Source organism: Hungatella sp. SB206 (assembly GCF_051132295.1).
Classification (GTDB): Bacteria; Bacillota; Clostridia; order Lachnospirales; family Lachnospiraceae; genus Hungatella; species Hungatella effluvii.
Genome location: NZ_CP096603.1, coordinates 361,058 through 452,500, shown reverse-complemented (window position 1 = coordinate 452,500; position 91,443 = coordinate 361,058). Strand labels below are relative to the sequence as shown.

Genomic DNA, 91,443 nt, shown 5'->3' with positions numbered 1-91,443 from the left:
AGCGCCACTCCGTCCTCTTCCATGATCTCGATTCGCTCATACAGGGCCAGCATGCTCTTGCCGGTTATGCTGCAGTCAATTTCATTGGCATAACGGCAGGCGTACTGAGCGAACTCGTCAATATCCATCTCTTCCCCGTGACTTCCTGGACCATCATCATTGCGGTAAGACATGGCTTCCTCGCCGTCTTCGTCTTCTTCCACATAGTAATCGTCATTTTCATCATAGGACTCCTCCGGTTCCATCTCCTCGTAAACCGGCTTTTTACGGTTGCGGAACAGACCTTTTTTCTTTTTCGACGCCGCTTCCTCATCCGGGAAATCATCGTAAGCTTCCTCTTCATAAGAATCCGTCTCATATGACTGTGCATCTCTGATATCCTGATCGTAAGAATTCTCTTCATAAGGTTCATCGGCGTAAACAGGCTGACGGCGCGGTTCAGGAATAACCTCCTGGACTGGTGGAGCCGGCTGGCGTCTGACCGGAGCATCATTTCGTTCCGGATAGAGAGGTCTCACTGCAGCTTTGGGAGCAGCAGCCCTCTTAACAGGCTCTTCATTTCTTGCCGCCGGACGCGGCTCCTGCGCCGGAGATATGGTTTGAGTATACTCCTCGCCAGGTTCATAGCCTTCTCCGCTTCCTATGCATTCAAACTTGCTGGCAAGACGCGGATGGTTTCTGTGAAGATTCTCCATCTGTTTGGGATTATCGATCAAAACAACGATCATGCCGCTGTTATCGTGATTCATCAGTTCATATAATTCTTCTAAGGCTTCCGGAGTCAAATCTCCTGCCTCTTCTATAACAAGATCTTTTCCGGCCAGTTTAGATGCGGATGCGAGCACACCTCTTTTGGAAAGCTTCTCTCCTGTAATCTTGGCGACCGGATTTTTTATGCCGGATTCATTATGAATTTGTTTTAATGCCTCTACAGCAATTTTAAGTCCTTTTTCGGGAGTCCTGGCTTCAATCATTAAATGATTTAATACAGGAGGTTCTTCCTCTTCATCTTCAAGGTCTTCTATCTCAAGAACATCTTCTTCTGTACGCCGTTTGTTCAAAACAGTGACATTTGCGGTATGGTCTTCCTGTGTGCTGTATTCAGAATCCCCCTGAACGTAAGCGGAATTATCGCCTTCTGATTCATCATAGGATGTCTCTGGTTCATCATAGGCAGTCTCTCCATAGACCGGATCATCACCAGTTGATTCATCGACTGCGGAATCGCTGTATGCAGTCTCACCGGAAATTGATTCACTGGAAACCGATTCACCGGAAACTGATTCACCAGTAACCTCGTCGCCGTATGCAGCGTCACCATAAGCAGTGTCGCCATAGGCAGTCTTGCCATATGCCGGATCGTCATAGTCAGACGATCCGTAAGCTACGTCATCAGCCAAGTTCCCGCCGTAGGCTGATTCTTCAGAAGCATTTTCTCCATAAGCTGCTTCCCCATAGGAGTTATCTCCAAAAGCTGCGCCTTCATGGTTGTTTTCACCATAGGCAGAATCTCCGTATGTGTTTTCAACATAAGCGGTCTCTCCATAGGTACTCTGGCCATGGGAGGCGTCTCCATATGCATGTTCCCCATAGCCTGGCTCTCGATATGCGTTTTCTCCATAAGCTGCCTCTCCATACGCATTCTCTCCGTATGCCGGCTCGCCATAGGAATTCTCCCCATATCCTGGCTTTCCATAGGTATCTCCGCCATAAGCCTGTCCGCCATAAGAAGTGTCGTCATAGGAGCCGTCTTCATAGGAGGCATCACCATAAGAAGATTCCCCATAGGAAGATTCTCCATATCCAGAATTTCCATAGGTATAGTCTTCCTCTATCACTGGCTCTGCAGGGACTTCATCAGCCATCTCCGGCATACGCATCATTCCGCGCGGTCTTGGCATTGCAGAGGCAAGGCGCTCTGCATTCCCAGCCATATGGACTACGGCATCCGCTGCACCGTATGCAGCACCAGCCATTCCGTCTGCTGCCCCGGCAAATGCACCTCCTGCATATGCGGTTCCTGCTGCCGCGGTCTCTCCGGCCGCTATGGAAGCGCCATCATATTCAGAGTTCCTCATAACCGGGCGGTTAATCCGCCTGATATCATCAAGCACCCGTGTGTTGTCATGTCTCCTGGGGCGCTGCTTTGCCGGCGGTTCCTCGTAAGACATGCGGGACATCTCCCGGGCCAGCCCTTCCTGAACCTCGGCCTCCTGCATCCTGGCCTGTAAATCTCCATAATAGGGTTCCTCCGGCATATCCATCCCCGGATTTCCATCATCATAGTATTCTTCATCCTGCTCCGGAACATTCATCTGGCCTCCGCCGAGTCCGTATTCCTGTTCTACAGCACGAAGCTTTGCCTCATATTTATCACGGTTTTCCACCAGATCCATCTGATAGCTCGTAAGCGGCGCATACTGAAGCTTCAATTCCATGGCCTTTTCTACATACTTTCCAAGACCAAACATCAGCATGATCTTATCGCATGTCTCCACGCATCTGTCAGCCATACCTGCTATGCTGTAAAGCTCAGCCAGCTCATACAGCCATTTCTCATCAATTTCCTGACTTGTATAAGATTCAAGAGAATGGATTAACTGCTGGGCAGGCGCACCTTTTGCTTTCAAAATTAAATAACGTAGAAGCTGCTGTCTCGGGTCATCTCCGGCCAGATCGCTGAATTCCCTGTAATATGCCTCAGCCTCATCAATATTGCCCTCTTTTAATGCGAGTTCTGCCAGCTTATAGAGCAGACGTTTCCCAATGGGGGCACGTTCAAACGCCAGAAGAAGAATCTCTCTGGCCTCTTCATAGTCCTCATTTTTTTCGTAAACCATGGCTACCATAGACAGCAGGTTCGTGTTCCGCACACGTCTCCAGTCAATGGTATCGGCAATCTTCATGGCCGTCTCATAATCACTCTTGCCGACAAGCTTCTTTATCTGTTCAACTTTAATATTAAACTCGTACTTATCCATTCTTTTGCATCTCCTAACAAGGTTAATGAGTTACAGTTCGACCCGGCCTTCCAGGGCCCGTAACAATGTCACTTCATCTATGTATTCCAGATCTCCGCCGACGGGCACGCCGCTGGCAATACGGGTTACCCGTACGCCTGTAGGCTTTATCAGCTTGCTTAAATACATCGCCGTAGTTTCCCCTTCGAGACTGGAATTGGTAGCGATGATAACTTCTTCCACATCACCCTGAAGCCGCTGCATCAGCTCCTTCAGTTTGATATCATTCGGGCCGATTCCCAGCATGGGAGAGATCGCTCCATGAAGCACATGGTAAACACCGTCATACTTCCCCGTTTTTTCGTAAGCCGCCAAATCCCTTGTATCCTCAACAACCATGATGACTTTATGGTTGCGTTTGTCACTTTTGCAGATCGGGCACAGCTCCTGGTCTGTTAGAGTGAAACACTCCTTGCAGTAATGGACATTATGCTTCGCCTCAGTAATGGATGAGGCGAGGCTCGTTACTGATTCCTCCGGCATATTGATAATGTGAAATGCCAGACGCTGTGCGGATTTGCTTCCTATTCCGGGAAGCTTGGAAAGCTCTTCTATTAATTTCGTTATCTGACTGCTGTAATAATCCATGATTAGAAAGGAAAGCCTCCGCCCATACCGCCGAGGCCGCCGGTCAGCTTGGACATGGCCGCACTGCTCTCTTCCTCCATCTGGCGGAACGCCTCGTTGGTCGCAGCCACAATCAGATCTTCCAGCATCTCAATATCATCCGGATCCACCACTTCTTCAGTAAGCTTCACCGCAGTCACTTCCTTCTTTCCAGATACGGTAACGGATACTGCTCCGCCGCCTGCTGTCGCCGTATACTCTTTTGTCTCCAGCTCCTTCGTCGTCTCTTCCATCTGACGCTGCATTTTCTGAGCCTGCTTCATTAAATTATTCATATTGCCAGGCATTCCGCCTGAAAAACCGCCACGCTTTGCCATGGTGTATGTCCTCCTGTTAATCTTCTATTATAATATCCATGTGAATGTTTTCTTTTAATTCTTCGTCACTGACGTAAATGGTATCGAGGCGTTCTCCGCCGCCCCGCAGTCTTGCCCTAAAATAAATTGATTTCTGATAATGTTCTTCCACATACCGTTCGATGTCTCCCAGAGTCGTCGGACGGCTGCCAATAATAAAATTGCTCTGGTCTGTGAACACAACGCAGAGACAGCTTTCTCCCGCCGGTTCCACCACCGTATCCCGGAAACTGGCCCGGATCGGACCTCCCAGGTCTTTTACAATCTTTCCCCACTCGTTGCGGACCAGATTTAAGTCTTCCAACTGCCCCTTGGGGAGCGCAACGCGTTCCGCGGGTGTCATCGGTTCTGACGAGGCGCCGTTTCCGCCCGTTCTTCCATTGTCTCCGGCCGGTACGGAATCCATACTGCTACCACCTGAAGGTATGGCGCCAGTTACAAAGACGCCTTCTTCCAGCTGTTTTTCAATGCTGCTGATTCTCTGAATGACGGAATCCAGGTTTTCTTCCATCTCGGGGCGGGTCAGTTTAATGAGAGCCACCTCGATCAGCACCCGCTTCTGGGATGCGTAGCGAAGCTGGTTCGAGAGATCGGAAAATACTCTGATAAACCGCAAAAGCGTCTCTCCATCGACAAGGCCGGCTTCTTCCATCAGAAGATTCATATTCTCCGCTGACATATCCAGCATATTTTCCGCGTCATCCACAGACTTTACAATGAGAAGGTTTCTCAGATACCAGATAAAGTCTGTTACAAACTGCCCCAGCTCGCGTCCCTGGATTACCATCTCCTCCAGACTCTTAATACAGTCCTTCGTCCGATTCTCCACGACAGCGCGAAATAACTGACTGAATACCGTAATGTCTACGGCGCCGAGGACATCCAACACATTGTCATATGTCAGAATCTCTCCATAATGGAAGGCCACACACTGGTCCAGAAGGCTCAGCGCATCACGCATGGCCCCATCCGCCGCTTTGGCAATATAGGCCAGCGCCTTGTCCTCCACTGAAATATGCTCAGCTTCGGTCAGCTTCTGCAAATGAGACACAATGGTATCAACCGTAATCCGCTTAAAATCATACCGCTGACACCGTGACATGACCGTGACAGGTATTTTCTGCACTTCGGTGGTCGCCAGAATAAAGATGACATAAGACGGAGGTTCCTCCAGCGTCTTTAAAAGGGCGTTGAAGGCTCCTGTAGAAAGCATATGAACCTCATCAATAATATAAACCCGGTATTTTCCTTCCGTAGGGGGATACTGGACCTCGTCCCTGATCTCACGGATATTCTCGACGCCGTTGTTGGAAGCGGCGTCGATCTCCACCACGTTTAAGGAGGAGCCGGCCGCGATATTCTTACACGTCTGGCACTCTCCGCAGGGACTGCCGTCCACCGGATTCTCACAGTTAACCGCTTTCGCAAATATCTTTGCAATACTGGTCTTACCGGTACCTCTGGTACCGCAGAACAGATACGCATGTCCGATACGGTCGGATACTATCTGGTTTTTCAAAGTCTGTACTACATGGTCCTGGCCTCTGACATCCGCAAAGGAAGCAGGACGCCATTTCCGGTATAATGCCGTATACGACATGCTCTATGGCTCCTTACTCATCGCCGAAGCTGATACCTATCATCTTGGCTTCCTTAATGATAGAACTCTCAGGATCGACCGTCTTTAATTTACCAGCAACTTCTTCCAGCGGCACCTTCACGATCTCATCGTTGATCACTGCCACCATATTGCCGTATTCCTTATTCTTAATCAGATACGCGGCCTCCGCGCCCAGACGTGTTGAAAGAACCCTGTCGTATGGACATGGTTCACCGCCTCTCTGCATGTGGCCGGGAACAGTCACACGGACTTCCTGTCCCGTGCGTTCTGTAATCTGAGCGCCGATCTCATAAGCGACCGACGGATAGATCACTCCGTTTTTCTTTTTTTCTTTCAATTCTTTCTTGGTAAGAGCGGCGTCCTCCTTGGAAATGGCACCTTCCGCCACTGCCAGGATAGAGAAACGTTTTCCCCTCTTCGTCCTGCTCTTTAACGCTTCCACTACAATATCCAGATCATAAGGGATCTCGGGAAGTAAAATAATGTCCGCTCCCCCTGCGATTCCTGCATACAGGGTAAGCCAGCCTACTTTATGGCCCATGACCTCCACAATAAATACACGGCCGTGAGATGCCGCCGTGGTGTGGATGCAGTCAATGGCGTTGGTCGCCACATTGATGGCGCTCTGAAAACCAAAGGTCACATCGGTTCCGTATAAGTCGTTATCAATTGTCTTCGGCAGATGAATGATATTCAGCCCTTCCTCGCGAAGAAGATTTGCCGTCTTCTGACTGCCGTTTCCTCCCAGAACAACGAGACATTCCAGTTTCAGCTTTTTATAGGTGTGCTTCATCGCTTCTACCTTGTCGAGTCCGTTCTCATCCGGTGTACGCATCAGTTTGAACGGCTGTCGCGAGGTGCCAAGGATTGTCCCGCCTTCCGTCAGAATTCCTGAAAACTCCGACTGCTGCATAACACGGTAATCTGCATAAATCAGGCCCTTGTATCCGTCTTCAAAACCAATTATCTCCACATCGTCATACATTCTGTACAGCGCCTTCGCCACACCGCGCATTGTCGCGTTTAAGCTCTGGCAGTCGCCGCCGCTTGTAAGCATTCCAACTCTCATCATCAAAGCACACCCCTTCTTAGATTCATGTTTAGGAAATAGATACTATATACCCATTTTGTACATAATTATAATACAAAGGGAAGGGTGGGGCAAGGGAAAACTTTGTTCTATCGGGAAATGTAAGAAAATTACCAGTTAAATGGTAATGATTGTACATATAACAAAGAGTCCGGTAAGCCGGACTCGTGCGCCGGAGCGCGGTCGCCTCTGCGGCCATATTTCCTTAGCGCGGAGCGCGCATCCCCCCGGAGGGTTTTGTTTCACAGGCGAATTTCCTATGAAACAATAAGACACCGGATTTTGCTTCCCCGGTGTCTTATTGTCTTCTATTCGCTGTATTTTATTTATATTTTTAATCCGTGCGTCTCACTTTGTATCGTTACCACAGGCGTTACCCTGACAGTTAACTCAGTCCAGGCTGCCTCACGGCACACAGGAGGTTCCACTTAGTGCTGCTGCATTCCTGCCCTGACACGGTTCATGAATTCCTGTTGCGTAAGACCCAAACGTCATCGCCACTTATCAGGGGCAGCCCTGCAATAGACGATCCGAGGTGAGACATCACCCCTGCTAGAGCGGATTGCAGGTACAGGGCACCGCTATCTCCCCGGCTGCACGGAAACTTTATGACATGTGTTGGTCTGTATGCGAACTTTCCATATATATACATAATTAACGCACACGTATACATCTTTTCATGTATAGCCAATTTAGTATACATGGAATCCGGCTATTTGTCAAGGAGTCGTCTCTTCCTGTTTTTGTTTTTTTATGGCTGCTTTCTTTTCCCTGAGAGCCTTAAAAAAATCCTTCATAAGCCGCGAACACTCTTCCTCTAAAACGCCGTTCTCCATCTCAACCTGATGGTTAAAACCGTCCTCATGAAGCAAATCGAGCACAGAGCCGGCACACCCGGCCTTCGGATTCATGCAGCCGATTACGATTTTGGGTATTCTGGCCTGAACGATTGCCCCGGCGCACATGGGACATGGTTCCAGGGTCACATACATGGTACAGTCTTCCAGCCGCCAGTCCCCCATCTTCTTACATGCTTTTTTTATGGCAATGATCTCCGCGTGAGACAGAACATTCTTATCAATCGTTCTCCGGTTATATCCCCTCGCAATAATCTTGTCCTCATAGACGATGACGCATCCGATGGGTACTTCTCCGATCGCCCCCGCTTTCCGGGCCTGTCCTATAGCAGCACGCATATATTTTTCATCAGCATTCATGCCGGTCCCTCTTTTCATTCCTTCCAAAAATATGGTATACTTACTTTTAAGTGCACTGATAACCAATGCAATGCATTTTAGTATATCACGAAAAGTACACCATGAAAATAAGGAAGCGAAAATTATGAAAATTTGCGGTCTGCAAAAAACAACTCTCCTGGATTTCCCCGGTCATGTCGCTGCCACCATATTTTTAGGCGGCTGCAACTTCCGCTGTCCTTTCTGCCACAACAGCGGACTCCTGGGAAATGATGCCGAAGAAGCCATGAGTGAGGCTTCTCTCTTCACCTTCCTGAAGCGGCGCACATCTGTCTTAGAGGGGGTCTGCATCACGGGCGGAGAGCCAACACTCTCCGACGATCTGGAAGATTTTATCCGCAGGATCAGGCAGATGGGTTACTTAATCAAACTGGATACCAACGGCTATAAGCCCGCCGTCTTAAAGGATCTCGCCGGGAAAGGGCTTCTCGATTATATCGCAATGGATATCAAGGCCGGCCGGGAAAATTACCCGCGCGTGGCAGGCATTCCCGGCATTCAGATGGAAAAAATAGAGGAAAGTGCGGCATTTCTGATAAATGGCTTCATCCCGTATGAGTTCCGCACCACCGTCGTGAAGGAACTTCATGACAGCCAGGATTTTCTGGATATCGGACGGTGGCTTGAGGGCTGCCGGCACTACTACCTCCAAAACTATGTGGACTCCGGTGAAGTCCTTTGTTCCGGCTTCAGTTCGTGTACCAAGGAAGAGCTTCTGGCTTTTGCAGAAATTCTCCATCCATATATGGCTGACGTTTCTCTGCGCGGAATCGATTATTGACAGATGGCTGACGGTATCAGCTTCCAATCTTGACATCGGTATACCAGTATCCGAAACGTCCGTCTTCTATTGGCTGATTCTTTGACAGAACAAAATTGGGGAAACCAAACATCGATGCCATATACCGCTCATTACTGTAATAATGCCCCGGGACCCCCAGCAGATAGCGTGGAGTCCCCTCCGGGTTAAACAGTTTTGCCAAAATTAAGTAGCGGTAATTATAATATCCGTGAAGCAGGAAACTGTTATTTCCGTATACCCATATCTCTCTGGGCAGAAGGCCGATATCCTGTGGCTTAATAGTCAGGATTTCACAGCCCTTTTCATAGTCAAAATCCAGGATTTTTGTGTGATCCCGTCTCAAATTCTCCCATACCCGTTCGCTGGAATCTTCGTCCTCTTCCTCAGTCTTTAACAACCGTTCCAGTTCCATTGGATTGCCCGGAACAGGCTGAGGTTTCTGAGCCTTTTGGAGCTCCGGTGCCTTGGGTTCTTCATCCACCGTATGCGCCAGCCCGGCTCCCGATACTTCATCCGTTCTGTGGGATTCTGCATTTTCCGGTATTGTTTCCGGCGCTGGTTTTGATGTTGTTAACGGCGATGGTTTTGATGCTGAGAACGCTGCTGATTTTGATGTATAACTATCCGGATTTTCGCCTCTTACTGCGGCCGGTTCTTCGGGCTCTCCTGATTCCTGTATAGGTTCCGCCATACAAGATTTCGCTGTGTAATTTTCTGAGGCGCTCATTTTGAGAGAATCATGTGTGTCTCCCGCCTGGCGCATATCAGAACTGTACCACATACTTTCTACCGGACGATTAACCGGATATCCGCGCATTCCTTTTGGCGCGGCGGCTTCTGAAGAGCTTTGAACAGCGTCTTTTGAGGTCATTTCCGAAATGTCATCGTTTCCGTCTGTCGAATACGTTTCTGATATTTCCTGCATGGATTCCTCTGTATGGGAACTGGAAATATTCTGCGTACCGGTCATTGTGCCGGAGATAACAGAATTTTGTGTATTCTCCATGGCATATGCGCCTGGGATGCCGTATATGTCGCTTGCAGAATGGATTCCGGACGTTTCGTATGTGTCCTGACCGCCATACATGTCTGGGCCTTGCTGCGCATATTCCGATGCGTGCTGTGATGTATATCCCGATATCTGATCCGGGCCATTTTCCGGTACTGCCATCTCTGCTTCCCGAAGTTCTGGCGCATATACTTCTGATTTTATTGACTCCGGCGCGCTCAGCTCTGGTTCATTCATCCTCATTTCTTCGGCTAAACGCTCTGAATTTTCCATTTTTTCAAGCTGCTGCGGATACGACCCGCTTTCCGGTCTGGAGACAAAGGAACCTGATGTATCGGCCCGGTAGCAGATCGTCTCTCCCTGGATATCTTCCAGAAATTCACTCCGGGTTCCGGTCTCTTCCACATTATACAGCATCTCTTCCGGATCAGTATCACACTGCCCTTCAGCCATAAACGGAGCCTGATTTTTTTCTTCTATATAATAAGATTCCTCCGTATCCGACTCCATGATACCTGTGTGAAGTGTGGTAACCGTCTCGATATCCGGCATCAGTTCAGCGGCATATTCTACAGCCGGGATACCGGAGAAACCGGTGTAGCTGCGCGCAGAATTACCCTGTTTTCGATAAGATCCCTCATCCGCGTGTGCCATTTTCATGGGTTCCTGCTGCTGTCGATACGGTTCCCGAATTGGAGTATCCTTATCTGCAGCCGGTTCCTCCGTGCTGTGAAGATCACTCACCGGCTCTTCCACCGGCACCATTTCCGGCTTCGCCGGCTCATTCATGGATTCTATGTAAGAAGCTTTTGCTCTGGACCATTCCATCCTGGCTTCCTGCTGCCTGATCCATGCTTCCGCCGTCTGCTCCGTCGTATCTGCGGACTGTTCCACCTGTTTTCTGATGCTCTCCGCAAATGCTTTCGACTGCTCTCTGGCGCTCTCTGTAAATGCCTTTAACTGCTCCCGGGACATTTTATCCTGCTTCTCAATTTCCTTTGTTTCCTGGACAGCTTCTACCGGGAACTCTTCCTCAATTTCCTTCATTGCCTTTTTAATCTGCGCTTCCTGCGCCGTTTCTTCTCTTTCCTTTTTCTCGGGAAGCGTGTTGGAAAGTTCTACTTCAGCGGCGTGGGCCACCGCGTCCTCCCAGATCGTCGTGTAAGAGCGCCACGTATTTTCCACATCATGGACCGTCAGACCGTAACACTGATCCATGGGAATTCCGGAGTGTTCCACATCGCTTACCGAAACGACCGTACGGAATTCCCCGGAACCTCCGCGGATAAAAATATTTCCCAGCAAGATTTCCTTTTCACCGGCCAGCAGATAGACGCCGATATCATTGCCGCCCACATAAACCTTCTTAACATTCACCGTAATCTTACACTGGCTGCCCCGCGTTTCTATTTTCGCGAACCCAATGTTTTTTCCTTTGATTCCGCCTTCATAGGCATAGATATATGAGATTAGTCTCCGATAATTGGACATGATATCACCCCTTTTATAAATATTTTATGCAATTAGCCATTGAAACTATGCCATAAAAATGTTATCCTAATGCTATAAATGAAATAAAATTTTTTTTCAAGAACATGGAGGGCTATAAAAATGAGACTTTACCGCGCAAAGGATTACAATGACATGAGCCGCAAAGCGGCACACATTATTTCCGCTCAGGTTACCATGAAACCAGACTGCGTACTGGGACTCGCTACCGGATCCACACCGATCGGGACCTACAAGCAGTTGATCGAATGGTACAACAACGGTGATCTGGATTTTGCTGAAGTAAAGACTGCCAATCTGGACGAATATAAGGGACTGACAAGAGATAACGATCAGAGCTACTACTATTTCATGCACGAGAATCTGTTCAAACATGTCAACATCAAGGAAGAGAACACCAACATCCCTGATGGTACAGAGCCTGACGCCGCAAAAGAGTGTGCGCGTTACGAAAAAGTAGTCCATGAGTTAGGCGGCGTAGACCTCCAGCTTTTAGGCCTCGGCCATAATGGCCATATTGGTTTTAACGAGCCGGCCGACGAATATCCGAAGGAAACTCATATCGTAGACTTACAGGAAAGCACCATCGAAGCAAATAAGCGCTTCTTCGCCTCCATTGACGACGTTCCGCGCCAGGCTTATACCATGGGTATCGGAACCATCATGAGCGCGAAAAAAATACTGCTGGTAGTAAGCGGCGAAGACAAGGCTGCCATCTTACGTGAAGTCATCTGCGGACCAGTGACTCCTCGCGTTCCAGCTTCCATCTTACAGCTGCATCCGGACGTAACAATCGTAGCTGATGATGCTGCCCTTGCAAAACTCGGTGACTGCTGCAAATAAAAACAGCGGTACTGTCTGAACGGTACATAAATGAAAAGCCCCTCTCGGTTTCATACCGGAGGAGCTTTTCATTTAATCCCATCATTACGTTTAATTCCCATTACGTGCGGCATTTACTGACATATACTCCATGGAATTTCGTCGTTTTTTGAGTCACAGAATACCTGCCAGAGTCTTATCTGTCATCGTTCTGACACCTCGGCGAATTATTATAACAAACCTAAGGTTGAAAGAACCGTTTAGAATTATGTAAATCATGTAAGGACATCATATTACAGTGCCCCGTACTTATCATATACCTCTCTTAAGGTTCTTCCTTCTAAAAGCTCTTTTCGCGATATGTTCTCCATAGCAGCCTTCTGTTTTGCCAAATCCAGAACATCTTCCTCAACCTCTTTTGGAATCACCACAACTCCATCAAAATCTGCAAAAATCAAATCACCTGGATTCACCAGAACATCACCACAGCGCACCGGAACATCATAATCCACCACCAACCCCCGTCCTTTACTGTCCAGCGGACGGATTCCCGCATAAAATACGGGAAATCCCATTTTTTTGATGCGGATGCAGTCGCGGATCTGGCTGTCACAGACACAGCCAACCGCCTTCCTCATCATAGCCGCTGTCGACATCAATTCCCCCCAGGGTGCGTTTGTCCCTCCGCTGTCTGTAGAGTGAACCGCTACATCATTCTCTCCCAAGCTGTCCATGGCTTCAATCTCTCTTCCATATGGATTATCCTGGACCACATAATCAGTCTCAAGCCACCGGAAAGTCCTGGCCCGCCCTACAAACACACAGCAAGTCTCGTCCAGCGGCCGCAGCCGCTGATGCATAGCCTGATGCCGGTATCCCAATTGATCCAGAATATCACACACTACCGGCACATATAAGTTATCCTTTATCCATTTATACTTTTCATGATCTGTCATTTCTGCATCTCCCTTTTCCTGTCACCTTAAGAATTCACGCTTTCGTACATTAGTGATCTTACCATTCCAACATCTCCAATGGTTTTAAAATCCGACACCTTTCTTCCATTCCACTCTGAACGCAGAAATATCGGAATACGTTCGGATTTTCTCCGTTCAGCTCCATGACATCATAATGGTGGGGCACAACATACTGCGGATTAACTGCCTGGGTAAGCAGAACGGCCTGTTCCGCTGTCAGATTCCCAAACTTTCCATTAATACAGGGCAAAAGAACATCTGCATGAGGACATGCTCTCAGCAGCAAATCGCAGAATGAAGTGTCTGAGGTATGATAGACGCTTTTCCCATTTTCAAATCGAATTCGGTATCCAGTTGTATCAAGAACGCCTTCATCAGTACCCAGTGCAAAAACGCCTTGTATATCAATCCCGCTTACAGCTAATCCATCCCCCTGATCCACGATTCGGATCTGCTGCGGGTTAATTCCTAAAATCTCCAGTTTTTTAGCGGCATGACGCGGCGCCACGAATATAGTCTCCTCTTTATGGGAATAGGCCCGGATTGTAGCCGGATCCAAATGATCCAGGTGGTCGTGTGTCACAATATAGATATCCGCTTTTAAATCATAAGGCGATACCGGCGCCGGATAAGTTCTGGTAAATAATGGAGAATCCTCCCCGACGCAGTCACTTAAATATGGGTCAATGACCACGGATACTCCTCCGCTTTTTAAATAGAATCCGGATTGACCAAGAAACCATAAGGCGGATTTTTCGACAGACTCATATTCCTGCCAAACCATTATTCTCCCCCCCCCTTTACCATTCATAAATCCGATATTTTTCGATGGCCTTTTCATTCACTGTGATTCCGAGCCCCGGCCCCTGCGGGACATCCATCATACCATTTTCATCCATCTGTACCGGATTATCAATAATTTCCCGAAGCATGGGACTGGAACTCACATTATATTCCAAAAACAGACTCCTTGGGAGCACCGCATTGACATGGAGACTCGCCGCAGTCAGCAAGTCCGTAAGCCATGCGTGGGGACAAACATCAATTCCCGCTGCTTCTGCCTCCCATATAATCTTTCTGATCTGGGTAAAACCTCCACATCGTGAAATGTCGGGCTGCGCAACATCTATCTTCCCTTCCTGAATGAGTCTTCTGAATCCCCAGCCAGTTGCTTCCTGCTCCCCTGCGGCCAGTCTCGTCTTCACCCCTGCCTCTTTCACCTTTCGATAGCCTTCATAGTTCTCCGGATGCAGAAAGTCCTCCAGCCAGTAAATGCGATACGGCTCCAGTCTCCGCAGCAGCTCCACCGCATCATAAGCACTGCGGCTGGTCTTCCAGCCTGCATCCACCAACAGCTCCACACGGTCTCCCACGGCTTCTCTTGCCGCCTTCACAAGCTCTATATCACGGCTGACATCCTGACCAAAAACTCCCCAGCCAAATTTAATTGCGGTAAAGCCCTTTGACATATAGTAATCGCAGGCTCTCTTTATATCAGCCGGTGTTGGCCGGAATAAAGTAGACGCATACGCTCTCACCTGCTTTCTGTAACCGCCTCCCAACAGCTGATATACCGGTCTTCCCACTGCCTTTCCCATGATATCATAACAGGCAATATCGACCCCTGACATTACCTGGATGGCTACGCCGCGCCGGCCATAGTAGGCGGTCCCCAGGTAAAGCTTATTCCATATCTTCTCCATCTCAAAGGGATCTTCTCCTATAAGCATTTCCCGAATTCCTTCCATCATATCGGACCCCGTCCTCGGCGCGCCGATCAGGGAACTGGCCACATGAGGAGCCGTCTCCACATCAGACCAGCCGGTTATTCCCTCATCCGTACTGATCTTTATCAGAAAACAGTATGCGACACCGGTTGCTTCCTCGCTTCCTGCCGGATTCAAGTATTTATCCGGAGATTCCAGTATGATGCCTTCCACATCTGTAATCTTCACAAGCTACCTCCTCACGTAAATGTCAACGTCACCTTAAGCGCTTCATCTTTTCCCTTTTCCGCCAGTTCGAAAGCCTTTTTCCAATTATCAAATGGAATTCGATGTGTAATCATGTCCTTTAGTCCCAGCTCCCGCTTATCCAGCAGTTCCAGCGCCCTGTCCAGATAATTCTCATCGTTGCAGGAGCCGCATAAATTCAGCTCCTTGACATGAACCCGGAACAGATCAATTGCCGGCATTGGCATAACTGCGGAAAATACGGATAATGTTCCTCTCGCCTTCAAACAGGTGATAGCCGTGTTTACAGCCTGTCTGGTTCCCACACAGAGTACCGCGCTATCTACACCTTCGCCATTTGTCAACTGATATACTTTTTCTGATACGTCTGCCGTTTCACGTTCATGAATCGTCTCTGCATTTCCAGCCATAGCCAAACGGAATGAATGACGCCCTGTAAGAATGACTCTGCCCGGATTGTATACCCTCAACAGTCTCGTCATAATAATTCCGAAAGGTCCGTCGCCAATAATCAGTACAGTCCCGTCCTTTTTTACATTTGCCCGTTCCAATGCTTCGATACATACGCTGACCGGCTCCATCAGGCTTGCCACATCATAGTCCATAGTATTGGGAATCTTCCTTGCGCGGTCGGCTCTGATACAAAAATATTCTGCAAAAACTCCTTCCAGATTGATTCCCAGATGCTTCATATTGCCACACAGATGCGGCAGCCCTCTTAAGCAGTTTGAACAGGTGCCGCAAGGCATAACCGGATGAGCCGCTATGCGGTCACCTATATTAAATCCAGTTACGTTCTTTCCGACTGCCACCACCACCCCGGCGCCCTCGTGTCCCATAATCATTGGAAAACGAATTCCAAAGGAGTTGTGTTTGATATCGTTTAAATCAGATGTACAGATCGTCGCCGCCTCTGTTTTAACCAGTAATTCGTCCGGGTCAGGCTGGCGAACCGAACATTCTTTTTGTGCCAGCCGTCCTTGTGCTTCCAGAACAAGCGCTTTCATCCCATTCCCCCCTTATTTGATTCCCAAAATCTCCAGGGAATCCCTGTTTATAATTGATTCAATCAATTGTTCTGATACCGGAGGCAGCCCGGTTCCCTTAACGATAGTATTAACACCTCGAAATCCCCGGATCGAATCCCCTGTCGTCGTTGCGGGGAAATCAGAACCGAAAAAGACCTTATTTCCGGCACCATATTCTTCTACCAGCCGCATTGCGTTATAAAACTGCCACGGCCTGTAATACAACGCTGAAACATCCGCAAATAAATTTGGTTGATGCCGAATGGCGGCAATGCATTCTCCCACCCATGGATGGCCAAGATGCGCCATCACTATCTTAAGATCTGGAAAGTCGCATGCCACCTGGTCCATCAAAACAGGATTTCCATAAGAAAGCGGTACTCCAGAGGAAAATGTCGTTGCCATGTGGGTCATAATGGGAAGATGATGCTTTTCACAATATTCATAGATCTTGTAATACTCCGGAGCATGCGGGTGCAGCCCCTGATAAACCGGACCGATCTTAACCCCTCTGCAGTGATACTTCTCATAGTCCTCTTCCAGCATCCGCATGAAATCAGTCTCTGTCGGATCAATCGATGTAAAAAACAGATACTTTTCAGGATTCTTCGAAACAAATTCGGCTGCTGCTCGATTATCCGCGCGCCAGCCCGTCTTTTTTCCCCTCAATCCAAATACCACAACACGGTCTGCCTCCTCGGTTCCCTTTAAATACTCTTCTTCTGAGTAATTCCAGGACTCCCGCGGAATGTTACACCTATCCAAGTCGCTGAAAAATGGCTCCATAAAGTCATCCGGGTACCGCACATAGTGCGTATGTAAATCTACAATCATCTGTTTTCCGCCTTTCCATTTAAAAATAATTTATGGAAGTACCTGAAAGCCTTTCACAAAGCCTCTGGTCCTCATCGGTACAAATGCCTCCGCATGGCTGCAGCCGCACTGACGCCCTCGAAAACCAGAGATTTTTCCAGCCCATTCCTTGATTCCATAGTCATTTCCAAATGCCGATTTAAATGCCTCATCCTGACTCTGATGAAGCTTTGCAAGTCGCATTTTCTCCGCCATCACGTCATCAATATCCACCCAGTGACTCGGCTCAAACTCAAAGCCGTCCGCCGGTTCCACTAAGAATACAGCCGGAAATCCTTCCACAGGCGGCGCAGCCGTCTTAATCATAGGAAATGCCATCTGCATGGCACACTGCCGCACAAGCCGGTTCACTCTCATATGATCCAAATTGTAATCGACCAAATAATGTGTAAAAATCACGTCCGCCTTTGTCCTCCGAAGGGCATCGATTAAAGCCAGCCTGACCTCTTTTCCGTCAAATAAGAATTCATCCTCAAAGCCCAGGCACTGGTAACTCCCCCCTGCCTCATTTGCCAGTGCCTCCATCTCCTTTTTACGGCACTCCGAGGCCTCCTTACTGCTCATCTCCGGGTGTTTAACCATCCCCATTTCGCCTCCGGTAAGACAGATAAAGTGCAGTCTGTCCCCTCTGGCCTTCATTTTCAGCATAGTTCCCAGACACATCAGCTCATCATCCTGATGCGCCATAACAGAAACAACATTCATCACATTCTCCTCTTTTCTATCCTTTTACACTTCCCGCCATGACCCCCTTGATAAAGGATTTCTGCATCATCAAAAATAGCAGAATCATCGGAAGACAGGTCAGAAGCGCCCCTGCAAATACAAGATCAAAATTACCAATTCTTGACTGGGCGAATACATAAAGCCTTTGCTGCAGCGTCTGCCTTACCGGATTATTAATCACAATCAGAGGAACCTGAAGATCATTCCACACATAGACCCCTCGCAGAACGAGCACAATTCCCGTAACAGTCTTGAGCAGCGGCATATACACATATGCATAAACCTGAAAATAGCTGCATCCGTCAATTCGTGCTGATTCCATCAGTTCTTTGGGCAGAGACCTCATGAACCCGGTATATAAAAATACAATAAATGGCATAAACATGGCTGAATATATCAGAGCCAGTCCCAAAAAATTATCAGAAAGATGAAGTGTCCTCAAAAGTGTTACAAGCGGTACCATAGCCACCTGAAACGGCAGTGCAATCAGAGCGACAAACAGCACATAAAGCCGGTTAAAGAACTTATGGTCCGCAATATAGATCCCGTAGGCCGTCATAGACCCTAACAGGATAAAAATCAGACACGATATCGCAAGCACTGCGAAGCTGTTAAAAAAAGCGGCCGGATAATTCATTTTAGAAAAAGCCGAGATGATATTATCCAGTGTAAAAATATCCAGATTGATGGTGAATGGCTGCAGTGAAATATAGGAACGCTCCTTAAATGCATTATTCACAACATACCAGAACGGCAGAAGGTAAAAGATCATAATGGCCATCATAATTCCATTGGTAACTGCCGCCTTCAATCGCCGTTTTCCCCTGACGCTTAAGTTCATCTTTCAACCTCCTTTCGTTCAGTCAGACGGCTTTCTGTTCAGAACAAACAATTCTGCTACCGCAAATACCACCGTGATTAAAGTCAGCATAACGGCCATCGCCATCGCCTTCCCCTGTGACATTGCCTTAAACGCATACTGGTATGACATCAGCGCCATGGTCTGTGATGCATATCCCGGCCCTCCCTGTGTCAGAACGTACGGCAGATCAAACAAGGTCAGAATTGCAATTGTAGACACGATGATATTGATGGTCACAGACTGCACAATCAGAGGCAGAGTGATTCTCCAAAGCTTCTGCCACCAGTTGATTCCATCCACAGCCGCCGCTTCGTAAAGTTCCTCGGGGACCGTAGAAAGGCCCCCAAGATAGATTAAAACATAGAATCCTACGGCAAACCACACAATCGCCGCGCTCAGCGCCGGCATTACCGTCTGCTTCTGCCCCAGCCAGTCCTGAATCAGGTTTTCCATCCCCATCTTTTCCAGAAGGTACACAAGCGGCCCCGTAGCCGGATTATAAATCGTTCTCCATATAAACCCCACGACTACCATGGAGACAATATTGGGAAGAAACAGGACCACTTTATAGAAATTAGCCGCCCTCCCAATATCATAAATAATCACAGCAAAAAGGATGGCCATAATATTTAAAACCGGTACATACAAAACAATTAAATAGAATGTATTGGAAAAGAGTGTCTTAAACTCCGAAGAAGCAATTACATTCCGGTAATTCTCCAGTCCCATCAAGTGGTACTCCTCTGACACTCCATTCCAGTCAGTAAAACTGTACTTAAACGAAAGAATAATCGGATATACCAAAAATACAGTAACTAACAGGACTGCCGGCAGAACGAACAGCGCCGCATTGATATATTTACTGTCCCATCCGCTCCATCGTTTCTGTTTACCGTTGTCTCTTTTTTTCAAAGCCGGCATCCTCCTCTCGCTAAAATCTGTGTTTTATTTCGCTGTATACAAATCCTGTAAAATCTTGGCGGCCTCCTCCGGTGATATCTCATCTGTCGCCACCTGTTGAAAGGTCTGCGGAAGACGTGCATAAACGGATGGCGGCAAAATTTCAAACCAGTAAGCCCCTGTTACTTCAATCTCCATAAGCCTGTCCACATATTCCTTTACCTCGTCCGTCATTTTCACCTTGTCCTGGTTATATTCAATCAGAGACGGGATACTGCCTCTTGACTGCTGGTACGTATAAAAACCCTCTTCATTTGCAATATAATTGACGAATTTAATAGCAGCCTCTTTATTCGGCCCGTCAGCGACTGCAAATCCTGTTTCCGTTCCAAGAACAACTGCCTGTTTCTGGCCTTCCATGTTCCACGGCGGCACCATCATCCCCACATCAAATGGGCTTTCCATGAAAGAACCTGCCATCCAGATCCCCTGAAAACACATAGCTGCTTTTTCCTGTTTAAAGGAATCGAGGAGAGTGGAAACCATCGCACTGACCGAACCGGTTAGCAGATATCCATTATCATTCAAAATCTTAACCCGTTCGAAAATCCTGGCCTGCTCAGGTGTATCAAACTGGAAGGTACCGGCTGCAATCTCTTTTATGTAGTCAGGATTTTGAGATGCCACTTCCACCGCATTTCCTGTGCTCCAGGCTGTATTGGATATAGCGCCATCCCCCATGGCAACCGCAAGCGGCGCGTATCCTTTATCCTTTAAGGTCTGGCAGACTTCAAGAAATTCATTCCAGTTCTCTGGTTCTTTCGTGATTCCGGCATCCTCAAAAATATTCTTGTTGTAATAAATCAGTGTCGAAGACAGGCCCCCTGCCACTCCAAACAATTTTCCGCTTTCCGAGGTAAAAACCGGTTTTAGACTTTCAACCATATTTTTTGCCGCATCAATCTCCGCCAGATCAATGATCAGGCCATTTTCTGCTAAATCTGCGCCAAACGAGCCTGCATTGATTGACATCACATCGGGAAGCGTGCCGGCCGCTGCCTTAGGCTGTAAATACTCCTCTACCTCACCGGGCATTGGCGTATATTCAACCTTAATTCCGTATTTCTGAGTAAAATCACTGGCAATCTGTTCCGCCGCATCTAACCAGTCATTCGACATCAAAGCAACAGTAATGGTCGTATCAGACTCCGGCGCCTCTTTTTTGCTCTCTGCTGCCGCCGTTGTTTTTTCGCTGCCTCCCTGATCACTACCTCCTTTCGTCTGCTGGCACCCAGTCATCATAACCATGGACAGGACTGCCGCTGCCGCCAACATCTTCACTATCTTGTAATTTCTCATAAAATCCTCCTTCTCCTGCGTAATTTCCAATGTTTCTGCAAAAAATGTGATCCGTTCTGTATACCTATATTTTATCTGGAATTAATTTCGTTTAACAGGTAAGAAAATTATAAAAAGGTTTAAATTCTTTTACAGTTTTATTCAATTCACCCCTTTATATTTACTCACAAAATATTTAATGTTACAATATAGTAAGTTATATAGGGCGAGGAGACATACTTTATGAAAAAATGGTACTTAAATCTTAGTATTACATACAAACTGCTTATAATATTTTACTTTTTCCTGGCATTATTATCCATGTCTTTTTACTACTATAATAACAGGATCGCCGCAGCCAACCTCTTGGAAAATGTTGGAAACGCTAATCTTTATCTTCTGGAACAAATTAACTCTAATGTCCTGTTTCTGCGGCGCGAAATAGAAGACATGACGACACAGCTTATGATTCAGCCACAGGTTCAGGCATACATACAGCCCTATGACTCTGCCACAAGCGAAACGCAAAAAATGTATATTGACTCCAGTCTGAAAAACGCAGTCAATCTTATCACCTCCAAGGATTATGTGTCTTCGCTCTCCGTCTGCGGTTTTCAAAATAACTCCATTCCATTTATTAGAAGTATTGACAGTCGTTTTTCCCTTCCTGATTATGAAGAACTGTTCCATACAGAATTTTTTCAGGCTGCAAAAGCTGCAAAAGGGAAACCGGTATGGCTGGAAAACTCAGATGAAACCTACCTCTTTGCAGCTAATAACAAATATAATCGAATTTTTATGATTCGGATGATAAGAGAATACAATACCTACGAAAATCTGGGTTTGATCGTGGTAGGTATCAGTGAACCTGCACTGCGTCGAGAATACACCCGGGGAATTGATATGGACGAGGGCGGTATCGCCATATTCAATATGGCAGGAAGCCTCATATCAGGAACTGGTAACAACAATTTATCGCAACTTCCTCATAATAAACTGTTGCAGTACCAAGCGGAGAAAAAAGGAGTGGAAATCTACGAATCATCGAAAAACACGCTTCTTTTAAGCCATATAACAGATGAGAAAACAGGATGGACCTATCTCTATGGAGTACCAACAGCTTTGCTTACAAAAAGCATTCATAATTCTGCCAATTACCTCATTCCGTTCTGCTTCACAGCACTTTTACTCTCCCTACCTCTGGTACTGTTTGCATCTCTCCTGATCATACGGCCCATACGAAAACTACTGTCCGCTATGCATTCGTTTGAAAACGGTAATTTTGACTCTTCCATATCCTTTCATTACAAGGATGAGATCGGCCAACTCGGCAATGGATACAACGAGATGGTAAAAAGTCTGGCAGAGTTGATCGACAGAGTTTATGTCCTTCAAATCAAAGAACAGGAAGCAGAGTTAAATGCTCTGCAGAGCCAAATTAATCCTCATTTTCTCTATAATACTCTGGATTCCATCTACTGGAAAACACTTGCAAAAGGGGAAACTGAAATTGCTGAGATGGTATGGACCCTTTCCAATCTGTTCAGAACCAGCTTAAGTAAAGGAAACCGGTATGTAACCGTATTTCACGAGTTTCAGTTTCTTGAACAGTATTTAAGACTGCAGCAGTTAAGATATGGCAGTAAGATTGCGTATCAGATTGACTTGGCAGAAAATGCAAAGACTCTTTTTATTCCGAAACTCATCCTCCAGCCTATCGTCGAAAACGCGATTTACCACGGCCTGGAGCCAAAAGGTGAACAGGGTCAGGTAATAGTTTCCGGTTTCTTACAAGCGGACAAACTGCATTTTCGGATCAGTGACAATGGGGTAGGAATGGATGCGGAAGTTCTCACAGCCCTCCGAGGCGGAACAAATCAATCCACAACAATGGGAGGCTATGCCCTGCACAATGTAAGGGATCGTCTTCGCATCATCTATCGGAACAATTTTACCATGACAATAACCAGCAATAAGGGTATGGGGACCACTGTCACCCTGATTTTGCCCGCCTTACAGGAGGGAGAGTATGCTTAAACTATTAATAGCAGACGATGAAGCCGACACCAGCAATGCGATTCGGCGCACGATTCCCTGGAAAGAGTACGACATCCTGCTCTGTTCAGAAGCCTCCAACGGAAAAGAAGCCATCGAAATCATTGAGGCTGAACACCCGGATATTGCTCTTCTGGATGTACGCATGCCTCTTTTAGACGGATTAGGGGTTGTAAAATATATTCATGATAAACAGTTAAACATTCGAATGATTATCCTGAGCGGATATGATGAATTTTCCTATGCCCAGACGGCGCTTAAGTATGGTGTTTCCGATTATCTGCTAAAGCCCTGCCGTATGGAGGATATTTTAAGCAGCATTAACAGGTGCAAGAAATTGTATCTCCAGGATCTGGAACATCAGAATCTTCTACGAGGAATTGGACAATCCTTTTTTGAAGATATTGGAGAACCGGCACCGGATCTACCTGCGTTTACAGACGCGCAATACCTCCAGTTTGAAACTCAAAAGAAGAGACTTCTGGAATTTATAGGTTCTGGAGATTCACAAAAATCCCAGGAGTTGTTGCAGGATATATTCCGATCGATCGAGGCATACCCCCGAAATAAAAATATTATCATCAATCATTTTCTTTCCTTGATGTTGGATGTTATGAAACTATGTAAGGACTGTTCGCTAACTATTCCCTCCGAATTGCATACACTGATCGACTACAAACAGATGGCTTGTTTCACAACACTTAAAGATCTGGAAAAGACCGCCGACACCGCGATATCTCAAATCACTGAAAGCATTCGCGCAAAATCTGAAAAAAGCGTTTCTGTCCGCGCTGCTGTTGACTATATTCATCAGCATTACAGTGAAACCATCGACTTAAATGTCCTGGCTAGACATATCCACATTACTCCCGCCTATCTGAGTCTGATTTTCAAAGTACAGACTGGCGTTAATTTTCTGGATTATTTGACGCAGTACAGAATCGAACAGGCCTGCCGTCTTTTGAAAGAAACAGATCTAAAAAATTATGAGATTGCTTATGAGACAGGCTTTCGCGATGAAAAGTACTTTTCGACTGTATTCAAAAAAGCAAATGGGATGACTCCTTCGAAATATCGGAAAATATATTCTTGACTCTTCCTCTCTTCCATGGTATGCTGAAACAAATATTTCGAAAAAAGGAGGTGGACGCTATGCATTGCATCACAATCGAGGCTACAACATTATGGTCAAATATTGACAATGTCGCTGTCATTACGTATAAAAATGACGATTCCGTGTATCAGTGCGCCCATTTTTATGATAACAACAGCGTCTGCCCTTCAAATTCATCGATTCTCCGGCTGTCCTAACAACTGGTTTTCATGATGGTTTATTTACCCGAAGGCGTTTACGCTTTTGGGTATTTTTATGTGATGGAATCATGTTCCTGTCACAAAAAAATCTGCCCTTTTCGGAAAATGGGTTCTATTATTCCATTTTTAGAAAGGTAGTTTTATCATGAATAAATTTAGGACATTTCTTGCCGGACATGGCTGCGGGCCCCGCGCCATTGTCTCCACTATTTTGATGTGTACAAAACAAATTTTTGACGGCGGCATCCTGTGTATCACAGGCGGATACCTTGTTTCTGCCGTACAGTTTGTCATGCTTATTTTTATCTGGACCGCTTTGGACCGGGAAGGTGCCGATTTAGGCGGCATGGCGTTAAATCAACTGATAACATACACTCTGATGTCGACCGTATTGCATCAGGAATTAAATATTGTTTCACCGGCTACCGCCTCGCTGTGGGAAGGTTCTGTCATTGGACGGTTTACCAGGCCGGTTCCCGTTCCCATAAGCTTTATCGCTGAGACGATCGGGCGATGGTGGATTCCGAACTTTCTGTTTTTCGGCCTCCCTCTGCTGATTATCGCCCCGTTTCTGGGCGTAAATCCGGCGCCGGCGGATTTGACATCCGGAGCTTTAGCGCTCATCAGTCTGGCACTTTCAGCTTCTCTGGGATTTGCCATGGACTTATTATTTGCCGCCTTTGCCATGTTCCTGAAAAATGGCTGCTGGGTGGCAAACAATATACGAGAGGCGGCATTTTCCCTCCTGTCGGGGGAAATGATCCCCTTCGCCCTGTTTCCCTGGGGACTGGATAAGGTCTTTTCCTTCCTCCCCTTTGGCTCCATCGCCCATGCGCCGCTCACGATCTATACCGGTACGGCCGCTGCTCCCTTAAGTACCATCGGGCTGCAGCTCGTCTGGAATATCGTTCTGTGGATTGCTGCGGCCAGGGTGTTCAAGAAAAGCAAAGAAAGGATGATCTCTTTTGGTGGATAATTTAAAAATACTTTTTCGCCTCTACAGGCAATACACAAAAATGGACCTTTTATGGTTCCTTCGGGACACTCGCTACTGTCTGCTTCAGATCGTTTCAGATACCATATGCGCTTGCTGCACCATCGCCGGCGTATTCCTGCTGTCCGAAAAATCCGGGGGCTTCGGCGGTATGAATCAGGCGGAGATCCTCTTTATGATGGGCTTCTCCACTCTCGTTGACGGAATTTATATGATGTTTTTTATTGGAAATAATACAGCCATGATAAGCCGTATTATCGGGCGAGGTCAACTGGATCACGTCATGATACAGCCAGTTCCCATATGGGCGGAGCTGCTGGCCCAGGGATTCTCCCCGCTTTCAGGAAGCAGCATGCTTATATGCGGGATTGGACTGACCACATATGCTGTCAGCCGGCTGCCCATATCCGTCACGATGCCATGGCTTATGCTGCTGCTTATTTATGCAGTAAGCGCTACAGCTCTGATTATCTCCTTTATGACCCTGCTGTCCTGCGCCGCATTTTACGCACCTGCAGCTGCCGAGGAGATCGCCCAGGTGGGCAAGGATTTATTTACATCTCTGAAGACTTATCCGTTAGGTACGATGAGCCATTCAGTAAGACGGCTGTTCCTGACCGTACTCCCAGTGGGACTGGCGGCCTGGTTTCCATCGGCGCTGCTTTTAAAGGCAGGCTACGGCGAATTTGACCTTCCCATGCTCCTGCAGGCATGTTATCTGCCGACAGCGGCGTTTGCATTGTCACTACTCACAATTTATGTATTTAAGAAAGGAATGAAATATTATGCAGTCAATGGTTCACCACGATACTCCGGCTTTGGTCATAGATAATGTTACAAAACAATACTCCCAATGGCAGAGAAGCGGTCACGCCCGGGATATCTTAAAAAATATGCTTCACCCACAGAAACGCATCATCACCGCTCTCGACCATCTTTCCTTTGAAGTGGCTCCGGGCGAGTTTGTCGCCTACGCCGGGGCCAACGGAGCCGGCAAGAGCACAACCATCAAGATTCTCTCCGGCATCTTGAGTCCTTCTGAGGGCACGGTATCCGTATCCGGTTTAAGCCCGGTCACTGACAGAATTGAGCTGATGCGCCATATCGGTGTACTGTTTGGACAGAGAACAGAGCTGTGGTGGGATCATCCCATCATTACCAGCTTTGAATGGAAAAAAGAGGTGTGGGGCATCCCGGAGGATATATATAAAAAGAACCTTTCCCTGGTGACAGAACTGCTCGACCTGGAAGACATCCTGCGCACCTTTGCCAGGGAACTGAGCCTGGGCCAGCGTATGCGGGCAGACATTGGAATGCTGCTGCTGCACGATCCTTCCGTCATATTTCTGGATGAGCCGACTCTCGGCCTCGACGTGCTGGCCAAACAGCAGATGATACATTTTTTAAAGGAAATTAACCGGGAATGCGGAACCACCATTGTCGTCACAAGCCATGACATGGATGATCTGGAGGAAATGGCGCAGCGGATTATTCTGCTCAACAAGGGGCAGATTGCATTTGACGGAAATTTTGACAAGCTCAGAAATACGGCCGGCGCCTGCTCACGCATTGTTGTCACCATGAAGAATCCAGGCTCTAAAAAGCAGTCTTTAACATCTGATAAAGCATTAACCGCTCCCACAATACCGGGGCTGCAGCTACTTTCTTCCAATGAGGGCATATACGAATATGAGTTTAACCGCAGCCAGACGGGAATCCATGAGGTTCTGGGTAATCTTGCGGAATTTCAGGGAATCGAAGATGTGGAAATCAGAAGAGCTCCTATTGAGGATGTGATAGCAAGACTGTATTTAAGCTGGAAAAAATCGTAGAAAGCAGAGAATAAAAGAAGTAGTCCACCTCCTTTCTACATAGAATGGAGGTGGTGCGGGTGAAATTTGATTTTAAGGACTTAATGACTTTTGGACTGTTCATCCTGGCATTGCTGACGTTCGTTTTTACGTTCTGTCGATAGTGCTTATTTAAAGCATAGAAAAACCACCCTCTACTTTGACAGGTCAGATGGTGGCATTTCTATGAATGTAACTTATTAACCGGGTCAACCACTTTGTGGGCGGTTGTTCCTTCTACATCTTTATTATAATCAATTTAAACCATGATTTCAAGCTTTTCCGAATCTCATTCTGGATTTTTCAGGCGGATTTTCAGCCATTTTTCTGAATCTTATTCTGAATTTCTCGTTCAGCACGTTACATTCAGTTCTTACCATTCACAATAAACGGAAGTCTTTCATAAATGAAGTTCCATTCTGCGGACTCTTCACCCCAAAGCAGGCGCATACTGACGCGCCTACATCCGAGAGCGTCTTTCTGGTGCCTGTTTCACGGCCGCTCATCCCCCTTTTATAAATGAGTAAAGGCACGCATTCCCTCGTATGACGGCTATGACCGATATCGGGATCATTGCCATGATCCGCCATGACCACCAGGATATCTTCTGCTGTCATTTCTTTCAGCACTGCGCCGATTCCCTGGTCTGCGATCTCAAGTATCTCCCGGTAAGCCGCCGAAGACTGTGAATGGCCTGCAAGATCAGTCTCCTGTACATTTGTACAGATAAAACCTTCTTCCATGTTCTTTACTGCCTGGACAGTAAGCCGCATCACCTCCCCTGTCGGCACACAGGAGATACTCACACCGCCGTCATTTGCCACAATATCTGCCACCTTACCGATAAGTGTGCAGTCAAATCCTGCGTTTGTCAGTATTGTAGGGGCCTGTACATTTTTATCCACTCCATAGCCCATATGCCTGCACTGATAGCCATGCTCATAGGATCTCGATTTTGCGGAGGCGATGCCGATATATTTTCCATACTTTATTTCTTCCGCATTCCACAAGTCATCCATTGTATTGCCAGTTCCGCCAAACACAATGACACGCCCCACGGTTACCACTTCACGGACCAGGCGGGCAATCTCCATTTCTTTATCAAACGACATAAAATCAAGCGGTGCAGTCACATTGTAACACATTCCCGGATCTGCCTCCAGATTGTCTGCCACAGTAGCATACTGATCGACCACCAGATATTTCAGTCCCTGCTTCTCGATCACGCGGACCTCATGACCGTTCTGTATCAAATGCCTTTTGACCTCTTCCGCCTTCTCCAAAAACGGATGAGCCTCCGGCTTTTTCGGCAGCGTTCCCATGATCTCCTGATGGCCCATAAATGTATCCGCGCCATAATGTATCAATTCGCACCGTCCGAAATTGGCAGCGGGGCTGAATTTCATATTCCTGCTTTCCCTTCCATATGCATTCATCAGCCCCATCCGTTCCAAAACCGGCAGCTTCATATCGGGACAGTCCTTTAAAATACTTTCCAGTGTATTGGCCGTTTCATCCCCCGGCCTCACGATATGGGCATCTCTCATGGCCCCTATTCCAAATCCATCCAGTACAATAACGATAAATCGCTTTCTCATTTTTCTCTGCCCGCGCTGTCATAGATTCCCTCAATCCTCGGCGCGCCCTTTCTAAGTCCGGTGACTAAAACGACGTCTGATCGGGTTACAAATATCTGATACCGGAATGCCATCACCACAGTTTGGCCGACAGGGCACTCTTTCGATAATCCAAAATGGTAATCAATGCTGTCATCCGAAGGCGGAATTACTTCCACGTGTCTTGCGCTTAGGAGATTTTCTCCCACTAACGCATTTTTCATATGGGAACGCCTGTAATGGCCGCCTCCAAAACAGTATCCGCGGCCTTCAAAATTATGTGATATTTCACTTATGTAAACCACGCATGGTTTCTCTGGCTGCTCATGAGCGGCATGCATGGGCGTCGTCCCGGAGAATCCGTGTCCCGGTTCGCCGCAATTCCCTCCGTCCTGCTTCATCCGTTCAATTGTCCGACAGCAGGTTGCAGATGGTGTATTGATGATACGGCAAATTATTCCCTGCGCCTCCAAAATGGCCGCCGCCTTTTTTACAGTCTGTAAATTAGCCGTAGGTATAATGTCATCCAGTTCTTCGTCATACAAGTAACAGGGAAAGGAAGTCACACCTGCGATTCTCACATGAGGGCTTGAACCAACGATACGGCTCACCAGTCCCTTCAAGGTATTCAGCTTAAAACCGGCAGTCTGGCCGGAATAGATCATATCTCCATCCCCATATACCCGCAAAAGAATCTCCTGGATTACCCCCAATTCCGACGCAGCCTGATCAATCTGCCGGATCTTCTCCTCAGAGTAGACCGTGATTACCTCCGGGCGGCAGGAGACAATCTGTCTCACTAAAGCCGTCGGTATCTGAACCAGATGTCCCACATTTCCGATGGGAATCCCATGCTCCATCATCACGGCAGCCTCTTTATAGTCAACTGCCACCGCGCCGGAGTATCCCAGGCGCATGAGTTCTCTGGCCAGATAGGGATTCCGTCCCAACTGTTTTAGCATAAAATAGAGTTTTACGTCATTTCGTTTGGAACACGCCAACATTTCGGCCGCATTTTGCAGAAAGGTATCCACATCGACGAGATAAGAATCCGGCGCTATTACTCCCTTTTGATGAAGGCTGAATGCCAGGCGTACCAGTTCGGAATTCCGTTTTACTGTTTGCTCCAGGAACATTTACACCACTCTTTCTACAGATTCTCTTATGATTCTCAAAATAGTGTCGGCTCCGGCTCTCATAGGATTAATACGTATCATCCGATGTTCCAGTTCCGGATCTGCCTTCCGAAACGTGCCGGATATCCGATAAAACATGGGTACCATCTCATATTTGGATTCCGCACCCACGGGATTGGGCGCAGCACCATATTTCTCAGCTTCCTCCAACACCTGTCCAGCGATATCTTCCCTGAACTCCACTAAAAGGACTTTAGACTGGGCGTTTGCCAGAAATGCCTGCTTTACCGCCGGTATTTCACCGCTGTTTAAGCGTCTGACACATTCCTCATTGACCTGCGCCTGAAGAGCCAGTGCTACCGGCGCATAAACCAGTCCATGCAGAACGTCGAGCGCTTCATGGCCCTGTACCTGCATACCGCCGGAATAGCTCTCTTTAACCAGCCTTTCAATCAATTCTTGTTTTCCAACGATTACGCCTACACCTTCAGGACCCAGCAGTTTAAATGCAGAAAAACAGGAAAGATCCGCTCCGCACTGTACACCAATCTCTTTTACCTTCATGGCCGCATAATTGTCGTCGGTCAGCACAGGGATGTTCGCAGTCTCTTTTATTACACGTACCACCTCATGCATATTGTAACGGTCTTCCGGCAGCTGTCTCGTATACTGAACCAGCGCTCCCCTGATATCCGGATTCTCTATCAGAACCCGGCGAAGCTCTTCCAGTTTATTAAAATCGGCTTCCACTGCGTCAATTCCCATCATTTCGAGAGAAGTCGCCGTAGTATTATAGACAGGCGCCCTGTGTACCAGGATACGGTCGCCAGACCTCATCATGGAATGGAGTCCAAAACGAATTGCGGCACTTCCCGCCCCCCGTACCAGAATACACGCCTCCGCGCCAAATACATTGGCAATCACCTTTTCGGCCTTCCAGGTAGTCACGGGTTTATTAAGGCCCATGACAACACCCAAATCTCCCCTTGTCAGCAATTCATGCCCCTCAAATACTTTTGTCATGCAGTCCACCACAAAAAATTGAAGCCTGACTGCTTCTTCCATGGACATGCTCTGTAACGGATATGTCTGCATCATTTCTCCTTTCTGCCTGTACTGCATTACGCTGATCGCAGATGCTATGTGACCTTAATTGTGCAATGCAGTATCCGGTTTCTCAATTACACATGACTTCTTTCGCAAGCCTTACAATTACCGGAACCACCGTTTTCGATATGGAAGGAGTAAATCCAAATGCTTTCTTTCCCGATTCCAGTGCCTTTCTAATGGCATTTTCATCCGCATCGGCTACTGTCATACACGTTCCATAGCCCAGAATGGCAATGGCCATCGCAAGCGCACCTCCGCCTCCAGTCATACATGCTCCCAGATATAAATCGGCCTTCCCGCCCTTTACATCCATAGCCGCAGCCACATCGTCCTTGATGACGACTTCACCTTCATCTCCCATGGCCGTGACTGCCAGTTCTTTTATCTCTTCTTTTCCCATCTGTCCGCCAATTACTATCTTCATGCTGACTGCTCCTTTCACGCGTCACTGTATAATATTAAACGCTGTACAAACCTACAACTGCCAGTACATTGACCAGAACTCCTACTGCGATTACGGCAATTGGCCCTACCGCCATCCGCACAATCGGTTTCTTAAAATACTCATTCATGACAAAGAAACCGCCGACTACCAAAAAGCCAAATCCAGGTGCCATGCCCTCCGCTGCCGACATGGAGCCCACCAGTATGGCCACCTCCAGTAACTTGGTCATCGCAACACGGATACTGTCAGCTGATTTTTTTATACTTGGAACCTTATCAAACAGTTTTGCAACTACTGCCAGAGACAATGCCTCCAGAGACATTACCACTGCACCAAATACCGCTGCCAGTACTCCATTCGGTGCCAAAAGACCTACTGTTGCTGTAAATCCAAATCCATCCGTCACGAAAGTACCTGTTGTCAGAGAAGTCAATGCCTTTAATGGAATAAAGGATAATGCTCTCGCGAAGCTGATGCTGACTGCTGAAGAAATATTTCCATCCTTTAACGCAACCAGAGACTGTGGACCTTCCATCAGGAGGTGCATATTGCAGGCAAGTCCATAGATTGCGCCCATAATGGCAATCCAGATAATGTTCTTTCTGATATTCTTTACACGATCTCCAAAAATAGAAGCCAGATTTCCTGTTGATTCGGATTTATCCCTTACTGCAAATACAATAATAAGAACAAGGCCGGTTAGCAGGGCAACACCATCAGCAATATCTCCTTTTCCTATAAATACCATGATCTGCCGAAGCATCACAGATACAACCAGCGATGCAAGACCCTTTTTCCAACCGTAATCCATAGTAATCACAACACATGGGAATGCAATAAACGCAGAAATAACCGGGCCTGAAATATTCTGCCATGCATCAAATACATTAACCGGCAGAGCCTGCATCATATTGACAAACCCCTGGAGACCTGCCAGCAGCAGCACTCCGTACAGACCGCCTACCAGAACGGAAAGACCCGCACCAATCAGACTCTCTTTGTCCAGATACCATTTTTCAATATTCTTTGCTGGGAAGAAAATGCCGATAACATCGGTTCCCAGCCATAGAGAATGGACAAGTATAATGGGTGACATAATAGAATACGGTATTCCAAATCCAATGACCAGACCGAAACTTAAGGCAAACGTCGTCGTTGCAAATTCCAGCCTTGTCATACGTCCCTCTCGGTATTCCGGAACAACCGGTCTTACCGCATCATTAAAAACCGCAATACCCCTGTTAGCTAAAAGTGCCCCAAAAGCGCCGGCTAAAAATATAACTATATAACGCATATTTTTCCCTCCTAAAATTTATAGTTTTCAAAACTCCCATATGTAAATGCATTTCTTGCCTTTTTATTTTGCGTTTACTTCTCTCTTTTATTATACAATTCTTCCTATCCTTCTTTTCCTGTCCCCATCTTTTTCTCCTTCTCTTTTACATTTTATTTACTGAAGTATCTCATCCCCGTCAGCATACGCTTTACGTTAGTGCATTACTGTCTTACAACCTTCCAAACCATCACATAAACAGGTTACATAGATGAACCGTTAAAAAATCCTTTTCCGTATCTGGAAATTCCAAATCAGTCTGATTCAGCATGTTTGTCAGAAAATCCAATGCACTGCCATAAACTGGCTCCTGCTTCACTGTCTCTAAAATCTGGCCGTCCAGCGGCTTTTCCTCCTTTCCCTCTAATATCCTCTGCCCGGCCATGGCCAGATGCGTAATAAACATAGCAGCCCTGTCACTGTCTGCCTCCGGTTTTTGATTAATCAGCAGCTTCACCACTGTTTTCGAATAATCAGAAATGCTCTGTGTTATGACACCGTTGCTTAAAAGAATCTCGAGACGCTGATTTAAGGATTCCTCCAGATTCATAATACTCCTCCTTCTTAATATACAATATTTTGTACATTGATATAAAATATTTCTGCTATACTCTTTTTGACGGCTATATGCCAATCAATTGCGTTACGGCTATTCGTACACCTGAACGCTGAATTATTTGCTACCACCATCAAAGGCAAACTCGCAGTTTGGCTGTTGGTTATATGGTATAAATATCACGTTGTTACTTATATTGTATAGATACCGCGGCTGTAATCCTCGCGATATCTATACTACGGCTAACCAGTTGCATTACCAATAAAACAATATCCTGACATACTGATGCAGGATATTCGTATCCACTGAAATTATTTCTTTTACATCAGAAAAATGGCTCCCGCCTCTTCTCTCTGACCTCAGAAAGAATTCCCAGTACGCGTTCCACACTTATATATTTTTTAAGCAGTGCCTTCAATGCTTCGTCACCTGTTTTTATCACCAGGACAGCAGTCGAAAAAGAATTATTATAGTCTGTTTCAGCCAATGAAACCACTTTGAGCCTGTCGTGATGATTTTCCAACACGTCGTCATAGTTCCATACACCAGCATCTATGGTACCATCTATCAGAGCGCCAATCGTCTGCTGTGTCCTGATCGGTATCAATGTTATCTTTTTTCCCTTGACGATATTATCCGTAATCCTGCTTTGGTCAAGGGACTTGCTGTCGTATGCAACCTTCATTCCATCACAGATACCATCTTTTGATTCATCAGCCAATAAGAGCACGTGTTTTGAAAGAAAACTACCCTGTCCGAAATCAAAGGCTATCTCTATCTTCTTGCCGCTGCTTATGGATTGTTCCGCTGCATAGCGGGAACAAATGGCAAACTGATAGGTTCCCGACTCCACAAGTTCAATTCTTCCAACTGCACCCCTCGCATAAGCCATATTAAAGTTAAGTTCATCCAGTTCCGAGTAAATAGCTGTAGCAAATCCCTCATAAGTTAAAGAATATGGCAGCGGCATGATACCCAACAGCTCTTTTCTCATACAGTTTTCCTGTAATTTGCGGTAATTCAGCTTCTCTATATAGGTTCCCTGATGCCCATGATGCTCAAGCACCACTGCACCACACTCTTTTAGATATGTAAACGCATTCTGAACAGTCCCCCTGGACACTCCAAACTTTTCCTGATACTCGGAGATAGGCTGTATTCTGTCACCCGTATTCTTGGACAGTAAGTCCAACGCCAGCAGACTTTTGGCTAATCCTGTTTTTTGATATAAAATGCTCTTTCCAACTTCATATCCCATCTAAATACCTGCTTTTTTGTTGTCATCTACAATATTCAATATTTTGTACATTCATACAATATCACATTCGCCAAACAATGTCAACAATAATCCCATTACATCTTTGTTTTTTCACAGCATATCCACTAATTTTGTTTAGTTAATTGGAATTATATTAAACTGATCATCTTCCTCAGAAGGCCGTTACTGAATTTGGGGTTAAAGATTCTTCCAAATATAGCCAAAATAATCATTCAGAACACAAAGCATTCTGCGTAAAACCAGAATATTTAAGACTGGGTCATTATCTCTTCCCTATGCTTCAAACATAATACATTAATCGTATTAAATAATCGGTAAAACGCAGCATTATAAAAAACCATGCATAAATTATTAAAAAGCTATAGTGGCAGGGGCTGATGGTTAATAACGATAATTTTATTAAAAACCAACCTCATCAAGATGGACTGAAAAAATTAACTCCAGATAACTAATAAAAGCTTCTATCTTTATTGGGTTTTATGAAATAATGGCAGACTGTTCGATCTTAAATTCTATAAACTATTCAGAAATGGGCATAGAATTGGGCATAACTATTGCTGAATATAATAATTCCAACCTAACTCAAATATTTATTTTCACTATAAACAAACTCATTCTTTTTCGTCTTTATACACACCATTTTTTAAAAAACAGCTTCTGGTAAACACCATTCCTCTTATCGTGGCCAGAATACACTCCTGCTCTTTAACAGAAAGCTTTCCAGACTCTTCAAGGATTAATTCCGGACGGTTCTTCTCCTGATCTCTTTCTATGGACTGCAATCCTACACCCTCCGCCTTTGGCTTTTGACTTGATAAATCTTTTTTATGTTTTATAAATACATGCTATCATGTTTCAATCACATTGTCAAGACGTTTATCCGTCTTATCAATACATTTATGTCTTGACAAATCATTTTTACCGTGTTAAGATTAGTTATCAGGATTTTTAGTACATTGTTTATACATGATTAATTACTGTTACTGACCTCTATTACGGTACTCACATTGTATTTTCAACACATGCGTTACTGTATACATAAACTACCATGGTTGATAAGCTTCCCATTTGTGTTTAACCTGTACCTCCAAAGTAATCGTAATCACATGCGCCTGACATGTAACATGTATTCCCGTTTAACAAAATCTACGAGAATTCCCCCAGCCTCCATAGGTGGGAGATGAATCGAAAAAAAACTTAGCGGCAGTGGCGGGCAGATATCCCCCACTGACATGAGGTCAAAACAATCCGGGCAACCGAATAAAATGGTAGCATAGCTACCATGTCATTCTGGGTTTTGTATTCTGGACTCAGAATGTGGATTGAAATTTTTGAATCGTTGGAAATTGCACTGTACATTATTCATATCACAGATAAAGTCTGAACGAAACCAATAAGTACAGGATTCACAGAATTTTATGAAGTGTTTTATTAATCTAAATTAAATGGCGGATTGGCGCATGTCCTACCATCTTATCGATTATGGCGCAGCGCCTACGCGGAATGGAGTATCAAATGGGAATAGGTGCCCGTCTCAAACAGGCCCGCAGTTCAAAAGGGTATACACAGAATTCTCTTGCTGATGCAATTGGTGTCTCCCGCGGTGTCATCACAAACATTGAACACGAAAAAGCAGAACCACAAATGCTCGTCATTCGGGGAATCTGTTACGAACTGGGAATTAACAGCTCGTGGCTTCTTCAGGGTGAAGGCCCCATGGAATCAGAAAAAGACGCGGAAAGAAGTGCTCATCTTCTTGCCGAGATCTATCATTTATCTACCTTACTTTCAAAAGAAGAACAGGATTATGTCCTTGATATGATTAAGACCTTTCAGAAACACAAAGAAAGTCTCCGTAACAACAACGATATGCCAAAAGAAACGGAGCCACAGTAATCTGCATTATTTTTATTTCTTATTTATCTTTGCATACTATCTCTTATTCACTACAGTTTTTAAGAAAAGCAGAGCTGCCGGCCGGCAGCTCTACTATAAAAGCTATATTCCTTTTTATATTAATTCCTAAGGCCATACTCTTGCCCAACTGTTACAGGCAGCTGCAGCTCTGTTACAAAACGTGTAGTATCGTTTGTCATTCCCGCATCCACTAACGTAATTTCAATAGAATTTCCGGCCAGTTCATAGCCTCTAACTTTCATTTCAGACAAAAGTTTTTCATAGTAGACTGATGACTGCGTATGCGTCCCACAATACCTAAGTATTAGGTATCTTCCGCCCGGAATATCCACTGCCTCTCCGTCATAGACATCTCCAGGTTCCAGCACAACAAATATGGAGCAAAACTCATCGAATTTATGTGACATCACATGACGCATTGAAATGGACACGCCCACCTTCCCCAAAAACATGGCAGCCTCCAATTGCGTCTGCCGTTCCAGCTGGCGGATAGAATATTCCAGATCATCCGTGGCCGGAATTTCCGTCCGCAGCATAGCCAGCTTTCTGTCCGGCAGAGTAACCTCCTCCACCTGGTTATATATGGTATACAGTGCATCATGAAGCTGTGAGAGACGTTCACTGATCTTGTGCTCTATGCGTTCCAATTCTCTGCGTTTTACAAGAACCTCCTGCTGCTGCTCTTTCAGAATCTCCATCATCTGACCGATATCCTTATTTTCAAAAAAACGCATAATTTTAGCCAGGGGCATATCAAGTGCTCTTAGATACTTAATTGTATTAAGGCGCTCAAACTGCCCGGTAGAATAGTAACGGTATCCTGTCATGGGGTCCGTATACTCCGGACGGATCAATCCTATTTCATCGTAATAACGCAGCGTTTTCGCATTAATACCGAACAGCTTCGCCATCTCGCCGATAGTAAATAATTTATTCATGGGACTGCCCCTTTACTCCATACATTTTCTCAATCATAGCATACCGTTTTTTCAATGTCCAGCCTCTTAGCTGTCGCCCTCATCGTTCATAATCTATTTCGTTACAGTACACTCCCCACCAGGGGCACCGCAGTCCGGTTTGGCCGGGCAGGCTTCCTCAGCCTTTCCTGTGACTTTGCAGAGTATTAGAAGTTCTTAACGCGCAAAATTTTTCGTTCAGGTGAAATTCCCACTTGTCTGAGCGCAGCGAGTTTGAAATTTCACCTTGTTTTTAGAAAAATTCTGCACGTTTAGAATTTCTTATGCCCGAAACCGGAACTGGAAAGGCTGAGGAAGCCTGCCCGGCCAAACCGGACTGCGGTGCCCCTGGTGGAGAGTGAACTGTAACTCTATTTCTCCATTTTTTTGCCTAATACATAAGTAACTCCAAAGGCAACCGTTACTGCAAGGCCCATGACTACAATAGCCCAAATCAAATTAGCTGAAGTACCATCAGGATTGATATACGCCGGTATAGAGATAAAACCTGGCGTAGAGATTACATACTGGGTCATCCCCACCAATCCGGCCAATAGTCCGCCGATTCCGCCTCCAACCATGGCGCCGATTAAAGGATACTTCTTAGTAAACAACACTCCGTAGACCCCTGGCTCAGTAATTCCACACAGCGCAGTAATCCCTGCGCCAGTAGCCACACTTCTGTCATTAATGTCCTTTGCAATCAGCGCAGCCGCCAGACAGGCTCCCCCTACGGCAACATTAGCCGGAGCCATGCCGGTACAGATCAGCGGATCAGATCCAACCTCTGCCAACAGAGCAAATACAATAGGATAAGTCGCATTATTCATACCAAAGAAAACCATCAACGGCGTCGTTATACCGATAATCATAACAGCAACCGGCGGAGCCGCACGATAGATGGCAAATACACCGTTTGCCAGCCATGTTCCCATCAGATTACCAATAGGGCCTAACACAATTAAAGTCACAGGCACTGTGATCAGCATAGTAATCAGCGGTACAAAGATAGTTCGCAGATACACGGGAACTACCTTAGAAAGGAAGCGGTATACGACTGCCATAAAAAGCACGCCCAATATAACCGGAAATACTGTAGAATTATAACTAATCTGCTGAATAGGAATACCAAGGAAATTAAGCCCCTCTGCATTGTTAATAGTGGAGAACAGCAGTATTGCCCCCAAAAAGGCCCCTAGAAAGCCATTGGACTTCAGTCGGTTTGCTGCAGAAAAGCCTATGAAGACTGGCAGGAAGTAAAATGTCGCCTGGTTAATCGCATAGATAACTGTATAAGTCCCCGACTCTGTGGATACTCCAAAGAATGCGGTCAGCAGCGTCAATACGGCCCCGGTAAGACCGCCAGCTATTAACACGGGAATAACAGGAGAAAAGGTTCCACCAATAAAAGACATAATGGTATTCATTACATTTCCCTTTTTCGCTTCCGTATCCTGCTTTAATGCAGCGGCGTCTGTAACTTCTCCGTCAGTCTTAAGCCCCTCATGTTTAATAAATTCTGCATACAAATTTGGAACATCCTGACCGATGACAAACTGATATTCACCATTTTGTACTACCAGGTTCAGAACTCCCAGTATTTTTCCTGCTTCCTCTCTGTCTAATTTGCTTCCGTCTAAAAGCTGTACGCGCAAACGAGTCATACAGTGACTAATGCGGGAGATGTTATTTTCACCACCGCACACCGCGATGATCGAGTTACAGATTTCCGCATAATTCTTTTTAACCATGTTGGTACCCCCTCTTATTGTTTATTCTGCCTTATTTTTAGCAAAATTACGCCACTGTGACATATCCGTTCCCCATTCCTGACCGTTAGAGTGTATTAATGTGGAATACCAGTCAAACGAGTCCTTTTTAATCCGTTTCATATCCCTTAAGTCATCGTCGGTCCTGTTTACAAAGACCAGACCATAACGCTTTGCCATGCCGTTTCCAGTGCTGAGAAGATCGGTAAAGGACCATGGATTAAATCCGAATACCTCTACCCCATCCTGTATCGCCAGACCTACATTATAAACATACTCTCTAAGATAATCAATACGGGCCTGATCATGGATCTTACCATCTTCTCCCAGCTCTTCATGAGCACCATAGCCCGCTTCCGTTATAACCATCGGCAGGTGGTAGTGATCCCACAGGTAACGCAGTGAATAGCGCATGCAGACTGGATCAATATGCCAGTCCCAATCCGTCACTTCTACGTAAGGATTTCTGGCCAGCGCATATTCACCTGGCAAGTTAGGATATACGAATTCCCCTTTGATACCGGATTTATTAAGACCGATTTCCTGCTTATAGCTGTCATCGGGGGCCATTCCCACATCAGATCGGTAGCAGTTAACCGCGATAAAATCGATTTTCGCCTGGGCTATTAATTCCATATCGCCAGGCCGAATATCCGGATCGATATCATTAACCTTCCAGTAATTTTTTACAAAACTGCTGTACTCGCGGAATACATATAAGTCATCCCAGATTTTCTGCGTCAGTTCCTCCGCATTCATGGCACCTATCTGATCCTCCGGCCGGCAGGAATAAGGATAAATCGGCACGTATCCAGGTACTGGACCGATTTTTCCATCTTCAACCAGCTCATGGCAGGCGACAACGGCTTTGGAGTGACACAAATTCATAATGTGGTTTATCTGCCACTTTTCCTTAAACCAGTCTGTGCAGCCCTTGGATACACCTAACCAGTCACCATAGACAATCTGCATATTCTGTTCATTAATAGAAAGCCAGTATTTTACACGGTCCCCGAAGTTCTCAAAGCAGACACGGCAATAGTAATCGAATTCATCAATAATAGCCCGATTATGCCATCCACCATACTTTTCATCTACCCAGCATGGCATATCATAGTGATACAATGTGATAATCGGAGTAATCCCTGCCTCCAGCAATTCATTGATCAGGTTATTATAAAATGCGATTCCCATAGGATTTACCTCACGGTCAGCCGCTGGAATTACACGGGACCAGGAAATCGAAAAACGGTAGCTGGTAAAGCCACACTCCTTCATCAACGCTACATCCTCTTTATAATGGTGGTAGTGATCAGATGCTACCGAGTTATCTGCATAAGGTTTCTTGGTTTGAGAATTCAAATCAATAATCGCGGGAGTACGGCCATCTTCAGCGGTTGCCCCCTCTACCTGCCATGCTGCGCTGGATGCTCCCCATAAGAATCCTTCCGGAAATACCGGGTTCTTTGAATACTTCATAAAATATGTCTCCTTTCAAAATTCGATTTTTGCTTTTTACGTTTGGTTCATATAAACAGTGTACCAAAGAAGCGAAAACGATGGGGTTCAACATTTGAATCCACATTTTGTGAAAAACACTACATTTATGGAAAGTCGAATAAGAATTTATTGTGAATATCGATGACAGAATAAAAAACCTGTGATATGATTTGGCTATGAATACAGATAAAATCCAAAACAAATTCAGTTTAAGTTATTTTAATTTAATGACGTCTTTATTGGCAGTCCTAAATTCCAATGAAGATGATGATACGAACCTGGTGTTGGCAAGATATTTACTGGAACATTTTCATGAATTGAAAAACCTGAGTATCTATGATGTGGCGGAGGAATGCTATGTTTCCCGAAGCAGTATTCAACGATTTGCCAAACTGATCGGTTACGAAAGCTTTACTGCCATGAAACAGAATGCACCAATTACCCGACAGCACATGGATGCCTTTGTTCAGTATGCCTGCCATCCGGAATTCGACCAGTATCTTCGTATTTCCATGGATGATATGATGCAGGATATCAATGAGATGTTCCTGGCCCAGAATCTCGAAGTGCTGGTAAAACGCATCCACGACAGTGAACAGGTCGTTATCCTGGCTGCGGATCTGTCTAGTTATCCAGCGAAGGTACTGCAGCAGGGACTGGCTGCGATCGGTAAACTGATTCGTATTGTTACAGATGCCTATCCTGATACTGCTCTCCTGCAAAATCTAAAGCCTGAAGACCTGGTTATTGTTACCTCAACCACCGGCAATTACGCCATAGCTACGCTCTCCGACCTGCAGAACGTCCACGCCTGCAAAGTGCTGATTACCCTTAATCATTCCGAAAAATTTGAGTCCTGCTATGACAATGTGATTTATCTCAGTCACAAATTTCATTCCAGTGACCGCATTACCGAGGGCATTCAAAATGTATACACCCGATACGGCGTAAGTTATTTCTTTGACCTGTTGTTTAATCTCTATATTGAGAAAGTTAATACTCTGCCCTCTTCCCATCCCCACTCTATTTTGATAAAATAGATCCAGAATAATAAAAATAAAAGAAAGAAGGTACTAATATTATGAAAGATCCAAATTGCGCATACTGTATGCAGGGAGAACTGGTCGCAAAATTTGGTTATCCTGTCTGCGAGATGGAAACCGGCGTTTTATATTTATTCAAGGAACAGAGCAAACGCGGCAGAGTTATTCTCGCGTATAAAGAACACGTCAGTGAATTGATCGATATCAGCGATGATGAACGCAGCGCATTTTTTGCTGACGTTGCCAAGGTCTCCAAGGCTGTACACAAGGTATTTAATCCTGACAAAGTGAACTATGGTGCTTACGGAGATACTGGCTGCCATCTTCATATGCACATCGTGCCCAAATACAATGGCGGGGATGAATGGGGCGGAACATTTGCCATGAATCCAGACAAGGTGTATTTAACTGATGAAGAGTATGAAGACATGGCTGTTGCGATTCGCGCCGCATTATAATTGATAAACCAAAAAGGAAGTGTGGAATCCATGTTAGATGACATCAGAAAGCAGGCGGCCGATGCCGCTGCAGAATTATTGGAAGCCGCTCATTTAAAAGAACACGATCTTGTCGTTATCGGTTGTTCTTCCAGTGAAATTGCAGAATACTGCATCGGCTCTCACTCCAGCGAGGAGATCGGCGAAGCAGTATACACCGCTATTTATCAGATCATGTCTTCTCACGGCATTGACATAGCTGCCCAGTGCTGTGAACACCTAAACCGGGCTCTGGTCCTGGAAGCAGAAGCTGCCGCACGCTATGGATATGAACCAGTGAATGTAGTTCCTCAATTAAAGGCCGGCGGCTCTTTTGCCACTGCGGCGTACCATACTTTACAGCATCCGGTGGCAGTGGAACATATCCAGGCAGCCGCCGGCATTGATATCGGAGATACTCTGATCGGCATGCATTTAAAAGCCGTTGCGGTTCCCGTGCGCATCGCCACCAAATACGTAGGTGCCGCCCGCGTTGTCTGCGCGCGAACCAGGCCTAAATTTATTGGCGGAGAGCGGGCCCATTACAATCCTGAACTAATGTAAGATACCGCAAGGCTAAGAAAATAACAGCCGTTTATTGAAAGCGAGGCAGCATATGGATACTGAATTTATAAACTTGACGACAGAGAACCTTGCCAATGAGCATTTATGCTGTATTATCCGCAGTAAAAAACCCCATCCCGGTGTTGAGGCAAAGCGCCAATGGCTTTCAGACCGGCTGAATGAAGGTCATGTTTTTAGAAAGTTAGATGCAAAGGCTACAGTTTTTATCGAATATGCGCCTCTTGAAACAGCATGGGTTCCTATAAATGGGGACAACTATCTGTATCTTTATTGCTTATGGGTTACTGGCAGTTACAAAGGAAAAGGATATGGGAAAGTTCTGATGGAATATTGTCTGGCTGATGCCAAGGAAAAAGGAAAATCCGGTATTTGCATGTTAGGGGCGAAAAAACAAAAATCCTGGCTTTCCAACCAGGCATTTGCAAAAAAATTCGGCTTCGAAGTTGTCGATACTACCGACAATGGATACGAGCTGCTTGCTCTTTCTTTGGATGGGACAACTCCAAGATTTGCACCAAATGTCAAAACCCCTGGAATCGAAAGTAAAGAACTGACCATTTATTATGATTTGCAATGTCCCTATATTCATCAAAATATCGAGATGATTAAGCAGCATTGTGAAGAGAGTAAGATTCCCGTATCTTTTATTCAAGTAGATACGCTCCAAAAAGCAAAGGAACTTCCTTGTGTATTCAATAACTGGGGTGTGTTTTATAATGGTAATTTTGAAACAGTAAACCTGCTGGATATCAACTATTTAATGAGAATACTAAAAAAATAACAAATGATCCAGTATGTCAAAAAGGATCCCGCCACATTGTCTGACAAGTGGCGGAACCCTTTCCGATATTTCTTGAATATTTAATTCTTTGTAGATTTCTGATTTTCTGTTATTTCCAATTACTCTTCCATGGTTGCGTACATGAAGTACCAGTAACCATATGGAGAATGCCATGTTCCCTTTAACTTCGGATTCTGCAGATAGAAATCACTTGAATAAACAAGCGGAGAAACAGCTGCATCTTCCATGATCAGGTTCTCTGCAGCATGAAGCTTCTCATAGTGTTCTGCCTTATCAGCAGTAGAACGCGCTTCTTCAAGCAGCTTGTCAACTTCCGGATTGGAATACTTTCCATCGTTGTTTCCGCTTGTGCTTGCAAGTAAGTTCAGCATATTAGAAGGATCATCATAGTCGTATACCCAGCCTCCGCGGCAGATTTCAAAATCACCGGCACGGCGAGTTGGTGTGAAGGTAGACCACTCTACAATCTTAATGTCCATGGTTATGCCAAGGTCTTTCCAGGCACTCTGCAAATATTCGGCAACCGGTTTGTTATATCCTGCATCATTGGTCATATATTCAATGATCGGGAAGCCTTCTCCATTCGGATATCCTGCTTCAGCAAGGAGTTCCTTTGCTTTTGCCAGATCAGCCTCATAGTCGCTTACATTAAAGAAATCCCCGCCGTTATTCGCACGTGTTACTTCTTCAAAGGAGGAACCAGCTTCTACATCAGAGATGCCAGGGCCTACGAAGTTGGTCGCCGGGGCAACGGTACCGATCATCAGTGTATTAGCTACATACTCACGGTCAACAGCAAGGCTCAGGGCCATACGCACTTTTGCATTATCAAATGGCGCCTTCTGTGTGTTAAAGATCGTATAAGAGGTAGCAAGACGAGGATCCAGATGGTAATCCGGGCTATCCTGCAGACTTGGAATCTCCTCAGTCGGAATATCCTTAATCATCTGTACTTCGCCAGTCTGATAAGCACTGTAAGCCGCGTTGGAATCTTCCATCAGAACGAACTTTAAGGAATTTAAGGTAACTTTGTCAGCATTCCAGTAATTTTCATTTTTTGCAAAAGTCATATGAGATCCTGGCACCCACTCGATCATCTTTAACGGTCCGTTGGATACATAGGTCTCAGGAGCCAGAGCCCACTGATCACCATTAGCATCTACGACATCCTTTTTAACAGGAGCCATGCTTGCGTGGGTGATGATTTTGTCAAAGTAAACACAAGGGCTGGCTAATTCTACAACCAGAGTCTTTGCGTCAGGTGCGGACACTGCCAAAGCGTCGATGTCTCCAGCCGCAGCTTCTTCATAACCCTTTACCATAGACAGCATGTCTGCCGCATACGGAGCCGCCGTCATCGGATCGGCCAGACGCTTCCATGAATAAACAAAGTCTTCCGCTGTAAAATCGGAGCCATCGCTCCACTTTAATCCATCACGAAGATGGAATGTATAAGTAAGTCCGTCATCGCTCACATCAAAGGATTCCGCCTGTCCAGGAACAATATCATTGTTCTCATCAAAGGTAAGAAGCGTCTCAAATGCGTGCAGAATGATATTAGATGCATCAATTGCCGTGTTTAACGCCGGATCTACAGTCTCCGGATCAGGTCCAACCTGAACTGCAAGATCAAGTCCGCCGGTGGTTGTGGTTGTGGTCGATGTATTATTACCTGTTGTTTCCTTTGCCGCATTGCCGGATCCGCCGCACGCGGTCAGAACCATACCGGAAGCCAGAACAGCAGCTAATACAAGTGCCATTTTTTTCATGTTACTTTCCCTCCATATCTTTTCTCTTTGTCTGTCTGTGACAGACAGCGCAGATTATAGCATACCATACATTTAAGTTTCTTGCAATCCGTAAAATCCTTTCATTTTTTGGAAGATTCGTGGAAATATTAAAAAATAGAGCAATTAAAAAGCCGGGAAACTGAATTTCTCTGCTTCCCGGCTTTTTCCTACAATTAACGGTATGCCGTCTGTACTGCTTTTAAAAGTACCTTTGGATCCTTTACATATGGTGTAACAGGACAGATCGTCTTGTCCACGTCCATCAAAGTATATACAGCGATTCTGGCTGCACGCACGGAGTACTCTTCTGTAAATACCATGTCATCCGGAATCTCTACGAACTGACTGATCATGGCGAAGTTAGTAGAGCCCTCCGGTACCACGTTCGGACGGTCGGTCATCTTACGCGGCTGGAACTGGGCATCTACATAAGGCATCATACATGGAATAACATTGACCACATCGGCCATGATCTCATCGATATGGTCCTCCATATGCAGATGATGAAGAAGTTCTGTCAGCATTTCTTCCCCCGTACAGTCCTTCATCGGTTTCTTCACATAATCGCCCACATGATCCGTATACAGGCCATAACCCCAGAATATCGTCTCATCCATTGGCTGATTAATAAAGTGTGGCTGCGCTGCTATAACTATGCTCATCAGCCAATTAGAGTCTTTAAATGTCATCAGGGCGCCGCTTCCCGGTACGTTGCCGGTTAAATCCTCGATCATTTTTAACAGCTTATTACCACGGCTTGTCACAGTAAAGCTCTCCCAGTTTGTCTCATGTACGTCTCCAAAGAACGGTTCCGGATTTCCCAGTCCTGGCTTTTTCATCGTCACCTTGCTCCAGAGTTCACCCGAAATAGGCTTTAATTCCGGTTCCGGAGCAGGTGTATGGAGATCACCCAAAGTTGCACTGTCTGTCATACACGCATTAGTCATAATACAGATATCACCCGCTTGGATTTCAACAGTTTTCTCTTCTCCGTTATCATCCAGATGCAGTGTTTTTGCAGTAATTCCGTCTCCATCTGCAAAATCAATATCTGTCACCGTACAGTTTTCGATAAAATTAACACCCTTATCTCTCAAATATGTTTCCAGTGGCTTAATTACACTGTCATACTGGTTTAACGGGGTTCTCGTCACGCCTTCCAGCGTCTCAATTCTCGAAAACTCCAGAATCATCCGGCGCATATAACGGCGGAATTCAAACAGACTGCTCCATTTCTGGAAAGCAAAGGTCGTCTGCCACATATACCAGAAATTCGTAGTAAAGAAATGAGGCATGTCCGCAAACCACTGCTCGATTGTCATATCATCCAGTTTATCTTCCGGTGTGTTCATCAGTTTCAGCAAGGCCATTCGCTCTTCCTGAGTGAATCCCATGCTTCTCACATCAAGAATGTTTCCATCCTTATCCACCAGCCGGGCCTTTGCATGTGTAGGATGAGCGTGATCGAAATTCAATATCTCCTCAGTCACACTTCTGTCAGGATTATTGAGTGATGGGATTGAGCCAAATAACTCCCAGAAATTCTCATACGTCTCTTCGTTTAACATTCTGCCGCCGCGGCATACAAATCCGCCTTCCGGAGTACCGATTCCATCATTGCTGCCGCCGAGAATATGCATTCCCTCATAGATTGTGATCTGCTCTGCCGGGAACTTACAGTCACGGATTAAATACGCCGCGCCTGCCATGCTTCCGAGTCCGCCGCCAACAAAATAGGCGTTCTTTCCCTCATAGCTGCGGTTCTCCATAACCTGATCCGATACGTTATCTACTTTCTCTTCCTGTTTCTTTTTAGAATTATCATACGCTTTTTTTGCCGCTACACCGGCTGCCGCTGCTGCCGCGCCCCAGACAATCGCTTTTCCCAGTCCATTTTTTTTCTTCATATCCGTTTCCTTTCTTACCTCGTCAATCGGTTACTGTTCATAGCCTAATATTAGCATACTTCATCTGGCCTGTCACCATACATGAAATTTTTAATGTCAAAAAAAACGACACCGTCAATACGGTGTCGCAAAACCAGACATTTTTTCTATTTTGTCTATCGATAAATCGATTCTCATCTTCTACAATAGAGTCAGATTACCGCATTCAATTACAGAGTCATATTAGTCAGGGGGGATTGTCATGTATGCAAACATGCAGGAACATCTAAGAGAATCCGTGTTCAAAACGGCGCTCTTCCATTTTTTAAGAAACAGCAAAAAATCACCGGAACGGACGGCCCGCAACATCGAGGAACTTTTAAACAAGTTCAATACTTCCCCGTGTGAGTGCCGCATGAAATACGATGAACTGCTCCAGCTGATTAAGACTTCCTCAATGGAAGATTGCATTAGTTATATCATGGATAAGATTTCTTAAATAATACCCTGGCTTCGGATATAACCGATCCGCTCTGTATCCTTGGCCAGGCTCCTTAAGTGTTCCGCCACAACTTCCGGTTTTATTCTCATTCCACTCTGGGTCCAGGAAACGATGACTCCGCAAATACCATACGCATAAAACTCGGCATCGAACTCCCGTTCCATATCATTTAAATGATTATTCTCATCCAATCTGGCAATGGCCTCTGAAAACAGGGCTTTGGCCATCTCAAATAAATAACTCTCAAATGTGTGTTCCTGCTCTTTCAGTGTATTTACATAAAACCACTTTTCTTTTTCCATAATCTGAAGCATCTCCAGAATTTTCTGATCCCAGTTATCGAAGGTAATATCCTCTGTGATCTTAGAAAAGTTCTCGTTATAATAGATCCAGCTGAGCAGTTCATATTTATCCTGAAAATGATAATAAAACGTCTGACGGTTCAATCCGCATACTGCGGTAATATCCGCGATCGATATCTTATCAAACGGCTTTTCCCTGCAAACCTGTTTCAGCGCTGCGGCAATCGCTTTTTTTGTAATGAGTGAATCTGACATATTACCCCCTGTTACGTGTAAAATAGTTGCTTAAATCTGCAAACTGTTTCAGTGTCAGCGCCTCACCGCGTATCTGAGGAGTGACACCCAGACTCTCTATGGCATCTGCGATCTCATCTTTGGCAAAAGGCAGTTCCGGCGAATTATTCAGCCCATTCTGCAGCGTTTTACGCCTTTGATTAAAGGACGCACGTATGAGCTTAAACATCAGCCTCGGATCATCCACTTCTACCGGTGGTTCTTTATGCCTTGTCAGCCTGATTACTGCTGATCCAACCCCCGGTCTCGGAATAAAACAGTTGGGCGGCACATTTGCCACAATATAGGCGTCAGCATAGTACTGCACCGCCAGCGACAACGCTCCATAGTCCTTAGATCCCGGCCCTACCTGCATACGTTCCGCCACTTCTTTCTGAACCATGACGGTAATATTGTCGATGGGAACCCCTCCTTCGAAGAGCCCCATAATAATTGGTGTCGTAATATAATATGGAAGATTGGCAACCACCTTAATCGGCCGTCCACCATTATATTCCTCTGTCAGTTTATTTATGTCAACCTTTAAGATATCGTCGTTGATTATGGTGATGTTCTCATACTCCTTCAGTGTCTCCTGAAGAATTGGAATCAGATTCTTATCGATCTCCACCGCTACAACGCTTCTGGCATGTTCCGCCAGATACTGCGTCATAGTCCCGATTCCCGGTCCAATCTCCAGCACGCAGTCGTCCTCCGTCACACCCGCAGCCGCTATAATCTTCTCCAGCACATGGGTATCGATCAGGAAATTCTGGCCGAATTTTTTCTGAAATGCAAATTCATATTTCTGTATGATCTCTATCGTCTTTTGGGGGTTTCCCAGTGTCGCCATTCGCGCCCTCCATTAAAGCCTGTACATTGTTTTCGCGTTTCTGTTTGTGATTTCTATTACCTCGTCCACCGATATCTCTTTTAAGCGGGCCACTTCCTCCACCACATATGGGAGATTCAGCGATGAGTTGCGTTTACCACGGTTTGGAACAGGCGATAGGTAGGGGCAGTCTGTCTCTAAAACCATCTGCTCCATCGGCATATATTCCACTACTTCCTTCAGCTTCTTTGCGTTTTTGAAGGTTACGACTCCGCCGATTCCCAGATAGAAACCCATATTTAAGTATTCCCGCGCCATCTCCTTCGTATAGGAGAAGCAGTGAATCACTCCGCCGAGATTCTCTGCATGAAATGACTTCATAATATCCAGCGTATCTTTCGCAGCATCGCGGCTGTGAATTACCACTGGAAGCTTTACTTCCCGAGCCAGCTCCAGCTGACGAAGAAACCACTTTTTCTGAACCTCCCGCCCCGGCTCATCCCAGTAATAATCGAGACCAATCTCACCGACAGCCACGATTTTCGGCAGAGCGGAATTTTCTTTCAGCCAGGCAATACCATCCTCATTCAGTTCGTCGACCTCATTGGGATGGACGCCTATAGCGCCATAGACAAACGGATACTTCTTTGTCAGTTCAATCGTATTTTGTGAGCTAGCAAGGCTGGCCCCAATATTAGTAACCGCTTCCACTCCATATGCCTGCATGGAAGCAAGGAGTTCCTCCCGGTCCTCGTCAAACTGCTCATCGTCATAATGAGCATGTGTATCAAATATCATCATTTTCTTCCCTCATATCTCTAAACCCAGTTCCGCCCGCGCTGACACAACGAGCCTGTCACCTGACAACCAGGAGCTGAATCAGATATAATACCATTATATGGACCGGATAAAACCAATAAAAAAAATATTTTAAATTTATCCGTCCTCTCGTACCATTATACATGCTGATTGGAATAAATGCCAGCACTGCCGCTCCAAAAAAGCTGATGCTTTCCAGCCCCGCCATAAGTCCGCCCGCAAGCACCTGATACCGTTTATTTCTCCGGAATTCATATAGAATAACAATCATCAGTATACCGCTGATATCATAATCGCATCTCAGCAGATAAGCCGCCGCACATCCAGCCGCCATTACTAACATTTTCTTAACCGCGTCATACTCCCAGCGCCGGTATCCAACCAGGACCACCAGGCCAATAAAAAGTGTGATATAAACGTTCTGATATGCCGGATAAAACCAGGTACCAAAGAATGCCAGATCAAATGGAATCTCCGAGATCAGACTGAACAGAAGCAGACGGCTCCCGTATTTTTTCACATTATGTGTGTGGAGAAATCCTTCCACCAGCAGGAAGCAGAAAATCGGAAAGGCAGCTCTTCCAATGATGCGCAGCCCAATATCCAGGTAATAGAGGCGGCTAAGCAACTCATTTCCTTCCATCACTACCATGTTCATATTAAGATATGGTTCCACAATTCCCGCTCCGATATGATCAATAAGCATGGTAACAATCGCAACCATCTTAAGTGTATTTCCCGAAATTCCACCTGACTGTTCGCCGGCTCCATATTTTGCTGAAGTCTGCTCCATCCATACTCCTTTCATAGACTACTGGGGCCGGATTCCCGGAACCCAGCCCCAACTTTCTACTCTATTAACAGATTTCTGCTCCCGCAGGCATCGTTTTTTCCGGTACCATAAGGGATAAATTGCCTTCCGCGTCCTCTGCACACAAAAGCATGCCCTCAGACAGTACTCCCGCCAGCTTCGCAGGCTTTAAGTTTACGACTACCATAACCTTCTTGCCTACCATCTCTTCCGGAGTATAGTGCGCTTTAATTCCGCTCACAATCTGCTTTACCTGGCTTCCGATACGAACCTGGGAACAAAGAAGCTTCTTCGACTTTGCCACTGCCTCACAAGCGATTATTTCACCTACATGAAACTGCAGCTTCGCAAAGTCATCATAGGTAATCTCCGGCTTTGCCTCAATATCGATAACCTCATGAGCGTCCGCTCCCGTCTCTTCACCAGCGCCTTCCTGTGCGGTTCCAACAGCCGAGGCAGCCTGCATGGCCTCTACTTTCTCCATTACCTCTTTGATATCCATACGGGCAAAGAGGATTTCCGGTTTATCTGTCACATGATTTCCACATGGGTAAAATCCAAACTGATCCATCTGCTCCAGACTGCGTTTCTCAGTATGAAGCTGCTCCAGAATCTTTGCGGAAGTATCCGGCATAAAGGATTCCAGCAGAGATGCTCCAATAGTAATGGCCTCTGTCAGATTATAGAGCACGGTCTCTAAACGGCCCTTTTTCGCTTCATCTTTCGCCAGAACCCAGGGTGTCGTCTCATCAATATATTTATTGCTTCTCCTGAATATGTTAAAGATTTCCGTAATGGCATCCGCCACACGAAGCTTCTCCATCTTTTCGCGGGCCTTTTTCACTTCGTCCAGCACGACTGCTTTTAAATCGTCGTCTACCGCCTCCGTATCGCCTGCATTGTTGACCACGCCGCCAAAGTATTTATTAGACATGGAAATTGTACGGTTGACCAGATTTCCAAGGATATTAGCCAGATCAGAATTCATACGCTCTACCATCAGCTCCCAGGAGATCACGCCATCATTGTCAAATGGCATCTCATGAAGAACAAAATACCTTACGGCATCCACGCCGAAGAAATCTACCAGAGTGTCTGCATAGAGGACATTTCCTTTGGATTTACTCATCTTACCGTCGCCCTGAAGCAGCCACGGATGGCCAAATACCTGCTTCGGAAGCGGCAGGTCAAGAGCCATTAAGAAGATCGGCCAGTAAATAGTGTGGAAGCGAATGATATCCTTTCCAATCAGATGAAGGTCTGCTGGCCAGAATTTCGCAAACTGCGCACTGCTGTTTCCATCACAGTCATATCCAATTCCAGTTATATAGTTAGTCAGAGCGTCAAGCCATACATAGGTTACGTGCTTCGGGTCGAAGGTCACCGGAATTCCCCAGCTAAATGTCGTTCTGGATACACAAAGATCCTGAAGTCCTGGAAGGAGGAAATTGTTCATCATCTCATTCTTCCTGGATACTGGCTGAATAAACTCCGGATGCTCATTGATATGATTAATCAGGCGGTCTGCGTACTTACTCATACGGAAGAAATACGCATCTTCCTTCGCCGGCTTAACTTCACGGCCACAGTCCGGACATTTGCCGTCAACCAACTGGGATTCCGTAAAAAAAGATTCACACGGAGTACAGTAAAGTCCCTCATAATAGCCTTTATAAATATCCCCCTGATCATACAGCTTTTTGAAAATTTTCTGTACCTGGGCCTCATGATCCTTATCCGTTGTACGAATAAACTTATCATAGGAAGTGTTCATCAGATCCCAGATCGTCTTGATCTGCCCTGCGGCATGATCTACGAATTCCTGTGGTGTTATACCTGCTGCCTCGGCTTTTTCCTCTATCTTCTGACCATGCTCATCTGTTCCTGTCTGGAAAAATACATCATACCCTTCGGCTCTCTTAAACCGGGCAATCGCATCCGCAAGCACTGCCTCATACGTATTACCGATGTGTGGTTTTCCCGACGCATAGGCAATGGCAGTGGTAATATAATATGGTTCTTTCTTACAATCTTTACACATTGTTTTTCCCTCCTGTACATTTTATAACTAACTGCATTTCATTACTGAAAAGAATAAAGTATCCGGCAAGCGTTTTTATTTCATGGGACCTGTTTTTTTGTGAAATAAAAAACCGCCTGTAAATATCCTTTCAGGACACTTAAAGACGGAATATTTCCCGTGTTACCACTTTAATTTATCCGTCTCTCACGACACGGACCTCTTAGGCTGCGCTCCCGTCTAAAACGGGGATTACAGTCTGACACGATAACGGGTGTGACCGTCAAAGCTTAAAGGCGGTAACCGCCACTTCGGCTCTGCTGCTCCAAGACCATGTTGGGAAGGACCTCAAGCTCCCTTTTCAGCTCCCGGGAGTCTCTGCACATGAAGCGCTCTTCTTACTCTTCTTTTCTCTGCATTCCTATATAAACTGGATTTGTAACTCTTAGTGTAATAGTTTCCATCCGGTTTGTCAAGCGGGAAACTGGTTATAAATCCCGATAAAACTGAAAAACACGTTGTTTTTCGTCAAACTTTAACTCATGAGTTCTCTTTTTCTCCATATAATTATAATAGTGAATATTGGAGGAATAATTATGACAAACAAACATGTAAAACAGGCTCGCCGTCTGCTGGCCATTCTTCTCTCGGCCTCCATGCTGGCGGCCTGCGCGGGACCAAAGACACCAGCACCGTCTGAAACGTCTTCCGCCCAGTACGAACAGTACAAATCGGAAAATGTGAGCGTCCAGAATCAATTTGACGCCCTCACTCAGACTATTTTCAAAGAAGAACTTAAGAATTCTGGCCTTGATCTTCATTACACGCTGGCTGATCCAGCTTCACGCGGCATCACAGAAGTTCCTGATACTTTTGGAGAATTTTCTCTGGGCAACATGAAGAAAAACTACGGTGAAATGCAGGATTTGAAGAAAGCGCTTGGCTCCATCGATATAAAAAAGCTGACTAAGGAGCAGAAACTCACCTACAAGATTCTCTCCTCTTATCTTGAGACGGAACTATCTTCGGAAGGCCTGGAACTCTATGCACAGCCCTTAACCAGCACGATCGGCATTCAGGCACAGCTCCCTATCCTTTTGGCCGAATACACCTTTTACAGTAAAAAGGACGTAGATCACTACCTGGCCCTGCTGTCCACGATTGATACATATTATGGACAGATTCTGGAATTTGAGAAGGAAAAATCGGAGGCAGGACTTTTCATGTGTGACACCGCCGCCGACCATGTTCTTCAGTCCTGTGAGGCCTACTTAATTCAACCGGACCACAGTTTCCTGGCGGAGACCTTTAACGAACGGGTTGACGCTCTTACCGATGCATCACCGGAAGAAAAGGCTGCATATAAAGAGCAAAACCTTGCGGTATTAAAAGATCATTTTATCCCCGCCTATAAGAACCTCATTGACGGGATCACTTCGCTGATGGGAACAGGGACTAATGAAAAAGGATTGAGTGAATTTCCACAGGGAAAGGAATATTTTGAATATCTTGTAAAATCCAACACGGCAACCTCCTATGACAGCGTTGAAAAGCTTCAGAAGGCAATTGAGAAACAGTTAAATTCTGATCTAAAGGCATTGGGAGAAATCGTGCAGACTCATCCCGAGCTGGTCGATGCCCTGGATACCTATGCATTCCAGTATACAAAGCCAGATGAAATTCTGGAGGCCTTAAAAGGGCAGATTTCCAAAGATTTTCCCACGCTTCCCGAATGCAGCTATAAGGTCAAATACGTTCCAAAAGCGCTGGAGGGTTCCTTAAGTCCTGCATTTTACCTTGTGCCTCCGCTGGACCGTTACCAGGATAATGTCATTTACATTAACGGCGGCACCAGATTTCAGAATGAAGATTTATTTCCGACACTGGCTCATGAAGGCTATCCGGGCCATCTATATCAAAATGTTTACTTTATCAGCAATAACACCTGTGATCTTCGGAAGATTCTGTCCTTCTCCAGCTATTCGGAAGGCTGGGCCACATATGTAGAGTATTATTCCTACACGCTTGACAATGGACTCGATCCGAGCATGGGGCAGCTTCTGGCCCACAATGCCGCCATCTCTCTCGGCCTGTATGCACTGCTCGATATCTGCATTAATTACGATGGCTGGGATAAAGGACAGGTAAAAGAATATCTCAGTAAATTTTATAATATCGGTGACAGTGATGTCGCAGATACCATCTATTACAGCCTGGTGGAGAATCCTACCAACTATATGGAGTATTACGTGGGATACATGGAAATTATGGAAATGAGAAATACAGCGGAAAAGATTTTGAAAGATCAATTTGATTTAAAAGCATTCCACACCTTCCTCCTCGACATCGGTCCGGCCCAGTTCAGCATTATACAGCCATATTTTCGGTTGTGGCTGGCGGAACAGATGGATCAGTAGGATCAGAAAATGAGTTTAATGGGTATTTATTTGGCCACTTATCCAACCCTATTTATTGAACATTTGACCAACTGACCATTCCATCCATCATGCATTTTCTAATTTCTTATTATGATTTATGCAGTATATAATTTGTACTGAATAAAGGTGCCGCTTAATCACTAAGTAAATGTGATTAAGCGGCACCTTTATCTATCTGCCATATTACTATTTTATAATTTCACACATGACCAGTATCTTCGATATGATAATAATTATTGCAGGCCTCTTTACAGCTTTTTATAATCTCTGTTATATTCCAGGTAATCATTATCGCCATGCTCAATGTGTCCGCTGGAATAATTCTTTCCATCCACAAGAAGCTTCAGCTTGTCCAGTTCAAAATTTTCCGTAAATGTATTCCCAATGGCTGTCAGCATTAATAATTCTCCTGATGTCCCGCTGGATGGTATTTTTGAAAGATCAAGGGTACCGATGCCATCTTTTGTGTCAAAATTAAGGACCTCAGTCCCTTCTTCTAAAACACCATATTCAATCAGCTTATCAACCAGCGACTGCGCTGTCAGTTCATCTACTGCGTCCATCGCCTGATTTAATCCTGTCGCATCTTCGTTAGAACTGTATACAGATATGATCTCCATCGGTTCCACGTTCGGATCCGGTACTTTATCGCTGGCCCCGCCGGTCGATGCCTCAACCATAGGCTCTGTTGCTGATTCTGACTGTTTTACGGGAGTTGGTGTACATGCCGCCAAAGATAATACCAGCATAGCTCCTACAAAACACATGATGAATTTTTTCATGATTAATTATAGCCTCCTTCTAGTTCTCCTCAAGGCTCCGAAACCAGGTATTTAACTTGGTCAGAGCTTTAATAAAAGCTTCTACTTCATCTCCGCTCAGCTGACCGATAACGCCATCGATCATATCCTTATGGAATCTGGCATGATGCTCGTAAGCAGCCCTTCCTTTTTCTGAAAGAAATATATAGACAACGCGGCGGTCCTCTTTTCCTCTCTGACGAGTCACATAGCCTTTCTTAACCAGACTGTTCATCGCAATCGTCAGTGTCCCGACTGTCACAGAAAGCTCTTTTGCTATAGTTGACATATTCTTCGGTTCTTCGATCCCAATGGCTTCTATGACATGCATATCATTATTCGTCAAGTCCTTAAACTCAGATGTAATAATGGCCTGTTGTTCTATGTCCATAATATCGCGAAACAATCTTACCAATACTTCGTTCAGAGTCCCGTAAGTATCCACGTCTATCCCTTTCATACGTTCCTGCCAATAAAAGCTTCCTCATGATTATACATGATAATGAAACCTAAGGCAACCACCTGAATTCTTATGAAATTCTTAAAAAACTGTTTAATTACTGGATTTTATGCCAAAAATCGGCTCAAAATAATGCTGGCCGCTACTCCTGCCGCTGTAGCCACCAAAGCACCTCCCATAGTATACCTTGTTTTTTTGATTTTTACGGTGCCAAAATAGATACTGAGGCAGTAAAACACAGTTTCTGTACAGCTCATTAAAATTGAAGTCAGCATGCCAACATAGGAGTCTGTGCCGTATTCCTTAAAAATATCAAGCACAAGTCCTGTCGCTGCGGAGTTTGATACCAATCGCACCAAAATCACAGGTACCACTGGTGCCGGAAGGCAAAGCCAGCTTGCAGGATTCTTCAAAAGTTCCCCCAGAAAATCCAAAAAGCCCGAAGCGCGCAGTACTCCCACCGCAGTCATCAATCCGATCAGCGTTGGCATAATCCCTGCAACTGTTTTCATCCCATCTTTTGCACCATTGATAAAATCATCAAAAACCGGACGTTTCGAAAGAATTCCAAATCCAACAATATAAAAAAGAATCAGCGGAACCATTGCCTCCGATAAAAATAAAATAAAGCTCATTGAAACTCCTCAATTCTGTCTATTACTACATTCTATTCAAAAATCCCCTTTTCATTCAGGGCAATCCAGTATAAAATAGAGTCAATGGCAGTTGTACCAAAAGTAACGCGCTCAATCGCCAGAATGGGCTTTTACCCCATGCGAAAGTCCCAATAAATATATGAAAAATTTGATAAAAAGAAAGGATTCTCCAATATGAGCATATTATTTTTACAGTATCCCCCATGCAGCACCTGCAAACGCGCCCGAAAATGGCTGGATGACAATGGAATCTCCTATGAAGCCCGCCATATCAAAGAGCAGAACCCCACCGCGGCAGAACTGGAAACCTGGTACAAGAAAAGCGGGCTCCCTCTGAAAAAGTTTTTTAACACAAGTGGAAATCTTTACAAAGAACAGAATTTAAAAGATCGTATACCAGAAATGACTGAGGCTGAGCAGTTGGAATTGTTGGCTACAGATGGCATGCTTGTAAAACGGCCGATTGTTGTGGGGGAAGAATTTGTTTTGGTTGGGTTTAAGGACGTGGAGTGGGAAGATAAGCTAAAATAATATCTATCACATAAAAAGTATAGTATAATAAAAAGGGATTATTCAGAAGTTGGCTCAACTTCTGAATAATCCCTTTTTATTATACAAAACCCTAACAAGCTGTTTATGTAATATAATATCAACCTTTAACATTTGAGAAATTATGTACTATACATAACAAATGAATTTATTGCGTTAACAAAACACCATCTGTTTGTGTTGTTAACATTTCACGTTCTCCGCCTGCAACTACTAAATGCATACCACGTAAACGGTAATAGCAGTCCACCGGCTGTCCAATGATTTTAAAAGATAAAGACTTCATTGCCAAATCCTCATCTGGATAATCTTCTTTAGTAAATGTAAAAGTATAATGTTCAACATTTGCCCATCTCTTCTCGCTTGCAATCCATCGATCAAGAAAAAGCCCAAATGTTGTCTCATCTACATCTATATGAGCTAATGTTTGCATAAATACTCCAATGGCACCTTCTCCCTCATTTGATATTCTTAATGTACCAGTAGATATTACAGACCCTCTTGGTTGAGGTTTTACAACTGTCTGCTCATTTACACCATTCAATAACAACACGCTCTGATCTACTCCGAAAGCAAAAGTTGGTATAGAACATAATACACACAACAACACTCCTATACATATACTCCTAACAATTTTTTTCATACCTTCTCCTAACTAAAAATTTAAATATTTTAATATTTCAGTAAACTCATTTTCATCAAGTATTCCAGATAAATAGTAATAGGCACCATCATAATTTATAGTTGCACTATATTCAATTTCTTTTTTAGATAAAATATTCTTTTCTATCTTTATGTTTTCTTTTAACCAGGTATTATATACTTCCTTATGTGTCTCTCTGTCCGAAGCTATACTATTAGATGCTGTTACAGGATATTTCGCCTGTGTAAAATAGAACTTTTTTCCATTATACTTAAACTCTAAGGTTGCATTGCCTTCATTTAATTCTATTTTTACAAATTCCATTTCAAAAGGAATATACACCATTCTTAAAGGGGTGATTCCTAACAATTCCTTTATTTCATTGTAAGCCTCATCAATTCCATCCCCCTCCATCAAGATATATTGATCATTATTCCATACAATATGACTCTTTGCTCCTTCCCTCTCCCTCATCCTATAGTTATAAGCCTTCTTCGCCGATGTCCCCACAGAAGTCCCACCAATTATCAAAACCACTAACAGCGCAACAAACGCAGGCCTATGCATATATCTTCCTGCGTTGGTCAGACTGTTTTTTAGTTTTACCTGCCTTTTAACAGCAGGTTTGATTCCTCTTTTATCCATCTCAGCCAATATTTTCTGAAATTCACCAGGCGGTGCTTCAAGTAGATCAGAATCTGGTGCTATTTCCGGGTGCTCCTGCATAAAATCAAGCAACCGTGCATCCATTCTTACTTGTCGTGTTAAAAAATATTTTATTCGCTTGAAAACAGAACATTTTTTTCCATGATTCCTATCTTGGTCCACGCACACACCTCATAATTACAGGTTATCCTGAAGTTCCCACACGCTTTGGGGTTGACATTTTGTTGCTAACGTTTACTATAATAGTATATCGATATTGGGAGGCAACGTCTTATGAAAAAAATCATTTTAACCGGCGGCGGAACAGCCGGACATGTTACCCCGAACCTTGCTCTGATTCCATCTCTGAAAGAACATGGCTATGAGATCCGTTACATTGGATCCTATCAGGGAATCGAACGGAAACTCATCGAAGGAGCGGGTATTCCCTATGATGGTATCTCCTCCGGTAAACTCCGCAGATATTTTGACATCAAAAATTTCTCCGACCCATTCCGCGTTGTGAAAGGCTATGGCGAGGCCCTGAAGCTGATAAAACTCCACCGGCCCGATGTCGTCTTCTCCAAAGGCGGTTTTGTTGCCGTTCCCGTTGTTCTTGCGGCAAAGCATTATAAAATTCCGGTTATCATCCATGAATCCGATATGACCCCCGGACTGGCTAATAAAATCTGTATTCCATCAGCGGCAAAGATCTGCTGTAATTTCCCGGAGACTCTGGGATACCTTCCAAAAGAAAAGGCATGCCTTACCGGTTCTCCGATACGTAAAGAACTGTTACGGGGCGATCGGCTTACCGGACTAAAATACACCGGTTTGTCTGCCAACCGCCCTATCATTCTTATTATCGGCGGTAGTCTCGGTTCTGTTACCGTTAACCGCTCTGTACGCCATATACTTCCAAAACTGCTTGAGACCTTCCAGGTAATACATATCTGCGGCAAGGGCAATCTGGATGAAAGCCAGAAAACCACCAAAGGATATGTACAGTACGAGTACGTTGACGCACCATTGAAACATTTATTCGCTGCAGCGGATCTAATGATATCAAGAGCAGGTGCCAATTCTATCTGTGAAATTCTGGCACTCCATAAGCCTAATATCCTGATTCCACTTTCTGCTGCTGCCAGCCGCGGTGACCAGATCCTAAATGCACGGTCATTCGAAAAACAGGGCTTCAGCTGCGTCCTGGAAGAAGAGAATCTTTCTGACGATTCCCTGTTCCAGGCCATTACCCAAACATATAATGACCGTCAAACCTATATCAGCCGCATGGAACAAAGTGAATTGCATAATGCCGTCGATACAATCGTGGATATGATCGAATCTCTGGCTTCAAACTAAACATTATTAAATTTTTAAATATCGTATTTTGGTCCGAGAATCTTTTTCAGACACATTCTTGTCCTGTAAATCCGGGAGCGGCATACCGTTCCCGGTATCTCCAGCATCTCACAAATCTCTGGTATAGTTCTCTGTTCAAGGAAATACAGAACGGCCATCTCTTTCCATTCCTGTCTCATATTGGCGATTTCCGTGGTAATTCTCTGTATTGCTTCCTCACTGATAATAATATCAATGGGATCCGTTACCACGTACGTGGTCAGCATCTCAATACATCTTACCGAATTCTCCTCATCAAGACTGACCTTTTCATAGCGTCCATTCTTTCTGAGGCAGTCAATCGCTTTTCCTTTCAGGATTTTCACCAACATCGCTTTCTTGCGTGTTGGCGACCATGTTAAGGAATACTTCCTAAAATAAGCTATGAAAGTTTCCTGAACTACATCTTCAAGTTCCATATTGGGAACATTCAGCGCTCTCGCAATCCGGCGGAGCGTTCCCTGATACTCTTCGTAAATCGACTGTAACAGCATATCTTCATCTTGTTGCATGCTCATCTCCTATGCCCCCTTTGATTACAGGGTGCTCCTTATGGCAGCTCCTGTTTCTGTTAATTCTTCCGGGCTCACCTCTCCCGGTACCCACGAAACCATAACAGGCCCTTTCTCATAACGAGGAATAATGTGCACATGAAAATGAAATACAGTCTGTCCTGCTTCCACCCCGTTATTCTGGACTACGTTAAACCCGGCGCAATTCAAAGATTTTTTCATCGCCGTTCCTATCTTTGCTGCCAGTGGAAGGACCTTGGCCGCAACATCCTCATCTAACTCGCAGATGTCGCTGTAATGCTGCTTTGGTAGAATTAATGCATGTCCCTTCGATGCCGGGCCCAAATCCAGAATTACACGAAACGTCTCGTCTTCGTAAATGGTTTCTGACGGTATCTCGCCATTAGCAATTTTGCAGAAAATACAATTGTCATCCCTCACACTCTCACCTCCTTCCATTTTATCCCCATATCTCGGTATTGCGTTTTTTCCTGGGCCTGCGATATAAAAGGATCCCCATTACAATGCCTATTAATAAACCTGCAATATGCGCGGCATTATCAACACCTGTGCTGGTAAAGCCAAAATACAGGGAACATACAATCATCACAACCAGCTGTCTGGTACTCAAGTCTTCCAACCGGCCACGATTTATGATGACGGCGTATAAAAGTCCGCCTATCACACCAAATATAGCTCCCGAAGCGCCGGCTGATACGACGTTTCGGTACTCACCTAAATTCACGGCCATGGATACGATATTCGCCCCCACTCCGCAGATCAGGTAGAAAAACAGATATTTTATATGACCCAGGGCTCTTTCCAGGTTATCACCCAGGATAAAAAGAATCAACATATTGTTCATAATATGGCTGATTCCAAAGTGCATAAATACAGAGGTAATTAACCGGTAATATTCACCTTTTTCTATTACCAGCGGCGCATACATGGCGCCGTGTGCCACCATGAATGATGTATTCTCCGAAGAACCTGTCGCCTCCAGAAAAAGGAAGTACAGCACGTTTAGCGCGATAAGGCCGGTATTCACATATGCTTTTTTTCGTCCGTACAAATCTTCCATTGTGCTCTCCTTATAATCTTACGACCATTCTAGCACAATTTGCCGCTTTATGTAAATATAAATCCAATATTTGCGATATAAACTTCTTCTCCAGGCAAAAGTACCGCGGTTTCGTTCATCTCCAGCAGCCTTCCTCCTACCGTAGTTCCGTTTGTCGAATTTAAATCCGTAATCCTGTACTCCTCCCCTTCTCTGTCTATTCTCGCATGGAGACGGCTGACTGTATCACGGGCTAATACATAGTCTGCCAGTCCTTCCTGTTTACCAATAATAAACGGAACGTAGGAAATGATAATGTCAGGGATTCCCGGTTCTGTACTGCGGAGGCATCTGGAATTTAAAGGCCGTTCCGGTTCAGTCAATAGGGCCGTAGTACACTCCTCATTCTTTAAATTCATCTCATAATTACCTGTAACCGGAATTTCATGACTGTTCTCAGGTTCTTCCTGAAACACCATCTGCCACTCATGGCGACTTTCTTCCTCATCATATCTGTTTTTGTCCTCTCGTTCAACAAAATCCCGTTCTTTCTGATCCCCCTCAAGTAATTCCGGAATGACGATACGCACAAATAAAAAAATTATTGTCAGCACATCCAGCGCGACCAGAAGCAGCCAGTATTGTTTTATACCTCTTTCTCCATATAAAAACCAGCAAAAAACAGGTCCGCCTGCAGCAATAACGGCAAAGGTTAAAATATTGCGGAACAGAGCTCTCGTTTCCACCAGACTTTCTTCTCTCTTTTTACTGCCATCCTGTAATATAGTTTTGTTCTCAAGCACCTTTTTTCCGCGCTCTTTCCACTCCGGTTCTCTTCGCACCGCTTTTTTATTCCTGCCCACCGGTCGTATCAGCTCCGCCTCTCCATCGGTTTCCATCGCATCCGTCTGCCAGTCATTATCTTTCATCTCCGGTTCTTTCCCCCACTCGTTTCTCATGTCATCAGACTTATCCCGGCCTGTCAGCCTCAGAAGGTCCCCCATTCCATAGTTCTCCTTCAAGCTCTCCTGATAAAGGCCGTATGCCATTACTACACACTCCTTATCCTGATGATTCACCTTTCCAAGAAGGTATTGCAGAAGAGCCGTCATCTCTTCCGGAAATATCCCCTGACGTCCTGGAATAAGACAGAGATACACCGTAAAATTTTCCGGCTCCACATAGATATAATCCGGCTCTAACAAAATCTGGCCTTCCTGCAGTAAATATGTCTCCATCCGCTCCAGAGTCCTGACGATCCCCGTAATCAGGCATCGGAGCTCCTCTGCCCCCAGGCTCTGGTATTCCAGAAGCCGCGTCAGAGGCTGTCTCGATGTAATCTCATAGTAGTAAGATCTTATGTTATCCACCTGCTTCACATGAAATTTCAAAAGTCCATCGATACAGTTGGAGGCCATCATCCGTATCTCATAGCTGTCGTAAAAAGTTTCTTCCGGGATAATAATCAGATAATTATGCTTCAGTTCTCTTTTATATGTGATTTCCATATCATTCCTCCTGGTTTAAAAGACTGCACATCCGCAGGAAATTCTCCGGATCATATTCATTCTGGTGGATTGAAAGGGACCAGGTTCCCCCTTCTCCAGAGGCGCTGACGCTCCGTCCCATCAGTGCCGTTCTTTTTTCCTCTATAATGAATTTATAGCCGCTCCAGGAGAATGGTCTTCCTGCCAGGCGCTCTGCATAGGCTGCCGCCTCCTCCGACGTAATCTCCTCTCCATGACGTAAATACTCTGAAGCTCCCTGCAGGGCCATCGCTCCCACAGTCTCATCCCGCAGCCTGTACGCTGCCTGAACAGAAAACAAAACTGCCCACAGAACAAGCGCCATAACGAAGGCTGCCTCTATGGTATAACTTCCTGCCAGTCTTTTTTTCATGAAATCACCATCCAGATCCATCCGGGAATGAGGAACGGTAAAAATGGCACCGTCATTCTGTGTATATTTATTCCATGTTTTTTTCCATGCAGGAATAGAAACAGGCAAAATATACCGCCCCATAATATTCCGTATAAAAGCAGCCGCACATTATCATAAAAGCTTAAGTAAAGCCCGCTGACCACGAAAAACAAGCCATCGCCAATTCCGATCGCACCTGCGGTCAGCCTGCCTGCTGCAAAAAGCACCACCCCCACCAGGCCCCCGCTCAGGGCCTGTAAAACAGGCTCCCCACCAGTCAGCCTGATGGCACATGCAACTGCCCCATAGCCCAGATACAGCCATACACTTACACTTTTATTCCGCAAATCCTGCCAGGCCGCAGCCGCTAAAAATGTCATAAATATTATATGTACCCGGTTTATATCTTCCATTGAGTCTCCTCCTTTCCCGTCCTTCTCTATTTTGCGCAATAAGAACATGGCCCCAGATATTCCACCTCCGACAACGGCACTGCGCGCACATAAGCGACAATAGATGAGCAATTCCTGTCGCCATGATAGCTCTCCCCGCTTGGCATGATATATACAGAACTTCCCGGTCCCGCAAGGCCGCCGCATCTGGCACACGGTTTATACTTCCTTCCATCAGAATTTCTCACAGTTCCTGCATCTGCAAAAGAGATAACGCTGATATGATTGTAAAGATAGTGGCAATTCCTGTTTCTATGGTACCGGGTACTGCTCTTGCCGATATAGACCAGTTCATCTTCCATATCCTGTCCGGTATCCCCTTTCCCCTTACCGCCGTCTCTGCCAATCCATGCTCTTCTGCAGCTTCTGGCCGTCATTGGCACACTCTTTATGCAAAACACAGGAAATGGAAGAACCATCTGGTAGCTGAGAATTAAGTCTATGGTTTCTCCGTCCTCCAGAATCCGGGAGCCGGTCAGGGAAAACTGACCTGCCTTCTCCGTATGAATCCGGCTTCTTATCCTTCCTTCTGCATATAAGCGAAAGCCTGTCTTCGTCATATCCTCAATGAGTTCCTCCGGAATTCCGCTTTTCTTATAGTCTTCGCTTTCCAGCGTGGAATCGGACAGCACCCCCGCATACTGGCTGATTTCCGCGCACACCTGTTCCAGCTCCGTCTGTATTTTTCTGTTCTCATTCATCAGTACCATCGGAATCATCAGGAGCATCATGGCAAACAGGAACAGCGGCAGTGCCAGCGCGGCTTCTACCGTTATGCTTCCGCACACACGAAGCCGGTCTCCCAGCTGCCGGTACCAGACATGCCGGGGGGAGGCGAAAGATAATACCCTCTTTACAGGGAGGCCGTAAATCTCAAGGGGGATTCGTACCTGGAGAGTAACTGATCTTTTTTTATTAAAATCCTTTGATAAGGGCCGCTGTAAAAAGGGCATTATCCTTCGCCTCCTGTTCTAATACGCTTTGTCCGTATGCACTTCCATGGTATAGCGTGGATCCCCACCCAGCCAAAACAGATGCTTTCCAGTGCCAGTGCCAACAATCTCAGCCTGGTACACGCACCGTTCCATGGTAAAATCCGGCTGTTTTCTGGAGAGATTTATCTGGACTACGTCCATCACCCGATAATATAGACGCTCTGCCGGTTCTATAAACAGCAGCATCTTTAAGTAATCCTCATAGCGTTTTCCCTCCCCCGTCTCCTGTCCTGCTTCCACTTTTCCCTGTTCTCCCAGGGTCAGAAGTCCGTCTAAATTCAGTTTCCACGTCTCCCTCGTCTTTATAAGCGGAACTCTGTCTCCGGCCAGAAGAGCCTTTAGATCTGCCGCCGCTTCCCCCAGAGCCCATACTGTCATAACAAAGAATGCTACAATCCCTGTAAGCGGTGCGGTCCCGGTAATACCGGTAATTGCCGCAGCCAGCGCACGCGCCTCCTCTCTCTTCTGGCTGTCTGACAAGATATGTATAAGATTAAGTCCTTCCCGCACTGCCAGAATTTTCGCCGCGGCGAATTTCAGATTTTCTTCATCTGTTGATTTGCCTCCCAGCACATATTCCTGCTCATAACGCACCTCCTTCTGGTCAGCCGACAAAAAACAGGTGAAAAATCTGCCTATATATTCATCTGTCAATATGCGTTCCAGAAAATTATCTTTCAAAATGTCTTCTGTATGCATTGCCGATGGAAGTCCCCTTGTCTGAATCACACCTTTAGAAACCTCCTGCCCTTCAGGAAGGACTAACATCAACAGATCCAGTCCCGCCATCTGCTGAATCTGTTCCAGAAGATTCTGCTTTTCCGGTTCCTTCAGCCCCGCCCGAAAGGAGAGCTCCGGTATCTTCACTCTATCCCAGACAGCCTCAACAGATCCCCATAATGCATCCTCATCCGGCCCATCTCCCTCGTCCTCGTCATCCCATTCATCAATAATTTCTTCGACCTCATAAGACCGCTCCACCGCACGGTCGATCAGCCCTGCATTTCCTTCTGTCCCGGGGAGCATGGCTTCTATCTCCCTCCGCTTCTCTCCGTTCTCAGAAATGTATGACTCATAGCTGGCCAGTTCCTCCTCCATGGCCCTCCGTATACCTTCGCTTAAATCATCCCTCTGCTGCTCTGTGTCCGCCCTCGTTTTCTCCAGATGTGCAGCCAGTTCGTCAGCTTTCTTTTCGTAGGTCTTTATCAGCCCCGGAAGGCGCCTCGCCTCTTTTTTTAACTGCTTTGCGGCGGTCCGAAAACCGGATCCTTCCCAGCCGGACAGCCTGGCGGCGGCCTTTTTACGATACTCTTCCTGGTTCTCCAGCGATTTCCATATGGCTTCAAGCGCACGTTCCATGCGTGCCGCCTCCCTCGCGTGGCCGCTGTACGCCTCTGAAACGGTCTGCAGGGATTCCGCCTCTTTCAGTTCCTTCCATAGAGTTTCCGCTTCGGATTCCTCCGCTACAGTATCCCAGATTCCATACCGCATGTAATCCTGTATCTCCTGCTTAAGGTTGGCTCCGTGCTCATCAGTAATATGGGAAATCCCTTTGACCGAGGCGGACTGAATGACAGCCGGATACCAGCCATGGGTTTCCATATAAGGCTCCATATGCTTCAGCCACGTACTGCCTGGTTCGTCCTCATCTTCGTATTCCAGCAGGAAAAGCCGGTACTGCTCCCATGCCGCCCGGTGATAGCCGCTGAATACAGAATCCATGGCGGAATCTGCCGCCATCTTCAGATACCAGCCTGCCCCTGCGGTCCTGGCGGACTCGACGAGCCCGCACACCAGACTGCAGACGCACAGCATAACCAGACTTAAGAATACGGTTATCTGCCCGCTTTTGCGCATATTAATATACCTCTTTCGACTGACTGTTGATTTCTTTGAATACATTGTTCAGCAGGGTTGTAATCTGTTTCTTAAAGATGATTACAAGACCGATCAGCACGACGATAAAATCCAGTACCTGCCCCGGAATGCTTGAAAATACTTTTCACATCTTTCACATCACTCCGATGTGTAAATTATTTTTCTTTTTAATTTAGTAAAAAAGCAGGCTCTTGGATATCCTCTTGTCCAAAAGTCTGCTCTCTTACTTTATGTAAAATTACCTATTTGCTTTCTTTCAACTTCTGATTTTCCTCTTCTAGTAATTCTATCTGCAGCTCTAGCTCTTTAATTCGTCTCTTGTATAAAATCATTTGTCTTTTCAGCTGTTTATTAACTTCCTCAGTTGCTCTATCAAAAATTGCCTTTTTAGGATTATAACATTCTCCCTGCTTCAATTGTGCCTCTTCTACCATTTGTTTGGCCTGCAAATTTCTATAAAAATAGCTCCTATCCACCCCTGCATATTTTGCCAATGCAGTAATTGATATCCGCTCCTTTCTTCGAAGCATCGCATCAATCTCTCTCTGAATAATTTCTAAATTCTCTTTTTCTTGCTGTTTCTTGAGCCCTACGATTTTATCATACTTCATTTAACATCACTCACACCTTCCTGTTGTATTCGCAAAAAATCTAACTCTGATTTTAGCTTTTGATTTTCTGCTTTCAACTTTATAATTTCGATTCTCATAGCTAACAATTTTTCCTTATACTCATCAAGGAGTTCCACTTCGTCTATGTTCATTTTATAGCTTTGATTTTGAATATCAACAGCTTTATGTACTTCTTCTTTGATTTTTGGATTTCTGTAAAAAAACGAGTTAGATAAGCCTGTTCTTTTGCATAATCCGGAAACTGTAATCCTTTCGCCCTCATTACGCATTCTTTGAATTTCATCCATTGCCAGTTTTACTTTTTGCCTGCTTTTTTCCTGGCTCATTTCGATGATTTTATTTGCTTTCATCCTTAATCACAACCTTTATAGTTTTTTTAACAATGCAATTTCCTTTCGATCCAACCGTTTCTTCAGCGTGTCCACCTCTTTTTGAAGTATACTGCACTTTTGAAGAAGCTGCTCATTTTCAACCTTTAACCTTTGATTCTCTGACTGACAGCTGTTAAAATCTTTCTTCAATTCTTGAAAATTATGACCTGCAACATTTCTTTCTTCAGATGACTGCTGTACATCTATCCGCCGTGGCTGTTTAATAGCTTCCTCCAGTTTCTGACGGACTTGCTCATTCTTATAAAAAAATCCTCTTGATAAACCTGTCCAACGAACCAATTCTGTTACAGAAATCGGCAGTCCTCTGGCACCCATATCATCTATTGCCCGAATCGCCTTTTTTATTTTCTGTTCACTCTCAGCTTTATTAACGGCTATCATCTTATCATATTTCATATCCATCCCACTCCTTTACCACATCCATTAAAATCATATCGATTTTCTCTCTGACTGCCCTCGTTTCATCCGCCATTATCTTGTTCCCAATCTTTCGGTAATGATGTACACTTTGTAATGTTTTATGCCCCAAAAGCCTTGCGATCATCCAGTCGTCGATATGCATCTCTGTCAGCTTTTTCCCATAACAATGTCGGAATGTATGTGTTCCAAAATTCAGCAGCTCTCCATTCTCATCCCGAATATCATTTTTCCTAATCATCTGCATGACTCGATGTTGAAGCATGCTATACTGAAATGGTCTCGATAGATCCTCTTTTTTTACAAAAATATATTTTGTCTTTCCATAATGTTCCTCGGTATAATCAATTGACTTTATAATAAGCTGTGCTATTTCATCACTAATTGCTTTTTCAAATGTGATTGATTTTACCTGCTCGATTCGTATAAAATATCGATTTTCTCTTATGCTCAAACAGTCCGTTTTTAGTGTAAGCGTATCCGAAATTCGTGTTCCCAGCAGCTGATGAAGGATTAATGCCCTCGCTATTTGTTCATCCATCTGAAAAATGTTTTCATTCAGCTTCTTTACGGTTTCATCCGAATAAAACTTAAATAGATATCTTGGTGTGCTAGGAAAATCAGTACTTATAAATAGGTTTTTGATATCTTGCCTATCATAATGATTTCCCACATCTTCAATCACTCTTCGTAAGCCATATAAATCAGAGCGATAATTTTTCCTCTCTTTTGCCTCTGTCTGAAGATAGGTCAAATAGTTTTCCATAATATCCCGTGTCAAATCTAGTAATGATTTAATCTTGGGATACCTTAATGCCAGATATCTGCAAAACCTTTTAGTCGCTACCATTTCAGCCGTAATACTTCCTATTGCCATATATTTCAAATGCATAAAAACTACTGTTTTAACTTCTTTTCGGATTGTTATTTGACTGATTCCTTTAAAATTTATAGTCTTTACATTCTTTATCGGATTGCTGCGAAGAGGAAATTCAAACTTATCCAATTCCCACACATCTCTATCCTGTTCTAAGTACTCCTCATCCTTCTGAGAATACCTCAGAATCTTCTTCATATGCTTTACTATGCCAGGTGTTTCTGTTGCTACAATTTCATAAACGCTTCGATACTTCTTACTTGTAAGGGCATATCCCTGCTCCATCATCCAGCTCTTTAGCTGCAAAATAATCTTATTCTCATCCTCATATCTTAATGTTTTAATATTCTTTTTTATAAGAAAATGCCGGATATTATTAAAATATAATATTTCGGACGCCAAACTACTTGGAGCAAGTTCCTTTCCCCTTTCCCATACAAAATCTTCCAGGAGCTTTCTTACTGCTTCTGATGGAAGTCCTTCCAGGTCGAAGTAACGTTCTTTCCGGACCCTCATTTTCTTTTTCTGTTCTTCTGTCGCATTCTTATAGCAGTCTAATTCATAGATATGTATCTTATTTTCCAGTTTTTTCACCCCGCTTCTTTGGAATAATCCCAGTTGCAAGAAGATTTTCTGTCTGATTGAAATATTCCATATTCGCCTGTTCGATCCGTTTAGGCATATAGTCTATATACTGCTTTGTCATATTTTCATTGTTATGCCCTAAGTAATCCCGAATCGTCTGAATGGACACTCCATCATCATAGAAACTACTTGCCAATGTATGCCTGTAATCATGCGTTTTGAATGTTTCGCCCGAAATATATATTCCATACTTCTTACAACTTGCTTTGAATCCCTTAACAAATGTGCCAATCCTATATGCCCCACCATCCTTTGAGTTGAAAAGGAAATCAGTGGATTTGATATGATGCTTTTTTATATAAATTTTCATAATTCGATAAAGCACCAATGAAATTGGTATCATTTTTTCCGCTTTCATTTTAATTTGATAAACCTTAATCCATGCATCTTCTCCATCCCAATAATATGCGTCTCCTTTTAATGTACATACCTCACTGATCCGTAATCCTGTTGCCCATAAATTTAGGAAAATAAGCCTTTGTACTTCTGGGAAAAACTTTAGCTTTTTTAATATTTCCATATACTCATCTTCTTGAACACTTCGATCATGGTGATATGGGTAGACTTTCTGGCTGTAATAGTTTTGATCAAAAATTTGCCCCTTGATATGTCCTTTAACATTTAAGTATGCAAAAAATCGGTGAATATCAAATATCTGCCTGTTTACTGTTTCTGCCTTAATTTCCTGTTCCTGCAGGAGCTTGAAGTACTCTGCTATCTGTTCTTCCGTAATTTCACATATGGATTCTATTGTATTAAAGTAAACTAGAAATTTTTTAATGTAACACAATTGACTTCGTATATTTCCTAGTGCCAAATCACTGATACCTACTTGATATTTCATATACTCTTGTAGCAATTCCCTGTTTCTCTCATTCGTCACTTCGTAAAAACTGAGTCGCTGAACAGGATTACTTGGGTTTACACGCTCTGGTGCAAAATTGAACCTTTCCATATACCAGACATTTGCATACCAGTGAATTTCTTTTCCACTCATAAATAGTATTTTGCGACTGTTATCCACAATCTGCATACTGTTCTTCACATTTACAACTTTCCTGGCTACAATTGTTTCCAATTTCTTTATTTGCTCCAGTTCAAGACGCTCGATATCATCAATTCCTTCCTCTATGCAAAACTCATACATCCACCTTAAAGGAAGTAGATAACGCACTCTGCGATCCTTGCTGTCTTTTATATTCCTCAAGGCATAGCATAAAATCTGAAAAATTTGCCTTTTTAAATTTTCTGACGCCTTTTGGCTAAAATCCCATACCAGTTCGCTTTTATCCTGGATATAATCAAAATCTGACCCTATGTCCTGATCTGGTATGTAGGGAAGAAAAATCACTTGCCCTTCATACTTGAGCTGTTCTTTGTTTCTTCCAGAAAGTGTTTCCATTTCTTTTCGGATGTCAAACTGTTTGATCCGATCCAATGTCTTCAAATATTCAAGGCTTTTAGAGAAAGTTTTTGTCCTACGTAACTCACTTTCATACAGTTCTCTGGTTCTATAATCAATTTCCCTTACATGATGAATTCCCTGCCGTATCAAAAAATTCCTAACATTTCCTTTCAAGCGTTCTTGCACTGTATTGCACCGCTCAATTTCATCCAGCAATTCTTTATACTCATTCCGGATAAGTGCCTTCTGCAAATTTCTCAAGAATCCAGTTCGCTCAAACACCTGTTTCTTTGTAAAGCTCCCCGTTTCATGCAAAAAGATTTTATAATTACGGAAATCCTGTTCTTCTATAAGAAAAACATCATATATTCCTACACCTTTTAGATAAGACTCTGCACACTCCCAGTATGTACTCGGTACATTTATATCCGTTGTCAACTGGTTATGAAGATAATCCGCTTTATCCTGTGATTCCGTATTCAATAATCTTAATGCAGGCACATGCTTCTCCTCCTTCCCTAAAGTAATTTGTCGATTTCATAAATGGACTGATGTTTTCTATAAAATTCATCGCTGACATCAATCAACTCCTGATCCGATATATTTAAATATCTCATCGTTGTTTCTATATTTCGATGCCCAAGTGCCTGACTAATAAGTTCCAACTTCCATCCAGCCTTCCGGCGAGCATTTGCAAAATAATGCCGCAGCATATGTGGTGTTACTTTAATCCCAGTCTTCTTCTGCAGCCGTTCCATCAATGCATAGACGCCTGAGTCCTGCATCGGTTTTCCAGCATAATCTCCCGAAATGTTAATAATCAAGTACTCCTGCTGGAAAATAAGGTCTTTATATTCCTCTATATAAAACTGCAGAATTTCAAAGGTGGCATCGCTGATTTTTGCCTTCCGGTATTCTGCATTCTTAGCCCTGGCTCCATTTTCATTATCTTCTCTAAAATTGACATACAGTAAGTGTCTCTCATAATCAATATCTGTCGCATACCGGACTCCCAAAAGCTCCCCGATGCGAAATCCCGTTTCTGCTAATAATAAAAGCAGGATTTGATCGCGACAATTGGCACATGCCTTTAATAAAATCACGATCTTATCCTGCTCTATGGTCTTCCCTATATGTCCTTTTTCCTGTAGATATCCATGAAATGTATTCCGGTATAATGTCCTTTTTACTCCCACTGAATTATGTACAATAATTCTCATATCAGAGAGGACTTTTAATTGCTTTATAGATTCATCCTGCTGTCCAGAAAATCTATAAAATCGGAACACCTCTTTTAAATACGCATTACAGGTCTCATTATATGGTTTCTTTTTGTAACTATCTCCACTATGCAATCCTGCCTGTAACCATATCAAATAGTCTGTAAAGTGTTCCTGCTGCTTATCATATGGCATCTCCCATACATCATCTAACTGGATGCCAGTCTCATCTATATAATTCAGATAGTATGAAATGGCTCCTGCACTTCTTCTGATAGTATTAGGTGACAATTTTGATCTTTTTTTATGCATTAGATACTTGGAGGGCAGTAACACTATATCCTGGCTCTCCTGCTCACGAATGAAATAATATTTTTCGTGATTATCTATCTGGGAATCCACAATATACCTTGCCATATTACTTTACTCCTTTCCTCTAACGCTATACACAGTATACCGTGTTACTCTTCTCATAGCTATCACACAATGTAACAATCTTTCCTTTTCAAACGAAGCATTATCAATAAACAACGTCAATCGATTTGATAACTCCCTGCTATTCCAAATGCAATACCTGCAGTTAACAAAAATCCAATAATTCCAACTGCCGCAACAATCAATATCCCAATCATGATCGTTCTACCTCCTCAACAATCTCTATAACATCTGGCATTCTGCCATCGTAACCGCTTCATCTTCCATAGCAAAATATTCATCTGCCACATTGCGTTCCACCGCCAAAATCTCTCCAGCCTCCTTCTCTCCCAGCTGGATCGGCGCCAAATACTTAATAATTCTCCCACATAATTTCTGGTCCGGACAAATATCCAGCATCCCCATACAGGTATTCACAATAAGGCGATCCAACACATCGGTAATCACTATTTTTTTAGCATCATATCCTCTCGCACCGATAAAATTTGCCAAGTTCTCCGGGGTCAGTGCCAACATATATTCTTTTCTGGCTCCCCCACCATATGGATACTCATAGGCATATCCCATCGTTTCTGTGTTCATGATCCGTTCTACCATATTCTTTTCTTCTGCTCTCATAAAATCTTCTCTCCTATTTTTTAACTGCCAAACTCAATTTTCCCTTCCAATGGCGAATATGCATCGACACCATAGCTTTCCTGAAGGATCTGAAATCTTGCGAGCTGCATGGATGATCTGGACAGCCTGCCCCGGTTTACAATCAAAAGAACATCTACCTGTTCTTTCTGGACCGCTTCTATAAAATGACGAAATCCATTTCGATTCCAAAGCGGAGTTGTCCCCACATCACTGGAACTTCCAACCAGTTCAAATCCCATCTGCTCTCCATAATCAATCAGCTGTTTAAACTGACTTTTTAATGCACCATTTCTATCTTCCGGTGCATCAATCGCACAATAGATCCACGCACGTTTTCCCTGACCCATTCCTGCCTCCTGCTCCTTTTCCAAACACCCTTTATGTTCTTCTCTGTACTGTTACACCAAAACTCACGAGAATTGCCTCATCTACTTTACGCATCATGGCTCCACTCAGACTTCCTACATACCCTCTTAATCTTATCCGGTCAATCGTCCTTACCTGCTCCAATAAAATAACAGAATCATTATGGAGTCCTCTTACATGATTTCCCAATTCGATATGTGTAGGTATCCAGTGCTTATTAGGCCGACTTGTAATTGCTGCCACAATGACGGTTGGACTGTAACAATTACCAACATCATTCTGAATAATCAAAACCGGCCGGATTCCCCCCTGTTCAGAGCCTATTACCGGCATCAGGTCTGCATAATATATATCTCCTTTTTTTATCGTAACACTTCCCCTCCTTCCATCTACTCTGGACTACGAATGTTCCTACTCTTTATGAAAAGTCTCTATCTCTATGTAATTCTGCCATCATATGGCAAATGCCTTTTTTCCATCTTACGCTGATGACCTCGCCTGCCAAAAGTTCATCCGCTCGGATTCCCTTTCCCAGCTCCTTCTTGGCTGCTTCTTTCTGCCCTTGCAAAAGTATGGATTTTACCTGGTCAGAATTCAGAAATAAATATCCTTTCGATGTCATAAAATGAAAATTGCTGTCAGGATATAATTCCATAAATTCTTTGACACGCATATACATCTTCCTCCTTATCATTTTGTGATTTAGAACACAAGGATAGCGGCAGCCTTATCCAGTTGATCTATCTTTCCTTTTCCGCTGGATAAATATAAAGCTGCCGCCATAGTTTCTGTTAAAAATCACTTGTTCTTCATTTTCAAAAGTTCCTATTCGACACAACTTCCCGGAACCAGATATCGGAAATACTGATATTCCTGTTACAACCGATATCTTTGGGCGGCAACACTGACCAGCCATGGCTTAAGGCTGTCATGGGATTGTTCCCCTCCGAGGGTCTCTCCGAGCCGCCCTCATTGCGTGTTCCCGTTTTGCGGGGCTGTGACTGGACGGAAGTATCATTATAGGCTGTTCAGGTCATTGCAGGCAGTCTGCCAAAACTGCTTTAAGGACAAATTTTTTTCGCTCTGCACCTTTGATGTCATCTTATTGACAGACACTCTGACTATCTGCAGGTGGTCGTGGCGGATTTTCCTTTGTGCTTTTCCTTTTGGGCTGAACAACTAAGGTATCTGTATTGCCGGATATGACTGTTTCACACAGTTTTTGCCAAAGAACAGAAAGAGAAATCAGTCCCCTTCACTTCCTTCCACGCTGGCAGAGAAGTTTGAGAACCAAAAACAGAAAAATAATTAAAATAATTTTCTCAGTTTCTCTAAAATCTTCTGTCTCCGTTTGTTTATCGCCTTCTGTGACAATCCAAGTACCGAAGCTACCTCCCGTTCCGTCCGTTCCTCAAAATAGAGTTCCTGAATCAACCACTGTTCTTCTTTCGAGAGTTCTAAAAGGAATTTATGTAACTGTTCACACTCTATTTTTTTCAGAATCTGATCCTCCACACTTCTGTTTTCTTCTGGAAATTGCACAGCCATTTCCTGCAGGCGTTCATAGGAATCCTCTCTGCTAGGAATGGTCATTTTCTCTCCTGTTTTAGGATCTACGATATTTCTTGCTCTTTTTAAGTCATATTCCTGATACTGCATTTTTCTTTCACTTGTTCTCAATACAGCGATTACTTCCTCGCTGGCTTCCGGATACATTTTTCTAAAATCCGGTATCTTATACGGTTTTGCCATGTTCCTGTCCTCCTTAGTTTTCGTTGGGTGGTGAAAACGAAGGACAAGTGGCGGACTACGACATAGGTTTCTGGCAATCCTCAAGCAAGAGCTTTTCTCCATACGCTGCTCCTTAGAAAAAAAGAAGCCAACGGGAGGATCCCGCTGGCTTTTAACAAATTAGAAATTGGATGCAGCGCACAAAACACTATAAAAAAGACCCCATACATTTCTGTATGAGATCTTCTCGCTCAGCACACTGACCATCCAGTGTACTGACTATAACATGAGAGAAGTCGGACTTTCAGTAGGACTCTTGTCGGACTTTAGTCGGACTATTTAATTGATATGAAGCGTTCTCGGTTTGCTTCCGTCACTTTCAATCAGATGTTCTTCCTTCAATTGCCGAAGATAACCATGCACAGTTGATGGGGAACGATACCCTAAACCTTTTCCGATATCCCGTACAGTAGGCGGATATCCATACCTTTTTATGTATTGCTCAACAAAATACAAAACTTCCATTTTCTTTTTGTTGCTCATAAAACCACCTCTCCTCTATTCATAAAGTAACGGTTCTTCCAAAGCCTGTTTGATTTGAGGAAGAGCACTCCCCCAAAGAGATAGACCGAATATTTTAATTGCTTCCTTTTTTCTATCATAATATGTGCTTCTTTCCATCCGAAGCGTTTCCAGTAATTCAGGCTCTGTATATCGGAACCGGCTTAAATAACACTTAAACACAATGTCAAAATAAAGCTGTGGTGAATATGGAAAATCACGCATTTTAACCATGGCCGAGTCTACCAGTTCCACAAGCCACTTGGTCTGGAACAGGCTTTTTACTGTTTCTTCAAACTTTTCCCTCTCTACAGTAGGAGCAAAATCATTCAGATATAGAAGCCCCTCCTCCAGTTCTCTACCATAACAATATTCTGCTTCTTCACGAAGCATTGCAGCACGGTCACAGGCCGTCCAGCATACATTTCGATAAATAGATAATAACAATTTTGACCTTTCATATAAATTTTGTTCATCCAGATGCTGCATCACACACAGCATCTGAATACTGTTTTTTGCCAATGAGTTTTTCCGTCCCATAAGCCCCTCCTATCTTACCGGTTCATAACTCCCGGCATAATCAAACCATGATCTCGATATTCCGGCATCTTCAGATCCTTCATCAAGGCCGCTGGATAGATAGCCCTTTTTCCAAATCGCCGCCGAGTTTCCTCAATCGCCAGAAATAATTTTTCTTCTTTCTCAAGCCGGATTGGATCCGAAAACAAACAGATTTGCTCCGGTTCTTTTGCTGATACCAAGTTGATTGCACGAACAGTTACCGAACGCACAGGTTCCTTCCAATCATAATTTCTCTGAAATAGTTCCCTCGCCAGTTTTGCAATTTCCAAAGGCACTATCGTCGGAAGGGAAAGTTGACCTTGATACTGCCTTGTAAATAATTCCTGATTGCGAATCGCTATCTGAACCCCCTGTGCTTTCAATCCATGAATCCTTAATCGATGTCCTATGTCCTGGCATAATTCCAGAATAACCTTCCAGACCTCCTCTTCTGTTTTAAGATCTGCTGTACAAGTAATTCCATGCCCCACACTTTTCATCGGAGACACAAAGTCCTTCTCCATTACCGGACTATCATCCAGACCATTTGCATATGACCACAGCATCAGCCCATTTTTACCAAGAAGCTGGTTCACATAATCATGATCCATTTCTGCCAGATCTCCTATCGTATAAATTCCAACTTGCTCCAGCTTCTTTGTAGTTGAGCGGCCACAGAATAATAATTCCGATACCCGAAGCGGCCAAACCTTTTGTTTCCATTCTGATTCTTCAATGCTAGTTATGGCATCCGGCTTCTTCATATCACTTCCCAGTTTTGCAAATATTTTATTGAATGAAATTCCTATACTAACAGTCAATCCCAGTTCATTCTTCATCCTGCAGCGAATCTGGTCTGCAATTTCTTTTCCAGAACCATAAAGAACCTGACTTGCTGTCACATCCAAAAAGCACTCGTCCATTCCGTAAGGCTCTACCAGGTCTGTATATTCCTGATAAATCTCTCTTGCCATGTTGGAATATTTTAAATACTGTTCATACTGGGGTGGAACCAAAATCAAATCCGGACAAAGTCGTTTTGCCTCCCAGTTAACCATCCCTGTTTTTATTCCTGCTTGTTTCGCTTTCTCTGATTTTGCAAGAACAATTCCATGACGGTTTTCTGTGGACCCGCACACTGCTACTGCTTTTCCCTGTAGCTCTGGGTTCAGCATCATTTCTACAGAAGCATAAAAACAGTTCATATCACTATGAAGGATTGTCCGATTCATATTCTGTACCCTCTTCCAATTTTTTCTAGCAATTATTAGCACACTTATTCTTGACAGCTTGCACACTCACTATTATAATGTGCATATAGTCACTGATACTTGCTAATCCTTGCTAATTCAAATATTAGCAACTACATGCACACTTGTCAATAGCACAGTTAGCAAGTTTACGCACACTAAAACGAATGGAGGTCTGACATGAAATCTTTTGGTGCTAAAGTTAAAGAACAACGTGGAAATCTTGGATTAAGTCAGAAACAATTAGCAGAAAAAGCCGGAATGGGTATCCGAACAATTACTTCTTATGAATTAGGAGAAAGAAAACCATACCAGGCACAGCTTTATAAGCTGGCAAAGGCACTGGAGGTATCAACCGAGTATCTGCAAAACGATAACATAGAGGATCCATCTTATGGTTTAGACCGCATGGAATATGTAGAAGATATGAGAAAAAAAAGCGGAACCAGAGAGGCATTGGATCTACAAAAAATGCTGGCTGAGAACACAGCTCTTTTTGCAGGAGGCACTCTAAGCGAAGAAGCAAAAGATGCTTATTTTCAGGCAGTTGCCGAAGCATACTATGACTGTAAAAAAGCAGCCAGAAAAACCTTTGGCAAAAAGAAAAATCCACAATAATCTTCTCCCGTAATATAGTCCGAAAGGAGGGAGCTGTTTTGACTATTCAATCCATATCTGAAGAAGTCAGACGGATCCAGAAAAAATATGGTGAATCGGATCCATTCCGTCTGGCACAGGCAATGAAAATTATCGTGGTATTAAAACCGATGGGAAGATATAAGGGGTGCTGCAAAGGATTTTATGTTCAGCACCGCAGAATCAAACATATCACAATCAACAGCGATTTGCCGGAAGTGATTCAACGGGTCATACTGGCTCATGAAATTGCTCATTCCGTGCTTCATGCAAACATAACAGCTGCATTTCATGAATTTACACTATTTGACGATACAGATCGGCAGGAATATGAAGCAAATCTCTTTGCTGCCGAACTGCTGTTATCTGATGACTGCGTATTAAATGCATTAAACGAAGACCAGTTTTTCTTTCAGGCAGCCAAAGCTCTTTATGTACCAGCAGAATTACTGGACTTTAAATTTCGTGTCATGAAACGTAAAGGTTATAAACTGGAGTCTCCCATCGTATCACATGGGAATTTTCTGAAAACAATTGAATAGGAGGACTACTGATGAACGAAGATACTATCCGCGATATATACTATGTAGAACATAAATGGAACCCCCATTTTTTCTATCTCTCCCCAAAATCATTTTGCCAGGATCTTGAAAAAAATGGCCCCGATCTATACCTTGACTTGTTCCATGCCATGTATCAGGAAGAGTCTGATTATATTTGTCCATATACGGAAAACGATTTTTCCCTTAGAAAAGAACTTTGCAACAATGGGACAACTATCATCTATCAGCTTATTACTCCATCTCCTGTCCTCTCCCCTCTTACCCGGTGTGTCTATTTCTGCTGTCAATTAGATAAGCAGCAATATTTTTACTATACCTCTGAGCTAGCACATACCGGTGATTATCTGCTATGCGGATGGACAAAGGATGAAGCGCATCTCATTTTCCATTCCGATGCATCTACACTTGAGGAAGAACTGGAAGAAGTTAAAAAACTTTTTAAGGAGGTAGAACTATATGATCGGTGTTCAGACAGACTGCAAAGTTTATGTAAACGTAAGAGCAGCCTTCCTTCCAGACGGAAAGATGCTTCCAGAAGAACTTACCTGGGAAGACGGAACACCTTATACAATTGACCGCATTTTGAATGTGAAACCCTCTGTCGCAAGGAAAGCTGGAGGTCAGGGCGACTGTTATACAATTTTGGTAAACGGAAAGCAAAGCCATCTCTTTTTTGAACGCAGTACAAATTTAACGGGAGCTTATATAGGCCGGTGGTTTGTAGAACGAAAATCTTAACCAAAACCCTTATATAAAAAAGATAGCTGTCATTTTACGATATAATGTCAACTATCTTTTTTATATGGCATCATTTTATATTAACGCATTCCAGACGCACACTCTCCCATATTAATGTCCAGCACCCCTCTGGGCGGCTGGATCAGGGCGTCCTCATACTGGCACTTCCACTGAATCTCCCGGCACATCTGGCCATTCGCCACGCCGTCTATGGTTTCCCCATCCTGAATGGGGTTATCATGCTCCAATATGTACGATGCCACATTGTAGGCGTGGTTTACCACCCAGTTGGGGTCCATGTCGTGGAAGTGGTACTGGAGGTCGGGCAGGAACAGGGTGCTCATGCCCACCGTGTCGATGAGCATATCTTCGGTGCCCTCAATGTTAAAGAAGCGGACATTGACGCCAAAGCGGATGAACCGATCCGAGCCTTCAATCTGGTGAGAACGCACATCCTCCGCCAGAAACAGTTTGCCGCAGTTCTGGAAATAGAATGCCTCACAGGTGGGGTATAGCTCCGCCAGAGCCTCCAAAAAGTCGGCATCCAGATTGGCACGCTCCAGCGCCGGAAGCGCCGCAGCCAGCATATCGGTGGCTACCACCTGATATTTGCACTCCCGGAAGATCCGCTCCCGGTCCTCCTGGCAATCCCACATCTGGCTCATCAGGAAGGCATCAAAGCCTTTGCCCTTGAACTTGTCGCATTTCATCACCATCAGCTGCACCGGGCATTTTCCGTCCTTGAACTCTGCAATATGCTCCTGTGCGGCAAAGCCGGCCATTTTCTTATCATAACAGAAACACTCGGTTGATCCGATGTGCTTCTCCATTACGGCAGTCATTTTTTCTTTATCCGGCATTTCTACCGGCTCTTTGAACAGCATCTGAATGAGATAGGGGCCTCCGGGCTGGGGACCTTTTTTGTCGTCCAGGTTTTGCTGGAAAACTTTATTGCTCATTTGGTTTCCTCCTTAATAATCCAGCAGGATGGGCACCTGCTGTTCCTCGGCAAACCGCATGGCTCGCCAGAACATGGAGAAGGCAAACTTGGCAAGGGATTGGGTGTCATACGGGGTGTGTTCCGGGATGTCCGCCTTGCTGTACCGTCCATCTGCGTCTATGGTTCCATCTACCGGGTATCCCTCAGTGTCGGCCCAGCCAAGGATGGTATCCTCATCGGCCTGCCACGCCAGCTGGTTCAGCTTCTCCAGTTCCTTCCGCAGTCCGCCCAGAGTGGCGATCACCGCCTGATCATCGGTGAGCAGAAGCGCCTGAAATAAGAAGGAATCCGCCAGAGGCAGCCACCAGGTAGCCCCACTGAACAGGGACCACACCCGCTCCTCGTCCGATGCAAGGCGGGCAATCAGGGGATGCTCCCCGAAGTCCCAGTCTTTCTCCACAGTAGGTGGCACCGGTTCCTCATATGTATGGCAGGCAGCCACCAGCAGCATGGCGCCGAACGCATCCCAATCCGGCTTGTCGGTGTAATATGGCTTCTCATTGTCCTCCGGCCAGGGGGTGTAGGGCGGTTGGTCCGGCTGGGAAATAGCTGCCAGAATCTGATCCCGCCAGTTCTCCACCGTTTCCTGAACCTCAGCCGGGGACAGCTCCTCCTCGTTGTCAGCAGGTTCTCCATCCGGGGTGATGCGGTTGAAAGTATATCCGTTTTCCTCCGCCCACTGTTGGACGATGGTTTTCCAGTTGTGAGAATAGTACCGTGTCAGTGTTCCGGCGTAGATGTCAAGTCCCATAAGTTTTTCTCCTTTTTTGTCTATATCATTTCATACAGCAGGGCAGCGTCGCCCTGCACCAGCTCCAGATGGGAACGCAGCGTTTCCAGTCCGCTTTGTACCGCCTCGGTGGGGAGGTTCCAGTCTGGGGCAATTTCGGCGGCCAGTTCCTGGAGATTCTGCTCCCGCTGAGCTGCCAGCAGTTTAGACGCCAGCTCTCCCGCCAGCAGAGCGCAATCCGGGGTATCCTCCGTCTGGGGAGCAGGAATAGATGCTCATGGCCCCGTAATCGGTGTGCAGAACAAGTCCGCTCCCAGTAAAGGCAAAATTCACCTGCCGCACCACAAAGGGGTCATCAATAGTGGCCAGCAGCTGGCCGCTGCCGATATCCCACAGCTCTATGGGGGAACTGCCACGATCCTGCTGAACAGCCATCAGGCTGCCCCTTGTCCGCACCATACAGGTGTCTGAAAAACTCAGCCCCTGCCGGACAGAAAACGGGAAAGGATTGTCTATCTCCTCTCCGGTCTGGGTCAGATAGAACTTACCGCCCACCGAGAAACACTGGTCATCCGGGGAGAAGAAGGGATGCCAGCCCTCATTGGGAATCACTACTTTTTGGGCAGATTTCAGATCGACCAGCACATACTCACCCTCGGTGACACGGTAGGCCGCTTTGCTTTGCCGGGGAGAGAGCATCCCAAAGCAGTAATAGGCAAAATTCGGATTCTTAGACTTCTTGCATTTTACCGTTTCCCGCCACACCTCTGTGTTGCTGCCAAAGTCAAAGACGATGATCTCCTCGCCCGTGTACCACAGGGCCAGGTCGCCGCTGGCATCCAGCATGGTCTTCATGCTGTTTTTCTTGTTGGCAAAAGGCGTGACCTCATGGGTGCGGAGTGAGAACTGCTGGAGAAGATAGCTGTTGTTCAGCAGCAGGGTATCATTGGGGCAGAGAACCTGCTCATAGGTCATCCGCTTGGCACCCAAAGAGACCGTTTCAAGAATCTCCCCGTTGCCATCGAAGTGATAAAGGATCTCGTCCTCAAAATCTCCGGCCATCCTCGTCAGGAAGAAGTCATCCCGTGTGAGAGCGGTAGCTAAGGGCATAAAACCGTTGCTATCCTTTCCGACAAACCGATGGCATCGCGCTTCTTCAACGGCGGCGTCCGGATTCTGATAGACAAATCCTTTCCGCATCTGGCCCATCATGGCGCTGGCCGCCTTGCTCTTGACCTGGAAGGCGGAGTCGCACAGAATCTCCTTGACCTTCCCGCTATTCAAGCAGGTTCGGATGGTATGTCCGTCAATTTCAATCCGCCACTGCTTATTTGTGGCGGGGTTGAGGAATGTTTTTTCAATCATGGTTTTGATTGTTCCTCCTTTCGGATCAGGATGCTTTTTCCCTCGGCGTTGATGCCATACAGGTCATCCAGATGGATGTGAAATCCATCCTCACGAATGGTTTCTGCCATACCCAGAGCGGCTTTCGCCAATAGGAGCAGCCCAGCCCGGTTTCCCGTTAATTCCAATTCATTTCCATCGGCATGAGTGGCAAAGGAGAGGTGGGCTTCCGGCTCCACTGGAAGGATGGGCAGTTGTTCATCATTGAATTGAATGGTCAGTGTTTTGGGGTTCATCACTTGTATCCCACCTTTTGAAAACTCCTCAATCAAAATCCATCCAAAGCAGGTGCTTTCCACAGTGGAGGCACTGGAACAGATAGCATTGCAGATGCCCGCCATTGACGGATTCCCGAATCATTTCTTTCTGCTCATCGTCCCACATGGGGTCGTCCAGCACCTCCTCCAGCACGCCCAGCGCCCGCAGTTCTCTGGCACCCACATAGCCCAAAAAGGCACAATAGTCGCCGCAGTGAGCGCGCCAGTATTCCTGCTGCCAGCCGGAATAGCCGGGAGTGCGGTGGATCAGCTCGTCCAGCTTCTCCGGATCGTCTACACCATCATCCAGAGAGAAATCATCTTGAAAACTACCATCATATTTCCGGGCCGCTTCGCCGTTGGCGATGCACTCTGGGCACAGATATGCAATATCCTCCACAGAAAAGAACGGATTTGTATAGAAAATATGGGTCATCTTGCCGCAGCAGTCACAGACAACGCCGTCTGCGGATTCCTCAAAAGCGCCGGTTGCCAACGGATTCGGATGATACCGGAAGGTGGGTAGGCCCAGCCGGGTCTGCCGCTCCTTCTCGTTCTGCTTTTCCTCTGGTGTTTTGGGCTTGGGGATGGCGTAATGATTGCCCCAGTTTTCCGCATAGTCCTTCAAGACTCCCAGCCGCTTGAGGGTCTTCTTGTCGGAACGATTTCCAATTTGGCAGAGCAGTTCGTAGGCGTCCTTCTTAAAGTCCAGGAGGTCATACACATCCACCAGCACTTCCTTGGCCTGCTGCTCCTCACTCTGCTCCAGTTCCTCCTTAAAAGTATAGAGAGCGCGGACACTGTCTGGATTTCCTTCTGTCTCCCGAAACTGCTTTTGTAGTTCAATATATTGCTTTAGGTATTCGTTCATGGTCACAACCTCCCATCAATCCCACCAGAAATACCAGACGGTGGATTGCCACAAGACATCTGCCAAGGAGCCAATGCTTCCATCCTCATTCTGATCCAGATCTGGGCAGAAGCCATATTGCTCCACAGCCACCTCCATAGCTCTTTCCTTGGAGATCGGAGTTGAAAGTTCAAACTCCAATTCATCGTGGCTCATGGCGGCAGGGATGGCACCATGCTGCTCGAACCAGTATTTTGCCACTGCCATCAGGTCCGGTGTGTCGGGACACTCATTCCAATTTCCAAAGGGCAGATAGGCGAATATCTCCCAGGGGTTCTTTACCGGAATTTTAGCCAGAATGAGCGGATATGTCATTCCGGTATCATCGTTCCAATAGTTTGCGAAGCGGTCGTTGGGTTCTCCGCCCTCCATCTCGCCCAGGACTTCCTCATCCCAGTCCATATCGTCATCCTCGGCTTCTTCCTTGCGCTGGCCGGTCAATTCCTCCAGAACCGCCTTGCCGTCTTTTACAGGGGCAGTCAGTATCTTCTTCCGGTACTCCTCCACGGTTTTGAGGTCAAATTCATAGCAGTCCGCATCATGCTCCGGGTCGGCGTTCATTACCAGGCATTCCAACAGCGTTTCATCATCCGCCTGGATAAGCACGGGAACAAAGCCCTCCCGTACCCCCAGCCGCTGGGCGTAGCTGTATGCCGACATGATGGGGTCATCATCTGCCATGGATGGGAAATAGGTACACTCGCAGTCCAGATACTCCATGATGGCCTGAGCCACCTCGGAAGGCTCCAGCGTATCCTCGTCGAAGTCCTGTCCCTGCCAGTTGGCGAAGCGTTCCTCAATCACTTGAGCCATAGCCTCATAGTAGTCCTCGTCAAAGGAGATGAACAGGTAGGCTTCATCTTGGAACTCATCGGAGTGATACCGCTCTGGGCCGAAGAAGCGGAGGGCGTTGTCGTCAACATCGGCAGGATAGTAGGGACTGTCGCCCTCTCCGTAGTAGTAGCCTGCAAAGGCACGGCCTTGCTGATTGAATAGCACAGAGAACAGACAGCCGTCCAGCTCATCCCGGATAAACTCCCGCAGATCCACGCTGACAGGGTCGGCTTTGACCTGTTTGGCCACTTCGCTGTATTCTTTAAGGAAGTCCTCGCCCATCAGGTCGTGCTCCATGCACCAGCGCAAGTAGATGGCCATGTGGTTGTAGGCATTGATGGGGGCAATAGGCAGTTCCTTCTCCTCAATGCTCTCAAGGTGATAGGAGGCATCGTCCATCTCGCCGTCAAAATCATCGTTAGAAAGGGTGCCTCTGGTGATGGCATCCTGGCGATCCGGCTCCACCATAAAGCTGATGCCGTCCATTTTGTCCAGCAAGGCATCCGCGTCATGGGCCATCTTATATTCCAATTCATCCCGGTAGAGGGGAAGCACCTGATAGAAGTTGACCTCCTCGCCGCTCGGCAGGATGCAGACCTCGCTGCCATCTTCAGTGTCCTGGGGACCGGTCAGAATGGCGGCGCACAGCTTTGTATCTTTTGCAAAGTCATCCTCATTGTCCATGGTATGGCCGAAGCCCAGCCAGGTATCACTGGCAATGGGCAGGCGAGCCAGCACTTTCAGCAGGCGGATGGGCCAGTACCACTTTTCGTCTTTCATGGACTCCTGATCCAGCTTCCAGTCCGCAGGCAGGGCGATAGCCAACTCCGCCCGCTCCAGCTTGTATTCCGCCAGCTTCTCCGGCACATTCATCCGGTGAGCGCCCATACCCATGGTGACCAGGGTGTAATAGTCCCGCTCCTCAGTGGGCGGCACCATGCAGATGTCCACATGGATGTCGGGAGAAACCAGCTCGTGGAACACATTCTCGATCTCACCGAAATACTGCTGGATGTGCCCCTCGACGGCCTCCATCTCCTCCTCAGTGTAGACTTCGGGATTACTGAATTCTTCCTCATCCTGCGTGTCATCATTGTCTGAGTGGTCGCAGCTGTCATCCTCCGGATCTCCCTTTATAGGCTCGTAACCAATCTTCAGGGTCATCTGTTCCTCTGGCAGAGAGACACCGGGGCTGCGGGTGATGGTGTGCTTATCGTCCGCAGAAAAACCGATAGTCTCGCCGTCTTGTAGCGTCACATCACACGCCAACACATAGGAGGCAAGGCTTGCCAAAAAGTCCCGCAGTTCCTCCGGCTCGGCGTCGGTGTTTAGCACCTCCATCTCTTCCTTGCCAAACACATCCATGCCGTAGGTGTAGCCGTTCAAGCCACCCTCTCTCCGGTACAGGCCAAACCAGACCCAGTTGAAGATGGGTAGTTCGTCCTCTTTCATCATATCGGCAAGGCCCTCATAGAAACGAGGCTCAAATACCACACCGCTGGTATATATGCCGGTGGCGTATTTCTGCTTGCAGCACACTGCCAGCGCCTTGGTGAACAGCTTACCCCGTTCCAGCAGTTTTTCCTCCTCGCCCAACACAGCCACCATGATATGGGCCTTGTGCGCTTTGGCCGCTTCTATAGCTTCTGGCCACATATAGTTGTTTTCAGCGTTAATTTCCGCTTCATTGTCGGGGATATGGCCGTGGAAGAGTGTCGCAATCAGCATCATGTTGCCGATCCGCATTACCACAGCGTCATCACTGTTCTCATCATCTTCGTCGCCATCATCCGGCTCCTCATCTACGATGCCCCATTCTTCCCGCAGATCCCGGATCAACTGCTCCTTGTCCCACTCTGCTTTGGAGAGGAGCACAGACCCGGCAAAGGAGCCTTTACAGTCAGTTTCCTCCTCGTCAGCGTCATCATCTTCGTTAAGATCCTCTACATCTTCATCCAGATCATATAGGGATTCATGCTCCAGTCCGCGGATAAATTCCTCAAAGCTGTCTGCCAGATGGGTAATCTTGTAGTCGTTTTCCTGATCCACATGGACTACCGCAGGCTCTCCCTGGGGGCCGCAAGCCCGGTAGTCCAGGAAGATCATATCGTGTCCGGCGCTGGGACAGTCGCAGATGGCCACTCCGATGGCAGGATACTCCCACTCATCGATCATAAACTGGCTGCCCAATTCCCCGCAGAGGGAGTAGCTTTTTTCCCGTCCGATGCCGAAAATGCCGGTGATGGCCACATGGTCTTCTGCCCAACAGGTAGGCTCATCGCAGGGATAGCAGGTATTCACCGGAATGCCGCCGTTGTGTTGCTTCATCAGCCAGATGTAGGCGGCGGGCAGCTTGTAGCCCAGCTCCTCCTCCACACTGGCGATCAGCTCATCGGAAGGCGGCTCACTGATATATTCTTTCAGTGCATACCAATTATCATCCCAGAAGTTGGTGAGGTCGAAATCCTCAAAGGGGGTATCACCGGGCACGAATTTGGCCTTCTTGTTCCGGCTGCGCTGGCGTTTCCGGATCTCCTCCTTACACTCCTGAATCACCGCCGGGGCATCTGCGTCCTCCGGGTCCAGCTCTGCCCACCGCTGGGCGTAGGGAATGGCCTTTTCCTCCTGCCCATAGAGATACTGATAGCCGTAGGCCATCCGCATATTCCACTCTGACTTGTCCTGGCCTTCCTCCCGGACAGACTCCAGCACCTCAATGGCCCTCAGGAGGGCTTTGTCTCCCTTGGATTTCAAAGTACCCTCGTCATGGTTCCCGATGATGGCGTAGTTCTCCAGTGCCCGCGCCAGGGCGTAGGCGGTGCGGTAGTTCCGCCAGTCCTCCGGGATGGCATTCAATGCCTGAATACAGCGGGTGTACTCGTCCTCATCGTTCCACTGCTCCAACTGAGCGAAGAATGCTTCGGCGTTTTGTTGGGTATAAGGAATATAGTCCATGCCCGTCAGCGTCTCGTCCAACTCGTCATCCTGATTCTCAGTTTCTGGCCCATCATCTTGTTGCTTTAGGGGCACAGAACCTGCTTCACGGCGGAAGGTGTGGAAGATGGCCCATGGGATGTCCGTGCCTTCAAAGAACTCTTTCGCCATGTTCAGTGCCTCTCGGATGTCCCAGGCGATGAAGTCCACATAGCCGCAGTAGAGGCCGGTGGCCCCACCGGTAAGGGTGAGAACCTCCGGTCCGTCACCGGTGGTGAACAATTCCTCCAGCTTGTCCCGGAAGTCGAAGATCTTCTGACTGCCTTCCTCCTCCCGCAGGGTATCCAAGGGATAGCAGAAGAAGCCCGCCACCGCGCCATCGGCGTGGAGATCGTCCATGAAGTCATTGTCGACATTCAGATAGCCGTTGATGAGTGGCACACAGTTGGTGGAACCGGCCATCACATCCAGCCGCCAGTCGGCGTCCGGGTCCTGGTTGGGTTCCATTTTGTAGCCAAGGTAGCTCTCCAGATAGGCTTCCGGATCGGTGGAGAGTTCCAGCCCCCGCTCCTTCAGAGCGTCGGGAAGCTGGGACATAAGAATGGACGGCTCCGCCTTGGGTTCCACCAACACATCAAAGTTGTCTATGTATCTCATGTGTGGGATCTCGCCCAGCACCTGATCGGTGAGGGTGGTGAGCATCCACCAGGCCCGGCCTTCCTCCTCCCGGAGCATGGGCAGCAGCTTTTCGCAGTAGGCGGAGATGGCGAAGCTGTTTTCACCCTGCTCCTCCAGCCAGATCTGCACATCCTCCCCGGAGATGTCCCAGCCATCCTCGGTACGCAGGCCGATGTTTCGGATGGGCTGGCGGCCCACCAGGATGTTCCAGTGCTCCAGCACCTCTTTGGGGGCGTGCTTCTGGAAGTAGACCAGCTCAAACAGCTTGACCTTGTCCCCCTCCGGGGTGAGAATCAGCTCATGCTTTTCGCCATTGAAGCCCATTTCGAAGGAAATTTCATCAAAAACCAGATTCAGGGTTTCCTGCATTTGGGCCACGATCTCCGCACCACGGGTGTGATCCTTGTCCTCGTCCATCATCTGGCGCAATTCTGCTTCCATTTCGGCAAAGGTTTCCCACCAGTTCTCTGTCCGCTCTCGGAAGCACTCCGAGAACTGCGGCAGGGAAATGCCCTTCCCGCACCAGTCGATCAGTTCCTCAATGTCCTGTCTGGTGTTGAGCTTAGGATCATCACCGGGATGCAGTTCCAGAGCTTTTTCAAAATACCGCAGAGCGCGGCCCTCCTGATCCAGATAATAATAGGCATACCCCATGCGGAAATTCCAGGAATTAGTGTCTCCCAGTTCCTCCTCGTGGGACTTCATCAATTCCAGTGCCCTGTGAAGCAGCTTTCTTCCCTCCGGCTCGCTGGGGTCCGCCAGGTTGTTGTAGGCTCGCGCCAGCTCCATATCGATTTCCGGGGTACGCTCCTCGGCGGGGATGGCCTCCAGCGCGTCAATGATCTTCTGGTGTTTGCTCTCCTCATGCCACTTCTGGCACTGCTTCAAAATATCCATATCAGGCTCCTCCTCGTCCTCATCCGGTTTCCAGTCTTTGATCTGCTGGAACACGCCATTCTCATCCCGCTCAAAGGCGCAGGGAGCGGGCATATGCAGCAGCGGAATGATGTCGGAATCGTCGTTGCAGATCGTATTCAGCTTGTAGATCCCTGCGTTGTTGGGGTCGTCCATGTACGCCTCGCTCTCGTCACCAGCGGTGAAGCGCCAGCCGCTGTCCCAGCCGCCGTCCGGCTCCTCCCGGTAGCAGTAGCCAACCTTGCAGCCCTCCACCGTGATGCGGTTGGTGGCGATGCAGCCATCGGCACCTTCCCAGTCGGGAAGCAGACGTTTCACATCTTCCGCCTTTACATGGTAGTTCCGGTTACGGCCGGAGACTTCGTACAGCTCTTTCCGCAGCATCTCCACCTGATAAGCCATATCCGTGATCTCATCCTCGCCCATCATCTCACTGATGTCATAGGACAGAGGATCTTGGACAAAGTCCGCCAGGACCTTGTCCATGGCCTCGTGTTCCTCCAACGTGGCGGTGATGCGGATACGGCGGGCGGGGGTGTTGCACTCGTCCAGATCGTGGAGGTTCACACTGCCGCTGACGCTGCACTCCAGCAGGATGGCGGCCAGGTCGGTGACCACATCAATGGCGAAGTGGAAGTCCATCTCCACGCCATTGGAGTGGGTGAACTCCAGATACTCCACAGTCTGGCGGAAGTCCCAGTTCTGCTTGTCCAGACCGATCTTGGCGAAAATCTCGCTGAGGGGGATCTCCTCCTTTTTCTGATCCTCTAAAAATGCCACAAGGTTCAGACTGTCATCGGAACCGCCAATAAAGTTGCCCCAGTATTTTTTGATATACATTTGTCGTGCCTCCTGTTCTGAAGCCAGTCGCTCAATGAGCTGATTCAAGTGTTCCAACCATGCAGGAGCGATCTCACCGCTGTCCTCGTTCTTCCAAAGATCCACAATCTCACGGATGCCGTCCTCGTCCGGCACTTCGTTTTTGATGTCGGTGAGCTGACACAGCAGGAAGGCAAGGGCTTCTTTGGATGCTGTGAAACCGGTAACTTTATCCCATATAGCTTCTTCATGATCGTAGTCCAGCTTGCCGTTATCCTTCCATTGGAAATACAGCTCCGCCAGAGCCATCGCAGTATTGTCAAAGAGGAAGTCGATTTGTGAGAAGTCAGATCCCAGCATGACCTCCTCTTTCATCAGTTCGATCATCTCGCCCAGATCCATTACCGGATGCTCCGGTACATATTCATTTTTAAGGATGTCCAGTACATCCAGCCCTTCGTCACGCTCTAATGCTTTTATGCCCCATGCTCCCATGTCGGCACCTCTCTTTCTTTATTTTGTATCAAGCTTCTATTGTCAATCATAGTTCTCCAGCCGAATGATAGGCCGATAAAAGTCATAATCTCCGTTTAGTTCATTGTCCTCCTGCACTTCCGGCTTACAGTGGGGCGAACAGGGCAGGAAACCGAGAAATGGGCCCAGCCCACCGCAGATATTACATCCGCCATCGCCGCCGCAGGTGGTAAGCCTATCAGCCTGCACCA

At 45.7% G+C, this 91,443-nt stretch carries 87 protein-coding genes, 1 other RNA gene, 2 pseudogenes and 1 other annotated feature (2 of these 91 only partly in view); of the genes and pseudogenes, 20 read left to right on the top strand and 70 right to left on the bottom strand.

Going from position 1 to position 91,443, the window contains the following annotated elements; translation table 11 throughout:
• The 7 genes and pseudogenes from M1L66_RS02135 to tadA all read right to left on the bottom strand — a co-directional run.
• A protein-coding gene (locus M1L66_RS02135; protein WP_434690533.1) for a hypothetical protein crosses the window boundary here: on the bottom strand, positions 1 to 2,981 show its 5' portion. It extends 148 nt beyond the left edge of the window; only the first 2,981 of its 3,129 coding nucleotides appear in the window; the start codon lies at positions 2,979 to 2,981; its stop codon lies beyond the left edge, outside the window.
• Between the two features lie 30 nt (positions 2,982 to 3,011).
• The gene (gene recR / locus M1L66_RS02130) at positions 3,012 to 3,608 is read right to left on the bottom strand and encodes a recombination mediator RecR (protein ID WP_002605640.1); all 597 of its coding nucleotides are present in this window, start codon (positions 3,606 to 3,608) and stop codon (positions 3,012 to 3,014) included.
• A gap of 2 nt (positions 3,609 to 3,610) precedes the next feature.
• Positions 3,611 to 3,964 (bottom strand): YbaB/EbfC family nucleoid-associated protein, encoded by a 354-nt coding sequence (locus M1L66_RS02125; RefSeq protein WP_002605641.1) that lies wholly within the window; start codon positions 3,962 to 3,964, stop codon positions 3,611 to 3,613.
• Positions 3,965 to 3,980: 16 nt separating this feature from the next.
• Positions 3,981 to 5,603 (bottom strand): DNA polymerase III subunit gamma/tau, encoded by a 1,623-nt coding sequence (gene dnaX, locus M1L66_RS02120; protein ID WP_434690529.1) that lies wholly within the window; start codon positions 5,601 to 5,603, stop codon positions 3,981 to 3,983.
• A gap of 13 nt (positions 5,604 to 5,616) precedes the next feature.
• Entirely contained in the window at positions 5,617 to 6,696 is a 1,080-nt protein-coding gene (locus tag M1L66_RS02115) for a 6-phosphofructokinase (protein ID WP_055659948.1), read from the bottom strand.
• A 357-nt stretch (positions 6,697 to 7,053) separates the two neighbouring features.
• An RNA gene (gene ffs, locus M1L66_RS02110) (signal recognition particle sRNA large type) lies at positions 7,054 to 7,315 on the bottom strand.
• 118 nt (positions 7,316 to 7,433) lie between these two features.
• A pseudogene (tadA, locus tag M1L66_RS02105) lies at positions 7,434 to 7,922 on the bottom strand (tRNA adenosine(34) deaminase TadA); the annotation flags it as partial.
• A gap of 133 nt (positions 7,923 to 8,055) precedes the next feature.
• On the opposite strand from tadA, the gene M1L66_RS02100 reads away from it, so the two are divergent.
• A complete protein-coding gene (locus M1L66_RS02100; protein ID WP_434690528.1) occupies positions 8,056 to 8,751 on the top strand; it encodes an anaerobic ribonucleoside-triphosphate reductase activating protein in 696 nt (231 codons plus the stop codon).
• Positions 8,752 to 8,767: 16 nt separating this feature from the next.
• Here the strand turns inward: M1L66_RS02100 and M1L66_RS02095 are convergent, their stop codons facing one another.
• Positions 8,768 to 11,272, bottom strand: coding sequence for a DUF6128 domain-containing protein (locus tag M1L66_RS02095; RefSeq protein WP_434690525.1), 2,505 nt, complete (start codon positions 11,270 to 11,272; stop codon positions 8,768 to 8,770).
• A gap of 120 nt (positions 11,273 to 11,392) precedes the next feature.
• Between M1L66_RS02095 and nagB the strand changes: the two genes are divergently transcribed.
• Positions 11,393 to 12,133: a glucosamine-6-phosphate deaminase gene (gene nagB / locus M1L66_RS02090; RefSeq protein ID WP_002605647.1), complete on the top strand. Its 741-nt coding sequence runs from the start codon at positions 11,393 to 11,395 to the stop codon at positions 12,131 to 12,133.
• A 272-nt stretch (positions 12,134 to 12,405) separates the two neighbouring features.
• Here the strand turns inward: nagB and M1L66_RS02085 are convergent, their stop codons facing one another.
• From M1L66_RS02085 to M1L66_RS02045, 9 genes are read right to left on the bottom strand one after another with little or no spacing between them, the layout of a single operon-like run.
• The gene (locus M1L66_RS02085; protein ID WP_187023431.1) at positions 12,406 to 13,068 is read right to left on the bottom strand and encodes an RraA family protein; all 663 of its coding nucleotides are present in this window, start codon (positions 13,066 to 13,068) and stop codon (positions 12,406 to 12,408) included.
• Between the two features lie 58 nt (positions 13,069 to 13,126).
• Entirely contained in the window at positions 13,127 to 13,873 is a 747-nt protein-coding gene (locus tag M1L66_RS02080) for an MBL fold metallo-hydrolase (protein WP_187023430.1), read from the bottom strand.
• Positions 13,874 to 13,889: 16 nt separating this feature from the next.
• Positions 13,890 to 15,044, bottom strand: a complete 1,155-nt coding sequence (locus M1L66_RS02075) for a mandelate racemase/muconate lactonizing enzyme family protein (RefSeq protein WP_187023429.1) — start codon at positions 15,042 to 15,044, stop codon at positions 13,890 to 13,892.
• A gap of 11 nt (positions 15,045 to 15,055) precedes the next feature.
• Positions 15,056 to 16,069, bottom strand: a complete 1,014-nt coding sequence (locus tag M1L66_RS02070; protein WP_434690520.1) for a zinc-dependent alcohol dehydrogenase — start codon at positions 16,067 to 16,069, stop codon at positions 15,056 to 15,058.
• 12 nt (positions 16,070 to 16,081) lie between these two features.
• A complete protein-coding gene (locus tag M1L66_RS02065) occupies positions 16,082 to 16,924 on the bottom strand; it encodes an amidohydrolase family protein (RefSeq protein WP_187023427.1) in 843 nt (280 codons plus the stop codon).
• Positions 16,925 to 16,954: 30 nt separating this feature from the next.
• Positions 16,955 to 17,668 (bottom strand): PIG-L deacetylase family protein, encoded by a 714-nt coding sequence (locus M1L66_RS02060; protein ID WP_434690516.1) that lies wholly within the window; start codon positions 17,666 to 17,668, stop codon positions 16,955 to 16,957.
• 16 nt (positions 17,669 to 17,684) lie between these two features.
• Positions 17,685 to 18,530, bottom strand: coding sequence for a carbohydrate ABC transporter permease (locus tag M1L66_RS02055; RefSeq protein ID WP_434690514.1), 846 nt, complete (start codon positions 18,528 to 18,530; stop codon positions 17,685 to 17,687).
• An 18-nt stretch (positions 18,531 to 18,548) separates the two neighbouring features.
• Positions 18,549 to 19,463 (bottom strand): carbohydrate ABC transporter permease, encoded by a 915-nt coding sequence (locus M1L66_RS02050; RefSeq protein WP_434690512.1) that lies wholly within the window; start codon positions 19,461 to 19,463, stop codon positions 18,549 to 18,551.
• A 33-nt stretch (positions 19,464 to 19,496) separates the two neighbouring features.
• Positions 19,497 to 20,810 carry an ABC transporter substrate-binding protein gene (locus M1L66_RS02045; protein WP_187023423.1) on the bottom strand — a complete coding sequence of 438 codons (1,314 nt, stop codon included), beginning with the start codon at positions 20,808 to 20,810 and terminating at the stop codon, positions 19,497 to 19,499.
• 222 nt (positions 20,811 to 21,032) lie between these two features.
• Between M1L66_RS02045 and M1L66_RS02040 the strand changes: the two genes are divergently transcribed.
• The 6 genes from M1L66_RS02040 to M1L66_RS02015 all read left to right on the top strand — a co-directional run bounded on the left by M1L66_RS02040 (position 21,033) and on the right by M1L66_RS02015 (position 26,984).
• A complete protein-coding gene (locus M1L66_RS02040; protein ID WP_434690508.1) occupies positions 21,033 to 22,826 on the top strand; it encodes a sensor histidine kinase in 1,794 nt (597 codons plus the stop codon).
• The gene (locus M1L66_RS02035) at positions 22,819 to 23,937 is read left to right on the top strand and encodes a response regulator transcription factor (protein WP_187023421.1); all 1,119 of its coding nucleotides are present in this window, start codon (positions 22,819 to 22,821) and stop codon (positions 23,935 to 23,937) included. Before M1L66_RS02040 ends, M1L66_RS02035 begins: the two co-directional genes overlap by 8 nt.
• A 59-nt stretch (positions 23,938 to 23,996) precedes the next feature.
• Positions 23,997 to 24,155 carry a hypothetical protein gene (locus M1L66_RS02030; protein WP_187023420.1) on the top strand — a complete coding sequence of 53 codons (159 nt, stop codon included), beginning with the start codon at positions 23,997 to 23,999 and terminating at the stop codon, positions 24,153 to 24,155.
• Positions 24,156 to 24,303: 148 nt separating this feature from the next.
• Positions 24,304 to 25,134: a hypothetical protein gene (locus M1L66_RS02025; RefSeq protein WP_434690505.1), complete on the top strand. Its 831-nt coding sequence runs from the start codon at positions 24,304 to 24,306 to the stop codon at positions 25,132 to 25,134.
• A gap of 40 nt (positions 25,135 to 25,174) precedes the next feature.
• Complete coding sequence (locus M1L66_RS02020) at positions 25,175 to 25,984, top strand: ABC-2 family transporter protein (RefSeq protein WP_434690502.1); 810 nt, start codon at positions 25,175 to 25,177, stop codon at positions 25,982 to 25,984.
• Complete coding sequence (locus M1L66_RS02015) at positions 25,938 to 26,984, top strand: ABC transporter ATP-binding protein (protein WP_187023417.1); 1,047 nt, start codon at positions 25,938 to 25,940, stop codon at positions 26,982 to 26,984. The genes M1L66_RS02020 and M1L66_RS02015 overlap by 47 nt, the downstream gene beginning before the upstream one ends.
• A 398-nt stretch (positions 26,985 to 27,382) precedes the next feature.
• Here M1L66_RS02015 and M1L66_RS02010 read toward each other — a convergent pair whose 3' ends face one another.
• The 8 genes from M1L66_RS02010 to M1L66_RS01975 form a co-directional block, all read right to left on the bottom strand.
• Positions 27,383 to 28,600 (bottom strand): phosphopentomutase, encoded by a 1,218-nt coding sequence (locus M1L66_RS02010; RefSeq protein ID WP_434690500.1) that lies wholly within the window; start codon positions 28,598 to 28,600, stop codon positions 27,383 to 27,385.
• Positions 28,597 to 29,754, bottom strand: coding sequence for a YhfX family PLP-dependent enzyme (locus M1L66_RS02005; protein WP_187023415.1), 1,158 nt, complete (start codon positions 29,752 to 29,754; stop codon positions 28,597 to 28,599). Before M1L66_RS02005 ends, M1L66_RS02010 begins: the two co-directional genes overlap by 4 nt.
• Positions 29,755 to 30,852, bottom strand: coding sequence for an aminotransferase class V-fold PLP-dependent enzyme (locus M1L66_RS02000; protein WP_432764200.1), 1,098 nt, complete (start codon positions 30,850 to 30,852; stop codon positions 29,755 to 29,757).
• A 79-nt stretch (positions 30,853 to 30,931) separates the two neighbouring features.
• Complete coding sequence (locus M1L66_RS01995; RefSeq protein WP_110326859.1) at positions 30,932 to 31,288, bottom strand: DUF2620 family protein; 357 nt, start codon at positions 31,286 to 31,288, stop codon at positions 30,932 to 30,934.
• 34 nt (positions 31,289 to 31,322) lie between these two features.
• Positions 31,323 to 32,603 (bottom strand): YhfT family protein, encoded by a 1,281-nt coding sequence (locus M1L66_RS01990; protein ID WP_434690497.1) that lies wholly within the window; start codon positions 32,601 to 32,603, stop codon positions 31,323 to 31,325.
• A 229-nt stretch (positions 32,604 to 32,832) separates the two neighbouring features.
• On the bottom strand, positions 32,833 to 33,192 hold the full coding sequence (locus M1L66_RS01985) for a PRD domain-containing protein (protein ID WP_187023414.1): 360 nt from the start codon (positions 33,190 to 33,192) through the stop codon (positions 32,833 to 32,835).
• A gap of 331 nt (positions 33,193 to 33,523) precedes the next feature.
• The gene (yhfZ, locus tag M1L66_RS01980) at positions 33,524 to 34,456 is read right to left on the bottom strand and encodes a GntR family transcriptional regulator YhfZ (protein WP_187023413.1); all 933 of its coding nucleotides are present in this window, start codon (positions 34,454 to 34,456) and stop codon (positions 33,524 to 33,526) included.
• Positions 34,457 to 35,088: 632 nt separating this feature from the next.
• Positions 35,089 to 35,259: a hypothetical protein gene (locus M1L66_RS01975; RefSeq protein ID WP_002605653.1), complete on the bottom strand. Its 171-nt coding sequence runs from the start codon at positions 35,257 to 35,259 to the stop codon at positions 35,089 to 35,091.
• A 721-nt stretch (positions 35,260 to 35,980) separates the two neighbouring features.
• Between M1L66_RS01975 and M1L66_RS01970 the strand changes: the two genes are divergently transcribed.
• Positions 35,981 to 36,373: a helix-turn-helix domain-containing protein gene (locus M1L66_RS01970; RefSeq protein ID WP_434690494.1), complete on the top strand. Its 393-nt coding sequence runs from the start codon at positions 35,981 to 35,983 to the stop codon at positions 36,371 to 36,373.
• Between the two features lie 119 nt (positions 36,374 to 36,492).
• On the opposite strand, the gene M1L66_RS01965 is transcribed toward M1L66_RS01970, so the two are convergent.
• From M1L66_RS01965 to M1L66_RS01955, 3 genes are all read right to left on the bottom strand, one after another.
• Positions 36,493 to 37,332: a MerR family transcriptional regulator gene (locus M1L66_RS01965; protein ID WP_434690491.1), complete on the bottom strand. Its 840-nt coding sequence runs from the start codon at positions 37,330 to 37,332 to the stop codon at positions 36,493 to 36,495.
• A 389-nt stretch (positions 37,333 to 37,721) separates the two neighbouring features.
• Positions 37,722 to 39,101 carry a PTS transporter subunit EIIC gene (locus M1L66_RS01960; protein ID WP_434690489.1) on the bottom strand — a complete coding sequence of 460 codons (1,380 nt, stop codon included), beginning with the start codon at positions 39,099 to 39,101 and terminating at the stop codon, positions 37,722 to 37,724.
• Between the two features lie 21 nt (positions 39,102 to 39,122).
• Positions 39,123 to 40,598 (bottom strand): glycoside hydrolase family 1 protein, encoded by a 1,476-nt coding sequence (locus tag M1L66_RS01955; protein ID WP_025531956.1) that lies wholly within the window; start codon positions 40,596 to 40,598, stop codon positions 39,123 to 39,125.
• A gap of 260 nt (positions 40,599 to 40,858) precedes the next feature.
• Here M1L66_RS01955 and M1L66_RS01950 point away from each other — a divergent pair, with 260 nt between their 5' ends.
• The 4 genes from M1L66_RS01950 to M1L66_RS01935 are packed head-to-tail and all read left to right on the top strand — an operon-like array spanning position 40,859 to position 43,504.
• Entirely contained in the window at positions 40,859 to 41,659 is an 801-nt protein-coding gene (locus tag M1L66_RS01950; protein ID WP_187023409.1) for a MurR/RpiR family transcriptional regulator, read from the top strand.
• A gap of 41 nt (positions 41,660 to 41,700) precedes the next feature.
• Positions 41,701 to 42,120, top strand: a complete 420-nt coding sequence (locus tag M1L66_RS01945) for an HIT family protein (RefSeq protein ID WP_002605659.1) — start codon at positions 41,701 to 41,703, stop codon at positions 42,118 to 42,120.
• Positions 42,121 to 42,150: 30 nt separating this feature from the next.
• Positions 42,151 to 42,702 (top strand): TIGR01440 family protein, encoded by a 552-nt coding sequence (locus tag M1L66_RS01940; RefSeq protein ID WP_207729195.1) that lies wholly within the window; start codon positions 42,151 to 42,153, stop codon positions 42,700 to 42,702.
• 52 nt (positions 42,703 to 42,754) lie between these two features.
• Entirely contained in the window at positions 42,755 to 43,504 is a 750-nt protein-coding gene (locus M1L66_RS01935) for a GNAT family N-acetyltransferase (protein ID WP_187023408.1), read from the top strand.
• A gap of 119 nt (positions 43,505 to 43,623) precedes the next feature.
• Here M1L66_RS01935 and M1L66_RS01930 read toward each other — a convergent pair whose 3' ends face one another.
• Both M1L66_RS01930 and M1L66_RS01925 read right to left on the bottom strand, forming a co-directional pair.
• Positions 43,624 to 45,294, bottom strand: coding sequence for a peptide ABC transporter substrate-binding protein (locus M1L66_RS01930; protein WP_002605662.1), 1,671 nt, complete (start codon positions 45,292 to 45,294; stop codon positions 43,624 to 43,626).
• Between the two features lie 194 nt (positions 45,295 to 45,488).
• A complete protein-coding gene (locus tag M1L66_RS01925) occupies positions 45,489 to 47,222 on the bottom strand; it encodes an oleate hydratase (protein WP_055659886.1) in 1,734 nt (577 codons plus the stop codon).
• 241 nt (positions 47,223 to 47,463) lie between these two features.
• On the opposite strand from M1L66_RS01925, the gene M1L66_RS01920 reads away from it, so the two are divergent.
• Positions 47,464 to 47,700, top strand: coding sequence for a hypothetical protein (locus M1L66_RS01920; RefSeq protein ID WP_187023407.1), 237 nt, complete (start codon positions 47,464 to 47,466; stop codon positions 47,698 to 47,700).
• On the opposite strand, the gene dhaS is transcribed toward M1L66_RS01920, so the two are convergent.
• From dhaS to metG, 5 genes are all read right to left on the bottom strand, one after another.
• The gene (gene dhaS / locus M1L66_RS01915; RefSeq protein ID WP_187023406.1) at positions 47,697 to 48,260 is read right to left on the bottom strand and encodes a dihydroxyacetone kinase transcriptional activator DhaS; all 564 of its coding nucleotides are present in this window, start codon (positions 48,258 to 48,260) and stop codon (positions 47,697 to 47,699) included. The genes M1L66_RS01920 and dhaS overlap by 4 nt on opposite strands.
• Position 48,261: 1 nt before the next feature.
• The gene (gene rsmA, locus M1L66_RS01910) at positions 48,262 to 49,131 is read right to left on the bottom strand and encodes a 16S rRNA (adenine(1518)-N(6)/adenine(1519)-N(6))-dimethyltransferase RsmA (protein ID WP_187023405.1); all 870 of its coding nucleotides are present in this window, start codon (positions 49,129 to 49,131) and stop codon (positions 48,262 to 48,264) included.
• 12 nt (positions 49,132 to 49,143) lie between these two features.
• Positions 49,144 to 49,908: a TatD family hydrolase gene (locus M1L66_RS01905; RefSeq protein ID WP_187023444.1), complete on the bottom strand. Its 765-nt coding sequence runs from the start codon at positions 49,906 to 49,908 to the stop codon at positions 49,144 to 49,146.
• A 58-nt stretch (positions 49,909 to 49,966) separates the two neighbouring features.
• On the bottom strand, positions 49,967 to 50,722 hold the full coding sequence (locus M1L66_RS01900; protein ID WP_434690484.1) for a TraX family protein: 756 nt from the start codon (positions 50,720 to 50,722) through the stop codon (positions 49,967 to 49,969).
• Positions 50,723 to 50,786: 64 nt separating this feature from the next.
• Entirely contained in the window at positions 50,787 to 52,781 is a 1,995-nt protein-coding gene (gene metG / locus M1L66_RS01895; RefSeq protein WP_434690481.1) for a methionine--tRNA ligase, read from the bottom strand.
• A 138-nt stretch (positions 52,782 to 52,919) separates the two neighbouring features.
• Positions 52,920 to 53,183: a binding site (T-box leader), on the bottom strand.
• Positions 53,184 to 53,356: 173 nt separating this feature from the next.
• Here metG and M1L66_RS01890 point away from each other — a divergent pair.
• Positions 53,357 to 55,177 (top strand): DUF885 domain-containing protein, encoded by a 1,821-nt coding sequence (locus tag M1L66_RS01890; protein WP_187023402.1) that lies wholly within the window; start codon positions 53,357 to 53,359, stop codon positions 55,175 to 55,177.
• Between the two features lie 269 nt (positions 55,178 to 55,446).
• Here the strand turns inward: M1L66_RS01890 and M1L66_RS01885 are convergent, their stop codons facing one another.
• The 3 genes from M1L66_RS01885 to M1L66_RS01875 form a co-directional block, all read right to left on the bottom strand.
• Entirely contained in the window at positions 55,447 to 55,980 is a 534-nt protein-coding gene (locus tag M1L66_RS01885; protein WP_187023401.1) for a GerMN domain-containing protein, read from the bottom strand.
• Positions 55,981 to 55,999: 19 nt separating this feature from the next.
• Complete coding sequence (locus tag M1L66_RS01880) at positions 56,000 to 56,458, bottom strand: MarR family winged helix-turn-helix transcriptional regulator (protein ID WP_187023400.1); 459 nt, start codon at positions 56,456 to 56,458, stop codon at positions 56,000 to 56,002.
• 107 nt (positions 56,459 to 56,565) lie between these two features.
• A complete protein-coding gene (locus M1L66_RS01875; RefSeq protein WP_055659872.1) occupies positions 56,566 to 57,093 on the bottom strand; it encodes a spore maturation protein in 528 nt (175 codons plus the stop codon).
• Positions 57,094 to 57,288: 195 nt separating this feature from the next.
• Between M1L66_RS01875 and M1L66_RS01870 the strand changes: the two genes are divergently transcribed.
• A complete protein-coding gene (locus tag M1L66_RS01870; RefSeq protein WP_434690476.1) occupies positions 57,289 to 57,645 on the top strand; it encodes an arsenate reductase family protein in 357 nt (118 codons plus the stop codon).
• Positions 57,646 to 57,811: 166 nt separating this feature from the next.
• On the opposite strand, the gene M1L66_RS01865 is transcribed toward M1L66_RS01870, so the two are convergent.
• Positions 57,812 to 58,306, bottom strand: a complete 495-nt coding sequence (locus M1L66_RS01865; protein ID WP_002605675.1) for a hypothetical protein — start codon at positions 58,304 to 58,306, stop codon at positions 57,812 to 57,814.
• A 12-nt stretch (positions 58,307 to 58,318) separates the two neighbouring features.
• Positions 58,319 to 59,134, bottom strand: coding sequence for a DUF4367 domain-containing protein (locus M1L66_RS01860; protein WP_434690474.1), 816 nt, complete (start codon positions 59,132 to 59,134; stop codon positions 58,319 to 58,321).
• 111 nt (positions 59,135 to 59,245) lie between these two features.
• On the opposite strand from M1L66_RS01860, the gene M1L66_RS01855 reads away from it, so the two are divergent.
• Positions 59,246 to 60,313, top strand: a complete 1,068-nt coding sequence (locus M1L66_RS01855) for an undecaprenyldiphospho-muramoylpentapeptide beta-N-acetylglucosaminyltransferase (RefSeq protein ID WP_434690472.1) — start codon at positions 59,246 to 59,248, stop codon at positions 60,311 to 60,313.
• Between the two features lie 14 nt (positions 60,314 to 60,327).
• On the opposite strand, the gene M1L66_RS01850 is transcribed toward M1L66_RS01855, so the two are convergent.
• From M1L66_RS01850 to dinB, 23 genes and pseudogenes are all read right to left on the bottom strand, one after another.
• A complete protein-coding gene (locus M1L66_RS01850) occupies positions 60,328 to 60,870 on the bottom strand; it encodes an RNA polymerase sigma factor (RefSeq protein ID WP_025532466.1) in 543 nt (180 codons plus the stop codon).
• A gap of 18 nt (positions 60,871 to 60,888) precedes the next feature.
• Positions 60,889 to 61,305, bottom strand: coding sequence for an HIT family protein (locus M1L66_RS01845; protein WP_110323707.1), 417 nt, complete (start codon positions 61,303 to 61,305; stop codon positions 60,889 to 60,891).
• 19 nt (positions 61,306 to 61,324) lie between these two features.
• Positions 61,325 to 61,945, bottom strand: a complete 621-nt coding sequence (locus tag M1L66_RS01840; RefSeq protein WP_110323706.1) for a rhomboid family intramembrane serine protease — start codon at positions 61,943 to 61,945, stop codon at positions 61,325 to 61,327.
• 47 nt (positions 61,946 to 61,992) lie between these two features.
• Complete coding sequence (locus M1L66_RS01835) at positions 61,993 to 63,432, bottom strand: DUF6382 domain-containing protein (RefSeq protein WP_187023395.1); 1,440 nt, start codon at positions 63,430 to 63,432, stop codon at positions 61,993 to 61,995.
• Between the two features lies 1 nt (position 63,433).
• Positions 63,434 to 63,823, bottom strand: a complete 390-nt coding sequence (locus M1L66_RS01830) for a hypothetical protein (protein ID WP_187023394.1) — start codon at positions 63,821 to 63,823, stop codon at positions 63,434 to 63,436.
• Positions 63,820 to 64,257: a prepilin peptidase gene (locus tag M1L66_RS01825; protein WP_434690469.1), complete on the bottom strand. Its 438-nt coding sequence runs from the start codon at positions 64,255 to 64,257 to the stop codon at positions 63,820 to 63,822. The genes M1L66_RS01830 and M1L66_RS01825 overlap by 4 nt, the downstream gene beginning before the upstream one ends.
• A 26-nt stretch (positions 64,258 to 64,283) precedes the next feature.
• On the bottom strand, positions 64,284 to 65,249 hold the full coding sequence (locus M1L66_RS01820; protein WP_434690466.1) for a TadE family protein: 966 nt from the start codon (positions 65,247 to 65,249) through the stop codon (positions 64,284 to 64,286).
• Positions 65,250 to 65,267: 18 nt separating this feature from the next.
• A complete protein-coding gene (locus tag M1L66_RS01815; RefSeq protein WP_434690464.1) occupies positions 65,268 to 67,148 on the bottom strand; it encodes a DUF5702 domain-containing protein in 1,881 nt (626 codons plus the stop codon).
• A gap of 1 nt (position 67,149) precedes the next feature.
• A pseudogene (locus M1L66_RS01810) lies at positions 67,150 to 67,254 on the bottom strand (Flp1 family type IVb pilin); the annotation flags it as partial.
• Positions 67,255 to 67,411: 157 nt separating this feature from the next.
• Positions 67,412 to 67,780 (bottom strand): DUF6262 family protein, encoded by a 369-nt coding sequence (locus tag M1L66_RS01805; RefSeq protein WP_117472702.1) that lies wholly within the window; start codon positions 67,778 to 67,780, stop codon positions 67,412 to 67,414.
• Positions 67,777 to 68,151, bottom strand: a complete 375-nt coding sequence (locus tag M1L66_RS01800; RefSeq protein WP_117472700.1) for a DUF6262 family protein — start codon at positions 68,149 to 68,151, stop codon at positions 67,777 to 67,779. The genes M1L66_RS01805 and M1L66_RS01800 overlap by 4 nt, the downstream gene beginning before the upstream one ends.
• A gap of 15 nt (positions 68,152 to 68,166) precedes the next feature.
• A complete protein-coding gene (locus M1L66_RS01795; protein WP_242990749.1) occupies positions 68,167 to 68,589 on the bottom strand; it encodes a DUF6262 family protein in 423 nt (140 codons plus the stop codon).
• Positions 68,579 to 70,081: a site-specific integrase gene (locus tag M1L66_RS01790; protein WP_117472695.1), complete on the bottom strand. Its 1,503-nt coding sequence runs from the start codon at positions 70,079 to 70,081 to the stop codon at positions 68,579 to 68,581. The genes M1L66_RS01795 and M1L66_RS01790 overlap by 11 nt, the downstream gene beginning before the upstream one ends.
• Positions 70,062 to 72,038, bottom strand: a complete 1,977-nt coding sequence (locus M1L66_RS01785) for a tyrosine-type recombinase/integrase (RefSeq protein ID WP_117566496.1) — start codon at positions 72,036 to 72,038, stop codon at positions 70,062 to 70,064. Before M1L66_RS01785 ends, M1L66_RS01790 begins: the two co-directional genes overlap by 20 nt.
• A 17-nt stretch (positions 72,039 to 72,055) precedes the next feature.
• Positions 72,056 to 73,174: a tyrosine-type recombinase/integrase gene (locus tag M1L66_RS01780; RefSeq protein WP_117471876.1), complete on the bottom strand. Its 1,119-nt coding sequence runs from the start codon at positions 73,172 to 73,174 to the stop codon at positions 72,056 to 72,058.
• A gap of 240 nt (positions 73,175 to 73,414) precedes the next feature.
• On the bottom strand, positions 73,415 to 73,810 hold the full coding sequence (locus M1L66_RS01775; protein ID WP_117471878.1) for a hypothetical protein: 396 nt from the start codon (positions 73,808 to 73,810) through the stop codon (positions 73,415 to 73,417).
• Positions 73,811 to 73,830: 20 nt separating this feature from the next.
• Positions 73,831 to 74,178: a recombinase family protein gene (locus tag M1L66_RS01770; RefSeq protein WP_117471880.1), complete on the bottom strand. Its 348-nt coding sequence runs from the start codon at positions 74,176 to 74,178 to the stop codon at positions 73,831 to 73,833.
• Between the two features lie 31 nt (positions 74,179 to 74,209).
• Complete coding sequence (locus M1L66_RS01765) at positions 74,210 to 74,530, bottom strand: type II toxin-antitoxin system PemK/MazF family toxin (protein ID WP_008400338.1); 321 nt, start codon at positions 74,528 to 74,530, stop codon at positions 74,210 to 74,212.
• Between the two features lie 85 nt (positions 74,531 to 74,615).
• Complete coding sequence (locus M1L66_RS01760; RefSeq protein ID WP_242990537.1) at positions 74,616 to 74,870, bottom strand: hypothetical protein; 255 nt, start codon at positions 74,868 to 74,870, stop codon at positions 74,616 to 74,618.
• A 635-nt stretch (positions 74,871 to 75,505) separates the two neighbouring features.
• Entirely contained in the window at positions 75,506 to 75,949 is a 444-nt protein-coding gene (locus tag M1L66_RS01755) for an RNA polymerase sigma factor (protein WP_002593746.1), read from the bottom strand.
• A 318-nt stretch (positions 75,950 to 76,267) separates the two neighbouring features.
• The gene (locus M1L66_RS01750; RefSeq protein WP_002593747.1) at positions 76,268 to 76,471 is read right to left on the bottom strand and encodes a hypothetical protein; all 204 of its coding nucleotides are present in this window, start codon (positions 76,469 to 76,471) and stop codon (positions 76,268 to 76,270) included.
• Positions 76,472 to 76,486: 15 nt separating this feature from the next.
• Positions 76,487 to 77,029 carry a hypothetical protein gene (locus M1L66_RS01745; protein ID WP_002593748.1) on the bottom strand — a complete coding sequence of 181 codons (543 nt, stop codon included), beginning with the start codon at positions 77,027 to 77,029 and terminating at the stop codon, positions 76,487 to 76,489.
• Between the two features lie 14 nt (positions 77,030 to 77,043).
• Entirely contained in the window at positions 77,044 to 78,282 is a 1,239-nt protein-coding gene (gene dinB / locus M1L66_RS01740) for a DNA polymerase IV (protein ID WP_117471884.1), read from the bottom strand.
• 198 nt (positions 78,283 to 78,480) lie between these two features.
• On the opposite strand from dinB, the gene M1L66_RS01735 reads away from it, so the two are divergent.
• From M1L66_RS01735 to M1L66_RS01725, 3 genes are read left to right on the top strand one after another with little or no spacing between them, the layout of a single operon-like run.
• Positions 78,481 to 78,918 (top strand): helix-turn-helix domain-containing protein, encoded by a 438-nt coding sequence (locus tag M1L66_RS01735; RefSeq protein WP_117471886.1) that lies wholly within the window; start codon positions 78,481 to 78,483, stop codon positions 78,916 to 78,918.
• 38 nt (positions 78,919 to 78,956) lie between these two features.
• On the top strand, positions 78,957 to 79,478 hold the full coding sequence (locus M1L66_RS01730; RefSeq protein ID WP_117471888.1) for an ImmA/IrrE family metallo-endopeptidase: 522 nt from the start codon (positions 78,957 to 78,959) through the stop codon (positions 79,476 to 79,478).
• Positions 79,479 to 79,489: 11 nt separating this feature from the next.
• A complete protein-coding gene (locus M1L66_RS01725) occupies positions 79,490 to 80,074 on the top strand; it encodes a hypothetical protein (RefSeq protein ID WP_117471890.1) in 585 nt (194 codons plus the stop codon).
• Positions 80,075 to 80,317: 243 nt separating this feature from the next.
• Here M1L66_RS01725 and M1L66_RS01720 read toward each other — a convergent pair whose 3' ends face one another.
• The 7 genes from M1L66_RS01720 to M1L66_RS01690 form a co-directional block, all read right to left on the bottom strand.
• Positions 80,318 to 81,196, bottom strand: coding sequence for a DUF4261 domain-containing protein (locus M1L66_RS01720; RefSeq protein WP_117471894.1), 879 nt, complete (start codon positions 81,194 to 81,196; stop codon positions 80,318 to 80,320).
• Positions 81,197 to 81,208: 12 nt separating this feature from the next.
• The gene (locus M1L66_RS01715; protein ID WP_117471896.1) at positions 81,209 to 81,988 is read right to left on the bottom strand and encodes a hypothetical protein; all 780 of its coding nucleotides are present in this window, start codon (positions 81,986 to 81,988) and stop codon (positions 81,209 to 81,211) included.
• Between the two features lie 183 nt (positions 81,989 to 82,171).
• Entirely contained in the window at positions 82,172 to 83,332 is a 1,161-nt protein-coding gene (locus M1L66_RS01710) for a hypothetical protein (RefSeq protein ID WP_320967803.1), read from the bottom strand.
• Entirely contained in the window at positions 83,329 to 83,607 is a 279-nt protein-coding gene (locus M1L66_RS01705; RefSeq protein WP_117472068.1) for an Imm32 family immunity protein, read from the bottom strand. The genes M1L66_RS01710 and M1L66_RS01705 overlap by 4 nt, the downstream gene beginning before the upstream one ends.
• A gap of 28 nt (positions 83,608 to 83,635) precedes the next feature.
• Positions 83,636 to 84,499 carry a CbrC family protein gene (locus M1L66_RS01700; protein ID WP_117471898.1) on the bottom strand — a complete coding sequence of 288 codons (864 nt, stop codon included), beginning with the start codon at positions 84,497 to 84,499 and terminating at the stop codon, positions 83,636 to 83,638.
• Positions 84,500 to 84,514: 15 nt separating this feature from the next.
• Positions 84,515 to 91,213 (bottom strand): immunity protein Imm33 domain-containing protein, encoded by a 6,699-nt coding sequence (locus M1L66_RS01695; RefSeq protein WP_118524672.1) that lies wholly within the window; start codon positions 91,211 to 91,213, stop codon positions 84,515 to 84,517.
• A 42-nt stretch (positions 91,214 to 91,255) separates the two neighbouring features.
• Positions 91,256 to 91,443 carry the 3' end of a hypothetical protein gene (locus M1L66_RS01690; RefSeq protein WP_181968290.1) on the bottom strand. It continues 1,453 nt past the right edge of the window, so the window shows 188 of its 1,641 coding nt (coding positions 1,454-1,641); its start codon lies beyond the right edge, outside the window — the gene reads right to left on this strand; its stop codon occupies positions 91,256 to 91,258.

Bases quoted from the DNA above. Each gene is read 5' to 3' on its own strand.
- M1L66_RS01985 (WP_187023414.1), bottom strand. From the start codon at position 33,192: ATGAATCTGGAGGAATCCTTAAATCAGCGTCTCGAGATTCTTTTAAGC.
- M1L66_RS01695 (WP_118524672.1), bottom strand. From the start codon at position 91,213: ATGGGAGCATGGGGCATAAAAGCATTAGAGCGTGACGAAGGGCTGGAT.
- M1L66_RS01800 (WP_117472700.1), bottom strand. From the start codon at position 68,151: ATGAAAGCAAATAAAATCATCGAAATGAGCCAGGAAAAAAGCAGGCAA.
- M1L66_RS01965 (WP_434690491.1), bottom strand. From the start codon at position 37,332: ATGAATAAATTATTTACTATCGGCGAGATGGCGAAGCTGTTCGGTATT.
- M1L66_RS02035 (WP_187023421.1), top strand. From the start codon at position 22,819: ATGCTTAAACTATTAATAGCAGACGATGAAGCCGACACCAGCAATGCG.
- M1L66_RS01750 (WP_002593747.1), bottom strand. From the start codon at position 76,471: ATGAGCAACAAAAAGAAAATGGAAGTTTTGTATTTTGTTGAGCAATAC.
- M1L66_RS01705 (WP_117472068.1), bottom strand. From the start codon at position 83,607: ATGAACCCCAAAACACTGACCATTCAATTCAATGATGAACAACTGCCC.
- M1L66_RS01995 (WP_110326859.1), bottom strand. From the start codon at position 31,288: ATGAAGATAGTAATTGGCGGACAGATGGGAAAAGAAGAGATAAAAGAA.
- M1L66_RS01930 (WP_002605662.1), bottom strand. From the start codon at position 45,294: ATGAAAAAAATGGCACTTGTATTAGCTGCTGTTCTGGCTTCCGGTATG.
- M1L66_RS01805 (WP_117472702.1), bottom strand. From the start codon at position 67,780: ATGAAGTATGATAAAATCGTAGGGCTCAAGAAACAGCAAGAAAAAGAG.
- M1L66_RS01835 (WP_187023395.1), bottom strand. From the start codon at position 63,432: ATGGAAATCACATATAAAAGAGAACTGAAGCATAATTATCTGATTATT.
- recR (WP_002605640.1), bottom strand. From the start codon at position 3,608: ATGGATTATTACAGCAGTCAGATAACGAAATTAATAGAAGAGCTTTCC.
- M1L66_RS01855 (WP_434690472.1), top strand. From the start codon at position 59,246: ATGAAAAAAATCATTTTAACCGGCGGCGGAACAGCCGGACATGTTACC.
- M1L66_RS01795 (WP_242990749.1), bottom strand. From the start codon at position 68,589: ATGAAATATGATAAGATGATAGCCGTTAATAAAGCTGAGAGTGAACAG.
- M1L66_RS01830 (WP_187023394.1), bottom strand. From the start codon at position 63,823: ATGAAAAAAAGACTGGCAGGAAGTTATACCATAGAGGCAGCCTTCGTT.
- M1L66_RS01935 (WP_187023408.1), top strand. From the start codon at position 42,755: ATGGATACTGAATTTATAAACTTGACGACAGAGAACCTTGCCAATGAG.
- metG (WP_434690481.1), bottom strand. From the start codon at position 52,781: ATGTGTAAAGATTGTAAGAAAGAACCATATTATATTACCACTGCCATT.
- M1L66_RS01960 (WP_434690489.1), bottom strand. From the start codon at position 39,101: ATGGTTAAAAAGAATTATGCGGAAATCTGTAACTCGATCATCGCGGTG.
- M1L66_RS01725 (WP_117471890.1), top strand. From the start codon at position 79,490: ATGAACGAAGATACTATCCGCGATATATACTATGTAGAACATAAATGG.
- rsmA (WP_187023405.1), bottom strand. From the start codon at position 49,131: ATGGCGACACTGGGAAACCCCCAAAAGACGATAGAGATCATACAGAAA.
- M1L66_RS02040 (WP_434690508.1), top strand. From the start codon at position 21,033: ATGAAAAAATGGTACTTAAATCTTAGTATTACATACAAACTGCTTATA.
- M1L66_RS01945 (WP_002605659.1), top strand. From the start codon at position 41,701: ATGAAAGATCCAAATTGCGCATACTGTATGCAGGGAGAACTGGTCGCA.
- M1L66_RS02095 (WP_434690525.1), bottom strand. From the start codon at position 11,272: ATGTCCAATTATCGGAGACTAATCTCATATATCTATGCCTATGAAGGC.
- M1L66_RS01780 (WP_117471876.1), bottom strand. From the start codon at position 73,174: ATGGCAAGGTATATTGTGGATTCCCAGATAGATAATCACGAAAAATAT.
- M1L66_RS02055 (WP_434690514.1), bottom strand. From the start codon at position 18,530: ATGAACTTAAGCGTCAGGGGAAAACGGCGATTGAAGGCGGCAGTTACC.
- M1L66_RS01720 (WP_117471894.1), bottom strand. From the start codon at position 81,196: ATGAGCAATAAAGTTTTCCAGCAAAACCTGGACGACAAAAAAGGTCCC.
- M1L66_RS01760 (WP_242990537.1), bottom strand. From the start codon at position 74,870: ATGCGTGTCAAAGAATTTATGGAATTATATCCTGACAGCAATTTTCAT.
- M1L66_RS02060 (WP_434690516.1), bottom strand. From the start codon at position 17,668: ATGAATGTTGTTTCTGTTATGGCGCATCAGGATGATGAGCTGATGTGT.
- M1L66_RS01755 (WP_002593746.1), bottom strand. From the start codon at position 75,949: ATGGCAAAACCGTATAAGATACCGGATTTTAGAAAAATGTATCCGGAA.
- M1L66_RS01940 (WP_207729195.1), top strand. From the start codon at position 42,151: ATGTTAGATGACATCAGAAAGCAGGCGGCCGATGCCGCTGCAGAATTA.
- M1L66_RS02020 (WP_434690502.1), top strand. From the start codon at position 25,175: ATGGACCTTTTATGGTTCCTTCGGGACACTCGCTACTGTCTGCTTCAG.
- M1L66_RS02100 (WP_434690528.1), top strand. From the start codon at position 8,056: ATGAAAATTTGCGGTCTGCAAAAAACAACTCTCCTGGATTTCCCCGGT.
- M1L66_RS01890 (WP_187023402.1), top strand. From the start codon at position 53,357: ATGACAAACAAACATGTAAAACAGGCTCGCCGTCTGCTGGCCATTCTT.
- dinB (WP_117471884.1), bottom strand. From the start codon at position 78,282: ATGAATCGGACAATCCTTCATAGTGATATGAACTGTTTTTATGCTTCT.
- M1L66_RS02045 (WP_187023423.1), bottom strand. From the start codon at position 20,810: ATGAGAAATTACAAGATAGTGAAGATGTTGGCGGCAGCGGCAGTCCTG.
- M1L66_RS01920 (WP_187023407.1), top strand. From the start codon at position 47,464: ATGTATGCAAACATGCAGGAACATCTAAGAGAATCCGTGTTCAAAACG.
- M1L66_RS02085 (WP_187023431.1), bottom strand. From the start codon at position 13,068: ATGACAGATCATGAAAAGTATAAATGGATAAAGGATAACTTATATGTG.
- M1L66_RS02000 (WP_432764200.1), bottom strand. From the start codon at position 30,852: ATGATGCAGACATATCCGTTACAGAGCATGTCCATGGAAGAAGCAGTC.
- M1L66_RS01870 (WP_434690476.1), top strand. From the start codon at position 57,289: ATGAGCATATTATTTTTACAGTATCCCCCATGCAGCACCTGCAAACGC.
- M1L66_RS01710 (WP_320967803.1), bottom strand. From the start codon at position 83,332: ATGATTGAAAAAACATTCCTCAACCCCGCCACAAATAAGCAGTGGCGG.
- M1L66_RS01765 (WP_008400338.1), bottom strand. From the start codon at position 74,530: ATGCCGGTAATAGGCTCTGAACAGGGGGGAATCCGGCCGGTTTTGATT.
- M1L66_RS02010 (WP_434690500.1), bottom strand. From the start codon at position 28,600: ATGAGAAAGCGATTTATCGTTATTGTACTGGATGGATTTGGAATAGGG.
- M1L66_RS01925 (WP_055659886.1), bottom strand. From the start codon at position 47,222: ATGAAGAAAAAAAATGGACTGGGAAAAGCGATTGTCTGGGGCGCGGCA.
- M1L66_RS01900 (WP_434690484.1), bottom strand. From the start codon at position 50,722: ATGGAGCAGACTTCAGCAAAATATGGAGCCGGCGAACAGTCAGGTGGA.
- dnaX (WP_434690529.1), bottom strand. From the start codon at position 5,603: ATGTCGTATACGGCATTATACCGGAAATGGCGTCCTGCTTCCTTTGCG.
- M1L66_RS01875 (WP_055659872.1), bottom strand. From the start codon at position 57,093: ATGAGCTTTATTTTATTTTTATCGGAGGCAATGGTTCCGCTGATTCTT.
- M1L66_RS01885 (WP_187023401.1), bottom strand. From the start codon at position 55,980: ATGAAAAAATTCATCATGTGTTTTGTAGGAGCTATGCTGGTATTATCT.
- M1L66_RS01850 (WP_025532466.1), bottom strand. From the start codon at position 60,870: ATGAGCATGCAACAAGATGAAGATATGCTGTTACAGTCGATTTACGAA.
- M1L66_RS02125 (WP_002605641.1), bottom strand. From the start codon at position 3,964: ATGGCAAAGCGTGGCGGTTTTTCAGGCGGAATGCCTGGCAATATGAAT.
- yhfZ (WP_187023413.1), bottom strand. From the start codon at position 34,456: ATGGGATATGAAGTTGGAAAGAGCATTTTATATCAAAAAACAGGATTA.
- M1L66_RS02015 (WP_187023417.1), top strand. From the start codon at position 25,938: ATGCAGTCAATGGTTCACCACGATACTCCGGCTTTGGTCATAGATAAT.
- M1L66_RS02070 (WP_434690520.1), bottom strand. From the start codon at position 16,069: ATGAAAGCGCTTGTTCTGGAAGCACAAGGACGGCTGGCACAAAAAGAA.
- M1L66_RS01735 (WP_117471886.1), top strand. From the start codon at position 78,481: ATGAAATCTTTTGGTGCTAAAGTTAAAGAACAACGTGGAAATCTTGGA.
- M1L66_RS01745 (WP_002593748.1), bottom strand. From the start codon at position 77,029: ATGGGACGGAAAAACTCATTGGCAAAAAACAGTATTCAGATGCTGTGT.
- M1L66_RS01815 (WP_434690464.1), bottom strand. From the start codon at position 67,148: ATGCGCAAAAGCGGGCAGATAACCGTATTCTTAAGTCTGGTTATGCTG.
- M1L66_RS02025 (WP_434690505.1), top strand. From the start codon at position 24,304: ATGAATAAATTTAGGACATTTCTTGCCGGACATGGCTGCGGGCCCCGC.
- M1L66_RS02005 (WP_187023415.1), bottom strand. From the start codon at position 29,754: ATGTTCCTGGAGCAAACAGTAAAACGGAATTCCGAACTGGTACGCCTG.
- M1L66_RS01880 (WP_187023400.1), bottom strand. From the start codon at position 56,458: ATGAAAGGGATAGACGTGGATACTTACGGGACTCTGAACGAAGTATTG.
- M1L66_RS01990 (WP_434690497.1), bottom strand. From the start codon at position 32,603: ATGCGTTATATAGTTATATTTTTAGCCGGCGCTTTTGGGGCACTTTTA.
- M1L66_RS01955 (WP_025531956.1), bottom strand. From the start codon at position 40,598: ATGAAGTATTCAAAGAACCCGGTATTTCCGGAAGGATTCTTATGGGGA.
- M1L66_RS01700 (WP_117471898.1), bottom strand. From the start codon at position 84,499: ATGAACGAATACCTAAAGCAATATATTGAACTACAAAAGCAGTTTCGG.
- M1L66_RS02065 (WP_187023427.1), bottom strand. From the start codon at position 16,924: ATGATTGTAGATTTACATACGCACTATGTGCGGTACCCGGATGACTTT.
- M1L66_RS01770 (WP_117471880.1), bottom strand. From the start codon at position 74,178: ATGGGTCAGGGAAAACGTGCGTGGATCTATTGTGCGATTGATGCACCG.
- M1L66_RS02115 (WP_055659948.1), bottom strand. From the start codon at position 6,696: ATGATGAGAGTTGGAATGCTTACAAGCGGCGGCGACTGCCAGAGCTTA.
- M1L66_RS02030 (WP_187023420.1), top strand. From the start codon at position 23,997: ATGCATTGCATCACAATCGAGGCTACAACATTATGGTCAAATATTGAC.
- M1L66_RS01715 (WP_117471896.1), bottom strand. From the start codon at position 81,988: ATGGGACTTGACATCTACGCCGGAACACTGACACGGTACTATTCTCAC.
- nagB (WP_002605647.1), top strand. From the start codon at position 11,393: ATGAGACTTTACCGCGCAAAGGATTACAATGACATGAGCCGCAAAGCG.
- M1L66_RS01825 (WP_434690469.1), bottom strand. From the start codon at position 64,257: ATGGAAGATATAAACCGGGTACATATAATATTTATGACATTTTTAGCG.
- M1L66_RS01840 (WP_110323706.1), bottom strand. From the start codon at position 61,945: ATGGAAGATTTGTACGGACGAAAAAAAGCATATGTGAATACCGGCCTT.
- M1L66_RS01775 (WP_117471878.1), bottom strand. From the start codon at position 73,810: ATGAGAGCAGAAGAAAAGAATATGGTAGAACGGATCATGAACACAGAA.
- dhaS (WP_187023406.1), bottom strand. From the start codon at position 48,260: ATGTCAGATTCACTCATTACAAAAAAAGCGATTGCCGCAGCGCTGAAA.
- M1L66_RS01820 (WP_434690466.1), bottom strand. From the start codon at position 65,249: ATGCCCTTTTTACAGCGGCCCTTATCAAAGGATTTTAATAAAAAAAGA.
- M1L66_RS01970 (WP_434690494.1), top strand. From the start codon at position 35,981: ATGGAGTATCAAATGGGAATAGGTGCCCGTCTCAAACAGGCCCGCAGT.
- M1L66_RS02080 (WP_187023430.1), bottom strand. From the start codon at position 13,873: ATGGTTTGGCAGGAATATGAGTCTGTCGAAAAATCCGCCTTATGGTTT.
- M1L66_RS01905 (WP_187023444.1), bottom strand. From the start codon at position 49,908: ATGATATTTGATACACATGCTCATTATGACGATGAGCAGTTTGACGAG.
- M1L66_RS01865 (WP_002605675.1), bottom strand. From the start codon at position 58,306: ATGAAAAAAATTGTTAGGAGTATATGTATAGGAGTGTTGTTGTGTGTA.